Raw genomic sequence first — 107,654 nt, 5'->3', positions numbered from 1 at the left:
TGACCATCCGGTTGTCGCCGCCTGCGGGCAGCTTCGCGACGCGGGCCGCCTCCTTCTCGGCCGCCGCCATCATGGCCGCCGCCCGCTCGTAGTCGCCGCCGCGTGCGGCGGAGGTGGCGGCGCTCATGGTCAGCCCACCCCACACCTTGAGCCCGGCGGCGGTGGACGTGAGGTCCGCGGCCTTCATCGCGTCCGCCGCGTGCAACGCGATGGCGAGGGCGTCCTCCAGGCGGCCCTGCCGCTGGTAGGTCCAGGCCGTCGAGTTGACGATCATCGGAAGGAGCAGCGGATCGGCGGACCGCTCCGCCGCGCCCACCGCGCGCTCCAGGCCCGCGAGCGCGAGGTCCGTCTTGCCCATGCGGACCGCCACGTGCCCAGCGAGCTGGAGCGACTTCCCCAACGCCGCGAAACCGGCGGCCCGTTCGTCGTCGCCACCTGCGGCCGAGGCGGCGCGCGCCTCGGCGATCAGGTCGGGCAGGGCTTTCATGACGGCGTCGAACTCGGCGTCGTGGTACTGCGTCCAGGCCTCCGCGATACGGTCGCGCAGCCCGCTCGCCGAGAAGTCCGCCCCGAGGGGAGGGGGCGGTGGCCCCCAGAGCGCGGGCATGATCGCCCTCCGCACGGCGACGAAACGCGGCCCGTCGCTCTCCCCGGAAGCGGTGACCCCCGGCGGATCCCCGAGCAGCGTCGTCAGCTCCACGCCGAGCCCGTTCGCCAGCGCGTGCAGCGTCGGCAGCCGCGCCGAATGCTTCCGCCGCTGCTCCAACTGCCGGACGACGTCCACGGACACACCCGACCGCTCCGCCAACTCCTCCTGCGTGAGGTCGGCCAGCCGCCGCAGCCGCCGCAGGGTCTTTCCCAGGTGCTCGCTCGCCACGCCGCAACCGTACGCCCGCGTGACGTCAGGCGGGCGAGGCCGACGACCTGGGCGGCACGTGGCTTCGTCTCTGCCGCTTTCCAGCGGATCACGGCACAGGCCGGCCCGGCGGTGATGCAATGAGTTCATGCGACCGGAGCAGTGTGGGACCAAGATCCACATAGATGTGTGGCATGAACGCGCGCTCCCGCCGGGACGTGAGCCGCTCAGGCTACGGACGGTGCTGCGCTGCTCGCTCCTGCCGATCGTGGTCTGGGGCGTCGTCGGGGGCCTCCTCTTCCTCCTCAGCCCGATCGCACCGGCGGTCGAGGCGGTGTTCTTCGCGCTGTTGCTCGCCGTGGTGTCCGGATTCCGCCGCAGGGCGGGACACACGGTCCGCTGCTGCGTCTACGGCGCCCTGGGGGGAGTGCTCGACAAGTCCCTGGTCGGGTTCTGAGAGCCGGGGCGGCGAGGGCCCGCGCCTGATGCCGGGCGGGCTCCGGGAGGGAATGAGGGAGGCGGGCCGTACGATCGGGGCACGTGCGAGCCGGGAGGGGGCCGTCATGGCCGAGGAGCCGATCGATCTGTTCCGATTCGAGGGTGACGGGAACAGCGTCGTGCTGCGGATCAGCGGGAAGGACAAGAACGTTCTGTTGAGCGGGGAGTTCGTGGTCGAGACGCCCTTCGTGTCCGGCAGCCTGCGGACCGGGATATCCGGGGACGACCTGGGGGAGTGGCAGCAGGCGCTGGACCTGCTCGACACCGGGCACGAGATCTCCTGGCGCGACGGGGCCGGTGCTCCGTGGCTGTACGTCGAGCTCGACGAGGACGACGGGGGCCGGTGCCACGTCACGGTCAAGGACGCGCAGGCGTCCGGCGCGGGGGTGACCGTGCCCGTGCCGCTGGACGACGCCTGGTTCGACGACGCCTACCGGCGCCTCGACCTCGTCCGGGAGTTCCTGGAGCGGCGCGAGGCGTGAGCCCGGGGCCCGGGGCCCGAGGCGGGGCTCAGTCCGCGAGGTAGAGGCAGAAGGGGTGGCCCGCGGGGTCGAGGAGGACGCGGACGCCGGGCTGGGGCTGGTGGGCCGCGGGGCGCGCGCCGAGGGACAGGGCGTCGGCCACGGCCGCGTCGAGGTCGGTGACCTCGAAGTCCAGGTGCATCGTGATGCGTGGGGCTCCGTCCCGGGCGGGCCAGACCGGGGGGACGTAGTCCGCCGAGCGCTGGAAGGCCAGGTAGGCGACGCCCTCCTCGGGGGCGATGGCCACCCAGTCCGGCTCCTCCTTGTCGATCCGCCAGCCCAGCACCCGGACGTAGAAGCGTGCCAGCGCCGCCGGGTCGGGCGCTTCGAGGACGACGCCCCACCAGTCGTGGCGGGCCATCCGGGGGGTGTCGGGCAGGTGCTGGGGGCGTCCGTGCATGGTGTCGAGTATCGCGGGCGGGGGAGACGGGCCGATGGCCCCGCGGGCGGCGGTACGGGGCGTGTCGCCGGGGGCGTACGGGTCGCGGCGGGCCGCGCCACTCCGTCTCGTCCGCGCGCGGGATATTGACGTGTGCCTGCCATTGGTTGACACTCCACGGCAACCGGGAGTCTGAGAGCGCTCTCAGGAGGGCCCGGCGTCCCCCCACCGCCCGCAGAGAGGTCACACGGCCATGAGTCAGCGCACGCGCGATCACGCAACACCGCCCCCAGCACGGCGTGTTCGGGGCCGGTTCCGGCGGCGGCGGGGGCTCGGTGCCGGGCTCGGCGCGCTCCTGCTGGGGGTCGGCGCCCTGCTCGGGGTGTCGCTGGGCGGCGGGCCCGCCGCCGCTGCCGTGCCGAGCCCGCCGTCGGGCTGGACCACCGTCTTCAGCGACGACTTCAACGGCGCGGCCGGCACCGGCCTCGACCGCGCGAACTGGCTCTACGACACCGGCACCGGCTACAACTACCCCGGCGCCGCCGCGAACTGGGGCACCGGCGAGATCGAGACGGCCACCGACTCGACCGCCAACGTCTACCAGGACGGCTCCGGGCACCTCGTCATCAAGCCGGTCAAGGACCCGTCCGGGCACTGGACCTCGGGCCGGGTCGAGACGCAGCGCACCGACTTCGCCGCCCCGGCGGGCGGCCAGTTGGAGATCAGCGCCTCGCTGAAGCAGCCCGCACCGGCCAGCGGGCTGGGCTACTGGCCCGCCTTCTGGGCGATGGGCGCCGACGCCCGCCCGGTCGGGGCGACGAACTGGCCCGGCATCGGCGAGCTGGACATCATGGAGGACGTCAACGCGCTGAGCCAGCACTCGACGACCTTCCACTGCGGGGTGTGGGCGGGCGAGTGCCACGACCCGGACGGCATCAGCAGCGGCCTCCAGCCGTGCGGCGGCTGCCAGTCGGGCTTCCACACGTACTCCGTGGTCATCGACCGCACCAACACCTCCGCCGAGCAACTGCGCTTCGCCCTCGACGGCCAGGTGACGTACACGGTCAACGAGAACCAGGTCTCGACGGCGACCTGGCAGGCGGCCGTCGACCACGGCTTCTTCGCCATCTTCGACGTCGCGATCGGCGGCTCCTACCCGAACAAGGTGTGCGGCTGCACCTCCCCCTCGGCCGACATCAGCTCGGGCGCGGCCATGACGGTCGACTGGATCGCCGTCAACCGCACGACGGGCGGCAGCGGCACCGGCGGTACGACCACGGGCACGTCCACGGGCACCTCAACGGGTACGAGCACCGGCACCTCCACCGGTACGAGCACCGGTACGTCCACGGGTACGAGCACCGGTACCTCCACCGGCAGCACCGGCGGCAGCACCACCGCGCCCGACTACACCGCCGGGGCGGCGACCACCGGTTCCGGCCAGGTGCGCATCACCTTCACCCCGACCACGCCCGCCGCCTACGTCGACGTGCACTACCTCGTGAACGGCGCGGGCCAGCAGAACTTCCGGATGGCCAACAGCGGCGGCACCTGGACGCAGACGGTCAGCGGCCTGTCGTCCGGCGCCGTGCTCACCTACTGGTTCACGTACGAGAAGAGCGGCCCGCAGTACGACACCCCGCACTTCACGTACACCTACACCGGGTAGCGGAGAGGGGGCGGGTGTACGGCGGGTCCCCCGGGGGTCAGCCGCCGTACACCTGCCGTTCGGCCCGGCGGGGCACCGTGGCGGCGTGAGAGAGAACAAGCCCCGCGCCCTCGCGTCCGTGGACGCGCTCATGGACCTGCTCGCCGACTGCCACGACGCCTGGGACACCCCGGACCGCACCGGCGACCCGGTGGACATCCTCGACCACGGGCTCCAGGTGGCCGCGCTGCTCGCCGCCGCGCACCCCGCCGACGAGGAGCTCCAGCTCGCGGGCCTGGTGCACGACATCGGCCATGTGCTGGTGCCCGGCGACGAGGCCGGGCACGGCGAGCACGCCGCCGCGGCCGTGACGGCGCTGCTCGGGCCGCGGGTCGGCCGCCTCGTCGCGCTGCACATCCCCGCCAAGCGCTACCTCGCCGCGACCGACCCGTCGCTGGCCCTGTCGCCGGAGAGCGCGCGGACGCTGGGCTGCCAGGGCGGGGCCATGACGCCCGCGGAGGCGGCCGTGTTCAAGGCCGACCCCGACTTCGCCGCCGCGGTGGCGCTGCGCCGCGGGGACGACGCGGGCAAGGTCGTCGGCCTGCGCGTCCCCGGCCTGGAGCACTGGCGCCCGGTCGTCGCCCGGGTCGCCGCCGCCCACCCCTGACGCCGCGGGCCGCAGCGTCACGCCGTCCCGTTCGCCCAGGCCAGGGCCGCGCGGACGAGGGTGGAGTCCCGCAGCGGGACGGCCAGCGCCCACGGGGTGCCGGCGGCGGTGAACGTGAGGAGGGTGCAGCGGCTGAGCGGCACCCCCGGTGTCACCGCGAGGACGTCGAAGGGCGCGTCGAGCGTGACCGGGGAGCGGCCGGGGCGGGCCCGGAAGGTGCGGTGCCAGGTCAGCGGGGTGGGCGACGCCGGGTCCAGGACGAGGAAGCCCTGGCGCATGCGGCGGTTGCGGTAGGTGTGCGCGGCCACCCCGCGCGCCTCGCCCGCCGCGAAGGCCTCCCGGTCCGCCGCCGCGACCGCCGCGCCCCGCGGGGTGAACTGCCACAGCACCCGGCGCGGTTCCCGGACGAGGTCCAGGAGCGCCATCGTCCCCGCCGACCGCCGTACCGTCCTGCCCATCCGCCGTCCCCCTCCACGCGCGCGTCCCCTCTCGGGATCATCCCGCCGGGGAGCGGGAGGACGGGCCCGTTCCGCCGATGCCGCCACCGGCTACGTGTCGGCGCGCACGATGATCTTCCCGGTGTTCGCGCCGCGCAGCATGCCCAGGAAGGCGTCCACGACGTGCTCGAAGCCGTCCACCACCGTCTCGTCGAGCGCGAGCCGGCCGGACTGCAGGTGCGGGACCGCGAACGCGTACAACTCTTCCTGGAGATGGCGGTAGTTGCTGACCAGGAAGCCCTCCATGCGGAGGCTCTTCTCCACGATCTGCGCGTAGTCGACGGCCGGAGGCGGCGCGTCCGGGGTGTTGTACGTGCTGATGGTGCCGATCCGGACGATCCGGCCGAACTCGCGCAACGCGCCGACCGCAGCCGCCAGTTGGTCGCCGCCGACGTTGTCGACGAAGACGTCGATGCCGTCGGGCGCGGCCTCGGCGAGCAGGGCGGCGGCCGGGCCGTCGTGGTAGTCGAAGGCCGCGTCGTAGCCCACCTCCCCGGTCAGATGGGCGACCTTGGCCGCCGAGCCCGCGCTGCCGACGAGCCGCCCGGCGCCCAGCAGGCGGGCGAAACGGCCGGTGGCCGTGCCGACGCCGCCGGCCGCGGCGGACACGAAGAGGTCGTCACCCGCGCGGAACCGGGCGACGCGGGTGAGGCCGACGTAGGCGGTCAGCCCCGTGCCGCCGAGGACGCTCAGGAAGGCGGTCAGCGGGACGCCGTCGAAGGGGGGCAGCCGGCGGACCTCCTCGGGGCCGACCACGGAGTGCGTACGCCACCCGCGCCGGTGGAAGACGATCTCGCCCTCCGCCAGTTCCGGCGTGCGCGAGGCGACGACGCGCCCGATCGTCCGGCCTTCGAGCGGGGCGTGCAGCGCGAAGCCGCCGGGCACGTCGTCCATCAGCTCGCGGTGGTAGGGGTCGACGGACCAGTAGAGGTTCGCCACGAGCGCGGTGCCGGGCGCGGGTTCGGGGACCGCCGACTCGACGAAGGCGAAATCCCCGGCCTCGGGGAAGCCGTGGGGGCGGGCGGTCTGCTGGACGGTGATCGCGTGCTCGCTCATGCCCCGGACGCTAGGCCGGGAATGGCGCCCGGCGGCAGCCGGTTGGGCTCATACGACGGCCCGTTCCATGAGCGCTTCTCATGGGTGGGAGCGTACGGGCGGGGCCGGCACGCAGGAGTCCCGCGCGCACGCGTCCCGTACGTTCCAGACCCGTACGTTCCGGTCCCGTACGAACGAACCCGTCCACGTCCGACCCCGTCCACGTCCGAGCCCCGCCCGGGTCCGCGCCCGAGCCCGTACGCCCGAGGTGAGCGCCCGTGCCCCCGACGTCCGACGACGGCACCGACCGCGGCACCCCCGCCCCCGCCGGCGGAGCCACCCGCACCGACCTCGCCCCCCACGAGCTGCGCGTCCTCGTCGCCGTCGCGGACACCGGCGGCTTCTCGGCGGCGGCCGGCGCGCTCGGCCTCACCCAGTCCGCCGTCTCCCACTCGGTACGCGGCAGCGAGCGCAAGATCGGCGCCGTCCTCTTCGACCGGGGCCGCCGCGGGGCGAGCCCCACCGCGGCGGGGGAGAAGGCGGTGGCGCACGCCCGCCGCATCCTGCGGCTGCTGGACGTGCTCGCCGCGGAGGCGCGCGGGGCGGACCGGCTGCGCACCCCGCACGGCCCGCTGCGGATCGCGGCCTTCCGCAGCACCGCGCTGCAGCTGCTGCCGCCGGTCCTGGAGCGGCTGCGCGCGCGGCACCCGGGGATCGAGCCGCGGGTGCGGATCGTCCGCGAGGTCGGGCGCGGCGCGGCGGGCGAAGTGGCCGACGGGCGGGCGGACCTGGCCCTCGTCACCCTGGACGGGGCGCGACTGCCCGCCGGGCTGGTGGCGGGCGGGCTCTTCGAGGAGAGCTACAGCCTGGTGCACCCGGCCGGGCATCCGGCGCCGCGCTCGCTGCCGCTCGTCGACTGGGCCGAGAACTGCGGCTCGTACACCCGCGCCTGGTGGGAGGCGCAGGACTGGATCCCGCAGGCCACGGTCGAGGCCGAGGACGACGGCGCGGTGCTCTCGCTCGTGGGCGCGGGCCACGGCATGGCGATCATGCCGGCCCTCTCCCTGACCGGCGCCCCGGACACCGTCGAGGTCACCGACCTCGGCCCGCGCCGCCCGACACGCCGGATCGGCTACGTGACCACGCCCGAACTCGCCGCCTCCGCCGCCGTACGCGCCCTGGTCCGCGAGCTGCGGGCGGCCGCCCCCGCCCGGCGGGGCGTACGCCCGGGGACCGATGCGCCGGGCGGGCGGCACGGCTAGCGTCGTGCCGCATGACGACGAACGACACGACGCACGACACCGCTGACGACACCCCGGCCCCGGCCCCTGACAACGGCCCGCGCACCCGCGCCGCGCGCAAGGCGAACGCGCTGCGGATCCTGGCGGAGGAGCTGGACGTGTGGGTCGCGACGGCCGACCCGGCGGGCGGCGGCCCGACGCTGATGCCGCTCACGTTCTGGTGGGACGGCGAGGCCGTGTGGCTCGCGACGCGGCCGACCAACCCCACGGGCGCGAACCTCGCGGCGACCGGCACCGTACGGCTGTGCTTCGGGACGACGCGGGACGTCGTGCACGTCGAGGGCGACGTCACCGCCTTCGCCGCGGACGCGCTCCCGCCCGGCGTCGGCGACTCCTTCGCCGCCAAGGACGGGTGGGACCCGCGCAAGGACCCCGAGCCGTACCACTTCTACCGTGTCGCCCCGCGGCAGCTGCGGGCCTGGGGGACGGTCCCCGAGCTGCGGGACCGCCTCCTCATGAAGGCGGGCCGCTGGCTGGTCTGAACTGCCCGTGCCCGCACCGGACGTGGAGATCTGGTGGACGCGGCGCCGACTCCGCTCCGATGTCGGACCCTTGACCGGGAGTGAAAACCCCGTCGGATTCCGGATCCGGTGATCGGAGCGAGGGAGCAGACACGGACGCGCGGCTCGCCGCACATCACCGAGCGGTGACCACGGGGGAGGGGCCGGTCCCGCCCGGCCGCGCACCCGACGGCGGGACGCACGGCACGGTCGGTTCGGTCGCCTTCCCCCGTGACGGCCGCCTGGTCACCGTCGGGGAGGACGGCGTGATCCGGCTGTGGGACCTGGACCCCGAGCACGCCGCGCGGTGGATCTGCTCCCTCACGCGCGACGTGCTCACCGCGCGGCAGTGGAAGAAGTACATCCCGCAGCTGCCGTACGACCCGCCCTGCGGGTGAGCGTCACAGGACGCGGACGGCCCAGTCCGGCTCGGAGTAGGTGAGCGGCTTGATGCCCACCGGGGAGGACGGGTTGGCCGCGTCCAGGTACTGGCCGTCGCCGATGTAGACGCCGACGTGGTAGGCGCTGCCCTCGCCGCCCCAGAAGACGAGGTCGCCGGCGCGCAGGGAGTTCATCGAGACGGGCGTGCCCACCGTCGACTGCTCCTGCGAGGTGCGCGGCAGCGAGATGCCGACGGTGGCGTACGCGGTCTGGGTCAGGCCCGAGCAGTCGTACGACGAGGGGCCGGTGGCGCCGTAGACGTACGGCTTGCCGATCTGCGCCTTGAGGAACGCGATGAGCTTGTCGACCTTGGAGGCCGAGGGTGCCGCGGCGCTCGACGAGGAGGACGAGGAAGAGGAGGAGGCGGCGGCCGGGGTCGCGGTGAGCTTCGCGCGCTTGGCGCTGCGCGAGGCGGCCAGCGCGGTCGCGGTGGCCCGCGCCTTCGCGGCCTTCGCGGCGACGGCGGCCTTGTGCGTCGCCGAGGCGGCGGCAGCGGCGGTGGACGCGGCGTGCTCGCGGGCGGCGGCGAGGGTGTGGGCGAGCGCGTTCTGCGCGACGGCGTCGGCTGCCTGCCGGGAGGTCACCGCGGTGGAGAGCGGGGAGGCGTCGAGGGAGGTCGGCGTCGAGGCGTCGGGACGCCCGTGGTTGTCGGCGAGGGCGGGTGCGCCCGCGCCGCCGAGTGCGATGGCGCTGACGACACCGCCGACGAGTCCGGCCCTGCGCGTCCAGTTGGGGCGCGTCGGCGCGGCGTGCCGCCGGCGGCCGCTATGGGACGGCGTGGCGGTGGCCGCGGGTATCTGCGGTCTGTTCTGGGACATGCGTCTTTGGCTATCAGGAACGAATGGTTCCGTTCAAGAAAGGTGGGATGCGCCACAGTTGACGTGCGCACGGCTCAAATGCCCGTTTCGTGATCTTGATCTTCTGATGGTTTGACGCACTTTCACATCAGTGGCCCGATTTGTGCTCGTGCACGCGTTCACGCGGCCGGTTCCCTGCCGCCGGACGGTCGCGACCCACCCCGTCCGGCGTCCGCCCGCGCGCTATCACGCGGCCGCGTCCAACTCCAATTTGCCCGGGGCCACCCTCGCTTGATAATGAACCCACCCCTCTGACCAGCGAGAATTAACAGGGATGTGACATGAAGTGATCGTTTGGGAGTGATCTGCCTCAAGAACACCGCTCATCCGACTTCATGATCATTGGCCGGGTGGTGGAGATCACAAAGGTGAGCCGGTACCCCGTGTCGCAGATCACAGACCGGGAGGCATAGGATGCAGGCGACTTGGGCTTGTGAACTGCCTCACATAGGCGCGATCTTGGTCGCGGAGTGAGGGGGCTCACACCGCGAGTCGGTCCGTACATGTCAGTCACTGCCGACTGGAAGGAGCGGGGGACGGTGAACGCCTACGCGCCCATCCTCGTGCTGGGGGGCATCGCGGCCGGCTTCGCGATCTTCTCCGTTTTCATGGCCTCGATCATCGGGCCGAAACGGTACAACCGGGCCAAGTTGGAAGCGTACGAGTGCGGCATCGAGCCCACCCCGCATCCGGCCGGCGGCGGGCGCTTCCCGATCAAGTACTACCTGACGGCGATGCTCTTCATCGTCTTCGACATCGAGATCGTCTTCCTCTACCCCTGGGCCGTCACCTTCGACCGCCTGGGGATGTTCGGGCTCGTGGAGATGCTCCTCTTCGTGCTCACCGTCTTCGTCGCCTACGCCTACGTGTGGCGGCGCGGCGGCCTGGAATGGGACTAGGGACCGAGGGGACAAGGGGAGCCAACCCATGGGTATCGAAGAGAAACTGCCGAGCGGATTCCTGCTCACGACGGTGGAGCAGGCGGCCGGTTGGGTACGCAAGGCGTCGGTCTTCCCGGCCACCTTCGGCCTGGCCTGCTGCGCCATCGAGATGATGACCACCGGCGCGGGCCGCTACGACATGGCCCGCTTCGGCATGGAGGTCTTCCGCGGCTCGCCGCGGCAGGCCGACCTGATGATCGTCGCGGGCCGGGTGAGCCAGAAGATGGCGCCGGTGCTGCGGCAGGTCTATGACCAGATGCCGAACCCCAAGTGGGTCATCTCGATGGGCGTGTGCGCGTCCAGCGGCGGGATGTTCAACAACTACGCGATCGTCCAGGGCGTCGACCACGTGGTGCCGGTCGACATCTACCTGCCCGGCTGCCCGCCGCGCCCCGAGATGCTGCTCGACGCGATCCTCAAGCTGCACGAGAAGATCCAGGGCTCCAAGCTCGGCGTGAACCGCGAGGAGGCGGCCCGCGAGGCGGAGGAGGCCGCCCGCAAGGCGCTCCCCACCATCGAGATGAAGGGGCTCCTGCGATGAGCGACACCGGCAGCGGCACCGCACCCGTCCCCGCCCCCCGCGAGCAGCAGCCCGGCGAGGTCATCGGGGTGCGCCGCGGCATGTTCGGCGCCGACAAGGGCGGCGACACCTCCGGTTACGGCGGCCTGGTCCGCACCGTCCGGCTGCCCGGGGCGAGCACGCGCCCGTACGGCGGCCGGGGCGGGGTCTTCGACGAGATCGCCGACGAGCTGGAAGGCGCCCTGGAGGAGTCGGGGCTGCCGCCCGCCGACGCGATCGAGAAGGTCGTCGTCGACCGCGGCGAGATGACGCTGCACATCGCCCGCGAGCACCTGGTGCGGGTCGCGCAGACGCTGCGCGACGACCCGGCGCTGCGCTTCGAGCTGTGCACGGGCGTCAGCGGCGTCCATTACCCCAGCGACGAGGGCCGCGAGCTGCACGCCGTCTACCACCTGCGGTCGATCACCCACGGGCGGCTGATCCGGCTGGAGGTCGGGGTGGCCGACGCCGACCCGCACATCCCCTCGCTCGTCGGCGTCTACCCGACGAACGACTGGCACGAGCGCGAGACGTACGACTTCTTCGGCATCGTCTTCGACGGGCACCCCGCGCTCACCCGGATCATGATGCCGGACGACTGGCCCGGCCACCCGCAGCGCAAGGACTACCCGCTCGGCGGCATCCCCGTCGAGTACAAGGGCGCTCAGATCCCGGCTCCCGACCAGCGGAGGTCGTACTCATGACGAACGGATACGCGTCCCCCCAGCAGGCGGAAGAGCGCGAGACCACCGAGGGCCGGGTCTTCACCGTCACCGGCGGCGACTGGGACGAGCTGGCCGAGCAGGTCAGCGGCACCGACGACGAGCGCATCATTGTCAACATGGGCCCGCAGCACCCGTCCACCCACGGCGTGCTGCGGCTGATCCTGGAGATCGACGGCGAGACGGTCACCGAGGCCCGCTCCGGCATCGGCTACCTGCACACCGGCATCGAGAAGAACATGGAGTACCGGACCTGGGTCCAGGGCTCCACGTTCGTCACGCGCATGGACTACCTGACGCCGCTGTTCAACGAGACCGCCTACTGCCTCGCCGTCGAGAAGCTGCTCGGCATCGAGGACCAGGTCCCGGACCGCGCCACGGTCCTGCGGGTGCTGCTCATGGAGCTCAACCGGATCTCCTCCCACCTGGTGTGCATCGCCACCGGCGGCATGGAGCTGGGCGCCACCACGATCATGATCTACGGCTTCCGCGACCGCGAGATGATCCTGGACATCCTGGAGCTGATCACCGGCCTGCGGATGAACCACGCGTACGTCCGTGTCGGCGGCCTCGCGCAGGACCTGCCGCCCGGCGCGGTGGACCAGATCCGCGAGTTCGTGAAGAAGTTCCGCAAGAACCTGCCGGAGTACGACAAGCTCGCGACCGGCAACCCCATCTTCAAGGGCCGTATGCAGGACGTCGGCTACCTCGACCTCACCGGCTGCATGGCGCTCGGCGCGACCGGCCCGGTGCTGCGCGCCGCGGGCCTGCCGCACGACCTGCGCAAGTCCGACCCGTACTGCGGCTACGAGAACTACGACTTCGAGATCCCGACGGCCGACTCCTGCGACTCCTACGGGCGCTTCCTCGTCCGGGTCGCGGAGATGCACGAGAGCCTGCGGATCGTCGAGCAGTGCCTGGACCGGCTCGCGCCCGGCCCGGTCATGGTCGAGGACAAGAAGATCGCCTGGCCCGCGCAGCTCGCGCTCGGGCCGGACGGCATGGGCAACAGCCTCGACCACATCAAGAAGATCATGGGCACCTCCATGGAGGCCCTGATCCACCACTTCAAGCTGGTCACCGAGGGCTTCCGGGTGCCGCCGGGGCAGGCCTACGCGGCGGTCGAGTCCGCGAAGGGCGAACTGGGCGTGCACGCGGTCAGCGACGGCGGCACACGCCCGTACCGGGTGCACTTCCGCGACCCGTCGTTCACCAACCTTCAGTCCATGGCGGCGATGTGCGAGGGCGGCCAGGTGGCCGATGTCATCGTCGCCGTTGCGTCCATCGACCCCGTGATGGGAGGCGTCGACCGATGACCGACGTGTCACTGGGCATCCCCGAGATGCCCGCGCCCGACTACCCGGCCGACGTGCGCGACCGGCTGGAGAGCGACGCGAAGGAGGTGATCGCCCGCTACCCCGGCTCGCGCAGCGCGCTGCTGCCGCTGCTGCACCTGGTGCAGTCCGAGGACGGCCATGTCACGCGCACCGGCATCCGCTTCTGCGCCGAGATGCTGAACCTCACCACCGCCGAGGTCACCGCGGTCGCGACCTTCTACACCATGTACCGCCGCAAGCCGAGCGGCGACTACCAGGTGGGCGTCTGCACCAACACGCTGTGCGCGGTCATGGGCGGCGACGCGATCTTCGACGAGCTCAAGCAGCACCTCGGCGTCGGCAACGACGAGACCACCGCCGACGGCAAGGTCACGCTGGAGCACATCGAGTGCAACGCGGCCTGCGACTTCGCGCCCGTGGTGATGGTCAACTGGGAGTTCTTCGACAACCAGACGCCCGAATCCGCCAGGGCGCTCGTCGACGACCTGATCGCCGGACGCGAGGTACGGCCCACCCGCGGCGCGCCGATCTGCACGTACAAGGAGACCGCGCGGATCCTCGCCGGTTTCCCCGACCAGCGCGAAGGCGCGGTCGAGGCGAGCGGCGGCGCGGGCCCCGCGTCGCTCGCGGGCCTGCGCCTGCACCGCGGCGAGGCACCCGCGCACACCGTGCCGCAGCAGGCCGAGCCGCACCGCACCGAGAGCGGCGCCTTCGACACGCCGTCCTCGCCCTCGCCCGCCGCGCACCCCAGCTCGCACGACGCCCCGCAGCAGACCGCGGTCTCCGACCCGGACAACCCGGCCGGACCCGCGGGCGGATCCACCGAACCGACCCGTGGGGAGGGCGAGTGATGACCGTGGAATCGGCCGAGAAGCTGCTCGCGCCCGTCCTGTCGGCCTTCTGGGACGACCCGAGGTCATGGACGCTGGACACCTACCGCCGGCACGACGGCTACGAGGGCCTGGCCAAGGCCCTCGCGATGCCGCAGGACGACGTCATCGCCTACGTCAAGGACTCGGGCCTGCGCGGCCGCGGCGGCGCGGGCTTCCCCACCGGCATGAAGTGGCAGTTCATCCCGCAGGGCGACGGCAAGCCGCACTACCTCGTCGTCAACGCCGACGAGTCGGAGCCGGGCACCTGCAAGGACATCCCGCTGCTCTTCGCCAACCCGCACTCCCTCATCGAGGGCATGATCATCGCGTGCTACGCGATCCGCTCGCATCACGCCTTCATCTACCTCCGCGGTGAGACCGTCCCCGTCCTGCGCCGGCTGCACGAAGCCGTCCGCGAGGCCTACGCGGCCGGCTACCTGGGCAACGACATCCTCGGCAGCGGCTTCGACCTCGAACTCACCGTGCACGCCGGGGCCGGGGCGTACATCTGCGGTGAGGAGACCGCGCTGCTGGACTCGCTGGAGGGCCGCCGCGGCCAGCCGAGGCTGCGCCCGCCCTTCCCCGCCGTCGAGGGGCTCTACGCCTGCCCCACTGTGGTGAACAACGTCGAATCCATCGCGTCGGTTCCCGCGATCATGCTGCGCGGCAAGGAGTGGTTCCGCTCCATGGGCAGCGAGAAGTCCCCGGGCTTCACGCTCTACTCGCTGTCCGGCCACGTCGCCCGCCCCGGGCAGTACGAGGCCCCGCTCGGCATCACCCTGCGGCAGCTGCTGGACATGGGCGGCGGCATGCGCCCCGGCCACCGGCTGAAGTTCTGGACGCCGGGCGGCTCGTCCACCCCGATGTTCACCGAGGAGCACCTCGACGTGCCCCTCGACTACGAGGGCGTGGGCGCCGCCGGGTCGATGCTCGGCACCAAGGCGCTCCAGTGCTTCGACGAGACCACGTGCGTGGTGCGCGCGGTCACCCGCTGGACGGAGTTCTACGCCCACGAGTCGTGCGGCAAGTGCACCCCGTGCCGCGAGGGCACCTACTGGCTCGTCCAGTTGCTGCGCGACATCGAGGCCGGAAAGGGCTCGCCCGGCGACCTCGACAAGCTGAACGACATCGCCGACAACATCAACGGCAAGTCCTTCTGCGCGCTCGGCGACGGCGCCGCCGCGCCGATCTTCTCCTCCCTCAAGTACTTCCGCGCGGAGTACGAGGAGCACATCGAGCGCAAGGGCTGCCCCTTCGACCCGGCCCGCTCCACCGCCTGGGCCGACAAGTACCGTACGGAGGCCCACGCGTGACCGTCACCACAAGCAGTGCGTCCTCCGGCGCGGGGCAGCCCGCGGTGCCGCCGGAGGACCTGGTCTCGCTGACCGTCGACGGCATCCCGGTGTCGGTGCCCAAGGGCACCCTGGTCATCCGGGCCGCGGAGATGGTCGGCGTCGAGATCCCGCGGTTCTGCGACCACCCGCTGCTGGACCCGGTCGGGGCCTGCCGGCAGTGCATCGTCGAGATCGAGGGGCAGCGCAAGCCCGTCGCGTCCTGCACCATCACCTGCACCGACGGCATGGTGGTGACCACCCAGCTCACCTCGCCCGTCGCCGAGAAGGCGCAGCGCGGTGTGATGGAGCTGCTGCTCATCAACCACCCGCTCGACTGCCCGGTGTGCGACAAGGGCGGCGAGTGCCCGCTGCAGAACCAGTCGATGAGCCACGGCGACTCCGACTCGCGCTTCGACGGCAAGAAGCGCACGTACGAGAAGCCGGTGCCGATCTCCGCGCAGGTGCTGCTGGACCGCGAGCGCTGCGTGCTGTGCGCGCGCTGCACCCGCTTCAGCAACCAGGTCGCGGGCGACCCGATGATCGAGCTGCTGGAGCGCGGGGCGCTGCAGCAGGTCGGGATCGGCGCGGGCGACCCCTTCGAGTCGTACTTCTCCGGCAACACCATCCAGATCTGCCCGGTGGGCGCGCTCACCTCGGCCGCGTACCGCTTCCGGTCGCGGCCCTTCGACCTGGTGTCGTCCCCCTCGGTGTGCGAGCACTGCGCGGGCGGCTGCGCCACCCGCACCGACCACCGGCGCGGCAAGGTGCTGCGGCGCCTGGCCTCCAACGACCCGGAGGTCAACGAGGAGTGGCTGTGCGACAAGGGCCGCTTCGGCTTCCGCTACGCGCAGCGGCCCGAGCGGCTCACCCACCCGCTGGTGCGCGGCGCCGACGGTGAACTCGCCCCGGCCTCCTGGCCGGAGGCGCTGGCCGCCGCCGCCGCCGGGCTCGGCGCGGCGCACGGCCGGGCGGCGGTGCTGCCCGGCGGCCGGATCACGGTCGAGGACGCGTACGCGTACGCGAAGTTCGCCCGGGTCGTGCTCGGCACCAACGACGTGGACTTCCGGGCCCGCCCGCACTCCGCCGAGGAGGCCTACTTCCTGGCCTCCGCGGTCGCCGGACGCGGCCTTGACCTGGACCGCACCGGAGTCACCAACCGCGCGCTGGAGGCGGCCCCGACCGTCCTGCTCGCCGGGCTGGAGTCGGAGGAGGAGGCCCCCGGCGTCTTCCTGCGGCTGCGCAAGGCCCACCGCAAGCGGGGGCAGCAGACGTACGCGCTCGCCACCCACGCCACCCGCGGCCTGGAGAAGGCCGGCGGCATCCTGCTGCCCGCCGCCCCCGGCACCGAACCGGAGTGGATGGACGCGCTCGCGGGCGGCGTCGGCCTGGACGAGGCCGGGCGGGAGGCCGCCGACGCGCTCCGCAAGGAGGGCGCGGTCATCCTGGTCGGCGAGCGGCTCGCGACCGTACCCGGCGGCTACACCGCCGTCATCCGGCTCGCCGCCGCCACCGGCGCGGCACTGGCGTGGATCCCGCGCCGGGCGGGCGAGCGCGGCGCGGTCGAGGCGGGCGCGCTGCCCGGACTGCTGCCCGGCGGACGCCCGGTGAGCGACCCGCGGGCCCGCGACGAGGTCGCCCGGGTGTGGGGCCTGCCCACGCTGTCCGGCCGCTACGGCCGCGACACCGGCGAGATCCTGCGGGCCACCGCGAGCGGCGAGCTGGGCGCGCTGGTCGTCGGCGGCGTCGAACTCGCCGACCTGCCCGACCCGGCGGCCGCCCGTGCGGCGCTGGACGCGGCGGGCTTCGTGGTGAGCCTGGAGCAGCGGCCGAGCGAGGTCACCGACCGCGCCGACGTGGTGCTGCCGGTCGCCGCGGTCGCCGAGAAGGCCGGCACCTTCCTCAACTGGGAGGGCAGGGCGCGGATGTTCGAGACCGCGATCAAGCCCGACCAGGCCACCGCGCGCCACCAGCTGTCCGACGCCCGGGTCCTGACGATGCTCGCCGACCAGATGGACGTCGCGCTCGGCCTGGCCGACGTGCGCTCCGCGCGGATCGAACTGGACCGGCTCGCCGGATGGTCCGGCCCGTACGCGGCCGCGCCGCTGGACTCCTCGGTGCCGCTGCCCCGCCCCGAGCAGGGCCAGGCGGTGCTCGCCGGGCACCGGCTGCTGCTCGACCGGGGCCGTCTCCAGGACGGCGACGACGCGCTCGCCGCCACCCGGCACGCCGCCGTCGCCCGGCTGTCCGCCGCGACGGCCACCGAACTGGGCCTGGCCGAGGGCGACCTGCTGACCGTGACGGGACCGGCGGGGGCGACGACGCTGCCGCTGGCCGTCACCCCGATGCCCGACCGCGTGGTCTGGCTGCCGCTCAACTCGACGGGCTCCGGCGTCGCTTCCGACGTGGGCGCCCTCCCCGGACAGGTCGTCGCGATCGCCGCCGCCGAGGTCCCGGCGGACGGCGCGGCCGCGCAGGGCCAGGAGGTCACGTCATGAGCAGCCAACTGGCCGCTACCGCTGAGAACTTGTCGTTCTTCGGCAACGACGTGTGGTGGCTGATCCTCCTCAAGGCGGTGTTCTGCTTCGCCTTCGCGATGCTGACCGTGCTGTTCTCCATCGTGTGGGAGCGCAAGGTCGTCGCGTGGATGCAGCTGCGCATCGGCCCCAACCGGCACGGCCCCTGGGGCATGCTCCAGTCGCTCGCCGACGGTGTGAAGCTCATGCTCAAGGAGGACATCACCGTCAAGCGGGCCGACAAGGTGGTGTTCGTCCTCGCCCCGATCGTGGCGGCGATCCCCGCGTTCATGTCCTTCGCGGTGATCCCCTTCGGCCCGGCCGACAACGAGGTCTCCATCTTCGGCCAGCGCACCGCGCTCCAGCTCACCGACCTGCCGATCGGCATCCTCTACATCCTGGCCACGGCCTCCGTCGGCATCTACGGCATCGTGCTCGCCGGCTGGTCGTCCGGCTCGACCTACCCGCTGCTCGGCGGCCTGCGCGCGTCGGCCCAGATGATCTCCTACGAGATCGCGATGGGCCTGTCCTTCGCGGCGGTCTTCCTCTACTCCGGGTCGATGTCGACCTCGACGATCGTCGAGGCCCAGCACGACCGCTGGTACCTGGCGCTGCTGCCGGTGTCCTTCCTCGTCTACATCTGCACGATGATCGGCGAGACCAACCGGGCCCCGTTCGACATGCCGGAGTCCGAGGGCGACCTCGTCGGCGGCTTCAACACCGAGTACAGCTCGATCAAGTTCGCGCTGTTCATGCTCGCCGAGTACGTCAACATGGTGACCGTCTCCGCGGTCGCCACGACCCTCTTCCTCGGCGGCTGGCGCGCCCCCTGGCCGATCAGCACCTTCTGGGAGGGCGCCAACCACGGCTGGTGGCCCATGCTGTGGTTCGTCGTCAAGGTGCAGCTGCTGCTCTTCTTCTTCATCTGGCTGCGCGGCACGCTCCCCCGGGTGCGCTACGACCAGCTGATGAAGGTCGGCTGGAAGATCCTCATCCCGGTCTCGATGGTGTGGCTCATGCTCGTCGCCGCGGTCCGCGCGATGCGCAACGAGGACTACAGCTCCACCAAGATCGTGCTGTACGTCGGCGGCGCCGTCCTTGTGCTGCTGCTGGTCTCGCTGCTCGCCGACCTCTTCCGCGACCGCGAGGAGCAGAGCAAACCGGCCGAGGGCGGACTGCTGGCCCCGCCGGAGCGGTTCGACCCGATGGCCGGCGGCTACCCCGTACCGCCGCTGCCCGGACAGCAGGTGCAGCGGGTGCCGCGGCGGCCCAGCCGCGCGGAGCCCCAACTCGTCGGAGCATCCGGCCAGGACGCCCCGGAGCAGGAGAAGCAGGAGGACGGCGATGCCTGAGTTCCTCGGCCCGGTCGCAGGCTTCGGCGTGACCTTCAAGGCCATGTTCAAGAAGCGGCTGACCGAGCAGTACCCGGAGTACAAGAAGCCCACGGCGCCCCGCTTCCACGGCCGCCACCAGCTCAACCGGCACCCGGACGGGCTGGAGAAGTGCGTCGGCTGCGAGCTGTGCGCATGGGCCTGCCCGGCCGACGCGATCTACGTGGAGGGCGCGGACAACACCGACGAGGAGCGCTACTCGCCCGGTGAGCGCTACGGCCGCGTCTACCAGATCAACTACGCCCGCTGCATCCTGTGCGGGCTGTGCATCGAGGCGTGCCCGACCCGCGCGCTGACGATGACCAACGAGTACGAACTGGCCGACCGCACCCGTGAGTCGCTGATCTTCACCAAGGAGCAGTTGCTCTCCGGCCTGACCGACGGCATGGTCGACGCGCCGCACGCGATCTTCCCCGGCATGGACGAGGGCGACTACTACCGCGGCCTGGTCACCGAGGCCGCGCCCGGCACCGAGCGGCAGGTCGCGGTCTCCAAGGGCGAGAAGCCCGACGAGAGCGTGGCCGCCGACGCGGCCGCCGACGTGACGGACGCCGGGGTCACCGCCCCCGGCGGCGCCGCCCCGGCCGGAACGGGGGCCGAGGCATGAGCGCCGCCACCGCTGTGACCCTCGCGGCGGACGCCGCGTCGAAGACCTCCACCGGCGAGGCCGTGCAGTTCTGGATCCTGGGCACGGTCGCCGTGCTCGGGGCCCTGGCCACGGTGCTGATGAAGAAGTCCATCCACAGCGCCCTGTCGCTGGCCGGCACGATGATCGTGCTCGCCGTCTTCTACCTGGCGCAGGGCGCGTACTTCCTCGGCATCGTGCAGATCGTCGTCTACACCGGCGCGATCATGATGCTCTTCCTCTTCGTCGTCATGCTCGTCGGCATCACCGCGGCCGACTCGCTGAAGGAGACGCTCAAGGGCCAGCGCTGGATGGCCGCGCTGTGCGGGCTCGGCTTCGGCATCCTGCTCATCGCCGGTATCTCCAACGCCTCCCTCGACACCTTCGAGGGCACCGGCGCGGCGAGCGCCGCGGACGGCGGCAACGTCCAGGGCCTCGCCCACCTGCTCTTCTCGCAGTACGTGTGGGCCTTCGAGCTGACCGGCGCGCTGCTGATCACCGCGGCGGTCGGCGCGATGGTGCTCACCCACCGCGAGCGCACCGAGGAGCGCCGCACCCAGCGGGAGCTGGCCGAGGCCCGCTTCCGCGAGGGCGGCCACGTCACCCCGCTGCCGGCGCCCGGCACGTACGCCCGGCACAACGCGGTGGACATCCCGGCGCTGCTGCCGGACGGCTCGATCTCGGAGCTGTCGGTCAGCGCGACGCTGCGCGAGCGCGGCCAGATCCGCGACGTGTCCGGCGACGCGATGGAGCGGCTGGCCGCGCTCGACCAGAGCGCGACCCGCTGGCTGGAGCGCGAGGTCGATCTGCCGTCCCGGCCCGCGGTCACCTCGGGCGCGAAGGCGGGCGGCAGCGGTGAGGCGGCGGACAACGACCAGGCCGAGGAGGGTGCCAAGTGAATCCGGCCAACTACCTGTACCTGGCCGCGCTGCTGTTCACCATCGGCGCCGCCGGGGTCCTGATCCGGCGCAACGCGATCGTGGTCTTCATGTGCGTCGAGCTGATGCTGAACGCCTGCAACCTGGCGTTCGTCACCTTCTCCCGGCTGCACGGCAACCTCGACGGGCAGGTCATCGCCTTCTTCACGATGGTGGTCGCCGCGGCCGAGGTCGTGGTCGGGCTCGCGATCATCGTGTCGATCTTCCGTTCGCGCCACTCGGCCTCGGTCGACGACGCCAATCTGATGAAGCTGTAGAGGGGCTGCGACAGTGGAAACCCTGATCGGACTGCTCGTCGCGGCGCCGCTGCTCGGCGCGGGCGTGCTGCTGACCGGAGGCCGGCGGCTGGACCGCACCGGCCACCTGCTCGGCACGCTGCTCGCCCTGCTGTCCTTCGTCCTCGGTGCGGTCCTGTTCGTCAACATGCTGGGCAAGAGCGCGGACGACCGCGCCCTGCACTCGCACCTGTTCACCTGGGTGCCGGTCGACGGCTTCCAGGCCGACGTCGGCTTCCAGCTGGACCAGCTGTCGATGACGTTCGTGCTGCTGATCACCGGCGTGGGCACGCTCATCCACGTCTACTCGATCGGCTACATGGCGCACGACGAGCGCCGCCGCCGCTTCTTCGGCTACCTCAACCTCTTCCTGGCGGCGATGCTGCTGCTGGTCCTCGCCGACAACTACTTCCTGCTGTACGCAGGCTGGGAGGGCGTGGGCCTCGCCTCGTACCTGCTGATCGGCTTCTGGCAGCACAAGCCGAGCGCGGCGACCGCGGCCAAGAAGGCCTTCATCGTCAACCGGGTCGGCGACATCGGCCTGTCGGTCGCGATCATGCTGATGTTCACCACCTTCGGCTCGTTCGCCTTCACCGAGGTGCTGCCGAAGGCGCAGCAGGCGTCGGCCACGCAGCACGCCACGATCACCGGTATCGGCTTCATGCTGCTGCTCGCCGCGTGCGGCAAGTCGGCGCAGGTGCCGCTGCAGTCCTGGCTCGGCGACGCGATGGAGGGCCCGACCCCGGTCTCGGCCCTCATCCACGCCGCGACCATGGTGACCGCGGGCGTCTACCTCATCACCCGCTCCGGCGCGATCTTCAACGCCGCGCCCGACGCGCAGACCGCGGTGGTCACCGTCGGCGCGGTCACGCTGCTGTTCGGTGCGATCGTCGGTTGCGCGAAGGACGACATCAAGAAGGCGCTCGCCGGATCGACGATGTCGCAGATCGGCTACATGATCATGGCCGCGGGCCTCGGCCCGATCGGCTACGTCTTCGCGATCATGCACCTGGTCACGCACGGCTTCTTCAAGGCCGGGCTGTTCCTCGGCGCGGGCTCGGTCATGCACGGCATGAACGACGAGGTCGACATGCGCCGCTACGGCGGCCTGCGGAAGTACATGCCGGTCACCTTCGTGACCTTCGGCCTCGGCTACCTCGCGATCATCGGCTTCCCGGGCCTGTCCGGCTTCTTCTCCAAGGACAAGATCATCGAGGCCGCGTACGCCAAGGGCGGCACCGAGGGCTGGATCCTCGGCAGCGCGGCCCTGCTGGGCGCGGCGATCACCGCGTTCTACATGACCCGTGTGATGCTCATGACCTTCTTCGGCGAGAAGCGCTGGCAGCCGGACGCGGAGGGCCACGAGCCGCACCCGCACGAGTCGCCGTCCTCGATGACCATCCCCATGATCATCCTGGCCTTCGGGTCGGTCTTCGCCGGTGCGCTCTTCAGCCTCAACTCCCGTTTCGTGCACTGGCTGGAGCCGGTCACCGGCCACAGCGAGGGCGACTCGCCGCTCAGCGCGGGCACCGTCACCGCGTGCACCATGGTCTGCCTGGTCGTCGGCGTCGGCATCGCCTGGCTGATGTACGGGCGCCGGTCCGTCCCCGCCGTCGCGCCGCGCGGCTCGCTGCTGACCCGGGCCGCCCGCAGGGACCTGCTCCAGGACGACTTCAACCATGTCGTGCTGGTCCGCGGCGGCGAGCACCTGACCCGCTCGCTCGTCTACCTCGACCACTCGCTGGTCGACGGCGTCGTCAACGGCACCGCCGCCTCCGTCGGCGGCCTGTCGGGACGGCTGCGCAAGCTGCAGAACGGCTACGTGCGCTCGTACGCCGTCTCGATGCTCGGCGGCACCGCGGTGCTGGTGGCCGCGACTCTTCTGATGAGGGCGGTCTGACGATGTCCTTCCCACTCCTGACCGTGGCCGCCGTGGTCCCCGCGGCCGGTGCCGTGGTCACCGCGGCGGTGCCGGCGGCGCGGAAGACCGCCGCCAAGTACACGGCGCTGCTCTTCGCGCTCGCGACGCTCGTGCTCGCGGCGATCGTCCTGGTCCGCTTCGACCCGGACGGCGCCCGCTACCAGCTGACCGAGTCGCACGCCTGGATCAAGGACTTCGGGCTCCGCTACGACCTCGGCGTCGACGGCATCGGGGCGGTGATGGTCGCGCTCACCGCGCTGCTCATCCCGTTCGTGATGCTGGCCGGCTGGCACGACGCCGACCCGATGGAGGAGACCAGCCGGCGCTGGCGGCCCACCCAGGGCTTCTTCGCGCTGATCCTGCTGGTCGAGGCCATGGTGGTGCTGTCCTTCGAGGCCACCGACGTCTTCCTCTTCTACATCTTCTTCGAAGCCATGCTCATCCCGATGTACTTCCTCATCGGCGGCTTCGGCGACCGGGCGCACGCGTCCGGCGAGGAGGAGGCGGCCCGCCAGCGGTCGTACGCGGCCGTGAAGTTCCTGCTCTACAACCTCGCCGGCGGCCTCATCATGCTGGCCGCGGTGATCGGCCTCTACACCGTCACCGCGCACCAGCTCGGCACCGGCACCTTCTCCCTCCCGGAGATCCTCCAGGCCCGCGCCGACGGCAAGCTCGACATCGCGACCTCCACCGAACGCTGGCTCTTCCTGGGCTTCTTCTTCGCCTTCGCGGTGAAGGCCCCGCTGTGGCCGCTGCACACCTGGCTGCCCAACGCGATGGGCGAGTCCACCGCGCCGGTCGCCGTCCTCATCACCGCGGTCGTCGACAAGGTCGGCACCTTCGCGATGCTGCGCTTCTGTCTCCAGCTCTTCCCGGAGGCGTCCAAGTGGGCCACCCCGGTCATCCTGGTGCTCGCGCTCATCAGCATCGTCTACGGCGCCCTGCTCGCCGTCGGCCAGCGCGACATCAAGCGGCTGATCGCGTACGCGTCCGTGTCGCACTTCGGCTTCATCATCCTGGGCATCTTCGCGATGACCAGCCAGGGCCAGTCCGGCGCGACGCTCTACATGGTCAACCACGGCATCTCCACCGCCGCGCTGATGCTCGTCGCGGGCTTCCTCATCACCCGGCGCGGCTCGCGCATGATCGCCGACTTCGGCGGGGTGCAGAAGGTCGCCCCGGTGCTCGCCGGCACCTTCTTGATCGGCGGACTCGCCACCTTGTCGCTGCCCGGACTCGCGCCCTTCGTCAGCGAGTTCCTGGTGCTGGTCGGCACGTTCAGCCGCTACCCGGTGATCGGTATCGTCGCCACCCTCGGCATCGTCCTCGCCGCGCTGTACGTGCTGGTGCTCTACCAGCGCACGATGACCGGCCCGGTCAAGGCAGGCATCGAGGGCATGTCCGACCTCAAGGCACGTGAACTGGTGGTCGTCGCACCGCTGATCGCGCTGCTGCTCTTCCTCGGCGTCTACCCGAAGCCGGTCACCGACATCGTCAACCCGTCGGTGCACCACACGCTCTCCGACGTGCACAAGACCGACCCCAAGCCCGCGCTGGAGGCGAAGAAGTGAGCGCACGAGCCACGGGCCCCGCTGTCCACAGCCTGTGGACAGCGGCGGCATCCACCGACAAGTTCCCCTCGCCACACATCGAGTACGCCCAGCTCGCACCGGTCCTGATCGTCTTCGGGGTCGCGGCGCTCGGCGTCCTGGTCGAGGCCTTCCTGCCGCGCCGCTCCCGCTACACCGCGCAGGTCGGCCTGGCCGCGGTGGGCCTCGCCGCCTCCTTCGCGGCGGTCGTGGCACTGGCCGAGAAGGGCTACGGCACCACCAAGGCCCACATCGCGGCGATGGGCGCGGTCGCCGTCGACGGCCCCGCGCTCTTCCTCCAGGGCACGATCCTGCTGGTCGGCCTGGTCGCCGTCTTCACCTTCGCCGAGCGCCGCCTCGACCCGAGGGCGCACGGCAACCGTGTCGACTCCTTCGCCGCACAGGGCTCCGCCGTCCCCGGCAGCGACCAGGAGAAGGCCGCCGTCCGGGCCGGGTTCACCAGCACCGAGGTCTTCCCGCTGCTGATGTTCGCCGTCGGCGGCATGCTCGTCTTCCCCGCCGCGAACGACCTGCTGACGCTCTTCGTCGCGCTGGAGGTCTTCTCGCTGCCGCTGTACATCCTGTGCGCGCTGGCCCGCCGCAACCGCCTGATGTCGCAGGAAGCCGCCGTCAAGTACTTCCTGCTGGGCGCCTTCTCGTCGGCCTTCCTGCTCTTCGGCATCGCGCTGCTCTACGGCTACTCCGGCACCGTCACCTACGGCGGCATCTCGTCGGTCGTCGACGGCACCGCCACCATGACGCCCGCGCTCGCGAACACCACCGGCAACGACGCGCTGCTGCTCATCGGCCTCGCGATGGTCGCCATGGGCCTGCTGTTCAAGGTCGGCGCGGTGCCCTTCCACATGTGGACCCCGGACGTCTACCAGGGCGCCCCGACCCCGGTGACCGGCTTCATGGCCTCCGCCACCAAGGTCGCCGCCTTTGGCGCGCTGCTCCGGCTGCTCTACGTCGTCCTGCCCGGCATGCGCTGGGACTGGCGCCCGGTCATGTGGGGCGTCGCGATCGTCACCATGCTGGCCGGCGCGATCATCGCCGTGACCCAGACCGACGTGAAGCGCCTGCTGGCCTACTCGTCGATCGCCCACGCGGGCTTCATCCTCGCGGGCGTCATCGCGACCACCCCGTCCGGCATCTCCTCGGTCCTCTTCTACCTCGCCGCCTACTCCTTCGTGACCCTCGGCGCCTTCGCCGTCGTCACCCTGGTCCGCGACGCGGGCGGCGAGGCCACCCACCTCTCCCGCTGGGCCGGCCTCGGCCGCCGCTCCCCGCTGGTCGCGGCGGTCTTCGCGGTCTTTCTGCTGGCCTTCGCCGGCATCCCGCTGACGTCCGGCTTCGCGGGGAAGTTCGCGGTCTTCAAGGCCGCGTCGGAGGGCGGCGCGATGCCGCTGGTCATCGTCGGCGTGATCTCGTCGGCGGTCGCCGCGTTCTTCTACATCCGGGTGATCGTCCTGATGTTCTTCAGCGAGCCGAAGGCGGACGGCCCCACGGTGGCCGTCCCCTCGCCCCTGACGTCCACGGCGATCGCCCTCGGCGTCGCGGTCACCCTGGTGCTCGGCCTCGCGCCGCAGTACTTCCTCGACCTGGCGGACAAGGCGGGCGTGTTCGTGCGGTAGCCCTGCGGGCTGCTGAGTTCTGACGGGGCGCGGATCCTTCGGGGACCGCGCCCCGTCGGCGTTCGGGGGGTCAGGCGGGGGGACCCGGACCGTCGGCGTGGCGTTCCCAGTGGGTGACGCTGTTGCGGGTGGCGAGGGTGTCGGGGTGGTCGGGGCCGAGAACGCGCAAGCGGTCGGCCAGCAGGGCCTTGAGCGCCGCGACTGCTCCGGCGGTGTCACCCGAGTGCCCGCGCCAGCGGGCCCAGTTGGCCCGGGTGACCAAGGTGCGGGGATGGTCCGGGCCCAGGATCCGCAGCACGTCGTCCACCAGCGCGGCGTACGAGGCCGCCGCACCGGCCGCGTCACCGGAACGTCCCAGAGCGTAGGCCAGGTTGTTGCGGGTGGCGAGGGTGTCGGGGTGGTCGGGGCCGAGAACGCGCAGACGGTCGGCAAGGAGGGTCTCGAAGACCGCTGTCGCCTCTTCCGCGTTGCCGCCCTCCAGTTGCCAGCGGGCGAGACTGTGGCGGGTGGTGAGGGTGTACGGGTGATCGGGGCCGAGCACCCGGGCGGTCCGCTGGATCAGCTCCTCAAGTACCCCGACGGCTCTTCGGACATCTCCGGCCTCGGCCAGGCAATGGGCGAGGTTGTGCACGGTGAGCAGCGTCTGGCGGTGATCGGGGCCCAGCACGCGGCTGCGGTCCGCGAGCAGGGCGCCGTAGGCTCTGGCGGCGCCCGCTTTGTCGCCCGCCTCGTTCTGCCAGAAGGCGAGGCTGTGGCGGATGCCGAGGATCCGGGGATCATCGGGGTCGAGCAAGTCCCGGAAGTCCGCCAGGATGCCGGAGTACAGGGCGAACGCACCGGCCTCGTCCCCGGCCTCCCCGAGGCAGTGCGCCAGATTGTGACGGCCGACCAGGACGTCCGGGTGATCGGCGCCGAGATGCTCCACGGCGTCGGCGGTGACGCGGCGGAAGTGGGCCGCCCCGGCAGCCACCTGCCCGGATTCGGCCAGGCTGGTACCCGCGCGGAAGAGCACGGAATGTGCGTCGGGCCGGTAGAGGCTCCCCGCAGCGTCGGCCCACGTCTCCAGTGCGGCGGCACAGGCGCGCAGTTTCTCCGCGAAGGCGGGGTCCCGCTCGGTGGAGGGCCACGAGTTGAAGAGCGCGTCCGCCGCCGCACGCGCGGCCGCGTCGAAGCGCTCGGCCGGGAGTGCGTCCCGCGTCGCCCGCTGGACGAGCTGGTGGACGCGCACCGCCGGGTGCTCGGCGGCGTCCCCCGGGTCCGGGGCCTGGACGAGGCTCACCCGGTGGAGGGCGCGCAGGGCGCCGGACGCTTCCGCGCGGCTGACGGCCGCACCCGCGTGAGCGGCGAGGTACGCGCGGGCCGGGCCGCTCGTCAGGACCTCGGCCGGGATGCCGTTGGCGTCCAGGAAGGCGGCCAGCTCCAGCATCGGGCGGGCGAGCCCGGCGGGGCGGAGGCGGTCGGCGTACTCCACGGACAGCTCCCAGGCGGCGGCCGTCGTGCGGGTCTGCCCGTCCGGCAGCACGTCCGGGCTCAACTCGTCGAGCCGGGCGGTCCGTTCGGCCAGCAGTGCGCGGTACGCGGCGACGGGCAGCCCGGCGTCCACGAGGTAGGCGGTGGCCTGCGACGGGGCGAGCGGGAGGTGGCCCAGGTCGGCGGCCAGCCCGGCGAGTTCGGTGCCCGGCTCCGTGACGCCGTACGCGGCGAGCGCGGCGGCGAGGTACGCGGCGGACTCCTCCGGCGTGAAGACCCCGACGTCGATACGGCGGCGGCCCGCGCCGGTCAGGGCCGCGTCCCGGCGGCGGGTCGTGACGACGGTCCTGCCGTACGGGACGGCGGGCGGCCACAGCCCGGTGAGGTCCGCGGGGTCGGTCACGTCGTCCAGGACGACGAGCCAGCGCCGCCCCTCCGACTGGAGCCACGCCAGGAAGCGTTCGGCGGCGCGGTCCGGCTGCCCGGGGTCGGCCCCGCACACCTCGGCGGCGGCCTCGGCGAAGCTCGCGACGACCGCGCTGCGGCTGCCCGCGCTGACCCACACCAGCAGCTCCACCGCGCCCGCGGCCCGCACCTCGTGGGCGTACTCCGCGGCGAGCTGCGTCTTGCCGACCCCGCCCATGCCGGAGAGCACCTGGCACAGCACGGCGGTACCCCCGCCGTGGACCGCGGCCCGCAGCCGCGCCCGCTCGGCGCGGTCCTGGAAGGCCCCGGCCGGCGCGGGCACGAGCCCGATCTGCCGCGGTGCGGCGGTGGTCCTCCCGGCGACGCGTGCGCCGGACTCGCTCAGGGAGTCGTCGGCGAGCCCAGCGGGGGAGGGTTTTCGACGGTCACGTCACCCGTCTTCAGCGCGGCGACGGAGCCCGCGCCCTCCACACGGATCGTGACGTTGCCGACGATCGCGATTCCGTCGCCGGACGCGACGGCGGAGCCGCGGTATTCCGCCAGCGCCGCGGCCACCGCCTCCTTGAGGGCCTGGGCGAAGGCGGGATCGTGGCCGACCGCGCCCTCCAGGGCCGCTTCCAGGGACCGGCCCGCCTGCGGGGAGGGCTGCGCGGCACCCGCGGCCGCCTCCTCCTCGACGGCGGTCAACGCGCCCTCGCCGCTGAGGCGTTCGGCCACGATCCGGTGCACCCGCTCCAGACCCGCGTCCAGGGCGGCGTCCAGCTCCGCCTCGCGCCGGTCCCTCCTCCGCGGGAAGTTCCTGCGCGCCGACCACGCGTGCAGCAACGCCACCACCACATCGGCTCCGGCCACCCCGCCCCCCCAACACCTGCGACATGCGGACGAGGTGAACCGTAGCGCCGTACGGCCGCCCGCCGCGCCCGAAACGTCCGGCTCGGGTCCTGCGGGCTACCGCGTCCGGTAGGCGGCCCACTCCCCGAAGGTGAACGCAGCGCCCGCGCGGCGGACTTCCACCGCGCCCGCCCCGGCGAAGTGCGCGGGGATGAGCAGCGCGCGCTCGTCGGCGGCCCGTTCGAGGACGCGGCGGCGAGAGATCGCGGCCTGGACGGGATCCAGGCAGAGGCAACTGCTGCACGCCGGGGCGAGGATCTGGACAGGGGAGTGCAGCAAGTCGCCCGCGAAGACGGCGCGTTCGCCTGCGGAGTCGACGTGGAGGACGGCCGAACCGGGGGTGTGGCCGGGGGCGGACTCCAGGGTGAGGCGGGCGTCGATGCGGTGGGTGCCGTGCCAGAGCTGGGCCTGTCCGGCCTGGTGGAGCGGGGCGATGCTGTCCTGGTAGAGGAGTTGGTCGTCGCGCCGCCGCCCGCCCCCGTAGCCGTTCGACGGGTCGAAGTGGAAGTCGTCGGCGGCGGGCAGCAGATAGCGGGCGTGGGGGAAGGCGGGGGTCCACGCGCCCGCGGGGCCGGTGGTGTTGCCGCCGACGTGGTCGGCGTGCAGGTGGGTGTTGACGACGAGGTCCACGTCCTCGGGGCGGATGCCCGCCAGCCGGGTCAGCCGGTCGAGGAGGTCGCTGCGGCGGCGGTGGAACATCGGCGAACCCGGCCGCTCGCGGTCGTCCCCCGTCCCCGGGTCCACCACGATCGTCGCGCCGCCGCTGCGCAGGACCCACGTCTGGAGGGCGACCACCGCCTGGTCGCCGTCCGGCCGCCAGTGGTCCGGGGCGAGCTGGTCCTCGTTCTCCTCCCACAGCCGCGCCGGGGCGTCCGGGACCAGCGTGCGGGCGGGCGCGTACGGCCCCTGCCACTCCACGAGCCGGATGATCTCGACGTCTCCCAGCTGGAGGCGCTGCGCGTTCTCGGTGTCCATGCGAGCGAGCCTAGGAACCGCGGGGTGAGGTGCTCAATGCCCGTCCGGCTCATACGGATACGCGTACGTCTCATGCTTGCCGCGCCTCGGTACGCTGGCGCGATGGATGTCGTGAGCGACGCGATCGCCGCCGTACGCCTCGGGCGTACGTCCTCGACCCGCGTGGAGGCAGGCGGGAGGTGGGCCACTCGGTTCGCCCCGTACGGCGGCGCGGGCTTCCACATCGTGCTGAAGGGGTCCTGCCGGCTCGTGCCCGAGGGCGGCGGGCCCCCGCTGCTGCTCGGCACGGGTGACGTGGTGCTGCTGCCGCACGGTGCGGGGCACGTGCTCGCCCACGCCGGGGGCGAGGCCGTCGTGCCGGAAGGGGCCGTGCCCTTCGAGCGCTGGCGGGAGACGGGCCAGCAGGGCGCCCCGGGCACCGGGGAGGTGCAGATGCTGTGCGGGAAGTACCGGCTCGACCGCAGCCGGATGCACCCGCTCATGGCCGAGCTGCCGCAGGTCGTGCACCTCCCGCACGAGGTCGGCGGCCATCCCGCGCTCAGGGCCGCCATCGACCTGCTGGGAAGGGAGTTGGGGGAGCGCCTCCCCGGGGCGTGCGTCGCCGTCCCCAGCCTGCTCGACCTGCTGCTCGTGTACATGATCCGCGCGTGGCTGGCCGAGGACACGCAGGGCGTCTGGCCCGCCGTGCTCGGCGACCCGGTGGCCGCCGCCGCGCTCCGTGCCCTGCACTCGGACCCGGCCGCCGGGTGGACCAACGACCGCCTCGCCGCCGGGATCGGGGTCTCCCGTGCCACCCTGGCGCGCCGGTTCACCGGTCTGGTGGGCCGCCCCCCGATGGCCTACCTCACCTGGTGGCGCCTCACCCTCGCCGCCACCCTCCTCCGCGACACCGCCGACCCGCTCGCCGCGGTCGCCCGCCGGGTCGGCTACGGCACGCCGTACGCCCTCTCGCACGCCTTCAGCCGCGAGTTCGGTACGACGCCGGGGCGCTTCCGGGCGGCGCTTCCGGTGCCGCCGCCCGACCCCGTGCCCGACCCCGTCCCCGACCCCGTCCCCGACGCCGGGTGACGTGCTGACGGGGCGGCGTCCTCCCCAACGTTCGTCCCCGGGTCACGATTCGGGTCCGCGGCCGTGCGGGGCCGGCGCGGGGTGGGATGCTGCCGCACATGTCCGACGAACCGTCCGCCGCGCGTGCCGTGGCCGCCGACGCGACCCCGCCCGTCCCGCGCGCAGGGCGGTGGCGGCCGGTCGCCCTGGGCGCGGTGGCGGGACTGGTGCTCGGCGGCGGTGGTGTGGGCGCGGCCTGGGCCCTGTCCACCGCGGGGTCCTCGCCGCCCGCGCCCACGCCGTTCACCCTGCTGGGGACGCTCTCCCTCTCCCACGCCGTGGACCTCAACGAGGAGGCGGCGTCGTGCGCGGGCTCCGGCGGCTACGACGACATCGTGCAGGGCGCCGCGGTGACGGTGTACGACGCCACGGGCACGGTGGTCGCCACGGGCTCACTGGGCGAGGGGCTGCGAGGGCAGGCCGGTTACAGCAGCGCGGCGTGCGAGTTCCCGGTGACGGTGCTGGGCGTCCCGGCGGGCCGCAAGGCCTACGCGGTGGAGATCGCCCACCGGGGCAGGATAGCGGTCGCGGAAGCGGACGCCGAGGCCGGGAGGTTCTCGGCGACGCTGGGCTGAGGGAAGCCCGCCCGGTTGTCGTGCCCGGCCGCCTCAGCCCGCCCCGCGCGGGGCGAGGGCGTCGGGGCCGAAGGACGCGGTGAGTGCGCGCGCGATGAGGTCGGGCAGGGAGCTTCGCCCGTCGTCCTCGGTCCAGCGTGTCAGCGCGGTGTGCATCGCGGCCAGGCAGGCGCTGGTCGCGGCGCGGGCCCGGAAGGCGGCGTCGGGGTCGGTGCCGTCGGCGTGGGCGTCGGTGTCGCCCAGGGCGTCGACGATCGCCTGCTGGAGCGCGTACTGGCTGTCCAGGTGCCGGGCCCGCAGGGCGGGGGTCGCGACCATGAGCCGCAGGCAGTCCAGGAGGAACCGTTCGTCCGCGCCGGGGCCGTTCCCCTCGGTGAGAGCGGCGGCCGCGGCGACGAGCGCGCCGCCGACCCGGCGTACCAGCGGCTGGTCGGCGGGGGAGGCGGCGACGCGTTCGGCGATCAGCCGGGCGGGCTGGTCGATGAGGACGAGGTCCTCCTTGGTGGGGAAGTGCCGGTAGACGGTCATGGCCGAGATCCCCGCGGCCTCGGCGACGTCGGCGACCGTCACCGCGTCGTAGCCGCGCTCGGTGAACAGCCGTACCGCGTGCGCCTGGATGAGGCCGCGTGTCTCAAGTCGCCGTCTTTCCCGCAGAGTTGGGTGCCGCTCGCTCATGTGGTAGACACTACCATCGTGTTAGTGACTCACATGTGGACGGGGTGGCGACGTGGGTGAACTGATGGGCAGAACAGCTCTGGTGACCGGCGCGTCGCGCGGCATCGGGCAGGCGGTCGCGACCCGGCTGGCCGCCGAAGGGGCCGTGGTCGCCGTGCACTACGGCGCGGACGTGGGAGGGGCGGCGGCGACGGTCGAGGCGATCGGGCGCGACGGCGGGACCGGCTTCGCCGTCCAGTCCGAACTGGGCCTGGACGGCGACGTGGAGAGGCTTTTCGACGGTGTCGAGGCGGGGCTCGACGGGCGCCCGCTGGACATCCTCGTCAACAACGCGGCCGCCGCGCCCGCGGGTCCGCTCGGCGCGACGACCCGCGCGCAGTTCGACCGCCTCTTCGCGGTCAACGTCCGGGCGCCGTACTTCATCGTCGAGCGCGCGCTGCCGCTGATGCGCGACGGCGGCCGGATCGTCACGCTCTCGTCGGTCGCGACCCGGATGGCCAACCCGACGCAGACGTCCTTCGCCATGACGAAGGGCGCCGTCGAGACGATGAGCAGGACGCTCGCCGCCCAACTCGGGGCCCGGGGCATCACGGTGAACGCCGTTGCGCCCGGCGCCACCCGCACCGCGACGAACGGCGTCGTCTTCGACGCGGTGCCGGGCCTGGCCGAGACCATCGCGGACATGACGGCGCTCGGCCGCCTGGGCGGCCCCGGCGACGTGGCCGACGTCGTCGCGTTCCTCGTCTCCGACGCCGCCCGCTGGGTGACCGGCCAGGTGATCGACGCCAGCGGCGGCCTCTTCCTGGGCCCCCGCGTCTGACCCGCCGCCGAGCACGGCGCCCCGGAGGGGGAGGCGTCGCGCTCGGGGGCGGGCTACGGGCGGGGTGCCCGGACGGAGAGGCGGGCGTGTGCCTTCGTCAGCGCGGGGACGAGGACGTACGCGGCCACCGGCACGACGATGCCGGTCAGGATCAGCGTGCGCAGCAGCAGCGGCAGGGTCGCGATCCGCGGCCCGAGCACGCCCAGGACGAGGGTGATCACGGGGTAGACGGCGAGCCAGGTGATGACCGCGCGCCGGTGCGCGGAGGGTGCGGGCGAGGCGGCCGGGGTGATGGCGGTGGTGGTGGCGGTCGCAGGGGTGTTCACGGCGGCGTTCGCGGACATGGCGGTCTCTCCTCGCGGTCGTGATCGGAGCCCATCTCCAACCGGACGGTTGGAAGTGTGGCACACCCGTGCCCAGATCTCCAACCACTTGGTTGGAGATCTGGGCTAGACTCGCCGTATGGCCTGGGACACCGCACGCACCAAGCAGCTGCTGCTCGACGCCGCCGTGACCGAGTTCGCCGAGCACGGCCCCGAGGGCGCGCGGGTCGCGCGGATCGCCGAGCGCGCGGGCGTCAACAAGGAGCGCATCTACCCCTACTTCGGCGACAAGCAGAAGCTCTTCGAGGCCGTGCTCGCCGCGGAGCTGGAGAAGATCGCCGCGGCCGTCCCGCTGACCCCCGACCACGCCGCCGACCTCGGCGACTACGCGGGCCGCGTGTACGACTACCACCGCGCCCACCCGCACTTCGTCCGCCTCCTTGCGTGGGAGGGCCTCCAGGGCGGCCCGCACGTCCCCGCCGAGCCCGCCCGCGCCGCGCACTACGCGCAGAAGGTCGCCTCGGTGGCCTCGGCCCGGCAGTCCGACGCACTGGCCCCCGACCTCACCGCGGGCCAGCTCATGCACGCGGTGATCGCCCTGACGGCGTCCTGGTTCACCCTCCCCCAGCTCGCCCGCATGCTCCTGCCCGAGGTCACCGCCGCGGGCCCGGCCGCCGAACGCGACGCCCTCGTGGCCCTCGTCCGCCGCCTGACGGCCCGCTGAGGAGGCGATCGGCGATGGGGACGATCCTCAAGGGCGTGCACCGTGTGCGCTGGCACGAGCTGACCCACGCCTACGGCACCGCGGAGCAGGTCCCGGGCCGCCTGTCCCGGGTGGCCTGGGGCGACCCGCGGGCCGCCGAGGCCGCGCTGAGCGATCTCGGCCTGTGGCTCGCCGAACTGTCCGTCTTCGACGCGACGGCCGCGGCCGTCCCCTTCCTGTGGGACCTCGCGGCGACCGGCACCGTCACCTGCCGCCCGGACGTGCTCCGCCTCCTGCGCGCGGTCCTCGCCCACGGCAACCCGCCCCACCCCGCAATCCAGCGCGCCGCCCACACCGCCGTCCTCGACGGCCACGCCCCGGCCGCCGCCCTCGCGGAGGAGGACCCGGACCCCGCCGTCCGCGCGGCGGCGCGGGAGCTGCTGACCGCGATCGGCGCCCACACCTGCGGGACGTGCGCCTGACCCGCGCCGACCCGAACGCTGCTGCTAGCCGCCGAGCACCGCGCTCAGGGCGCGTTCCAGGTCGGCGAGGGTGCGGTAGTGCAGGCCCGTCATGCCGAGCGCGGCGGCCGCCGTCACGTTCTCCTCGCGGTCGTCGACGAAGAGGCAGCGGTGGGGCGGGACCCCGGCGCGGGTGGCGGCGATCTCGTAGATCTCCCGGGCGGGTTTGGCCACGCAGACGCGGGCGCTGCTCACGACGTGGTGGGGGAGGTCGGACAGGCCCAGGGTGTCGAGGTCGGCTTCGAGACCGAGATCCGCGTTGGTGACGAGGACCAGCGGCATGTGCGGGCGCAGACGGCGCAGCAGGGCGACCACCGCCGGGTCGGCGCGGAACGGGGAGTGGGCCATCGCGGCGGCCAACTCCGTTGCCTGCGCGGGCGATACGCGATCGGCGAGGCCCGCGGCGATGGTGGCGGCCCATTCCCGCTTGGTGATCCGGCCCAGCAGCAGCGGGCCGTCCACCTCGGGGGCGAAGGCGACGGCGGCGGTGGCGCCCGCGGGCAGGCCCGCGGCGCGTTCCAGGGCGGCGAGCGCGGACGTGTCGAAGAAGCGGATCACGTTGTCGAGGTCGCACAGGACCGCGTCGAACGGCCTGGCCGGGGCTGCTCCGTGGGACGTCACGGAGCATGCTTAGCACGGCTCAGGAGCCGTCGCCCCGGGTGAGGTGGTAGCTGCGGGGGTCGGCGATGCCGTGCACGTCCTGCGCGGTGAGGGCGTCGGGGCCGTCGGCCCGGAGCTGGAGGTGGCGTTCCTCGTGCACCGGGCGCAGCCCGAACGCGGACTCCAGTTCCAGGTCGAGCCGGGAGTCGGCGGGGGCGGACCACCAGCGGCCGGTGAGCTTGCCCTCCAGGCCCGCGCGGCGGTGCGTGCCGGTGAGGTGGCCGCTCTCCTCATCGTCCGGGGAGCCGTCGGCGGTCAGTTCGACCTCCAGCACCTCGCCGTCCTGCGCGTCGCTCGCGATCGTCCAGCGGCCCGGCCCGACCGCCGCGCCGCCCGGCGCCGGATCCGCCTGCGGGGGCTGCCGGTCCAGCAGGCGGTAGACCGCGGCCGCGGCCTCGGAGGCGTCACCGCCCTGCGGCACCGACTCGGCCCCGTCCGGGACGTCGGTGCCGTCGAGCGGCCACACCAGGCACGGCTTGTCGAAGTCGGCCGCGTGCGTGCGCTGTTGGCTTACGTGTGTGTCCTGCGCCGCGGCCTTCGACCAGACGACGAGGAGGACGTCGCACGCCCCGAGGTCCTGGAGCACCGGCTCGGCCGGCAATTCGTCGGATAGGTCGCGGGTTTCGTCCACGGCGGTGCGGGCGCCCCCGGCACGCAGCAGGGCGTCGAGCGCACCGGCGGGCTCGGCGTCCGCGGGCGCGTACGCGAGGAAGACGCCGGGGGGCTCGGGGGTGCTGGTCTCTTCGGGCATGGGCGTCTCAGGCCTCCGCGTCGTACGAGTCCGACTCGCTGCTGTGGTACCAGGGGGCTGCCGGGTTGTAGGACGCGAGGTAGTAGTCCGCCGCGCAGCTGTAGGTCTCCGGGAAGAGCTGGTGCGCCCGCTTCTTCAGGATCGCCATGGCCGCGAGTTCGTTCTTCAGCCCGTCCTTGTCCTGCTGGTTGGCAGGCTTGGCCTGCTCGTCGTCCACCAGCTTCTGGGCCGCCTGGAGGTTGTCCTTCAGGAACTGCGGCCATTGTGCCGGATCGCTGCTGTACGTGTAGTTCGGCGTCACTCGGTAGTGGACGAGCTTGGGCCACTTGGCGTGCGGCTTGCTCAGCGGCGCCGCCGGATCCAGGACGTGGGTGACGGTCGGGTGCGACGCCTCGTAGGGCTTGAGGGCCTTCGCGCTCGACTCGGCGCCCTGCACGGTCTGGCCGGGCGCGGCCCAGCCGACCTTCCCGTCGCCGAGGGCTATCGGCGGATTGGCCGCGATCCACTGCTCGTAGGCCGCGACGAGCCCGTTGGTGCCGCTCTGCATCGAGGCGCGGATGGGGCGCTCCACCTTGTGGAAGTGCTCCTGGGTGTTGGACTTCGCCGAGCCCATGAAGATGTTCCAGGCCGTGTCGTTGGCGCCCGCGACGAAGTCGCCGTTGATCGCGTGCATCGCCGTGGCGACGTTCTGCTGGCCCCTGGCACGGACGAGGTTGACGTCCGCGAGCTTCATCGTCGTGATGTCCGCGGGCTCGCCCGGCGACGAGCCGCCACCGGTGTTGCTGAGCATCTTCTCCAGGTAGAGGGAATTGCCGAGCGTGCCGCCGCCCGGGTAGACGTAGCCCGACCCGGCGAGGGTGTCCGTCGTGAGGCCGCCGAGGGTGGCCGGGCTGGGCGTCATGTTCGTGAACGGCTCGAAGACGGCGGCGCGTTGCAGCATGCCGCCGCCTGCGCCAGGACGTGCGGCGGTGTGCTCGTCCTCCTCGGCGTGCTGCCCGCCGTGGTCGGCGTGGCCCTCGTGCCGGTGGTGCCCGCCGTCGCCGCCGGGGGCCGGACGCCGCATCACCCGGACCGCGTTGGCCTCCGCCGCGCGCTCGAAGCGGTCGGAGGGATCGGAGACCTTGAGGCCCGCTCCGTTGTCGGTGCCCGCGACCGGGCCCTGCCGCTGCTGGAGCACATGCGTCAACTCGTGCGCGAGCGTCCGCCGGTCGTCGCCGCCCTTGCCGATCACCACATGGCTGCCCGAGGTGTACGCGCGGGCGCCGACCTCCGCGGCCGAGGCCGCCGCGGCGCTGTCGTCGTGGATGCGGACGTCCGAGAAGTCCGCCCCCATCCTGCCCTCCATGTCCGAGCGGAGACCCGCGTCCAGCGGGCGACCGGGCCTGCGCAGCACGTCCCGCACGGCGGAGCGCTGCACCGTGCCGCCGCCGCTGTTCTGCCCGCCCGCAGCGGCCCGCCGCAGCATCTGGACGACGGCCCGGTTGCCGCTCCCCGCCTGCATCGCCTTCAGCCCGGTCAGGGCCGCCCCGACGCTGCCGCGCGGGGCCCGCGCCTCCGTCCGGGCGGCACGTTCGGCGGCCTGGGACCTGTCGTTGTCTCGGGCGTGCACAAGGGGCCCCTTTCCCCGGACGGAACAGCAACACCTCTTTCTTTACGCGCCCGTTGACCACGCCGCCAGGGACCGGAGGGCAGAACCGGGGGCACGCGCGGGCACCGCGACGTGCGGCGCACGGGAGGTACGGTGCCCCGGCGGAGGGCAGGACGGGCCCCGCGTGCGGCCCTTGCCGCGAACCCCGGCCCCGGGCTGGGGACTTCTGGCACAGTGGGCGTATGGGGGAGTACCCGGCCCGGAGCCACGGCGAGCACGACCGCCACCCGTACGCCCACCCGGCCCCCACCCAGGGCCCCGCCCCCACGGCATCGCCGGAGCGCCCCGCCTGCGAGCCGGCCGGAGAAGCCCGCACCCTCTCCGCCGCGCACGAGCTGCCCGCCCGGCCGGACCCCGCACCGCCTCCCCGGCCACCGGAACCGCCTGCGAACGCCACCGCGCCCCCTCCGGGACCGCCCCCGGCCCCCGGGGCGCCGCAGCCTTCGCAGCCGTACGCCCCCGGGCCCGTGCCGCCCGCGAGGCCCGCTCTCGCGGGGTGGCCCTCGCCCGTCGCGGCCGGGTCCTCGACGGGGGTGGAGGACGGTCGTGCGTATCCAACAGCCTTCCACGACACCGGGGCTGACGACCCCGACGCCCCCGTGCGCGCCGCCTGGGTCGCGGTGTGCTCGGCCGCCGACGGGGTGGCCGTGGGCGCCGGAGTGGTCGTGGCCGAGGGGGTCGTCCTCACCTGCGCGCACGTCGTCAACGCCGCCCTCGGCCGGGACCGGCTGGCCGCCGCGGAACCCGCGGACGCCGACCTCGCGGGCGTCGCGCTCGTCCTGCCCGCGGCCGGACCGGGCCGCCACCGGCCCACGCTCGTCCGGTGGGACGCGCCGCGCGCGGCGGCCCGCACGGGGGTGTGGGACGGCGACCTGGCCCTGCTGCGGCTTCCCGCGGACGCCCCCGCCACCGCCCCGGTACGGCTCGGCGAGGCGCCCTTCGGCGGCAAGGCGTGGGCCTGGTACGCGAGCGGTGACGGGCGCACCGCCGTCGACGTGCACGTGCAGAAGGCCCTCGGCCCCTGGCTGCTGCTCGACCCGGGCAGCGCCCAGCTCGCCGTCCGGCGCGGCTACAGCGGCGGACCCCTGTGGGATTCCGCGGCGGGCGCGCTCGTCGGCGTCATGGTGAGCGTCGAGAACGAGTTCCGCCGCTACTACGCCATCGGGCCCGGCGCCGTGCGTGCGCTGCTGGCCGGTGCGGGTCTTGGACCGGTCGGCCCGCGTACCCCGCACGACGCGTGGCTGCACACCCGGCTCACCGGGGCCCTGGGCGCTCTCTCGCCCGAACGCCACCTCCGGGGCGCGGAGTTGCTGGCGTGGGCGCTGCGCCTGCCCGGCGGGCCGCCGCGCACCGCGCACGCGGCCGCCGATGCCGCGCTGGCCCACCCGCGCGGGCTGCCCGCCCTGCGGGACGCGTTCGCCGATCCGGCCGCGCCCGAAGCGGGGCCGTTCGAAAGGGTGTTGGCGGACGCGGTGGCGAGCGGCTCGCCCGTGCGGCTGCTCGGCCCCGACGACCACACCCGGCTCGGCGCGCTGCTCGCCGCCGTACCGCTGCCGGACGTCCTCGCCGCGGCGCGCGCGGCCGTACCGTATCTGCCTCTGTACGCCGACCGGTTGCCGGACACGGCCGCGCTGCTGGACCAGTTGGAGGACCGCGCCGCCGACCCCGGGGTGATGCCGCCGCTGCTCCAGGTGGTGGAGGAGACGGCGGCGCTGCGGGCCGACCTGCGGGCGGAGCTGCACGAGTGGAGCAGCCGGGTCGCCGCCCGGCTGCGGGTGCGGCCGGGGGCGCTGGAGCAGGTCAGGGCCGACGCGCGGGCCCGCGCCCGGACGCGCGGCCGCGCGCTGCCGGTGCTGCGGGTGTGGCTGTGGGAGCGCGGCCGGGACGCCTTCAGCTACGTCATCCGCCTCTACGGCGGCGACGACCGCCTGCTGAACACCTGGTCCGCGCAGGACACCCCGCGCCGCCACACCGACATGTGCGCCGAACTCGCCGACGCGGTAAGGACCCTGGCCGACCAGGGGCAGAACGCGGGCGTGGAGTTCCTGCTGGAGCACGGCTCCTTCGGGCTGCCCTTCGACCGCTGGCCCCTCCCCGTGCCGGAGGTGGGCCCGCGCATGCTCGGCCTGGACCACGTGGTGGTGCTGCGCGGCCAGCGGCGGCCCACGCGCGGCCCGTGGGAACGCCGCTGGGGCAGCCTCGGTTCGGCCGCGAGTGTCGTCGGCGACGCGGACGACGCCGACGAACTGCTGGGTGAGGACCTCGACGCCGCACTCGTCCTCGCCGCCTGCGCGCCCGCCCACATCGACCAGGTCGTGCGGCTGTGCCGGCACCACGGTGTGCCGGTCGTGCTGTGGCACCGGCAGGGCGACGGCGACGCGGGCCCGCTGCTCGAACTCGTCGGCCACGACTGGCGGGGCTCCCTGCGCGAGGAGGTGCGGCGCCGCCGCGTCAAGGCCCGCAACGACGACCGCAAGCTCGGCGCCCACCTCGCCCTGCTCTGGGAGGACCCCCGCTGGGACCCCCGCGGGGCGGGCCTGACCGAACCCGTCCCCCTCAACTGAGCATCCTCACAGTCCCGTTCCGACCCGACGACGCCCCGGAAGGCGGTGCTCCGTGACCGGCACCCCCGCAGTACCCGACGAGCCCGCCGCGCCCACCCCCGGTGGCGGCCCCGCCGACGCCCGGCCCGCCCGTGAACGCCTCTTCCGCGGCACCGGCGAGCGCTACGCCGACGGCGTCCCGCTGCCCGAGCCGCCGCCGTGGCGGCAGGTCCGGAAGGACGGCACCCCCCGCGCCGCGCGGCCGTATCTGATCGGGCCCGAGCAGGTCGAGGTCGTCAACGCGGCACTGCGGCTGCGCCGGCCACTGCTGGTGACGGGCAACCCGGGCACGGGCAAGACCTCGCTCGCCTACGCCGTCGCCGACGAACTGGGCCTCGGGCCCGTCCTGGTGTGGCCGGTCAACACCCGCTCCACGCTCACCGACGCGCTCTACCGCTACGACGCGATCGGCCGGCTGCGCGGCGACGGCGGCCGGGCCGAGCCAGGGGACGGCGCCGACGCGACGACCGGCGTGGGCAGTTACGTACGGCTCGGCCCGCTCGGCACCGCGCTCGCCACCCGCCACGAGGGCCGCCCCCGGCTCCTGCTCATCGACGAGCTGGACAAGAGCGACGTCGATCTGCCCAACGACCTTCTCCACGTCCTGGAGGAAGGCGAGTTCACCGTCCCGGAGCTGGCCCGGCTGCCCGAGAGCCCGCAGGGTGTCCCCGTCCTCACCGAGGGCTCGCACGAACGCGTCACCGTCCACCGCGGCAGCGTGCGCTGCGCCGACTTCCCGCTCGTGGTCATGACCAGCAACGGCGAGCGCGAGTTCCCGGCCGCCTTCCTGCGCCGCTGCGTCCGGCTGGAACTGCCCGACCCGGGCCCGCGCCGGCTCCAGGACATCGTCCGCGCGCACTTCGCCGAGGCTGGGCCCGACGCGCTCGCGGCGCACTGGCCCGCGATCGAGCTGCTGATCGAGAACTTCGTCGCCCGCCGCGACCTCGGGGGCCTCGCCACCGACCAACTCCTGCACGCCGTGCACCTGTTGCGGCAGGGCGTCCGGCCCGACGAGCGCCACCTGCGGGAGGCGGTGCTGCGTGAACTCCACGACCGGGGAGGGCGGTGACCCGGGGCGGAGCCTGCCCGGCCCGCCGTTCGCCGACCACGACAGGACGCCCGTCGCGGGGGGGCGGCTGGGACCGCCGCCCGGGGGAGCCGTCCGCGTCGGTGTCACGGGGAACTCCCGCGCGGGCAGGTCCGCACGGGTGGAGCCGCCGCCCGGCACCGGGGGGAGCGGCTCCGTCCAGCAGCTCCACGACATACTCGGCGGCGCCGGAATCGACCTGACACCGGGCGAGTTGGCCGACGTGCTGTGGCTGGCCCTCGCACAGGGTGTCCCCGAGCCGGTGGCGCCGAGCCCGCTCCCCGCACCGCCCCCGTGGACGGAACGGCCGCCCGAGCCCGGATACGCCGGGCCCGTCCACTCCGGCTCCGGGACCCCGCCCCGGCCGGACAACGCCCTGATGCTGCCCCTGCCGGTCCGGCCCGCCCCCACCCCCGAGCCCCCGCGTAAGCCCTTGCCCGCACCGGCCACCGGGCCCGCCGCCCCGCGCCCCCGCCCCGTCTACGCCCTCGCCGACGCCCGCCCCGGCCGCGGGGCCGCGCCCGTCCGCGTCCCCGGCGTGCCCGGCCTGCCCAACCCTCTGCACGTCGTGAGGGCGTTGCGCCCGCTCAAGCGCCGGGTCTCCTCCCTCCACCGCTTCGAGCTCGACGAGTCCGCGACCGCCGAGGCCATCGCCGAGAGCGGCGGGCCAGATGTCGTCCTGCGCCCGGAGCGGGCCCGCTGGCTCGATCTCGTCCTCGCCGTGGACGACGGGATCGCCCTCAGCGTGTGGCGGGACACCCTCGCCGAACTCGCCCGCGTGCTCGGCACGTCCGGCATCTTCCGCACGGTCCGCCGCGTCGGCTTCGCGACCACCCCCGTCAACTCCGCCGTCGTGGACGGCAATCGCACCGCCGTGCTCGCCGTCACCGACGGCGTCGGTCCCGCGTGGCGTTCCGGCGCCGCCCACCGCACCCTCGCCGCCTGGGCCCGCAAGGCCCCCACCGCCGTCCTCCAGCCGCTGCCGCTGCGCCTCTGGCAGGGCACGGCCCTCCCCGCCGAACGCCTCCGCGTCCGCAGCGGCCGCCCCGCCCCCGCCAACCACCTGCTGCGCGCGTACGACCCGTGGCTCCCCGCGCATCTCGCCCAACCCCTCGAACTGCCCGTCCCCGTCCTGGAACTGGGCGACTGGTCCCTCGGCCCGTGGGCGTCCCTGATCGCGTCGCACGGCGGCAGCGCGTACCTCCACGTCGTGGACGCGGCCGCCCCGGCCTCCCCGACACCCGCCCCCACGCGCGCCGTTGACCCCGCCGAACGCCTGCGCGCCTTCCAGGAGACGGTCAGCCCCGAGGCGTACGAACTCGCCGCCCACCTCGCCTCCGTCGACCCGCTCACCCTCCCCGTCATGCGCGTCGTCCAGTCCGCCGCGCTGCCGGGCACGAGCCCGTCGTGCCTGGCCGAGGTGATGCTGAGCGGCCTCATGCGGGTGGACGCGCCGCTCGCGGGCTTCGACACCTACACCTTCGCCCCCGAGGTCCGCGGCCTGCTGCGGACGGCCGTCCGGGCCACCGACGCCCGCCGCACGGTCGACGCGGTCACCGCCTTCCTGACCCCGCGCCTGGGCCGCGCCCCCGACTTCCCGGCGCTGATCGCGACGCGCACGGGCACGCTGGCGCTGCCGCGCGAGGCCGCACCGTTCGCGGAACTGCCCGCCCCGGCGCAGGAGCCGGACCCGCACGCCGGGCTGCCGCCGCACCCGGCGGAGCGGTACGTGGTGGCGGTGTGGGAGGAGGACGGCGTCGCGTGCACGTCGGGCTACCTGGTCGCCGACGGCATGATCCTCACCGCGCGTGAAGGGGGGTCCGCCGACAGCGGTCCGCGCCCCACGGTCACCGTCACCACGATCCATCACGACGACGACAGGACTCCCGCGCGCCTGGTGGCCGTGAGCGGACAGGCGCTGCTGTACCGGATCAGTGCGCCGATCGCGGCGCGCTACCGTGTCCCGCCGCTGCTGTTCGGCCATGTGAGGAACGCGGCGCATCCCTCCACGCCCTTCGCGGTCCGCGTGGCCTACGCGGCGTTCGCCGGACACCCGCCGCGCAGGGTGGCAGGGCCGCTGGCGCCGGGCGCGAGGTACTTCTACCCCCTCCTGGACCTCACGACGGTGCGCCCGCTGGAGGAGGGACCCGGAGGGCCGATCACCTACCACGTCACACTTGACGCGTACGGAATGCGGGAATCCGGGGCGCTGAACGGAGCCGCGGTCTTCGACGGGCCCGCGCTGTGCGGCATCGTTCTGCGGTCCCCCGCGGCCCCCGGCGGGACCGACCGTCTCACCATGCTCACCGTTCCCGGGCTCCTCCTCGAGGACGCCTTCTTCGCCGCCCTCGGCTCCCCGGAGACGGACCTGAACCGCCCGGGGCGGCCCGTCAGGCCCTTGGGCACCACGGAGCCCCCCGCCGCCCCTGTGTCCCCCGACAGCATCCCCCCGCTCCCCACCGAGCCCGTGTACCTGCGGCATGAGCCGCCGAACACCGAACGCGACCTCACCCCGCCCGAGGCACCCGCCGGGATGACGCTCGACGAGACGGACGCCCTGCGGGAGGTGGAACGGGCCGCGCTGCCCGACCGGGCGTACGCCTCGGGCACGCTCGTGCTGCGCGGAGCGGCGGGCGGGCCGCGGGCCGTCGCCGCCGCCTTCGCGGTCGAGCACCGGGAGGACTTCTCCCGCGTGTTCTGGTACCGCCGCGTCGTCCACCCGTCCCCCGCCGTCTCCGCCCGCCGGGACGAGGCCCCCGTGCTGGTCGTCCTGGAGGACTGCGAGGACGAACTGCTGCCGCCCTCCGGCCGCGGCCTGCTGGTGCTGGCCCTGGGCGACCAGCTCGCGGGCCACGGCTTCCCGGAGATCCGGATCGGCCCGGGTCCGGCTCCCGGCCCGGTCACGCGTCCGCTCGACATCACCCCCGCGCCGTTCCGTCCGCCCCGGACTCCCTGGCCGCCGAAAATGCCCACGCGGTCCGCGCCCCGGCAGGTGCCGGATCCGTACGAGCGCGTGTCGGGGAGCCTGCCCGGGGAGGTCCTCGACGACCTGCTCCGGATGCTGCCGTGGCTGGCCCGCGTGGTGTCCTTCGACCTGCTCGAAGTGCTGTGGCCCGCAGGCCGGTTGAGCGCGGCGCTGGGCTCGCTGAGCGAGAGCCGTTCGCTGGGCGTCAGCTGGGGCCGCCGCGAGGTGTTCCTGGCGCCGGGGCAGCAGGGGATCCGGGACACCCGCGGCAGGAAGCTCGCCGAGGTGATGCTGCTCGGCGCCTACGAGGAGGTGCTGCCCCCGCACCGCCCGCGCCACGCGCCGGGTGCGACGGAACTGGCCGGGCACGTCGTGGCACTGTCCGCCGCGGTGCCGCTCCAGGAGGACGGCGAGCACACCGTGCGGCTCTTCTCCCGTGCCGCCCGCCATCTGCTCCAGTACGGCGACCCGCGCACCGCCGTGCTCCTCGCCGAGCGGGCGCTCTCCCACGTCGAGACCCGGCCGCTGACCGGTACGGGACGCGCGCTCGCGGTGCCGACCCGCACCGAACTGGCGCGCCTGGCAGCGGAGTCGGGCCTGTCCGCGTTCCTGGCCCTGTCCCGAAAGACCGTCGCCGCCTATTGCGACCTCTCACCGCCGCTCGCCGACGAGCTGGTCCACGTCCACCGCGAACTGGCCGCCGCCTTCGAGAGGTTCCACGACAGTCCTGCCCTCGCCCTCCCGACGTTGCGCGAGGCCCTGAGCCGGGCGGTCGCCACCCTCGGCCCCTCCGACCCGCTGACCCGGGCGGTCGAGTCCGCGGTGACCCGGTTCGGCGGCAAGGGGATCTGAGCAGGTGCGGGGCACGCGCTCTCCCGAACGCGTGCCCCGCAGAATCTAGTTGGGCACCGCCAGCAGCAGCGCGAACCGCTCGTCCGGGTCGGTCCACCACTGCCGTACGGTGAAGCCCCCGACGTGCAGCTCCTCCGTGAGGGACTCGCGGCGGAACTTGCAGGACAGCTCCGTGCGCACCTCCTCGCCCGCGGCCAGCGAGAGGCCCAGGTCCACGCCCGGGATCTTCACGGACTGCGCCGCGCGCGAGCGCAACCGCATCTCGATGCGCTCCTCGTCGGCGTTCCAGAGCGCGACGTGCTCGAAGGCGTCGGGGTCGAAGTCGGCCCCCAGCTCCCGGTTGAGCACGTGCAGGACGTTCTTGTTGAACTCCGCGGTGACGCCCTGCGCGTCGTCGTACGCCCGCACGAGCACCTTCGGGTCCTTGACCAGGTCGGCGCCGAGCAGCAGTACGTCGTCGCTGGTGAGGGAGAGCGCGAGGGTGCGGTAGAAGGCCTGGCGCTGGGTGGCGTCGAAGTTGCCGATGGTGCTGCCGAGGAAGGCCAGCAGGCGCGGGCCGGGCTCGTCCGACAGCGGCAGGCCGCCCTCGAAGTCGGCGACGGTCGCGCTCACGGTGAGGCCGGGGTAGTCGCGGCAGATGGCCTCGCCCGCCTCGGCGAGGGCCGCCGAGCTGACGTCGAGCGGGGCGTAACGCCGCAGCGTGCCACCTGCGGTGAGCGCGTCGAGCAGCAGCCGGGTCTTGCGGGAGGAGCCGGAGCCGAGTTCGACGAGGGTGGCCGCGCGGGTGATCGCGGCGATCTCGGGGGCGCGGCGGACGAGGATCTCCTGCTCGGCGCGCGTCGGGTAGTACTCGGGCAGCCGGGTGATCTCCTCGAACAGGTCGCTGCCGCGCTTGTCGTAGAACCACTTGGGCGGCAGCGTGCGCGGCGCGTCGGTGAGGCCCTTGCGGACGTCGGCGTGCAGCGATTCGGTGAAGTAGTCGGCGGGCAGCCGGTCGTCGAGGGTGAAGCGGCTCTTCTGCGCGGGCATGTGGTCACGCTCCTTGCGGTCGGCGGCGGTCCCCGGGGGGCGCAGCGGGATGATCCGTACTCCTGCGGTGGTGGCCAGCAGCAGCGAACGGTCGGGGACTTCCCGCCATTCGCCGAACCCGGCGCCCGAGCCGTACGCGTCGGCGTGCGGCCCGGCGGGTTCGTCGTCGGGCTCGGAGGCGACGAGCACCGCGCCCGCCCCCGTGCGGTACCAGAGGGTGTCGCCCCACGCGGTGGCCGCGATGGTGCGGCCGTCCGTGGCCAGGAAGTTGAGCCGCGCGCCGGGCCGGGCGGCGGCGACCTCCCGGACGACGGACACGAGCGCGCCGCCCGGCGGCTGGCCCTGGCGCAGCCGGGTGGCGACCATCGCCCACAGCACCCCCGAGTCGCTGCGGGTCTCCAGGCCGAGGAGTTCGGCCTCGCTCAGCCCGGTCGGCAGCCGGGTCCAGTCCGGGACGGCCCCGTTGTGGCTGAAGAGCCAGTGCCGGTCGCGGAAGGGCGCGGCCGCCGTCTCCTCCTGCGTCGTGCCTTCCGTCGCGGAGCGCACCGCGGCCAGGACGGTCCCGCTGCGGATCGCGTCCGCCAGTTCGGCGAAGTTGGCGTCCGCCCACACGGGCAGCGCCCGCCGGTAGCGGGCGGGCCGCACGAAGCCGTCGCCGTCCTCCGCGTCGAGGGGGTACCAACCCACGCCGAAGCCGTCGGCGTTGACGGTGCCGTGCCGCTGCCGGCGCGGCCGCCACGACTGCTCGTACAGCCCGCCCGCGGGCCGTACCAGCAGCCGCGCCAGCGGCAACGGCGACCCGGCGTAGGCCAGATGACGGCACATCAGGCCTGCCCGGTGGGCGTCGTCGTGGCTTCGTCGCGCGCCGTGCGGAAGCCGGAGAAGATCTGCCGGCGGATCGGGTAGTCCCAGTTGCGGAAGGTGCCGCGCGCCACGACCGGTGAGACGCCGAACGCGCCGCCGCGCAGCACCTTGTAGTCGGGGCCGAAGAACACCTCGGAGTATTCCTTGTAGGGGAAGGCCGCGAATCCGGGGTAGGGCGCGAAGTCCGAGGACGTCCACTCCCACACGTCGCCCATGAGCTGCCGGGCGCCGCTGGGCGCCGCGCCCCCGGGGTAGCTGCCCGCGGGGGCAGGGCGCAGGTGCCGCTGGCCGAGGTTGGCGTGGTCCGGGCCGGGGTCGGCGTCGCCCCACGGGTAGCGGCGGGAGCGGCCGGTGGCCGGATCGTGCCGGGCCGCCTTCTCCCACTCCGCCTCGGTCGGCAGCCGCCGCCCGGCCCAGCGGGCGTAGGCGTCGGCCTCGTACCAGCAGACGTGCACCACGGGCTCGTCGGCGACGACCGGTTCGGTGCGGCCGAAGACCCGGCGCGTCCAGCCCTCGCCGTCGCGCTCCCAGAACAGCGGCGCGACGAGGTTCGCCTCGCGCACGTGCCGCCAGCCCTCGGGCGTCCACCACACCGGGTCGTCGTAGCCGCCCGCGGCGATGAACTCGGCGTACGCGCCGTTCGTGACCGGCACCGTGTCGAGCCAGAAGCCCGGCACCTCGACCTGGTGCGCGGGCAGTTCGTTGTCCAGGGCCCAGGGCTCGGTGCTGGTGCCCATGGTGAAGGGGCCGCCGGGTATGTGCACCTCGCGCGGCAGCAGCGCGGCGTCGGCGGGCGCGGGCGGCGGCGCGGGCGCGTCCAGCACGGGCGGTCCGACGCGCAGCTGGTGGGTGGCGAGCATGGTCTCGTCGTGCTGCTGCTCGTGCTGCGCGAGCATGCCGAAGACGAACGCGTCCGCGAGCAGCCGTTCACCCTGGTCGGGCGAGGTGTCGACGGTCGCGAGGACGTCCGCGGTCTGCTCGCGCACGGCCGCGATGTACGCGCGCGCCGCGTCGGGACCCAGCAGCGGCAGCGCGGGGCGGTCGGCGCGCGGTGTCCTGAACGCGTCGTAGACGTGGTCGAGGTCGGGGCGCAGCCCGGGGCGCCCGCCGGCCTCGCGGACCAGCCAGAGGTCCTCCTGGTTGCCGATGTGCGCGAGGTCCCACACCAGGGGGGACATCAGCGGGGAGTGCTGGGCGGCCAGGTCCGCCTCGTCGACGCTGTCGGTCAGCAGCCGGGTGCGGCGGCGGGCCGTCTCCAGGGCGTCGAGGGCCCGTGCGGCCGGGGCCTGTGCGGCGGCCGGGGTGTGAGTGCTGGAAGTGCCGGAAGTGGCAGGAGTTGCCTCGGTCGAGGCCGTGCCGGTGGTGCGAGGGTTTGTCACGACATACCTTCCGGAAGGTCAGACGCGGGACAGCGCGTCCAACTGGTCGTGTGCGGGACATCGGCCGCGCTCGGCGTAGCGCTCGGCGAAGGCGGTCACCGCCGTGCGCAGCGCCGTGGGCGCGGCGGAGCGCACAAGGGCGCTCTCCGCTGCCGAGAAGCAGGCGCGGACGGCTTTGCCGATCTCCGGGTCGGCGGGGCCGATCCGGGCGGCGCGCCGCCAGATCTCGTCGGAGGGGAGCGGCTGTGCGGGGTCCTGGCACAGCGCTTCGGTGGCCGCGAAGGCGGCGTCGGCGGCGACGGGGTCGTCCAGCAGGGTCGCCGCGAGCGCGGTGGCGACGATCCAGTCGTCGCCGTCCTGGGCGTCGGTCATCCGCAGTTCCAGCCAGCCGCGCGGTCTGACCGGGGGGAAGAGGGTGCTGAGGTGGTAGTCGAGGTCGGCGAGCGTCGGCCGGCGCAGCCACGGGGCCCCGCCGCGCAGCCAGCCGCGGAAGGTCAGCCCCGGGGGAGCGGTCCAGTCGGCGGCGCCGCCCGCCGGGTCGGGGGCGCCCGTGTCGCGTACGCACAGCAGGCGTGCGTCCAGCGCGTAGCGGGACCAGGCGGCCCGGGGGTCGGCGTGGTGGGCGGGCTGCCGGGTGCGGCCCGGGTCCATCGCGGCCCAGTTCGCCTGCCGGGCGGAGACCCAGCCGGTGGGACGCCCGTCGCGCAGCGGCGAGTTGGCGAAGGCGGCGACCATGACCGGACCGATCCGGTGCGCCAGCTCCCAGCGCCGCCGGTAGCCCGTGATGCCGTGGTTGTCCTCGCCGCCGTCCAGGTTGACCTGGAGCGACGCCGTGCGGCGCATCATGGCCCGGCCGTGCGGGCCGTCGCGGTCGAAGAAGCGCTCCATCGCCGCGTAGCGCGGCTCGTCCAGGATCCTGGGCGGGTCGCGGTAGGGGTCGAGGCCGCGGCCGACGAGGACCAGTCCGGCACGGTCCATCGCCCGGCGGAGGGCCGCGACATCGGCGGCCATCGCCTCGACACAGGCGCTGAGCGAGTCGGCGGGCCGGGAGCTGAGCTCCACCTGTCCGCCCGGTTCGCGGGTGATCCTGCTGCCCTGCGGCATACCGCCGGGCACGTCGACCGGGGCGAGCGCGTCCCGCAGCCGGTCGGGGGTTATCAGCATGTGCGGATCGGAGCCGTCATGGACGAGCCACTCCAGCTCCACCCCGGTCCGCGCGGGCGGCCCGGTCTTGAAGCAGACGCCCTGGACGTGCGCTTCCGCTTCTTCTTCGAGCAGATCCAGCACTTCGGCTGCCATCGATCCACCTCCTCATCGGCGATTCGTGGGTGGTTCCGGCGGGATCGGATCCCGGCGGGGGCCGCCGGGATTTTTCCCGTTGGGGTCTACCCAGATGCGAGGACATGTCACATGGTGCTGCCGTGATTTTAGGTCGTTGTGTGGTCGTTGTGTGACGAGCCGGTCTTACGGGACAGTGAACGTTCGCCACGGGGTGAGTGATTCCGGCGCCCTGTGCCGCACCCGCCGAGACGGCTCGGACATTTACGGGTGAACGCCGTCATCGTGATGATATGCCGCGCCATTCCCCGCGGGCCGCGCTGTGTACCGCCGTCCGGGTGTACGCCGGCCGCGTCGCGCGGGCATACGGCCGCCTGTGCGGCGAGGCGGGCGCGGGCGGCACGGCGGGGCCGGGGCCGGGAGCGGGGCGAGCGGGCCCCGCCCGTACGGGGGTTCGGACGGGGGTTCGGGCAGGCGGGCGTACGGGTGTACGGTGCGCGGCCCGGCCCGGACCCGCGCGGTGCCCGGATAAGGCCATGCCCCGGCGGTGATCCACAGCCGACCGGCTAGGCTGCCCGTGTAAGGAAGACCAGCCGAGCACCACGTCAGCGCCAGCGGAGCCGCCCGCGAAGCGCCCCTCAGGACCGGGCCGCAAGCCAGATCAGCGACAGGAGCACCCCTCGTGAACGTCGTCGGGCCACCCTTCGGGCTGAGCGTGTGGGACGCCGCTCTCGATGCCGACCTCAGGGCCGGACTCGCGGCGGTCGAGGAGGGACTGCTCGACGCCACCAAGAGCGACGTCCCCTTCATCACGGACGCCGCCCGGCATCTGCTCCAGGCGGGTGGTAAGCGCTTCCGGCCACTCCTGGTGATGCTCGGCGCCCAGTTCGGCGACCCGCACTCGCCCGGCGTCGTGCCCGCCGCCGTCGTCGTCGAGCTGACGCACCTGGCCACGCTCTACCACGACGACGTCATGGACGAGGCCGACGCGCGCCGCGGGGTGCGCAGCGCCAACGCCCGCTGGGGCAACTCGGTGGCCGTCCTGACCGGCGACTTCCTCTTCTCCCGCGCCTCCCACATCCTCGCCGACCTCGGCCCCGAGGCGGTCCGGGTGCAGGCCGAGGCCTTCGAACGGCTCGTGACCGGCCAGATCCTGGAGACCGTCGGCCCGCGCGACGGCCGCGACCCGCTGGACCACTACATGGAGGTGCTCGCGGGCAAGACCAGCTCCCTCATGGCGGTGTCCGGACGCTTCGGCGCGATGATGTCCGGCGCCGACGAGTCGGTGGTGCACACGCTGACCCAGTTCGGCGAGCGCATCGGCATCGCCTTCCAGCTCGCCGACGACGTCCTCGACATCACCAGCGACCACCACGAGTCCGGCAAGACCCCGGGCACCGACCTGCGCGAGGGCGTTCCGACGCTGCCCGTGCTGCACGTCCGCAAGATGTACGCGCAGGCGCTCGCCACCGGCCAGCACATCTCCGCCGAGGACCGCCGGCTCAACGAACTGCTCGACGGCGACCTGTCCGCCGACGCCCCGCACGCCGAGGCCCTCGCCCTGCTGCGCGCCCACCCCGCCCTCGACCAGGCCCGCGCCGACTCCCGGCGGTACGCCGCCGAGGCGCTCGCCGCGCTCGCCCCGCTGGCGGAGGGCCCGGCGAAGCAGGCGCTGGCCGGGCTGTGCGACGCGGCGGTCGACCGCGCGAGCTGAGCCGCGGCTTCGCTGACGGGGTCTCAGGGCCGACGCGCGGTCCGGTACTCCTGGACGCGTACGCGGGAGGGCTTGCGTCATCCCGCCGATGTACGCGGAGTTGGCCCCGGGGGCTGATGTGGCGGGACGGCCGAATTGGTGGAATGGATACACACCACTTCGGGGCGGACCGGGCGACAATGGCCGGGGGAGTGGACGAGTGCGACCTGCAAAACCGCCGCTGACAACGGAGGTAGAGACGTCATGGCACTGATCCAGCCGGCTCGGCCCGAGCAGCCGGAAGAATACGGGCACGGGGGAGGGCGGCGCGGCCGCAAGGCACTGCGCTACGCCGTACCGGCCGCGCTCGTGGGGGTGACGGCGGCGACGGTGAGCCTGGTCCCCGCGCTCGCCGACAGCGGTGACCCGTCGCTGCCCAAGCTCTCGGCGGAGCAGATCCTCACCAAGATCGCCGCGTCCGACACCCGGACGGTGGACGGGACGGTGAAGTTCACCACCGACCTGGGCCTGCCCTCGGCGCTGTCCGCCACGACGGGCAGCAGCCTGTTCGGCGGGGCCGTCGCGCCGCCGTCGCTGGGCTCGCCCGACGCCTCGCGCGCCGAGCCGCAGCGCCAGTTCGTGCAGCTGCTGGTCGGCAGCCACACCCTGCACGTCTCGGCCGACGGCCCGGACCGCCAGAAGGTCTCCATCATCCAGCCCGCCGCCGAGTACAGCGTGATCCACAACGGCACGCAGGTGTGGGCGTACGACAGCTCGTCCAACGAGGCGTACCACGCGACGCTGCCCGCCCACGACGCGTCCTCGGCGCCCGCCGCGAAGGACCACCAGCTCCCCGAGGACTTCCCGGCCACCCCGCAGGCGGCCGCACGGCAGATCATCCAGGCCGCCGACGGCCAGGCCTCGATCACGACGGACGGCACGGCACGCGTCGCCGGCCACAACGCCTACGTCCTCGTCGTCCGCCCGCAGCACGCGTCCGACACCACGATCGGCGCCGCGCGCATCGCGGTCGACGCGAAGACGGGCGTGCCGCTGCGGTTCACGCTGGACGCTGCATCGGGCGGCAAGCCGATCGTCGAGATCGGCTACACCCGGGTGAGCTTCGCCAAGCCCGCCGCGAGCACCTTCGACTTCACACCGGGCAAGGGCGTCAAGGTCACGGAGGGCGGCGCCGACAAGGGCAAGGAGCAGGCGCCCGCGTTCGCCCCCGGCTCCGGCGCCCCGACGTTCGTGGGCTCGGGCTGGGACACGGTGGCCGTCTTCAAGACCAAGGACGCCCTCGCGCCCGGGTCCGCGCACAACGACTCCGCCAAGGCGTGGAAGGACGCGCAGGCCAAGAACGGCAAGCACGGCGGCAGGCCCGGCGGCCCGGCCGACGTCGGCTCGATACTGGGAGGCTTCGGCAAGCACGTGACGGGCTCCTTCGGCTCCGGCACGCTCTTCCACACCCGCCTGGTCAATGTGCTGATCACCCAGGACGGCACCATCTACGCGGGAGCGGTCACCCAGTCCGCCCTGGAGGCGGCGGCGAACTCGTCCACGGGCTGAGCCGCGCGCCTCCGGCCGGGGGGCGCGGGCAACCCCCACCGGCGGCTGGTCCGGGCACCACAGGAACGGCTCGTCCGGGCCGGTACCGGGGTGGGGGTCAGGCGGCTGGTCCGGCCACCACGACGGCAACGGCTCGTCCGGGCCGGCGCCGTCGTGCGGGGTCGGCCGAGCGACAACGAAGCGAAGCGAGGAGTGCGATGGAAGACCCGCCCACCGCGAAGGTGCCGCCGCAGGGTGAACCCGCGGTCGGCGGGCAGGCCGGCGACGAGGAGACGGCGGGCGGGGAGGAGACGGCGGGCCACCTCGCGGGACCTCCGCAGCCCCCGGCGGCGCAAGCCGCGGACGTCGTGATCGAGACCCGAGGTCTGGCCAAGCAGTACCGCGGCACCCTCGCCGTGGACGGCCTGGATCTGCGGGTGCCGCGCGGCAGCGTCTTCGGATTCCTCGGGCCCAACGGCTCGGGGAAGACGACCACGATCCGCATGCTCATGGGCCTCATCGAGCCGACCGCGGGCAGCGCGCGCGTGCTGGGGCGGCCGATGCCGCAGTCCACCCGCAGCGTGCTGCCCAAGGTCGGCGCCCTCATCGAGGGCCCCGCGCTCTACGGCTTCCTGTCCGGCCAGGACAACCTGCTGCGCCTCGACGCGGCCGACCCGACCGCCGACCCGCGCACCCGCAAGGCCCGCGTCGCCTCCGCGCTGGACCGGGTGGGCCTGACCGCGGCCGCCGGCAAGAAGGCCAAGGCCTATTCGCTGGGCATGAAGCAGCGGCTCGGCCTCGCGTCCGCCCTGCTCCAGCCGCGCGAGCTGCTGGTGCTGGACGAGCCGACCAACGGCCTCGACCCGCAGGGCATGCGCGAGATCCGCGGCCTGGTCCGCGAGCTGGCCGACGACGGTACGACGGTCTTCCTGTCCTCCCACCTGCTGGACGAGATCGAGCAGGTCTGCACGCACGCCGCGGTCATGGCCCGCGGCCGGCTCATCACCCAGGGCCCGGTCGCCGAGCTGTCCGCCGGGACCCGCGGCCGCCTCGCCGTCACCACCCCCGACCCGGCCGAGACGGTACGGGTCCTGGCCGCGTACGGGGTGACCGACGTCGTGGCCGATCCGCACACCGGCGAGGTGACGGGCGAGCTGCCCGCCGATCCGCCCGACCTGGCCGAGCTGAACGCCGCGCTGGTGGCGGCCGGCGTCCGGGTCCGCGGCTTCGGCCAGCGCCGCGCGTCGCTGGAGGACGCGTTCGTGGCACTGACGGGGGAGGGTTTCAATGTCGCAGGCTGAGACATCGACGGAGCCGGCCGGCACGGAGGGCTTGGACCCGGCCCCGGACCCGGCCCCGGAGGCCCCGGCCCCCGTGGTCGAGGCCACCGCCCCCGCCGGGCGGGCCCCGCGCGCGGTCTGGTCGCTGGGCCTCTTCCGGTCCGAGCTGCTCACCGTCTTCCGCCGGGCACGGACCATGGCGCTGCTGGGCGTGCTCGCCGGGGTCCCCCTCCTGGTGGGCATCGCCATCCGGATCGAGACCCGCGACGGCAGCTCCGTCGGGGGCAGCGAAGGCGGCGGCCCCGCCTTCCTGGAGCAGGTCAGCAACAACGGCCTCTTCCTCGCCTTCGCCTCCCTCGCCGCGACGCTCCCCTTCTTCCTCCCGATGGCCATCGGCGTGGTCGGCGGCGACGCCGTCGCGGGCGAGGCCGCCACCGGCACCCTGCGCTATCTGCTGGTCGCCCCGGCCGGGCGTACCCGCCTGCTGCTGGCCAAATACGCCTCGGTGCTGGTCTTCTGCGTGGCCGCGACGCTCACGGTCGTGCTGTCCGCCGTGATCGTCGGCTTCAGCCTCTTCCCCGTCGGTGACGTGACGCTGCTGTCCGGCAACACCGTCTCCCTGACCGACGGCGTCCTGCGCGGCCTGCTGATCGCCCTGCTGGTGGCGGCCTCCCTGATCGGCCTGGCCGCGCTGGGCCTGTTCATCTCCACCCTCACCGACAGCGGCATCGGCGCGATGGCCGCGACGGTCGGCCTGCTCATCACCGTCCAGATCGTCAACAGCATCCCCCAGCTGCACGCCGTCCAGCCCTACCTCTTCCCGCACTACTGGCTGAGCTTCGCCGACGTGATGCGCGCCCCCGTCATATGGAGCGGCATCCTGAAGAACCTGGCCCTCCAGGCCGTCTACGCGGCGGTCTTCGGCTCGGCGGCCTGGGCCCGCTTCACCACCCGCGACATCACGGCGTAGACCGGCGGCGCACGGCCCGGCGGCCCTCCCCGGGCCCGTGGCCGGGGCGCTCCGGGCTCGTCCAACGGGCAACAAACTCAGCCCTTCCGCGGATCGGGCTGTTTACATGCCCCTGATCTGCTGTTAGCTTCACGCAGTGGGAGCGCTCCCATGGGTGCTCCACATCACAGTTCTCCCCCCACTCCGCCCCTGAGGACCCGGCTGCGGTGGACCACGGCCTCGGGGACGTCGCCGGAAAGGTCACCACTGTGAACAAGAAGAGGCAGCTCTCTTTACTCGCCGTCCTGGCGACGCTGCTCTCGGCCCTCGGCATCGTCTTCCTGGCGCAGGGCCAGGCCCAGGCGCACGGCGTCGCGATGATGCCCGGTTCGAGAACGTACCTGTGCTACCAGGACGGGAAGACGGCTTCGGGCGCACTGCAGCCCACCAACCCGGCCTGTGCCGCGGCGGTCGCGCAGAGCGGCACGACGCCGCTCTACAACTGGTTCGCCGTCCTGGACTCCAACGCGGGCGGCAAGACCGTGGGTTACGTGCCGGACGGCACGATCTGCAGCGCGGGCAACAAGTCGCCGTACGACTTCTCCGCCTACAGCGCCGCCCGTGACGACTGGCCCAAGACGCACCTGACGTCCGGGTCGACGATCCAGCTCCAGTACAGCAACTGGGCGCAGCACCCGGGCACCTTCCACGTCTACCTCACCAAGCAGGGCTGGTCCCCGACCACCCCGCTGGCGTGGGCGGACATGACCGAGATCAGCACCAGCACCAACCCGCCCGCCGTCGGCTCGCCCGGCACGGACGGGGGCCACTACTACTGGGACCAGGCGCTGCCCGCGGGCCGCTCCGGCAACGCCATGCTGTTCATCCAGTGGGTCCGCTCGGACAGCAACGAGAACTTCTTCTCCTGCTCCGACATCGTCTTCGACGGTGGCAACGGCGAGGTGACGGGCATCCACAACGGCAGTGGCACCACCGGTGGTACGACGGGCGGCAGCACGACCCCGCCCACCACGCCGCCGACCACCCCGCCGACGACGCCTCCCACCACCCCGCCGACCACCCCGCCGACCTCGATGCCGCCGGTGGACGGCAACTGCATGGCGATGTACTCGGTGACGAACTCCTGGAGCGGCGGTTTCCAGGGTTCGGTCGAGGTCATGAACCACGGCACCTCACCCTCCAGTCACTGGACGGTGAACTGGACAACGGGTGACGGCACCACGATCAGCCAGTTGTGGAACGGCACCGTGACCACCAGCGGCACGAAGGTGACGGTCAAGGACGCCGGTTACAACGGCTCGATCCCGGCCGACGGCAATACGACGTTCGGCTTCACGGCGACGTCCTCGCAGGGCATCAACACCCCGAACGGCTCCATCACCTGCTCCTTCTCCTGATCGGCGCACCCACGGCGGCCCCCGGGACCCACGTCCCGGGGGCCGCCCCCTGCTCCCGTCCCCAGGCGGCTCCCCGGGGACGAAGGCGGCAGATCTTCACATACGGAATCCGGCGGGCGCTCAACGCTCCGCCGGATTCCTGCATCTGCCATACGTGCACCTTTCACCGACCGCCCTCGCCCGTGTCCGCCCGCCCGTCTGGCTGATTCCCGCGGCGGTGACGCTCGCGCTCGGGACGTGGGGGCTCTCCCGGCAGCACAGCATGTGGCGGGACGAGGCGGCGACGTGGCAGGCGGCCCAGCGCTCACCCGCCGACCTGTGCCGGATGCTGCGCTCCATCGACGTCGTGCACGGCCTCTACTACCTGCTGATGCACGAGCTGTTCGCGTGCTTCGGGGCGAACATCGTGACCCTGCGGCTGCCCTCGGTACTGGCCATGGCGGTCGCGGCCGGCTGCGTGGCCGTCCTCGGCCGGCGGCTGGCGGGCCCGCGGGCCGGCCTCGCCGCCGGGACGGTGTTCGGGCTGCTCCCGACCGTGCAGTTCTACCTCCAGGAGGGCCGCCCGTACGCGCTGGTCACCGCCGGGGCGGCGGCCGCGACGCTGCTGCTGGTGACGCTCCTCCAGGGGCGCGGCGGCCCGGCCCGCTGGGCGGCGTACGCGGCGACGGTCGCGCTCTGCGGCCTGCTGAACTGGCTCTCCCTGCTGATGCTGGCCGCCCACGCGGCGACCCTGCTGTGGACACGGCCCGGACGCGGCCCCGCGACACGCTGGGCGGCAGCCTCCGCGGCCGCGACCGCCGCCGTGCTGCCGCTCATCCTCTACAGCCGCACCCAGCAGCACCAGGTCGCCTGGATAGCCCCGCTGACCTGGTCGAAGCTGGTCGCCCCGGCGGTGCTGCTGACGCTCGGCGCCCTCGCGGCGACCGTGGTCCGCCCGCACACCGGGCGGCGGCTGTCGGCGGTGACGGTCGGTCTCCCGCTGCTGGCGGCCCCGCAGCTCGCCCTCCTGACGGTCTCCCTGGTCCACCCTCTCTACCTCGACCGCTACGTCGTCTTCAGCCTGCTGGGCCTGGCCCTGCTGATCGGCGCCGCCCTGGACACGGCGGCCCGCGCGGCCGCGCGCGGCTGGCTGGTCCCGGCGGCCGTCACCGCCCTGGCGCTGGCCCTCCTCCCGCAGTGCGTGGCCGAGCGCTCCCCGTCCAGCCGGGTGGACGACGTCCTCGCGGTCGCGGCCCACGTCCAGCGCCTGAAGTCCCCCGACTCCGCGGTCCTCTTCGTCCCGTCCTGGCGCCGCGACACCGCCTACGTCTCCCCGGACGCCTTCGCGGGCCTGCACGACATCGCCCTGTCCGAGGGCCCCCTGGAGTCCGCGACCCTGGAGGGCGTGGAAGCGCCCCCGGCCCGCATCCGCACCGCGATGCTCGCCCAGCACCGCATCCTCCTGGTGACGGACGCCGACTTCACCGCGGAGGCGAACGCGACGGCCCGCGACCGTACGAAGATGTCCGTCCTCCACTCCCACTTCACGAAGGTGGCGGACGTCAGCGTCCGCGGCCGCCGCGTGCTGGTCTTCGAGCGCACCACGAAAAGGTCCCCGGACCCCGCCCACCAGGCGGTTTCCAGGGACCTTCCCCTTGCCCTCGCTCGGACGTCCGACCTCAGCGGTCGAACTCCCCGCCCCGCGCCCCGGCGAGGAACGCACCCCACGCCTCGGCACTGAACCGCAGACTCGGCCCGGCCTGGTCCTTGCTGTCCCGAACAGCCCGGCCCCCGCCCGCCGTGGCGGCGACCTCTACACAGTTTCCTTCTTGCCCGGAGTAGGAGGACTTGCGGTAACGGCCTTCAACGTCGTCCACTGCGCGCCTTTCTCGCCATCCCGCAGCGCGCTCCGGAGGACTTGCGCGCTGTCGTCGGGTGATAGTGCAGCCGATCGTAGTTGGTCGAAAACGTTGGTGTAGGCGGCAAGATCGGCAGGCGCTTCCAGCACGGAGGTACCGCGGACGTTCTCCATGGTCACGGCTTCGACGATGGGCTCGTCATCGAAACTGAAACTGGAGAAGGCGGAGGTCGTCCCGGCGAGGATGCCCGCCGCGAAGGGCAGCACCTGCAAGGTGACGTTCTGCCGCTCCAGCACGGCGAGGATGTGCTCCAGTTGCCGGACGTGGATTTCCGGCGTGACCAGTGGGTGCACGAAGACCGGCTCCCAGACGATGGCGGTGTAGTTCGCGGCGCCGGGCGCGATCTTGGCCTGCCGCGTCTCGCGCACCGCACTCAACTGCCCCACCCGCTCCGGGGTGACGAAGTTCGGACCCGCGGTGATGACGGCTTCGGCGTAGGCGGGAGTCTGCAGCAGACCCGGGACGAGGACCGGCTGCCACTCGCGGATGTACGTCGCGTCGTCCTCCAGCGAGATGTAGTCCAGGTAGTCGGGCCGTAGGTGGGCGGCGTGCTCCAGCCACCAGCCCCGCCGGTACGAGGCCCGGGACATGTCCTCCAGCTTCTTGCGGATGTCCAGGTCGGTGACGCCGAAGGCGTCGAGCATCGCGCGGATCTCGATCGGCCGGGCGGTGACGTGCCCGGTCTCTATCCGGCTGACCCGCGTCTGCGATGCGGCGATGACCTCGGCGACCTGAAGCTGTTCGAGCTTGGCAGCGAGACGGTACTCCCTGAGCGCCGCCCCGAGGCGCCCGTGCCGGTCGAGCCCTCCGTCAGGGGTCCCCGCGGGGCGACCGCCGGGGCCCCTGACGTCCACTCGTCACCTCAGCCGAGGAAGGGCACGCACATGCACGAGCAGTCCGAAGGCGACCCGAAGGCCGACGACGTCCCGCCGAGCGTGACGACGTTCTGGCCCCGGACCCCGCGCAGCCCGGAAACCCCGCGCGGCCACCACCGACGACGAACGCGGCCGCGGCCTCGCCCTCGTCGCCGCCCTCACCGGTCCCGACGGCTGGGGCGTCACCGACCGTAACGGCGTCGGCAAGCTCGTGTGGGCGTCGCTCACCGTGTGACCGTCCGCCGCTCGCCGCCCGAACTCCCGCTGGGAGCCCAGCGGGTTTGCACCATCGGCTTCTACGAGAGGATCACCGACGTGAGCACCACCAGCACGGAGCAGGCCGAACTCGGCCGGTTCCTGACGATCGCGGGCCGCAGGTTCGCGGCCGGTCAACCCGCCCCGGAGATGTTCTCCCCGGCGGTCGACGCCGCTTGGCACGAGCTTCTGGATTCGCCCGGTTACCCGGCATTCTGCGCGGAGCACGCCGGACGCAGTATCGGGCACGCACCTGGCTCGGGTGCTGGTCCTGTCTCCTGGGTTCGTGACTACGAGGCCCTGTTCGGCGTACTCCCCGAGCTCTGGTTCACCGACCGAGATGGCCGCGTGGACCGTGAAGGCGTGGCCCGTTACCGGGAGACCGGGGTGGTGGTCGCCGAGTGGGACTGCTCGCCGGTTCCCGGGGACGGCGGTGACGACGCGGTACCGGTGCCGCAGCGGGAACCGGCCGCATCGTGACCCCGTCCAGGCCTGTCGGCGGAGCGACCCGGCCCAGTGCTGGGGCGCTCCGCCTCCTCGCTCCCCGCACCAGCACCCCTGCGCCGTACCTCGCCACGTATCTGCGTGACGTGACCGCCCACTGCCCCTACCTGGGACCGTCCCTCGAACGGGGCCACACCAGTTGGACCCTGTACGAGGCCGTCGGCGGTGTCGAGGACGTCGAGGCCGAGATCTTTTACGCTGCGGTCCAGGCCGCCGAGCGAGTGCGGTCGTCAATGCCCCGACGGCGCGGCGCCTTCGTGTGCGAGAACGTTGCGGTCCTGCACGCGGGAGGGGAGGCGCTGCAGTGGCCGCACTGGGCCCTGAAGCACCTCTACGCTCCTGTGGGGCTCATGGTCGGCAAGTTCGCTGCAGGTGAGGAGCGTGCCGACCGCAGCGGACGCCCCGTTCCGCCTCCGCCGTTGTCGTTTCTGCCGGTGCGGGTTGCCGTCAGGTCACGTGACGGGCGGTTTCTGCGTGCCACGCCGGAGCTGGCGGCTGCCGTGGAGGCGGCCGTCGACGACGGGCATGACGTTCTCGGCGAGATCGGGCACGACTGGAAGGACGTCAAGGCATGGGCGCAACAGCTCCTCCCGAGGCGGTAACCGCGCTGGAGCCGCGGGTGGGACCGGGGGCCGAGTGCGTTCTGCTCAGCGACCGGCGGGGTTCGCGCGCGTGGAAGGTCACCGGCGAGTGGGCCACCGTCGTACTGAAGGCCAACAGCCCCGAGGCCGGGCAGGAGCGGGACAAGGCCGCGGAGATCTACCAGGAGGACCGGCACCTCCGGGCCCTCACCGCTGCCGAGGCGATCGATCCCGGCTACCGGGTGGACGCCGGTGGGTGGGACGGCGGCCACTGGCTGGCGGTCGACTGGCTCGCCGGTGAGCCGCTGTGGCACGCGTTCGCGCAGGCGCGCGGCCCGGAGGGCGACCGGCCCGCGGCGCGTCGGTGGCTGCTGACCGTTACCCGGACCTGGGCGGCGCGGCTCGCACGCATGCACGCCGCCGGCTGGACGCACGCCGACGTGCAGCCCACGAACACCGTCGTCACCCCGGAGGGCCGCGCCGACTTTTTCGACTTCGCCCTCTCCTGCGGGCCGGACACGGCGGACCGGCTTCCGTACCGGGGCGCGCTCACCCACACGACGGCCCCGGAGATTGCCGACGCGCTGCTCACCACGTCCGCCGACACGCACGTCCAGGTCCGGCCCCCGGCGGACGTCTGGGGCCTGGGCGCGTCCCTCTTCTGGTGCTGGACCGGGCGCCGCCCCGTCCCGTACGCCGACGAGGCTTCGCGGCCGGACAAGCTGCGCGCCATTGCCGCCGGAGAACGCGCCGACCTCGCGGCCGTCCGGCCGTGGCCCTTCCCGGCCTTCGAGGAGGTCATCGCGGCGTGCCTGACACCGTCCGCCGCCGAAAGGCCCGGAGCGGCCGAGCTGGCCCAGGCCCTGGACGCCGTCCGATGATCACCCTTCGCGAGCTGGCCGACGCCGACGCCCCTGCGGTCCTGCGGATCTACAGCGGTGCGTCGCTCACCTACACCCGGGGCCGTCCTCTGACCGAGCAGGAGTCCGCCGCCTATGTCGCCGACGCCGCCGCCCAGGCCCGCACGGTTCCCCGCGAACGCTGGCGCTTCGGCATCGAGGCGGCCCGTGGCGACCTGGTCGGACTGATCGGTCTGCGGGAGCGTGACACCGGGCACGCCACCGTGAGCTACATCCTGCGCGAGGACGTCTGGGGCTGCGGATACGGGACCGAAGCCGTCCGGCGGCTCGTCGCGTACGCCTTCGCGCACACCCCTCTGGTCCGGCTGTCCGCGCGGCACCACCCCGACAACCCCGCCTCCGGCCGGGTGCTGCTCAAGGCGGGCTTCGTCCGCAGTCCCGCGGACGGGGGGCCGGACGGGTGGCTCGGCTACGGGATCCGCCGGGACAGCCGCGGCCTCACCCCGTGAAGAACCTCTTCGCCCGCAGGGCCGCGGCCTCGTCCGTGGTGACCTGGCCGGGGCGGGTGGCGCTGGCCAGGAGGGTGCCGTGGAAGGGCATGCGCATGTAGGCGGCGGTTTTCTGCAGGGTGCCGACCAGCGGGTCGGCGTCGGAGTGGTCGGTGCCGGCGAGGGCGGTGATGCCCCAGAGGTGGCGGCCGGCCATGCGGGAGCGGAAGTCGAGGCCGGGGACGCGGAGCCAGCCGGACCAGTGGTCCAGGTACTGCTTCGTCGGCGTCGAGAGGGAGTACCAGTACAGGGGGGAGGCGATGACCAGGTCCGTCGCGTCGAGGGTCGCGTCCAGCAGGGTGCGGGCGTTGCCGGTGGGCTCGGGGTAGGAGCCGTCGCCGGAGTGGCGGACGTCGGTGAACGCCGGGAGCGGCAGCTCCGCCAGCCGTACCCAGTGCTGCTCGACGTCGGAGGGCAGCGCGGCCGCCGCCTGCTGGGCGAGCGTCTCGGTGTTGCCGCCCGCGCGGGTGCTGCCGAGGAGGAAGAGGAAGCGTCGGCCCGTAGAGTCATGCATATGCATATATTGCGTCCGCGCATTACTGGCGTCAATCGGACCGGGCGGGATCCGCGTCACATCCGCCGGCGGCGGATACCCGTGCGGCCCGGGGTCAGGACCGGGCCGCACGGGTGGTCGGGGGAGCCGCTGGGCGGGCTCAGGAGCGGGAGGGCTCCAGCTCCTGGGCGGTGTGGTCCGGCTGTCCGGTGCGCAGCACCCCCGCTGCTGCCGCCGTCACCGCGCACAGCAGCGTGAGCAGCAGGAACGTGTGGTTCAGCGCGGTCAGGTGGGTCAGCCAGCCGATGACGGCGGGGCCCGCGAGCATGCCGAGGTAGCCCAGGCCCGCGACGCGCGAGACGTTGGCGCCCGCTGCGGCGGGGTCGGCGTGCCCGGCGGCGCTGAAGAGCTGCGGGACGCACCCCGACAGGCCCAGGCCGAACAGCGCCCAGCCCACGAAGGCCGCCCACGTCCACGGGGTGAGGGCGACGACGGTGATCCCGACCGCGGCCAGCACGGAGCCGTACCGCAGGATCGCCAGGGAGCCGAAGCGGGCGGAGACGCGGTCGGCGAGCAGCCGGCCCACCGTCATCGCCGCGGCGAAGGTGCCGTAGCCGAAGGCCGCGGTGCTGGTCGGGGCGCCGAGGACGTCCTTGAGGTGCAGCGCGCTCCAGTCGTTCGCGGCGCCCTCGCACAGCATCGTCATGAAGGCGAGCCCGGCGAGGATGCGGATGTACCGCGAGCCGCCCTTCCGCTTGGCCTGCGGCGCCGCGGCCTCCGCCGCCTCCGCGGCCTCTTCCGCCGCGACGGCTCCCGACGGCAGCAGCAGGGGCGCCGCGGCCAGTGCGATCAGCACGCCCACCGCGCCCGACACCGAGAGCACCCAGGCCGTACCCAGGCCCGCGGCCGACGCGCCCGCGGCGACGAGTGAGGCCAGCACGCCGCCCACCGAGAAGGTCGCGTGGAAGGCCGACATGACCGGCCGCGCGTACGCCTTCTCCACATGCACCGCGTGCGCGTTCATGCTCACGTCCAGGCATCCGTTGCAGAAGCCGAAGACCAGCAGTGCCCCGGCGAGCGTCCACGGGCTGTGCGACAGTCCCGGCAGGGCGAGCGCCGCGCCGCACAGCACGCCCGAGGCGGGGACGACGACGCGCGTGCCGAGCCGGTCGGCGAGCGGCCCGGCCACCCGCATGCCGAGGAACGCGCCGAGGCCCAGCAGCACCAGCAGTCCGCCGAGGGTGGCGTGGCTGATGCCCACGCGGTCCTCGACGGCGGGGATGTGCACGACCCAGATGCCCATGAGGGTGCCGTCGAGCACGAAGTAGACGAAGGTCGCCACGCGGGCGGCCCGGAGAGCGCGGTCCATGCCCGCCACCATAACGAACATCCCGGATGTGCGAAACAGTCGCCATCGAACAGCTTGTCTGTTCACTCGCCGCTGGTGTTCAATCACCGTATGAGCAACACCGACCGTCACGGGCTGATCGCCCAGGCCGTACGGGACGCGGGCAGCGCCACGGTGCAGGCGCTCGCCGCGCTGACCGGCGCCTCGGAGATGACCATCCGGCGCGACCTCGACGCGCTCGCCGCGCAGGGCGTCCTCGAACGCGTCCGCGGCGGCGCCCGCACCCTGCTGCTCAGGGGCGACGAACCGCCCTTCGCGCTGCGCGCGCACGAGGCGGTGGAGTCCAAGCAGCGGATCGCCGCCGAGGTGGACGCGCTGATCGCGGACGGCGAGAGCGTCCTGCTCGACAGCGGCACCACCTGCCTGGAGGTCGCCCGGCTGCTGCGCGGGCGGCCCGTCACCGTGATGCCGCTGTCCCTCCAGGCCGTCCACCTGCTCAGCGACGCGCCCGGCCCCACCACGCTGATGGTGCCCGGCGGCAAGCCGCGCGCCGCCGAGGGCGCCCTCACCGGCCCGCTCACCCTCGCCTCGCTCGCCGCCCTGCGCTTCGACACCGCCGTCCTGGGCTGCTGCGGCCTCAGCGCCGCCGAGGGCCTGACCGCCTACGACCTGGACGAGGCCGCGGTGAAGAAGGCGGCCGTCACCTCCAGCCGCCGCGTCGTCCTCGCCACCGACGGCAGCAAGTTCGGCCGCACCGCCTACGCGTACGTCGGCCCGACGAGCCTCCTGCACACCCTCGTCACCGACGGCACCGCCCCGGACGACGAACTGGCCGCCCTCGAAGCCGCGGGCACCGCCGTCCGCACGGTGTGACGGCTCACGCGCTGACGGTTCACACAGATACGGCTCACACAGACACGACTCACGTGCTGACGGCTTACACAGACACGGCTCACGCGGGCAGCAGCTCCGCCAGACGCGCGCCCAGCACCGGGGCCAGCGCCGACGCGAAGCCCTCCGCGATGTGGCTGTCGTCCCGGTAGACCAGCGTGTTCCCGGCCAGCACCGGGCAGGTCCCGTCCGGCGCGCACAGCCACGGCGCCGGGTCGATCACCGTCGCCCCGGTGGCACGGGCGGCAGCCGCCAGCTCGCGGTGCCGCGCCGGGTCGTGCACCGCGTCCGGCAGGTGGTTCGCGCACCGCCCCAGCGCCAGCGGGTGCTCCGCCGCGCAGTCCACCGCGTCCACGGTCGGCCAGGGCGTGTCCTGGAGCGCGACCACCCGCGCCCCGGAGGAGCCCAGCCGGGTGAAGGTGTCCCGGAAACCGGCCGTCCACTGCTGCTCGGGGTCGCCCGCGGGACGCGCCAGGTCGCCCGCGTCCGACGACGACACGATCACCAGGTCGGGGTGCGACGCGACGATCCGGGCGACCGCCCGCGACCGCCAGGTGTCGCAGCTCGCGTACGGCCCGCCGCCGTTGACGATGGAGACCGCGGGGACCTTGCAGGAGGCCTTCGTGAGGGAGATCAGCTTCCAGTGCCGCTCGCCCGCGAGCCGTTCCAGCGCCGGGAACCACTGCGCCGCGTGGGAATCGCCGAAGAGGACGACCTCGGTGTCGGAGCGCGGGTCGCCGTAGACGCAGTCCGGCACCTTCGTGCTCGCGTAGCCCACGTGGCAGCCGTCCCGGTACACGGCGGACCGCACCTTCTTGATGTCGCCCAGCGCGGGCGCGAGGTTGCTCGGCAGCTTCCCGGGGGAGGCGGCCAGCAACTGCGTGAGCCGCAGCCCCGGGTCCGCCGCCGCCGTGATCTCCCGGGCCAGGCCGGGCGCGGGCCTGCCGGAGTCGATGGCCGGCGGGAAGAGCGACGCGGTGAGCGCCACCACCGCGGCCCCCGCCGACAGGCCGCCGCCCAGCCGCAGCGCCCGCCAGGGCCGGCCCCGGAAGGCGGCGTGGAAGCGCACCGGATTCTCCACCAGCCGCAGCGTCAGCCAGGCGAGCCCCAGTGCGGTGGCGGCCAGTACCAGCGCGAGCCGCGGCCCCGCGGGGCGGCCGAGTGCCACCGGCCCGATCACCAGCAGCGGCCAGTGCCACAGATACCAGCCGTACGACAGCCCGCCGACCCATACGGCCGGCCGCCGCGCGAGCAGCAGCTCGGGCCCGTACGCCGACCGTACGCACCCGCCCCCCACCACCGCGGCCGCGCCCAGCACCGGGAGCAGCGCGTACGTCCCGGGGAAGGGCGTCGCGTCGTCGTAGCGCAGCGCGGCGAGCAGGACGCAGCCCAGACCCGCCCAGGCCGCTGCCGCAGCGAGCGGCTCGGGCAGCTTCCCCAGCCACCTGGACCCCAGCGCGAGCAGCGCCCCCGCCCCCAGCTCCCAGAAGCGGGCCTGCGAGCCGAAGTAGGCCCAGGACGGCGAGTCGGCGGTCAGCCGCAGATTCACCCAGAAGGACCCCAGGCACACCGCGCCGAGCACCACCGCGGCGCACAGCACCGGACGGCCCAGCCGCCGCCCCGCCCACCAGGCGAGCGCGAGCAGCAGCGGCCACACCACGTAGAACTGCTCCTCCACCGCGAGCGACCAGAAGTGCTGGAAGGGCGACGGGGGGCTGTCCGCGTTGAGGTAGTCCGTGCCGGAGGCGGCGAGCCGGAGGTTCACCGCGTAGAGGGCGCTGCCCACCGCGTCGCCCGCGTATGCGGTGAAGCGGATCTTCGACAGGTAGAGCCGCGATCCGACGAGCGTGGCCAGGACGACGAGCGTCGCGGCCGGCAGCAGCCGCAGTGCGCGCCGGGCGTAGAAGCCGCCCATCGGTATGCGGCCGCTGTCGCGTAACTGCCGTATCAGGAGGGAGGTGATGAGGAAGCCGGAGATGACGAAGAAGACGTCGACCCCGACGTAGCCCCCGGCAACCGCGCCCACCCCGCAGTGCGCGAGCACCACGAGCGTGACGGCCACCGCCCGCAGCCCCTGGATGTCGCGCCGGAGCCCGTGGGCCGGTGCCCGCTCCGCTCCCGCCCGGGGTGGCGGGACAGCCGCCACGGCCGGCAGCGGTTCGGGCAGGGCCGGCGGCCCCGACGGGCTGTGGCCGCGGGAGGAAAGGTTCACGGTGAGGTCCTTGGGGTTCGGGCAACGACGCGTCGCCCCGCTGCGGAAATTCGCCGGAAGCGAGCCCACTGCGGCCCCGCGTCCGGCTGCGGTGGCCGGCGGACAATCACGGGGAAAAAGGCGATGAATTTCTGGTGAACTACCTTGCGAGAAGGTGGTGGCGCCCCCGCCGGGAAATGGAAGGAATGGCGGGGGTGCGACGCCGGAAGATTATGACCGGTGGCCCGGTGTGTGTCAATGTGATCCCTTTGGGAAGAGGAACGGAACCCTTCGTTCAGGCGTCCTGAAAGAGTGGCAGTGGGGGGAGTTGACCGTTCTTTTGGGTGCGCGCGTCATGCGCGGAAAGATCTTCTTCGCCGGGTGCGGGGTATTCGGTTATGCTACGGGCGTCGTCATGTGCTGAGCTGACGTATGGGGTGGGGAAATGGATTTGCAATTGATGCTCGGTGACCCGGAGAACAGACGTAGGATGCTCTCCGAATTGGAGGGCATGGAAGAGGAATGGGATATTCACCGGGGGGTGGAGCGGGAGCCGGGTCCCCTCCCGGTCGCCGTCGCGGACCGCATCGGGCTGCCCGGCGTCAGGGAGTCGGACAGCCAGCGGCCGCTGGTCTACGTCTGCCATGACGCGGCCGACGCGCTGATCCCCGACGCCGTCTCCCGGGGGGCCACCGCGCTGGTCGCGCGCAGCGACGCCCCCGGCGGCTGGCAGGCCGCGCTGGACGCGGTCCTGCGCGGCAGCAACTGGATATCCCCCGTGGTCGCGGGCCATTTCCTGCGCCCCGACCGGCCCCCGCGCACGAAGCTCGACATCCGCGGGGCGGAGCAGCTGTCCAGGACGCAGCGACTGGTCCTCGACCTCATGACCACCGGGATCACCCGCACCGAGGCGGCCCGCAGGCTCAGCGTCCAGGAGTCGACCGTGGCCTACCACATCCGCAAGGGCCTCCAGCGGCTCGGCTGCGCGAACATCCGGGAACTCCAGGCACGCATCATCGGGGAGCAGTTCGGCGGCTGAAACTCCGCCGCTTTTCCCGCGCCCCGTGCGCGGGTCTAGCGGCGGAGCGCCTCCACGGGCTCGATGCGGGTGGCACGCCAGGCCGGATAGAGGCCGGCGAGCAGGCCCGTCACCGCGCCGATCAACGGCGCGGGAAGAACCGTGAGGGGTTCGAGGACCGGCGTCCACTTGCGTGCTGCCGCAACCGCGACCACGGAAGCGACCCCGACACCCGTGCCGATCAGTCCGCCGAGCATGCCGAGCGCGGCGGATTCGGAGAGGAATTGGGCGGCGATGTGCCTTCCGCGGGCGCCGAGGCTGCGCCGCAGACCGATTTCCGAAGTGCGTTCGAGTACGGCGACCAGCGTCGTGTTCGCTATTCCGAGCGCGCCGATCACGAGGCAGATTCCGGCCAGCCCCAGGAAGAGGCCGCTCAGGTCCGTGCCGACCTGGTCCCTGAGCGTCCTGGGATCGGGCGGCGTCGTCACCTTGAACCGCGCCGGCTGGTCCGGGCGGATCGCCGCAGCCGCCTGCCGGCCGATCAGCTGGGCGGCGCCGAGCCGGGTCTCGATCAGAACCCTGGCCGCGTTCGCGTCACCCGCGGCGGGTGGCCCCCACAGTTGCTCCGCCGTGGTCTGCGGGACCACGACCGACAGCATGGTCCCGGGCTGCCGGCTCACGTCGCCGATGATCCCCAGCACCGTCAGGGGCACGTCCCCCACGAAGATCGCCTGCTGCGGTTTCAGCCGGGTGATCCCCAGCCTGGTCGCCGCCGCCCGGCCGAGGACGCACACCCGCAGCCCGCGGCTGTCGTGGAAGGCGTCGTAGAGGCGGCCGGAGGACACGGACGCGTGCACCGCCGTCAGATAGCCCGGGGAGGCGGCGAGCACCGACAGCGGTACCTGCCCGCCCGTGCCCGGAGGGCCCGGGGGCCGCGCCGACACCGGCGCCCCCTGGTCCTGGTCCCCGCCGGGCACCTTCGCCGTCCAGTAGACCCCGGCGGCCCGCACACCGTTCAGCCGGTCGAGCCGCTGCTCGGTGTCGGCGGGGAAGGGGGCGTCGGCCGCGGCGGGGTCGGCCGGAGCGTCCTGCACCGTCACCTCGGTCGCGGCGAGGGTCGTGAAGCGCTGCGAGATCTGTCCCGACGTGGTCGAGGTCAGCCCCAGCACGGTCACGAAGGCCGCGACGCCCAGCAGGGTGCCCAGCACGGTCAGCGAGGCACGGGCCGGACGGGCCAGCAGCGCGCCCAGCGCCTCGTGCAGCGCGTCCAGCGGCCGGAGCCGGGTGGGGGGCACCGGGCGCCCGCGCCGCGGTGACCGAGTCCTGCGCTTCACTGCCATGAGACCGCCCCCGAGACGTCGACCGGGTCCGCCCCGACCGCCTGTACGGCCGACGCCCCGAGGCCCGCCGGGTCGGCCTCCCGCAGCACCCCGTCCCGGATCACCACCGCGCGCTGCCCGAGCGCGGCGACCCCCGGATCGTGCGTCACCACCAGGACCGTGAAGCCGCTCGCGTGCAGCTCGCCCAGCAGCGCCAGCACGGTCCGCGCCGTGGCGGTGTCGAGGTTGCCGGTGGGCTCGTCGCACAGCAGCAGACTCGGCCGGTTGACGAGCGCCCGCGCGATCGCGACCCGCTGCCGCTCGCCGCCGGACAGGTGCACGACGGTCGCCCGCAGGCGGTGTCCGAGCCCGACCCTCTCCAGGGTCTCGGCGGCGAGCCGGCGCCGCTTGCCGCGCGGGGTGCCGGTGTAGAGCAGCGACAGCGCGACGTTGTCGATCGCGGACTGGTGCGGCAGGAGGTGGAAGGACTGGAAGACGAAGCCGATCCGCCGGCCGCGCAGCGCCGCGCGGTCGCGCTCGCCGAGGCCCGCGGTGTCGATGCCGTCCAGCAGGTAGCGGCCCCGGGACGGCCGGTCCAGCAGCCCCGCGACGTTCAGGAACGTCGACTTCCCCGACCCCGAGGGACCCACCACCGTGACGAACTCCCCGCGTGCGATGGTCAGATCGGCCGGGTGGAGCGCCGTCAGCGGCGGCGGTCCCGGATACGTCCGCCCCACCCCGCGGAAGGCGATCACCGGGGGCGCCGGGTCCGTCGCCGTCCCGTCGGAGGCGATGGCCGCCGCGTCGGGACGGGTGCGCGGCCGGCTCATGTGCCCACCACCACGTCGTCGCCCTCGGCGACGGCGCCGCCCCGGATCTCGACGTAGCCGGCGCCCGTCGCGCCGACCGTGACCGGGACCCGCTGCCGGCGCCCGTCCGGTCGCAGGACGACGACCTGCGCCGATCCGTCGGCTGTGGCATAGACCGCGGCGGCCGGGACGGCGAGGACCTTGCCGCCGGTCGACGCCGTCTCGATGGTCAGCCGTACGTCCTGGCCCACGAGACTCCCGGGCAGCGGCTTGACTCCCGCCACCACCACCGGGCGGCCGGCCGGCGACTGCTCCTGGCCGGTACCGCCGGACGCCGCGTCCCCCGAGCCGTCCCCCGGGTCGTCCCCGGACGCCGTACCGCCGCTCCCGCCCGTACTCTCCTGCGTGTACGGCCCGATCGAGGTGACCTTGCCCGCGGCCTGGACGCCCGTCTGCTCCGCGAGGACGGTCACCTTCATCCCGGCGTGCACGAGGGCTCCGTCGTCGGTGGCCAGAGTGCCGCGCACCACGACGTCGCCGACGGAGAGGGTGAGGACGGGGTGCGAGCCGACATCCGCTCCCAGGCCCGCGGAGATCGTCGCGACGCGGGCGGGGAGCGACGTCACGAAGGCGAGCTCCCCGGCCTTGACCCAGTACCGCTTGCGCTGCCGCGTACCGCCGGACCCGGACGGGCCCGGGGGCGCGGTCTGCGGGGCCGCGGTCCCGGAGCCGTCCGTGCCGGAGGAGCCCGCGGTGCCGGAGCCGTCCGTGGCGGAGCCCGCCGTGCCCGGGTCAGCTGTTCCCGGGTCGGGCGCGGGTGCGCCCACGGTCTCCGTCAGCGTCGGCGGCTGGTATCCGCGATCGCGGTAGAGGGCCTTCACCGCGGCCTCCGTCGAGGTCCCGTACGTGCCCCGGGTGTCCCGCACCGCGTAGCCGAGCCCGCGCAGCGCGGACTGCAACTGCCTCACGTCCGGCCCGCTCATGCCCGGCCGGATGTCGCGGTAGAGGGGGATCCGGCCGGGCAGCACGATCACGGGGCGGCCCGACACCTCGGCCACCACCGTGCCGGGCGTGACGGACTGCCCCTGCTTCACCGGCGCGCGGGTGACAACGGACTTCCCCCCGTCCTCCGCCGCCGGCGCCGCGACGGTCGTCGTCGCCGAGGGGGCGGCGACACCGCGCATGACGACCGTCTGCGACAGCACCCGCCGCTCCACCGGTGCGGTGACCGCGGAGGGCGACGGTGGAGCCGCCTCCGCCGCCACCTGCTCCGGTGACTTCACCAGGGTCGACGCCGCGAGCCCTCCCGCCGACAGCCCCAGTGCACCGGTGACCGCGGCCACCAGTACCCACCGGCGGCGGGTCAGGACCTTCTGCTCCGCTGGTTCCGATTCCGTGGCGGAATCGGAACGGACGACGTCAGACACGGTATTCGTCCCCTGGCTCGTCGTTCACTTCGCCGTGTTCCCCGATGCTCCGGAAAGGATCGCCGTGGCGCGTTTCAGCTGCTGGTCGAAATCCTTCTTGTACGTGCTCAGCGCCTCGGCGTTGTCCTCGACGAGGGATTTCTGCGTCTCGGTCGTGACCTGCGTCATGATTCCGAGGTAATTGACCTTCGTCTTGCATGCGACATCGGCCTTCGCCACCGGTATCTCCCCCTTCTGCGGCGTTGTGCCGACCTGCCAGCGGGGGTCGCGGGCCGCCTGCTCGGGAGAGGTGTAGGTGTATCCCGCCGCGTGCATGCACGAACTCCACGCCTGCTCCATGCCGACCACCCGGGAGTCCTGCGCCGCCTTGTCGGCGGCCTTGTGCCTGAGGCTCTGGACGAAGTAGATGTCGGGCGGCGCGTCACCGGAGTCGGCCGGGGGACGGGCCGCGGCCGCGGCCGCGACGGTGGACAGCGAGCCGAAGGCCTGCTGCCGGCAGCCGCCCGGCGGGATCTTCTTCCCGTCGTAGGTGTTCTGGCCCACCCCGTCGAACACGGTCTTCTCCGCCGGGGTGGGCTTCCACCCGTCTTTCGCGGCGTCCGTGTTCTCCTGCGCCTGGCGCGCGTACACCTCGGGCGCCGAGTGGTAGCCGTACCGGGCCGCGAGCGTGGCGTCGGACAGCAGGAAGCGGTCCGTACGGTACGGGTCCGTGCCCGTGCTCTGCTGCGCGGTGGTGCTGAAGGTGAGCCCGAAGCTCTGCATGCACTGGAGGATGAGCTGTGCGCGCGCCTGGTTGAGCAGGGCGTCCTGCTCGGGCGTGGGGTAGTAGCTCTCCAGGGGGAGGGTGATCTGCTGCTCCGCCGACGGCGTCGTGAGCGGCGCCTCGGCGTCGGCGTGGTGCCCCGAACCCGTACCGCACCCGGCGAGCAGACCCGCCAGGACGGCGGCCGCGGCGGCGGCGTTCTTCCGCATGGTCAACGACAACTCCTCGATCTGCCGACCCCGGCCGCGGCGCACCGGATGGCGGGCGCACCGCGGCCGGGGGGTTGTCCGGTCAGTTCCGTGGGCCGGTCGGCCGGCGGCCGGCCGGGCGCGTACGCCCGTCAGCCGTAGAGGTGGCCGCCCGCCTTGTTGTTGAAGTCGTAGGTGGCGAGGTTCGGAATCGACGCGTAGGGCACGACGTAGAGGTCCCACCCGGCGTAGGAGGCGCTGGTGCAGCCGCCCTCGTCGGTGCCGTCGAAGAGGTAGTCGCCGCGCGAGTCGTAGCTGTCGAGCGAGGTGATGTCGTTGTTGACCGTCTCCCCGTTCGAGAACTTGTCGTTGCCCCAGTTGCAGTCGTGGCCCGTTTCGTAAAGGACACCGGTGTTGCCGTCGGTGGTCCCGTAGTTGAGGGCGTCGTAGTAGTAGGTGTTGGCGCTGGCGGCCCCGGTTCCCACGAAAATGAGACCGCCGGCGGCCGCGGCGACCATCGTCGACCGCAGCGCCAGAATCTTCCTGCTTGCCATTGTTTCCCTCTCGTCAGAGGTCGGCCGAATTCGGCAGCACGAAAAGCGCGGCCGCGGTAATTCAGCCGACGAGGATCTCGGACGAGACAAGTATTGGGCGCTGCGGGGCCCACCCGATACTCACCGCAGGGAGAGTCCACGGGGCCGGGATTCCGGCCCGCCGGTCACGCCGTTCCGGCGGTCTCCCCGGGGAGGTCCGCCGGTGAGATCTGCGCCGCGGCGGCCTTGGCCTGTGCCAGCTGCGTACGCGAACGGCGGGCGGTGCGCAGCGCGTCGGCGGTCAGCAGTACGAGCGCGGCCCACACCAGCAGGAAGCCCATCCACTGCTCGGTGGACATCGTCTCGTGGAAGTGCAGGATGCCGATGAGGAACTGGAAGACCGGCGCCAGGTACTGGAGCAGCCCCAGGGTGGACAGCGGCAGCCGGTTCGCCGACATGCCGAAGCACACCAGCGGCACCGCGGTGACGAGCCCGGCGAGGGCCAGCAGGCTCGCGTGGCCGGCGCCGTGCGAGGCGAAGGTCGCGTCGCCGCGCCCGCCGAGCACCAGCAGGAAGACCAGCGCGGGCAGGAACTGCACGGACGTCTCGGCGGCCAGCGACTCCAGGCCGCCCATCGCGATCTTCTTCTTGACCAGCCCGTAGCTGCCGAAGCTGAAGGCGAGCACGAGCGCGATCCACGGCGGCCGCCCGTAGCCGACCGCGAGCACCCCCACCGCGAGGCAGCCGATGCCGACCGCCGCCCACTGCACCGCCCGCAGCCGCTCGTGCAGCACCAGCACCGCGAGCGCGATCGTGACCAGCGGGTTGATGAAGTAGCCGAGCGAGGTCTCCACGACATGCCCGGCGTTGACGGCCCAGATGTACGTGCCCCAGTTGACCGACACCGTCGCCGCGGCGACCGCGACCAGCGCGAGCCGCCGCGGCTGCCGTATCAGCTCACCGATCCACGCCCAGCGGCGCAGCACCAGCAGCAGCACCGCGACGACCACCAGCGACCACACCATCCGGTGGGCCAGGATCTCCCCGGCCCCGGCCGGTTCCAGCAGCGGCCAGTACAGCGGGAAGAGCCCCCACATGCCGTACGCCGCGAAGCCGTAGACCAGCCCTGCGCGCTTGTCGCCCATCGCCCCGACCCGTCCTCCCCGCACCCTGGGTGCGCGCCGTGCCGCCGTCGTACGTGCTCCCCGGCGAACGGATGCGGTACGGGCCCCTCTTCAGGTGCGGCCCTTACCACGGTAGCGGTCGGCGGCATGCTCACGCCAGGGGCTATTCGCGGGTTGGTCCTGACACCCCGGCGTCGCTCAGGCGAGTGCCCCGAGCCCGCGCAGCTCCGTCGCGACGGTCTCCCGCAGCGTCGTCGTCGGACGGCCCAGCAGCCGCGCCATGTCGCCGTTCGTCCCGGCGAGCCGCCCGCGCGCGATGGCGTCGTCGACGTCCACCAGCACCTCCGCGAACTCCGTCGGCACCCCGACACCCGTCAGGATCTCCAGCCGCTGCTCACCGCTGATGTCCTGGTACGCCACCGGCCGCCCCGACAGCTCCGCCACCACGGCCGCGTACTCCGGGAAGCTCCACGCGGTGTCACCGCTCAGCTCGTACGCCCGGTTCTCGTGCCCGTCGGTCGCCAGCACGACGGCGGCCGCCTCCGCGTAGTCCGCGCGCGCCGCCGACGCGACCCGGCCCTCACCGGCGTTGCCGATCACCACGCCGTGCTCCAGCACCGCGGGCAGGTTCGCGGTGTAGACCTCGGTGTACCAGCCGTTGCGCAGCAGCACGTACGGCACACCCGACGCCGTGACCAGCTCCTCCGTCGCCCGGTGCTCGTCGGCGAGCGTGAAATCCGCCGCCGGTCCGCCCAGCACGCTGGTGTACGCCAGCAGGGCCGCGCCGGCCTTCGCCGCCGCGTCGATCACCGCGGTGTGCTGCGGCATCCGGCGGCCGACCTCGTTCCCCGAGATCAGCAGTACGCGGTCGCCCGGGGCGAACGCTTCCGCGAGGGAGTCGGGGGCGTCGTAGTCGGCGACCCGCACCTCGATGCCCTGAGCGGCGAGGTCCGCCGCCTTGCCGCTGTCGCGGACGACCGCGGCGACGGCGTCCGGGGCCACGCCCCGGGCCAGCAGGTCCGCGATGACGAGGCGGCCGAGGTGGCCGGTGGCTCCGGTGACGGCGATACTCACGTTTTCCCTCCGGGGGGTACGCACGAGGTGGCTCGCCCTCACCGTATCCGGGCTCGCCGCCCGCAGCCCGCCCACGGGGGGGCGGCCCCCTTGTGCCCGCCGGGCACCCGTTTTTAGGGGCGCGGGGAACTGCGCGAGCAACCACCCACCGGCCGGTGGTCCGGTACGGACCGAAGAGACCCTTTGGGTCGGTGACGACCCGCGCCCCGGTGGGGGCTGGGGGCACCTCCCAGGCGAAGCTCTGGGGGAGCGCAGTTCCCCGCGCCCCTGAAAACGGGTGCTCCCCAGCGCTGGGGGCGTCCCTGAAAACGGGTGCCCCCAGTGCTGGGGAGCGCGACGTCCTGCGTCAGGACACCGTCCAGGTGTCGGAGCCGGCGAGGAGGGACGCGAGATCACCCTCACCCGTCGCCGCGACGGCCGAGTCGAGCTGCTCGGCCATCTGCGTGTCGTAAACGGGCCGAGCCACATCGCGGAAGATGCCGATCGGCGTCGGCTGGTCCAGGCGCGACAGCGCGAACGCGGTGGACGGGCCCGCCGCGTGCGTGTCGTGGACGAGGGCCTGGCCCGCGGGGTCGGCCAGCTCGGTGAAGGCCAGCTCACCTGTCGCGGGGTCGCGGACGACCCCGTGTCCCTCGCCCAGCGTGATGGGCTGACCGTGTTCCAGCCGGATCACCGCGTCGGCGGAGTCCTTGATCGCGTCGAACGCCCCGTCGTTGAAGATGGGGCAGTTCTGGTAGATCTCCACGAGCGCCGTGCCGTGGTGCTGGGCGGCCGCCCGCAGCACGGACTGGAGGTGCTTGCGGTCGGAGTCGATGGTGCGCGCCACGAACGTGGCCTCCGCGCCGATCGCGAGGGAGACCGGGTTGAAGGGCGCGTCCAGCGAGCCCATCGGCGTGGACTTGGTGATCTTGCCGGTCTCGGAGGTCGGGCTGTACTGGCCCTTCGTCAGACCGTAGATCCGGTTGTTGAACAGCAGGATCTTCAGGTTGACGTTGCGGCGCAGCGCGTGGATGAGGTGGTTGCCGCCGATGGAGAGGGCGTCGCCGTCGCCGGTGACGACCCAGACCGACAGGTCGCGGCGGGAGGTCGCCAGGCCCGTGGCGATGGCCGGGGCACGTCCGTGGATGGAGTGCATGCCGTAGGTGTTCATGTAGTACGGGAAGCGCGAGGAGCAGCCGATCCCGGAGATGAACACCACGTTCTCGCGGGCGAGTTCGAGTTCGGGCATGAAGGACTGGACGGCGGCCAGCACGGCGTAGTCGCCGCAGCCGGGGCACCAGCGCACTTCCTGGTCGGACTTGAAGTCCTTCATCGTCTGCTTAGCGGTGGCCTTGGGGACCAGCGTCAGCGCCTCAGACATCCGTGTTCTCCTCTGCCTTCGCGATGATCGCCTGGGCGAGCTGTTCGGCCTTGAAGGGCAGGCCGGTCACCTGGGTCAGGGACCGGGCGTCCACCAGGTACTTCGCCCGCAGCAGGTGGGCGAGCTGGCCGAGGTTCATCTCGGGCACGACGACCTTGTCGTAGCCGGCCAGCAGGGTGCCGAGGTTGGCGGGGAAGGGGTTCAGGTGGCGCAGGTGGGCCTGGGCCACCGACAGTCCCGCGGTGCGGATCCGGCGGACGGCGGCGGTGATCGGGCCGTAGGTGGAGCCCCAGCCGATGACCAGGGTGCGGGCGCTGCCCGACGGGTCGTCGACCTCGATGTCCGGCACCTTGATGCCGTCGATCTTGGCCTGCCGGGTGCGGACCATCAGCTCGTGGTTGGCCGGGTCGTACGAGATGTTGCCGGAGCCGTTCTGCTTCTCGATGCCGCCGATGCGGTGCTCCAGGCCCGCGGTGCCGGGGACGGCCCAGGGGCGGGCGAGCGTCTCCTCGTCGCGGACGTACGGCCAGAAGACGCGCGAGCCGTCGGCGGTCGTGTGGTTCGGCTCGGTCGCGAACTCCACGCGCAGGTCGGGCAGTTCGTCGACGGACGGGATGCGCCAGGGCTCGGAGCCGTTGGCCAGGTAGCCGTCGGAGAGCAGGAAGACCGGGGTGCGGTAGGTGAGCGCGATCCGGGCGGCCTCCAGGGCGGCGGTGAAGCAGTCGGCCGCGGTGGCGGGGGCGACGACCGGGACGGGCGCCTCGCCGTTGCGGCCGTACATCGCCTGGAGCAGGTCGGCCTGCTCGGTCTTGGTGGGCAGGCCGGTGGAGGGGCCGCCGCGCTGGATGTCGACGACCAGCAGCGGCAGTTCGAGGGAGACGGCCAGGCCGATCGTCTCGGACTTCAGTGCCACGCCGGGCCCGGAGGTGGTGGTGACGGCGAGTGAGCCGCCGAAGGCCGCGCCCAGGGCCGCGCCGATGGCCGCGATCTCGTCCTCGGCCTGGAAGGTGCGCACACCGAAGTTCTTGTGCCGCGACAGCTCGTGCAGGATGTCGGAGGCCGGGGTGATCGGGTACGAGCCGAGGTAGAGCGGCAGTCCGGAGCGCTGCGAGGCGGCGACGAGGCCGTAGGCGAGCGCGAGGTTGCCGGAGATGTTGCGGTAGGTGCCCTGCGGGAAGGCCGCCGAGGCGGGCGCGACCTCGTAGGAGACCGCGAAGTCCTCGGTGGTCTCGCCGAAGTTCCATCCGGCGCGGAAGGCGGTGATGTTCGCCTGCGCGATGTCCGGCTTCTTGGCGAACTTCTTGAGCAGGAAGGCCTCGGTGTTCTCCGTCGGCCGGTGGTACATCCACGACAGCAGGCCGAGGGCGAACATGTTCTTCGCCCGTTCGGCGTCCTTGCGCGCCAGGCCGCTGTCCTTGAGCGCCTCCAGCGTCAGCGACGTCAGCGGCACCCGGTGCACCGCGTACGCGGCGAGGGTGTCGTCGTCCAGCGGGCTGGCGCTCCAGCCCACCTTCGCGAGCGCGCGCTTGGTGAACTCGTCGGTGTCCACGATGATCTCCGCGCCGCGCGGCAGATCGCCCAGGTTCGCCTTCAGTGCCGCCGGGTTCATCGCCACCAGCACGTCCGGCGCGTCGCCGGGGGTGAGGATGTCGTGGTCGGCGAAGTGCAGCTGGAAGGACGAGACGCCGGGCAGGGTGCCTGCGGGGGCCCGGATCTCGGCGGGGAAGTTCGGCAGTGTGGACAGGTCGTTGCCGAACGACGCCGTCTCCGACGTGAAACGGTCACCCGTCAACTGCATGCCGTCGCCCGAGTCCCCGGCGAAGCGGATGATCACGCGGTCGAGCCGCTTGGTCTCCTTGGCCGGGCTGCGCTGTTCGCCGAGTACGTCGACCACCGCGGGCGACTCGTCCGCGGTGGCCGCGGCAATGGGGCTGCTGACCTGGCTGGTCACGGGTTGGGCCCTCCTTCAGGCTGCGGCTCACCGTCATCGTACGGGCGTTAGGGTGCCCTTCCCGGGACGTCCCGCTATCTGGAAGGGCCATGTATCGCCGATTCTTCCGCATCGTGAGACGGTGTCTCGCGATGCGGTACGTGCGGGTGGCGGGAGGCCGCGTACCTCAGGAGTTGAGATACGTGAGTACAGCAAGCACCCGACGGTGATCCCCGTCACTAGGGGCCAGCCCCAGTTTCAGGAAGATGTTGCTGACGTGCTTCTCCACCGCTCCATCGCTTACCACGAGCTGCTTGGCGATGGCTGAATTGGTACGTCCCTCGGCCATGAGGCCCAGCACCTCGCGTTCTCGCGGAGTGAGACGGACCAGGACGTCCTGCTTACGGCTGCGGCCGAGCAGCTGGGCCACCACCTCGGGGTCCAGTGCCGTACCCCCCTCGGCCACTCTGACCACGGCATCCACGAATTCGCGGACGTCGGCGACGCGGTCCTTCAGGAGGTAGCCGACGCCCCGGCTGCTGCCCGCGATCAGCTCCGTCGCGTACTGCTCTTCCACATACTGAGACAGAACCAGCACCCCGACCTGCGGGTGGTCCCGGCGCAGCTGCACGGCCGCCCGGACACCTTCGTCCGTGTGGGTCGGCGGCATCCGCACGTCGGCGACCACCACGTCCGGTGCCGCGCCCGTCGCCGCCAGCTCGTCGACCGCCTTGATCAGGCCCACCGCGTCGCCGACCCCGGCCACCACGTCGTGGCCCCGGTCGGTCAGCAGCCGCGTCAGACCCTCCCGCAGCAGAACCGAATCCTCGGCGATGACCACTCGCACCCTGTCCTCCACCCTTGCGTTCCCCCGTGTCCGTCTGACCCGCCCAGCATCCCAGCATCCGCGCCCGGATGGGGAATACGGTTTCTCCAGGGCAAGGTTGCGCCCCCGAATGCCGGGTGGCCGCCGCGACCGACGTCGCCGGCGGCCGGGGAGAGGAGTGCGTGTGCACGCGGTGGGATTCGAAGTCAACGGCGGCCCCGAGGTCCTGCGGCCGAGAGAGCTGCCGACCCCGGTACCGGGGCCCGGCCAGGTGCTGATCGAGGTCGCCTGGGCGGGCGTCAACTACGGCGAGCTGCAGCACACCCTCGGCGACTTCGGGCCGCCCCAGGGGCCCGGCGGCATCGACGTGCCCGGCCTGGAGGTCTCCGGCGAGGTCGCCGCGCTCGGCTCGGGCGTCAGCGGGCTCGCGGTCGGCGACCCCGTCGCCGCGTACCTGCCGGACGGCGGCGGCTACGCGGAGTTCGCGGTCGCACCCGCGGAGTTCGTCTTCCCGCTCGACGGCATCCCGCTGCGCGAGGGCGGCGGCGCGGCGCTCGTCCTGACCACCGCGTACGGCGTGCTCACCGGCGCGGCCCGGCTGCGGGCCGGGGAGAGCGTCCTCATCCACGCCGCCGCGGGCGGGGTCGGCTCGGCCGCCGCGCAGATCTCCCGGGCGCTGGGCGCCGCGGCCGTGTACGGCACCGTCGGCTCGCCGGAGAAGGCGGAGTACGCCAAACGCTTCGGCTACGACGCGATCCACCTGCGCTCCGAGTTCGCCGACCGGCTGCGCGACCTCGACGTCGTCCTCGACCCCGTCGGCGGCCCGACCCGGCTGCGCAGCCTCGCCCTGCTCGCCCCCTTCGGCCGCCTGACCGTCTACGGGGAGGCCGCGCGCGAACCCGACCTGACGCTGCCGGTGCTGCCGTTCTGGAAGAGCAACCGCTCGCTGACCGGCTACAACATCGGCGACCTCGCCCGCCGCGCCCCGCGCACCGTCCGCGGCCACGCGCTGTCGGCGTTCGCGCTGCTCGCGGCCGGAACGATCCGGCTCGACATCTCCGCCGAGCTGCCGCTGGACCGCGCCGCCGAGGCGCACGAGGCGATGCGCGCGGGCCGCAACGTCGGCAAGACCCTGCTCGCGGTGAACCCGCGGCTGGGCTGACCCCGGCCGCGACGCGGAGCACCCTCCGCCCAGGGGGATGGGCGGAGGGTGCGGTCTGTGCGGCGCGGTCCGTGCGGGCCCGGGGCCCGTGTCAGGCGCGCCAGGGAAGCTCGGCGCTGATCCGGGTCGGGCCGCCCGCGGGGGAGTCGACCGCGAGGACGCCGTCCACCGAGTCCAGCCGCTCGGCCAGCCCCGCCAGGCCCGAACCGGCCGACAGATCGACGCCGCCGCGCCCGTTGTCCGTGACGTTCACCATCAGCCGGTCCTCGACCTGCCACACGTCAACGGTCGCTCGCGACGCCCCGCTGTGCTTGCTGACGTTCTGCAGCAGCTCCGACACCGTGAAGTACGCGATGCCCTCGATCGCCGGCACCGGCCGCGCGGGCAGGTCCACCGTCACCGCCACCGGCACCGTGCAGCGCGTCGCCACCGCGGACAGCGCCGGGCCCAGGCCGCGGTCGGTGAGGATCGCGGGGTGGATGCCGCGCGCCAGGTCCCGCAGCTCCTGAAGGGCGATCTTGACCTCGCCGTGCGCCTCCTCGACCATCACCGCGCCCGCCTCCGGGTCCTCCAGCAGCTTCTCCTTCGCCAGACCCAGCTCCATCGCGAGCGCCACGAGCCGCGCCTGCGCCCCGTCGTGCAGATCGCGCTCGATACGCCGCAGGTCCGCCGACGCGGTGTCCACGACCGTCCCGCGGTCCGCCTCCAGCTCCGTGACCCGGTCGTCCAGCCGCGACGGCCCCAGCAGCCCGTGCACCAGCAGCCGGTCCACGTGCGCCATCCCGCGGATCACCCACGGCGTGGCCAGCACCAGCAGCGCGCCGACCACCACGCACAGCGCGAGGTCCGCCGGGGTGTGCAGCCACCAGCCGTGCGAGCCGTTGTCGTAGATCTCCAGCCCCTGCTGGTCGGTGTAGGTCGGGAAGACCCACTGCCACAGCGGGTACGTCAGCAGGCCCCAGCCGTACGTCATGAAGGTGACCGACGCGACGAAGGTGACGATGCCCCACGGGAAGTGGAGCAGCGTGTAGACCACGTGCCGCCAGTTCACGCCGCTGCCGAGCTGGGCGCCCACCCGGGCGAGGAAGCCCTTGTCCTTGGTACGGACCGGGCCCGGCTCGTCCACCTCCAGCCACAGCAGGTTCCGCGCCCGCGCCCGCTCCATCCGCCCGATCGCCCGGCACCCCAGCAGCGACACCACGAGCAGCGGCAGCCCCACGAACGTCACCAGCAGGCCCGCGCTCACCGCGAGCATCGTGACCGTCCACACGAAGCCGACGATCCCGATCGGGAGATTCAGCAGCGCGTACCCGAACTCGCGCCAGGTGCGCGCCTCGAACGGTGCGCGCAGGGCGAGGGGGAGGCGGTGCGGTTCCCCTTCCGGGGATGACGACTGCGGCGGCTGGCCGTACGCCATGATCGGTACCGTCCTCTCGGGGCTCATGCTCATACCTCCACCTTGGCCTTTCCGCGGCCCCCCGCCCATGCGGCGGCCCGCCCTCTCCGGGGTGGGGCTATCCCCCCCACCCGGGCCGCGCCCCGGGCAGCCGAATGCGGCGGCCTCCGCGACCGGCCCACCACCGGTGGACGGTCGCGGAGGCCGCCGCGTCGGGCAGACGGCAGCCGTCACACCGGGCGGCCCCGCCAGGGGAGTTCCGCCGTCACGACGGTGGGCCCGCCGACGGGGGAGTCGACCACGAACAGCCCGTCGACGGAGTCGAGCCGCTCCGTCAACCCGGCGAGTCCCGAGCCCCCCGCGAGATCCGCCCCGCCGTGGCCGTCGTCGCGGACCTGGATCATGAGCCGGTCGTCCGCCCGCCACACGTCCACCGAAGCGCGCGCGGCGCCGCTGTGCTTGCTGACGTTCTGCAGCAGCTCCGACACCGTGAAGTAGGCGATGCCCTCGATCGCCTCGGCGGGCCGCGCCGCCAGGTCCACCGTCACCGCGACGGGCACGGTGCAGCGTCCGGCGACCGACGAGAGCGCCGCGTCGAGCCCGCGGTCGGTGAGGATCGCGGGGTGGATGCCGCGGGCGAGGTCGCGCAGCTCCTGGAGCGCGACCTTGACCTCGCCGTGCGCCTCGCCCACCATGCGCGCCGCCGCCTCGGGGTCTTCGAGCAGCTTCTCCCGGGCGAGGCCGAGGTCCATCGCGAGGGCGACGAGCCGGGCCTGCGCCCCGTCGTGCAGGTCGCGTTCGATACGCCGCAGGTCCGCCGCCGCGGTGTCGACGACGACCCCGCGGTCGGACTCCAGTTCGGCGATGCGCCGCTCCAGCTCGTCGGAGGGCTGGAGCAGCCCGCGGACGAGGGCCCGGTCGACCGAGGCCATGCCGCGGGCGAGGAAGGGCAGGATCGGCCAGGCCACGAACAGCGAGGTCAGCGTCACGCAGAAGGTGAAGATGCCCCACGGCAGCCGGATCGCCAGGTAGATCGCGGTGCGCCAGGCCACCGGGTCCTTGAGCACCATCCACAGCCACTGGAGGAAGCCGAAGGTGCTGGGCCGCAGCGGCCGCGGCGATTCGACGTGCACGCCCAGCAGCGAGCGGGCGAGTGCCCGTTCGACGGAGCCCAGGAAGCGGCAGCCGACCAGCCCGAAGGCGAGCAGCGGCAGGCCGACGACCGTGACGGACAGGCCCGCGCCGATCGACAGCGTCGTCACGACGTAGACGAAGCCGATGATCCCCATGGGGAGGTTGAGCAGCAGGCTGAGGATCTCCTTCCACGTCACCGCGTCGAAGGCGAAGCGCGGCGGCGGAAGGGGGGTGTCGGCCGCGGCGGGGCGGCCGTGCGGGTCGGTGCGGCCGGCTCTGCTCGCGCCGGTCGCGGTGGGTGGCGAGGCGTTCATGACCCCAGCCTGCCGGGCGGGGGCCGTGTCGCGCCATGGGGTGGGTGGGTGGGCCGGGGTGGGGTTATCCCCAGGTCGCCGCGCCGGGCGGCGCCGCGGGCCGGGACGCGGCGGGGAGCGGCGCGGAGGCCAGGGCCTAGACTCCCTCCGTATAGATCGGCTAAAGATCCCAGCGGAATGCTGGACAGCGGCGGTGGCGGCGACTGCGGTCGCGGCGGCGTCGCGGCCGATCGGTGAACGAGCGTACGAGTCAACGAGGGGCGGACGGACGTGGACTACTTCCACGGCTACGCGGTCGTCGGCCTGGTCGCGGTCGTCGGTGTGCTCTTCGTGTCCGTCGCCTTCGCGTCCGGCCGCCTGCTGCGGCCGGTCGTGCCGACGCCGGAGAAGATGCTCACGTACGAGTGCGGGGTCGATCCGGTCGGCGGCGACTGGGCCCACACCCAGGTTCGCTACTACGTCTACGCCTACCTCTACGTGATCTTCGCGGTCGACGCCATCTTCCTCTTCCCGTGGGCGACGGTCTTCGCCGCGCCCGGCTTCGGCACGGCGACGCTGGCGGAGATGTTCGTCTTCCTGGGCTTCCTGGCGGTCGGGCTGCTCTACGCGTGGAAGAAGGGCGTGCTGGAATGGACCTGACCCCGGCGGAAAGCACCCCGGTGGCGAGCGCCCCGGCCGGAGGCGCGCACCCCGTGCCCGCGCCCGAACCCGAGCTGCTGCCCGAGCCGCGCCGGCTGGGCCCGCTCGCCCGGCTCGCACCCGAACCGCTGAAGGTGGTCCTGAACTGGGGCCGCCGCTACAGCCTGTGGGTCTTCAACTTCGGCCTGGCCTGCTGCGCGATCGAGTTCATCGCGGCCTCGATGGCCAAGCACGACTTCATCCGGCTCGGTGTCATCCCGTTCGCGCCCGGTCCCCGGCAGGCCGACCTGATGGTCGTCTCCGGCACCGTGACCGACAAGATGGCCCCGGCCGTCAAGCGGCTGTACGAGCAGATGCCCGAACCGAAGTACGTCATCTCCTTCGGCGCCTGCTCCAACTGCGGCGGGCCCTACTGGGACTCGTACTCCGTGACCAAGGGCGTCGACCAGATCATCCCCGTGGACGTCTACGTGCCCGGCTGCCCGCCGCGGCCCGAGGCGCTGCTCCAGGGCATCCTCAAGCTCCAGGAGAAGATCGCCCGCGAGTCGACGGGCGAGCGCTACGCCGCCCCCCGCCCCTCCGCGGCCGCGCTGTCCTCCGGCCTGGTCACCCCGCCGCCCGCGCCCGCCCCCGGGCAGAGCGGGGGGCCGGCGTGACGGGGTGGCTGCCGCGGGAGGCCGCGGAGATCTTCGGGCCGGACGCCGTCGCCGAGGAGGCGTACGACCTGCTCACGGTGGACGTGCCCGCGGCCGGCTGGATCGCGGCGCTGACCGCCGCGCGCGACGAGCTGGGCTGCACCTTCTTCGACTGGCTGAGCGCGGTGGACGAGCCGGGCACCGGCTTCCTGGTGTGCGCGCACCTCGCCGCGCTGAGCGACGGACCCGGCCCCGTACGGCGGCTGCTGCTGCGCACGGCGGTCGGGCACGAGGCGCCCGCGCTCGCCAGCGCGACCGGCGTCTACGCGGGCGCGGACTGGCACGAGCGGGAGACGCACGAGATGTTCGGCGTCGCCTTCACCGGCCACCCGGGGCTCGCCCCGCTGCTGCTGCCCGAGGAGTTCGAGGGGCACCCGCTGCGCAAGGACTTCGTGCTCGCCGCCCGCGTCGCCAAGGCGTGGCCGGGCGCGAAGGAGCCGGGGGAGTCGCATGACGGCGGGCCCAGGTGGCGGCAGATGCAGCCGCCGGGCGTGCCGGACCCGAACGAGTGGGGCCCGCTCAAGGGCCGGCTGCCCGACGCCCCGGCGCGCCCGGCCCGTACCGCCCGCACCCCGCGGACCGGAGCGGCGGGACCCGGCGGTGCGGGCGCGGGCACCGGGGCGGGTACCACGGGCGCGGCCGAGCGTCCGCCGCGGCGCAACCGCAGTGCGAGCGACGGTTCCGCGAGCCAGACCCGCCCGCAGCCCCCGGCCGCCCCCGCGTCCCCGGCCACACCCGCGGTCCCGACCCCGGACGCCCCCTGGCAGCGCCCCGCCCGCCCGGAACGCCCGGCCCGCCCGGCTCCGGACAAGCCCGAAGCCGCCCCGGAGAAGCCCGAGCCCGGCCCGGGTGAACCGCCCGCCGGACCGGCATCCGCCCCGAACGAACCGCCCGCCCCGAACGAACCGCCCGCCCCGAACGAACCGCCCGCCGAAGGAGGCGACAGCGCATGAGCGACCCGCTCGACGTCGTCCTGCGGCTCGTCGCCGTCCTCGTCGTCTTCCTGGTCTTCCCGCTGCTGGTCGGGCAGACCGAGCACAAGGTCATGGCGCACATGCAGGGCCGGCTCGGTCCGATGTACGCGGGCGGCTTCCACGGCTGGGCGCAGCTCGTCGCGGACGGCGTGAAGTTCGCCCAGAAGGAGGACATCGTCCCGGCCGACGCCGACCGCCGGGTCTTCCAGCTCGCGCCCGCGGTCGCGCTGCTGCCCTACCTGCTGGTCCTGATCGCCATCCCGGTGGGCCCGGACGGCTTCGTCGGCGAGGCCGTGGACGCCGGGCTGATCTTCGTCCTGGCCGTCATGGGCGTCGGCGTGCTCGGCTCGCTCATGGCGGGTTGGGCGTCGGCCAACAAGTTCTCGCTGCTCGGCGGCCTGCGCACGGCGGCCCAGCTGCTGGCGTACGAGCTGCCGATGCTGCTGGCCGCGGCCTCCGTGGCGATGGCGGCCGGCACCCTGTCGCTGCCCGCGATCCTGGACGGTTACCACTGGTGGTGGACGCCCTGGCAGCTCGTCGGCGCCGTCGTCTTCTTCACCGCGGGCCTCGCCGAGCTGCAGCGCCCGCCGTTCGACATGCCGGTCGCGGACTCCGAGATCATCTTCGGCGCCTACACCGAATACACCGGGCTGCGCTTCGCGCTGTTCCTGCTCGCCGAGTACGCCGGGATCGTGGTGCTGTGCGCCCTGACCACGGTGCTCTTCCTCGGCGGCTGGCACGGGCCGGGCCCGGACGGCATCGGCTGGCTATGGACGCTGCTCAAGACCGCGCTGCTGTCCTTCGTCGTCATCTGGCTGCGGGTGAGCTACCCGCGGCTGCGCGAGGACCAGCTGCAGAAGCTCGCGTGGACCGTGCTCATCCCGCTGGCCCTCGCCCAGATCGCCCTCACCGGCGTCGTGAAGGTGGTGACCGCGTAAGCCATGGCGCCCGCGTCCCGTATCCCCGGATCCGGCCTCGCCAAGGGCCTGGCCGTCACCCTGCGCACCCTGACCCGGCGCACCGTCACCGACCAGTACCCCGACGCGCTGCCCGACCTGCCGCCGCGCAGCCGCGGTGTCATCGCGCTGTTCGAGGAGAACTGCACGGTGTGCATGCTGTGCGCGCGCGAGTGCCCGGACTGGTGCATCTACATCGACTCGCACAAGGAGACCGCCCCGCCCGCGGCCCCCGGCGGGCGCGAGCGCAGCCGGAACGTCCTGGACCGTTTCGCGATCGACTTCTCTCTGTGCATGTACTGCGGTATCTGTATCGAGGTGTGCCCCTTCGACGCGCTGTTCTGGTCACCGGAGTTCGAGTACGCGGAAACCGACATCCGCGACCTCACCCACGAACGCGACAAGCTGCGCGCGTGGATGTGGACGGTGCCCGAGCCGCCCGCGCTCGACCCGGCCGCCGAGGAGCCCAAGGAGATCGCCGCCGCCCGCAAGGCCGCGGACAAGGCCGCGGCGGCGCGTGACGCCGCCGGCCCCGGCGACGGCACCGCCCCCGGAGGCGGCACCGCGTGAACCACTCGTACCCCTCCTTCGCGGTCGCCGCCTCCCACCCCGGCTTCCTCTCCCCGACCGGCGTCGAGATCACCTTCGTCCTGGTCGGCCTGGCCACCCTGGGCGCGGCCGTGCTGACCGTCACCACCCGGCAGCTCGTGCACGCCGCGCTGTGGCTGGTCGTCGCGCTCGGCGGCACGGCCGTCGAGTACCTGCTGCTCACCGCGGAGTTCATCGCCTGGGTGCAGGTCCTCATCTACGTCGGCTCCGTCGTCGTCCTGCTGCTCTTCGGCCTGATGCTCACCAAGGCGCCGATCGGCCGCTCGCCCGACGCCGACTCCGAGAACCGGCTCGTCGCCCTCGGCGTCGCGCTCGCCTCCGCCGCCACCCTGGTGTGGGTCGTGCTGGACGGCTTCCGCAGCAGCTGGATCACGCCGCACACCCAGCAGGGCACGGACAGCGAGGGCGAGCCCGTCACCGTCACGGTCACCAAGGGCTCGACCCGCCTGACCGGCGAGAGCCTCTTCCGCTCCTGGGTGCTGCCCTTCGAGGCGCTGTCGGTGCTGCTGCTGGCCGCGCTGGTCGGCGCGATCGTGCTCTCCCGCCGCGGCAGGACCGACCCGCCCGCCCGCGAGGCCGCGCCCCAGCCCGAGGAGCAGCGCTGATGCACGTCGCCTACCCCGCCGTCCTCGCCGTCCTCCTCTTCTGCGTCGGCCTGTACGGGGTGCTCGCCCGGCGCAACGCGATCCTCGTCCTGATGTCCGTCGAGCTCATGCTCAACGCCGTCAACCTCAACCTCGTCGCCTTCGACGCCTGGCTCGGCGACACCCTGCACTCCGGCCAGGCGCTCACCCTCTTCACCATCACCATCGCCGCCGCCGAGATCGGCCTGGGCCTGGCCATCGTGCTGCTGGTCTTCCGGCACCGCGGCAGCTCCGACATCGACCGGCTCACCGCCCTCGCCGAACCCCCGCCGCACGGCGGGCCCGGCGCCGGACCCCAGCCGCCGGACACGTCGCCCGCGGGGGCCACCGCCGGCGACGGGAAGGCAGAGGCCACCGCGTGACCCTGACCGCCACCGCCGCGCTCGTCCCCCTGCTGCCCTTCCTGGGCGCGGCCGCCGGACTGCTGCTCGGCCGGCGTGCCCCCGGCTTCGTCCGGCCGCTCGCCGTGCTGCCCACCGCGGCCGCCTTCGTGCTCGCCGCGGTCACCGCCGCCCGGCAGGGCACCGGCGCGCCCACCGACGCCGCCCACCGGCTGACCGTCACCGGCTCCGTGCCGATCGACCTCGCCCTGCACCTGGACGGCTTCTCGGTGCTGGTCGCCGTCCTCGTCGGCCTGGTCGCCACCTGCGTGCAGCTGTACTCCGTCTCCTACCTGCGGCACGACGCGCGCTACCCGTCGTACGCGGCGCTCGTCTCCCTCTTCACCTCCGCGATGCTGCTCGTCGTCTACACCGGCGACCTGATGGTGCTGCTCGTCGGCTGGGAGGTCATGGGCATCTGCTCCTACTTCCTGGTCGGGCACTACTGGGAGACCGAGGCCGCGCGCGCCGCCTCGATCAAGGCCTTCCTCGTCACCAAGCTCGGCGACGTCCCCTTCCTCATCGGGGTGTTCGCGCTCGCCGCCGACGCGCACACCTTCCGGATCACCGGCATCCTCGACGCGACCGCGCACGGGCAGCTGCACCACCCGACGGTGATCGCGCTGCTGCTGCTCGCCGGGGTCGCCGGCAAGTCCGCGCAGTTCCCGCTGCACACCTGGCTGCCCGACGCGATGGCCGGCCCGACCCCCGTCTCGGCGCTCATCCACGCCGCCACGATGGTCGCCGCGGGCATCTACCTGGTGGCCCGGCTGCTGCCGGTCTTCACCGCGTCCGCCGCCGCGCTCGCCGTCCTCGCCGTGATGGCTGCCGTGACGATGGCCGGGTCCGCGCTCGCCGCCCTCGCGCAGGACGACATCAAGCGCGTGCTCGCCTACTCCACGATCGGCCAGCTCGGCTACATGGCCGGGGCGCTGGCCGTCGGCGACCGGGACGCCGCCGTCTTCCACCTCCTGTCGCACGGCGCCTTCAAGGCGCTGCTCTTCCTGGGCGCGGGCGTCGTCATCCACGCCGCCGGCACCAACTCGCTCACCGCCATGTCCCGCATGGGCCACCTGAGCAAGCGCGTGCCCGACGCGATGTGGACGATGGGCCTGGCACTGGCCGCGCTCGCCGCCCTGCCGCCGCTGTCCGGCTTCTTCTCCAAGGAGTCCGTGCTGCGCGCCGCCGAGCACGCCGCCTCCGGCGACACCGCGCACGTCCCCGCCGCGGTCGGCTGGACCGTGCTCGTCGCCGGCCTGCTGACCGCACTGCTCACCGCCGCGTACGCCACCCGCCTGTTCCTGCTGGCCTTCCGCGGCAGCGGCCCCGACGCCCCCGACCACGGCCGCCCGCCCGCCGTCATGACCGGCGTGCTGTGGGTGCTGGCCGTCCCCACCGTCGCCTTCGGCGGCCTGGCCTACCGCGAGCTGCCCGACTGGTTCGGCGGCGCCCCGCTCGGCCCGACCCTGCTCACCTCCCTCCTCGGCACCCTCCTGGCCCTCGCCGGAGTCGCCGTCAACTACGCCGTCTGGTCCCGCGCGGCCGCGACCCGCCGGGCCGTACCCGCCGGGGCCGTCGTCACCGCCGACCCCGACGAGGAACCCGCGCTCGTCGAGGCCGAGGCCATCGCGACGCACAAGGAGATCTACGGCGACATCGCCGCCGCCGACGACCCCGCCGACCCCGGCCGCACCCTGCTCGGCCCGCTGCACCCGCTCGCCGCGCACGGCTTCCGCCTGGACGCCGTCTACAGCGCGCTCTTCGTCCGTCCCGTCCTGGCCGCCGCCTCGCTCGTCCGCTTCCTCGACCGGCAGGTCGTCGAGACCTACGTCCGCGGTGCGGGCGGCGCCCCGGGGCTGCTCGGCGCGGCCGTCCGCAAGGCCCAGAGCGGGAACGTCCAGACCTACCTCAGCGCGCTGCTGGCCGGTGCCGTGGTGCTCGCCGTCCTCGTCGCCGTCGGAGGCTGAGAGAAACCCGTGAACGACACCGCTCTGCAGTACGTCCTCGTCGCGCTCGTGGCTCTGCCGCTGCTCGGCGCGGCCGGCGCCCTGCTCCCGCCGCCCCCCGGTCTGAAGGGCCGCAGCCCCGACCAGGCCGTGCTGCGGCACGGTGTGACCGTCACCGGCGCCGTCCTGATCCTCGCGATCGTCCTCGCGGCCGGCTTCGACCACGACCACCCCGCGAAGACGCAGGCGAGCACGGACGTCAGCTGGATCCCCGCGCTGCGGATCCACTTCCACCTCGGTGTCGACGGCATCTCGCTCCCCCTCCTCGTGCTGACCGCGCTGCTGACCTTCCTGTGCGCGCTCTACTCGTACTTCCACCTGCCGGCCGGCGGCTCGGCGAAATCCTTCGTCGCCCTGCTGCTCCTGCTGGAGACGGGCACGCTGGCCACCTTCGCCGTCCTCGACCTGATGCTGTTCTTCCTGGCCTTCGAGACGGTCCTCATCCCGATGTACTTCCTGATCGCCCGCTGGGGCGGCGGCGACCGGGAACGCTCGGCCCTGCGCTTCATCGTCTACACACTCCTCGGCTCCGTGATCATGCTGCTCGGCCTGCTCCTCATCGGGATCAAAGCGGGCACATTCGACATGGTGGCACTCGCCACTGACAACGGGTCACACCTCGGTCACTCCACGCAGCTCATCGCCGTTCTCGCCATCGGCACCGGCCTGGCGATCAAGGCCCCGATGTGGCCCCTGCACAGCTGGCTCCCGGACGCCCACACCGCCGCCCCCACCGTCGGATCGGTGCTGCTCGCGGGCGTGCTGCTCAAGATGGGCACGTACGGCCTGGTCCGCATCGTGCTGCCCGACACGCCGGGCGGCATACAGACGTTCGCCCCCTACCTGGCCGCCTTCGCGGTCGTCGGCATCGTCTACGGCTCGCTCGCCTGCCTCCAGCTCGCCCGGCAGGGCAACGGCGGCGACCTCAAGCGCCTGATCGCCTACTCCTCCGTCGGCCACATGGGCTTCGTGCTCCTCGGCATCGCCTCCCTCAACCCCACCGGCGTCAACGGCGCGCTCTTCGCCAACATCGCCCACGGCCTCATCACCGGCCTGCTCTTCTTCCTCGTCGGCGCCGTCAAGGACCGCTACGGCTCCTCCGACCTCGACGAACTCGCCGGCCGCACCGGCGCCGCCCTCTACGGCCGCGCCCCGCGCCTGGGCGGCCTGCTCGCCTTCGCCGCCGTCGCCTCGCTCGGACTGCCGGGCCTGGCCGGGTTCTGGGGCGAGATGCTCGCGATGTTCGGCTCCTTCAAACCCGCCGCCGAACTGAGCCGCCCCGCCTACCTGGTCTTCACCGCGGTCGCCGCCTTCGGCACCCTGCTGACCGCCGGCTACCTGCTCACCGTCGTGCGCCGGGTCTGCATGGGCGACAAGGAGACCACCGAGCTGCGCCCCGCCCTCGCCGACGTCCGCGGCTACGAGTTCGCCGCCTGGACGCCGCTGGCCGCCCTCACCGTGCTGGCCGGGCTGTGGCCCGCGGCCCTCCTCGGGCTCACCGACCCGGCCGTACGCTCCCTGCTCGGAGGCCACTGATGGCACTCGCCCACGCCGCCGTCCACGCCCAGGCCGCCGCCACCCACATCGCGGGTTCCGCCCACGTCCCGGCCCCCGCCCAGGTCCCGGATTCCGCCCTCACGCAGGCCGCCGCCTTCGCGCAGCACGTCGACTGGTCCCCGCTCGGCCCCGTCCTCGTCCCGGCCGCGCTCGCCGTCGCCGTCCTGGTCGCCGACCTCTTCCTGCCGCCCGCCCGCAAGGTGCTGCTCGGCTGGATCACCGCGGCCGGGCTGCTCGCCGCCGCGCTCACCCTCATCCCGCTGCGCGGCGGCCCGAGCGCGACCTTCTGCCAGACGCGCAGCCAGAGCCCCCACACCGCCGACTGCTCCTACGTCACCGACCACTTCACCCTGGCGATCCAGGCCCTGGTGCTGGGCGGCGCCCTGCTCACCACACTGCTGTCGATCAGCACCCTCGACGAGATGCCAGCGGGCGAGTACTGGTTCCTGCTGCTGTCGTCCGTCACCGGCGCCACGCTGCTGCCCGCCTCCCGCGACCTGGCCACGCTGATCGTCGCCCTGGAGGTGACGACGCTGCCCGCCTTCGCGCTCGTCGGCCTGCGCCGCGACGACAAGCACTCCAGCGAGGCCGCGCTCAAGTTCTTCCTGACCTCGGTCACGGCGACCGCGGTCGCGCTGCTCGGCGTCAGCTTCGTCTACGGCGCCTCCGGCACCCTCTACCTGACGCAGATCGGCTCCGCGCTGCCGCTCACCGACGCCGGCCCGCTCTCCACCGTCGCCCACGTCGGCATGGCCCTCACCATCGTCGGCTTCGCCTTCAAGCTCGCCGTCGCGCCCTTCCACTTCTGGGTGCCCGACACCTATGCGGGCGCTCCGCTGCCGATCGCCGCCTATCTGTCGGTCGTCGGCAAGGCCGCCGGTTTCTCCGGGCTGATCCTGCTCGTCGTCGTCGCCTTCCGCCCGTACGCGCACACGTGGGGCCCGGCGATCGCGGTCCTGGCCGCGCTCACCATGACCGTCGGCAACGTCGGCGCCCTGCGGCAGCGCCCCGACGTCCCCCGCGGCGCCGTGCGCCTGCTGGCCTGGTCGTCGATCGGGCAGGCCGGATACCTGCTGGTGCCGATGGCCGTGGCCGCCTCCACCGACGAGCCCGCGCACGAGATCGGCACCACGGTCGCGTACGCGCTCATGTACGCGGTGGTCAACCTCGGCGCCTTCGCCGTCGTCGCCCTCGTCGAGCGCACCGCGCCGCTCAGCCGCCTCACCGACTACCGCGCCCTGCACGCCCGCCGCCCCGCGGCCGCCCTGGCGCTCGCCTTCTTCCTGCTGTGCCTGGCCGGGCTGCCGCCCGGCGTGATCGGGCTGTTCGCGAAGGTCGCGGTCTTCTCCACCGCGGTCGGGACGCAGCACGGCTGGCTGGCGGTGGTCATGGCCGTCAACGTCGTCATCGCGCTCGTCTACTACCTGCGCTGGACGGCCCTGCTCTTCGCCCGCGCCCCCGAGCCCGCACCCGCGGCCGCGGGGGAGGCCGTCGTGGAGGCCTCCGTGGAGTCCGCCGTGGCACGTACGCCCTTCGCGCTCGGCGCCGCCGTCGCGCTCACCGCCGCCGCGGGCCTGGCCCTGTCCGGCGCCCCGCAGCTCGTCCTGCGCTTCGCGCAGGGCAGCCTGCTCTGAGCCGCCCCTTCGCCCTCCCGGCGGCCACCGCGCGTGTGTGCCGGAACGCACAAGGGAACTAGCTCCCGCCGGGTGGCGTTGAGCAGGGCAGGAGGTTTTCCTTAGGGGGAGGTCCCCCGGGGCACACACCGCAGAATGTGGAGGGCGCACGTGCACCGCCGGCACAACGGGTTGAAGACCGCCGTACTCCTCGGTGGCCTGTCCGCACTCATCCTGGTCATCGGCAGCTTCTTCGGCCGCACCGGGCTCATCGTGGCGCTCGTCATCGCCCTGGGTACGAACGCGTACGCGTACTGGAACAGCGACAAGCTGGCGCTGCGCGCGATGCGCGCCCGGCCGGTCAGCGAGATCGAGGCGCCCGCGCTCTACCGGATCGTGCGCGAGCTGTCGACGGCGGCCCGGCAGCCCATGCCGCGCCTCTACATCTCGCCGACGGAGGCGCCCAACGCGTTCGCCACCGGCCGCAACCCGCGAAACGCCGCGGTGTGCTGCACCGACGGCATCATGCGCATCCTCGACGAGCGCGAGCTGCGCGGGGTCATCGGCCACGAGCTGAGCCACGTCTACAACCGCGACATCCTCATCTCGTCGATCGCCGGCGCGCTCGCCTCCGTGGTGATGTTCCTGGTCAACTTCGCGTGGCTGATCCCCGTCGGCCGCTCGGACGACGACGACGGCCCCGGCATCCTCGGCATGCTGCTGATGATGATCCTCGGCCCGCTCGCCGCGTCCCTCATCCAGCTCGCCGTCTCCCGCTCCCGGGAGTACGAGGCCGACGCGTCCGGCGCCCGCCTCACCGGCGACCCGCTCGCGCTCGCCTCGGCGCTGCGCAAGCTCGACGCGGGCACCAAGCAGCTGCCGCTGCCGCCCGAGCCCCGGCTGGAGACGGCGAGCCACATGATGATCGCCAACCCCTTCCGGCCCGGCGACGCGTCGAAGCTCTTCTCCACCCACCCGCCCATGGCCGAGCGCATCTCCCGCCTGGAGGAGATGGCCGGCCGCCGCTGAGCCCTTCAGGCCGGGCCTAGGTCCGAGTCCGGGCTCGGATACGGGCCCGGGGCCGGGCGCTCAGCGCGGGTACGCGAAGGCGCCCTCGTCCGACGGCACGATCTCGCGGCCCAGCGGCATCAGCGAGACGGGGATGAGCTTCAGGTTCGCCCAGCCGAACGGGATGCCGACGATCGACACGAAGAGCGGGATGCTGGTGAGCAGGTGCCCCAGCGCCAGCCACCAGCCCGCGAAGACCAGCCAGACCACGTTCCCCACGCAGGACGGCGCCCCGGCGTCCGGCCGCTCCACCGTCGTCCGCCCGAAGGGCCACAGCACATATCCCGCTATCCGCAGCGAGGCGATGCCGAACGGGATCGTCACGATGAGGACGAAGCAGATCAGCGCCGCCAGGACGTAGGCCAGCGCCATCCACAGCCCGCAGAAGACCAGCCAGATCACGTTGAGTACGAGTCGCAACACACTCATGGCCTGCACCTTTCCAGGTCCGAACGGCTCCATGCGCCCACTGCGTCCAGTATCGGGCCGCGCACTGACAGAGGGAAACGGAAGCGGCCCGATACGGTGCGGTCCGTGACGGCTGGGATGGCCGGTTCCCGACGGTCGCGCGGGGCTGCGCGGGCGGCGCGCGGCGGCGCCCGGCGGGTCGCCCGGCAGGTGCCGTCACCACAGTGTGACCCGCAGGGGCGCTGGTCAGACGGCTGCGCTTTGCTAGTCTCGCGGGCGGAGGTGCACGGTGGTCAAGGGTGACGCGCTCGGCGGCGGGACCGCGGCCACGGCGTTGCCCCCGGGGCTCGCCCGCTACACCGCGTACCTGCTGCGCCGGGCCCACGCCCTCGCCAACGCCTCCGCGCGCGACTGCGACGAGACCGCGGACGGCGCGTGCAGCGCCCGCGACTTCCAGGTCCTCGACACCATCGGCGAGCCCGGTGCCGCCTACTCCCAGCAGGATCTCGGCGACCGGCTCGGCATCAACCGCACCACCATGGTCAAGCTCATCGACCGCTTCGAGGCCGCCGGACAGGTCATACGCACCCGCAACCCCGACGACCGCCGCTCCTACGTCCTGGGCCTCACCGGCGAGGGCCGCGCCGCCCTCCAGGCGATGGATCCGGCCATTTCCGCCGCCGACGCCCGGCTCACCACGGGCCTGACCGGCGCCGAACGCGACCGGCTCGGTGTCCTGCTCACCGCGCTGCTGTCCCGCCCCGCCCCGACCCCGGGCGGCGCCCGCCGCACCGGCGCGCTGATCGCCCAGGCCCACCACCTCACCCGGCACCGCATAGAGGCCGCCCTCGCCGACAGCGGCCTGCAGGCCCGCCACTTCGGCGCCCTGACCGTGCTCGCCGACGCGGCCTGCTCGCAGCAGCAGCTCGCCCGGCGGCTGGCGATCAGCGAGCAGGCCGTGCTGGCCGTCGTCGACGACCTGGAGAGCGCGGGCCACGTCGTCCGCGAGCGCGACCCCGCCGACCGCCGCCGCTACGCCCTGCGCATCACCGACGAGGGCCACCGCGCGCTGCGCGCCGCCCGCGAGATCGTGGAGGCCGCGGAGGCGGAGCTGGGCGCGACGCTGGGAGCCGACGGGCGGGCGGAGCTGGCCCGGCTGCTGACGGCCCTCGTCGAGGGGCACGACCCGGCGGCGTAGACCGTTGCGCGCGGCGCGGTGCGGGGCGCGCGGCGCGGGGCCTGCGGTCGGACCGCGCGCGGCCCGGCGCCGTACGATCGCCGGAGACGCCAACGCGGCCGAGAAGTCGAGGAGATGGCCATGGGCACCCTGCAGGTCGGCGACAAGGCACCGGACTTCACGCTTCCCGATCAGGCGGGGAAGCAGGTGACGCTCAGCGGCATCCTGGGCGAGAAGGTCGTGGTGCTGTACTTCTACCCCAAGGACAACACGCGCGGCTGCACCGCCGAGGCGTGCAGCTTCCGCGACAGCTACGAGAGCTTCGTCGCCTCGGGCGCCGAGGTGGTCGGCGTCAGTTCGGACTCCGTCGCCACCCACGAGGGCTTCGCCGGGCGCCACGAGCTGCCGTTCGTCCTGCTGTCCGACCGCGGCCGCGAGGTGCGCAAGCTGTACGGGGCCTCGGCGCTCGGCCTGCTGCCGGGCCGGATCACCTTCGTCATCGACAAGGAGGGCGTCATCCGGCACACGTTCTCGTCGATGACGAACATCGGCGGGCACATCGACGACGCGCTGAAGGTCGTCCGCGAGCTCCAGGCGCAGTAGCGGCGGCCCCGTAGCCGCGGAACGGCGGAGGCGCGGGCGTACGGCACGTTCGGCGTGCCGTACGCCCGCGCTTTCCGTTATGCACCTATTTTCGGCTCATGCACCGATATTTCACCGTCCTGGTGACGGCCGAACTGCTCCCGGCCGTGGCCGAACTGCCACCGGCGGCGGCCGAACCCCCCGTGGCCGGGGGCTGAGCGGGCATGGGCGTCTTCAAGGACCATCCCGAACTGGTCCTTTTCCTCAGCCTGTCGCTGGGCTACCTCGTCGGGAAGGGCCGGATCGGCCCCATCACCCTGGGCGGCATCTGCGGCACCCTCATCGTCTCGCTGCTCTTCGGCGCCTGGACCAAGGCGACCGTCGCCGACGACGTCAAGACGGTCTTCTTCGCGCTGTTCATCTTCGCGCTCGGCTACATGGCCGGACCCCAGTTCTTCCGCAACCTCAACCGCAAGAGCCTGCGCTTCTTCGCGCTGTGCGCGATCGAGCTGGTGTGCGTCCTGGCCATCGCGCTGCTGCTGGCCAAGTGGTTCGACCTCGACGTCGGCACGGCCTCCGGCATCCTCGCGGGCGCGGCCACCGAATCCGCGGTCGTCGGCACCGCCACCGAGTCCATCGGCAAGCTCTCCGGCCTGACACCCGCCCAGGTCACCCACTACCAGGGCAACGTGGCGACCGCCTACACCGTCTGCTACCTCTTCGGCCTGATCACGATCGTGCTCTACGCCAGCCAGATCATGCCGATGATCATGCGGATCAACCTCGCCGACGCCTCCCGCAAGCTGTGGCAGCGCAGCCGCGCCAAGGGCGACCTGGAGTCCGACGAACGGCAGGGCCTGCCCGGCGTCGTCGGCCGCACCTACCTGGTGGCTCAGTCCTCCGGCGAGAGCCTCACCCACCTGCGCGGGCTGAGCGAGCGGGTCAGCGTCGAGACCCTGCGCCGGGACGGCAAGGTCAGCACCCCGATCCCCGACGACTACGTCGCCGCCACCGGTGACGTCCTGCTGCTCGTCGGCCGCCGCGAGGACGTCATCGACGTCGGCCACCAGATCGGCCCCGAGGTGCCCACCGTCCCTGGCATGGACACCCCGCTCGCCACCGAGCAGGTGTCCGTCACCCGCAAGGAGAACGACGGCAAGTCGATCGACGAACTGGAGCAGGACAATCCCGAGTTCTACCGCAGCGGCGTCTACGTCACCGAGGTCGTCCGGGCCGGCAACGCGATTCCCGCCTCCGGCGAGACCGTGGTGCACCAGGGCGACGTCCTGCGCCTCATCGGACTGCGCTCCGGGCTGAAGACACTCGTCGGCAAGCTCGGCCAGGTCGTCAAGAACGACACCACCGACTTCATCTACCTGGGCCTCGGCATCGCCCTCGGCTCGCTCCTCGGCCAGGTCGAGATCAAGATCGGCTCGGCCCCGCTGTCGCTCGGCACCGGCGGCGGCTGCCTCGTCTCCGGCCTGGTCTTCGGCTGGTTCCGCTCCCGCACCCAGACCTTCGGCGCCTTCCCGCCGCAGGCCGCGGCCACCATCAAGGACATGGGCCTCGCGGTCTTCATCGCCTGCACCGGACTGACCTCCGGCCCGCAGGCCTGGCCGCTGATCAAGAAGTACGGCGCCCTGCTGCCCTGCGCGGGTGTCGCCATGGTGCTGGTGCCCGCGACGATCTCCCTGTTCGTCGGCCTGAAGCTGCTGAAGATCGAGAAGCCGCTGCTGATCGGCGCGATCGCCGGCCAGCAGTGCTCGACCCCGGCCATCACCGCGGTCACCCAGGTCGCCGACTCCTCCGTACCGATGCTCGGCTACACGATCACCTACGCCCTCTCCAACTTCCTGCTCCCGCTGACCGGCCCCGTCCTGGTCGGCATCCTGGGCTCCTGACCCGGCCCCCCGTCCCCCGCCCCGCCCCGTCCCGCCCCGCGACCCACGGAAGGCCGCCCCCGATGCCCGCACGCAGCTTCACCCGTGACGAGATCAAGCGGTACGCGCAGCTCTCCCCGTTCGAGCTCAAGAACGTCTTCATCGACATCGCCCAGCAGGCCCAGGGCGACCAGCCCGGCCACAAGGACACCAGCTCCGTCCAGATGCTCAACGCCGGGCGCGGCAACCCCAACTGGATCGCGACCAGCCCCCGCGAGGCCTTCTACGCGCTCGGCTACTTCGCCCTCACCGAGTCGCGCCGCGTCTGGCACGGCGACGACCTCGGCGGCATGCCCGAGAAGCCCGGCGTCGGCGCCCGCTTCGACCGCTGGCTGCGCGAGCACCCGGAACTGCCCGGCACCCTGCTGCTCGCCGACTGCGTCGACCACGCCACCGGCGAACTCGGCCTGGACCGCGAGGACTTCCTCCACGAACTGACCGACGCCGTGACCGGCGACAACTACCCCGTGCCGGACCGCTCCCTGGCCGGCACCGAAGAGGTGGTGCGCGCCTACCTGCGCAGCGAGGTCTACGGCGGCGAACTGCCGTCCGCCGGCCTCTCGCTCTTCCCGACCGAGGGCGGCACCGCCGCCATGTGCTACGTCTTCGACTCCCTCGTGCAGAACGGCATCCTGCACAAGGGCGACCGGATCGCCCTCATGGTGCCGGTCTTCACCCCGTACCTGGAGATCCCGCAGCTCGACACGTACGGCTTCGACGTCGTCTACGTGAACGCGGACCTCATGGCGGGCAAAGGCGTCCGCGAATGGCGCTACCCGGAGTCGGAGGTCGCCAAGCTCGCCGACCCCTCGATCAAGCTGCTTTGCCTCGTCAACCCGTCCAACCCGCCCTCGCTGGCGCTCAGCCGCCGGGTCGCCGACCAGATCACCTCGATCGTCGCCGAGCAGAACCCGAACCTGGTCGTGGTCACCGACGACGTCTACGGCACCTTCGTCGAGGGCTTCCGCTCACTCGCCGCCGACCTGCCCCGCAACACCCTGCTGGTCTACTCGTACTCCAAGCACTACGGCGCCACCGGCTGGCGGCTCGGCGTGATCGGGCTGAGCGACGACAACGTCATCGACGACATGATCGCCGCGCTCCCCGACGCCGAACGCGACCGCCTCGCCCGCCGCTACGGCTCCATCACCCTGGACGTCCCCGGCCTGCGCTTCATCGACCGGCTCGTCGCCGACTCCCGGCAGGTCGCCCTCAACCACACCGCGGGCCTGTCCACCCCGCAGCAGGCGATGACGACCCTCTTCTCGCTCTTCGCGATGCTCCCCGAGGGCCAGGCCTACAAGAAGCAGCTGCGCACCATCGTCCACCGCCGCCTCGACCTGCTGGTGGAGGGCGCCGGCATGAAGATCGCGCAGGACCCGGACCGGGCCGCGTACTACGTCGAACTCGACCTGCTCGCCGAGGCCGAGCGGGTGTACGGCAAGCCCTTCGCGGACTACCTGACCGCCACCTACGAACCGGTGGACCCGCTCTTCCGGCTCGCCGCCCAGACCGGAGTCGTCCTCCTCAACGGCGGCGGCTTCGACGGCCCCGAATGGTCGGTGCGCGCCTCGCTGGCCAACCTCGACGACCTCGACTACCTCAAGATCGGCCACGGCCTGCACCGCATCTTCGAGGAATACCACCACGAGTGGCGCACCGCGAAGGACTCCTGAGCCGCGCGCCGCCCACCGCCGAACGGGGGCGCCGGGCTCACCCGGCGCCTGCCGGCACGTCCTAGCGGTAGTTCACGAACTGCAAGTGCGTCGGCCTGACCTGCGGAACCTTGTTGTTGGGACGTTGGCCTGCGAGAACTTGCCCGACTTGTTTTCGCAGGTCAGCGTCACTTTCGCCAGCCGAGTGCCCTGAGAGTGCCCTGGCGCTGCTGGTTCTGGCCAGGCGGCTCCGGAGTCGCTCGTACTCCTGCCGGGTGGCGTGGGCTGGCCTGTGGCAGGGCCATGGAGGCATGCACCACTCTTCGGCACCGTACGCGATCTCCGTAGCTTGGCATGCTTCGCCATACACCCCTTCGCTCGCATCATCAGATCGGGAGGGCGAATTTCGATCGCGAGTTTTCGTCCAGGATCCCCAAGAAACCAGGAAGACGGACGCTTGCATACTTCTCGGATTCTAGTCGCTTGGTATTATCCGGCAAGGTAACCATCGAGGTCATCCAGGGGTGAATTCGTGCAGTCGACAGGGCAATCACTGCGCCGTGCCTGATGTCGGCGATCTCAGATTCGATGAGGACTGAGAGCACGCTGTGCTGCCGTTGCAGCTCCTCCGCCCTACCTGTGACTGCGGCGTCGAACCCTCTGGCTGAAGCGCCCCAAACGAGTTTTGGGGAGAGTTCGCCGCCGATCGCCTTCTCCATGACCGAGATTTTTTTGTCGAAGAATCTATAATCCCTCAGGAGTGAGCCGGCGAGGGCAAATAGGCCCCCGTCGTCGGCACGCTTGCCTAGGATCTGCAGGGTTGTCTCGATTACCTTCATGCCGAAGGTGTCCAGGGAGCGCCTGGCGATCTCCAGAACGGCGGCATTTCCGGACAGCTTGGAGAGTCCGCGAAGGGCTGCGATCTGAATCGATTGGTCACCGTATTCACTGGAGTGGCGACTCAAGAGGGAAATCGTCTCGGCATCATTGTCCTGAGGGTTCCTCAAACTCTCCTTTAGCTCCCTGGCCTTGCGCAACTCGGGCCGAATGAGGTCTACCAGCCTCGATACGGACTCGGCCTCGCCAGAAGCGCTCCTCATGTCGAGGCAATGTTTCCGGCGCAGTTCCTGGGGGAGGTCTTCGAAGCCCGCGCCACCCACGACTGCGGCAATGACCTCGACTGAGCCTCGGCTGGCCTCGATGAACAGGCTGGCGGACAACTCGTGTTGTACCCAATGCGACTTCATTGAGTTCTCTGAAACGATCGCCAGCATGAATCGGGAGCGCTGAATTCCGCTTTCGACATGTTTGATGATCGAGTCGCCGGGTTTCAGCTCCCAGTCGTCCAGCCACACGCGGAGGCCCTGCCGCCGCATCAGCTCGGCAATCCGTACGACTTGCAGCCGGTCGGCCGAGGAGTAGCAAACGAAGAGGTCGTAGCTGCCGCTGGCCATCGGGCCCCACCTCCATGCGTGAGATCTGAGCGGCTAGCCCAGGTGTCGGCATCGTACTGTGCCGGGCCGACGCCTGATGTACACTTAGTGTCACTCTGACGATTAGTGTCATTGTCGAGGGAGGGGACCCCATGGGTGGCGCGGCGTACGATCTCTTCATCTCCCACGCCTCTGAGGACAAAGAGGCATTTGTTCGACCGCTCGCCGGTATGTTGCGCGAGCTCGGTCTCGCGATCTGGTACGACGAGCACTCCCTGCGCATCGGTGACAGCCTGTCTGCCTCGATCGATCGCGGGCTGCGCGATGCGAAGTACGGGCTGGTTGTACTCAGCCCTGCATTCCTCAAGAAGCCGTGGACCGAGTACGAGTACCGCAGCCTCGTTGCGCTGGAGGGAGATGGCTCTAAGCGTATCCTGCCTGTCTGGCTTGACGTCGATCGCGAAGACATCATCAGCTTTAGCCCGCATCTGGCGGACAAGTTCGCTGTTCAGGCCAATGGTTCCGCACGGACCGCCGCATTTGCGGTCCTGGAAGTCGTGAGGCCAGAGGTTTTCCGTGAGCTTAAGCGCAGGGCCGCACTGGAAACCATTCACGCGGCCCCCTCCGAGTTGGTTCCGTCGCCTCCGGGTCCGCCTCTATTTTCCAGTCAGATCAGGCGGCTTTACCTGATCCGTGAGGCCTTGTTCGAGGTATTCCCGCAAGACTGGCAGGAGATGGTGACGGACTTCCGTCGCGATATTGTCAGTGAGCGTGATTCCGAGATTGATATCTGGGAGTCCATCGCAGGCATCTACTTGGGCGCCTGTCGACGCTTTTCTCTCGACATGGAGGAAAAGAAGGCGCTCTTCCGAGCGCTGCTGCGCGAATCCCTTGGAGATGAGATCGCAGTTGACGCGCCTCAGCCATGGCTTAAATGGGCCAGGGAAGCCAACAGGGCAGAGCTCTGAAGGAAGCCCCGCAACGGACACTCCTCCGCCTGTCCTTCCCTTCAAAGTTTTGAGGCTATGACCGAAGGGAAGTCAGGAGTCCTGACGGAGAAGAGACGGAAGTTCGACGCGGAGTTCCGCGGGGGCGAATCATCGCCGAGACCGGCCAGACGATCGGGCGGGTCGCCAAGGAATTCGGGACCGACGAGGTGACCCCGAGCACGTGGGTGTCGCGAGCGGGGAAGGCCGGCGGGGACGGAACGCTGAGCGTGCCCGAGCGCGAGAAACTGGCGGGGCGCGCCGGTGGGACGCGGAAGAGAACAAGGGGATCAAAGGGCTGAAGAGGAGTCGGCGGCACTCGTCGGGCGATCAGCGGCCAGAAGACGGTGCACGGTATCCCGCACTGAACGGCTGGATGATGGGAGCCGTGGCCGGAGGCGATCAAGCAGGTTCTGAGGGAGCCGGGGGGCGAGATCCCCCCGGCTACTCGCTAGAGCGGCGAACTAGCGGTAGTTCACGAACTGCAGCGCGAAGTCCAGGTCCTTGCCCTTGAGCAGCGCCTGCACGGCCTGCAGGTCGTCCCGGCTCTTCGAGCTGACCCGCAGCTCGTCACCCTGCACCTGGGCCTTGACACCCTTGGGACCCTCGTCCCGGATGATCTTCGCGACCTTCTTGGCGTTGTCCTGCGAGATCCCCTCCTCGATGGAGGCGAAGATCTTGTACTCCTTGCCGGACAGCTGCGGCTCACCCGCGTCCAGCGCCTTGAGCGAGATCCCCCGCTTGACCAGCTTGGTCTCGAAGACGTCCAGGATCGCCTTGACGCGCTCCTCGGAGTTGGCCTCCATGAGGATCTTCTCGCCCGACCACGCGATCGACGCCCCGACGTTCTTGAAGTCGTAGCGCTGCGAGATCTCCTTGGCGGTCTGGTTGAGGGCGTTGTCGACCTCCTGCCGCTCGACCTTCGAGACGATGTCGAAACTGGAGTCGGCCATCTTCAGTGGGCTCCTTGACTGTGTTCCATCAGCGATCACGTCCACGGCCCGTTCCCCGAACCGTCCGCGACCAGCCTAGCCACCGCCCCCCACCCCCCGCACCGACCCGATCCCCTGATCAACCCGGTGGCGAACCACCCCCATCCATCAGGTATCGTTTACCCCGTCGCCAAGGACCCCGCGCACCGCGCGGCCCCGGTCCGGGGCGGCATCCCATGGCGGTATGCCCGAGTGGCCAATGGGAGCGGACTGTAAATCCGTCGGCTTAGCCTACCGTGGTTCGAATCCACGTGCCGCCACATGGTTGAAGGGCCTCTGACCAGCGTTTGCGCTGCTCAGGGGCCCTTCGTCGTGTGCGGGGCGACGGTCGGCGGAGCCCCCCGAACGGGGGTGGTCGGACGGTTCTGCCGCGGTCACGCCCCAGGGGCTTCGCGCGGTGCCAGGGCGGCGCTTACCCGAGCCGAGCGGTCGGGCGGGAGGGCGAAGGCGTTGGCCGGGTTGCGGTACGAGTACCTGCCGTCGTTGACCCGCGTGCCGTCCTCGGCTGTCGTCCAGCGCACCGGACCGGTCAGACCCTGGCTGTCGAGCATGGCCTCGGCGAGCTGCTCGGCGTCCTCCGTGCCCAGGCGCGCGTGGAGGGCGGCGGCGAGTCGGCCGACTGCCTCTCGTGGTGCGGCCGCGTCGCCGAAGGCGGGGAGGAGGAGCAGCAGGCGGGTGTGGGGGTCGGTGGTGGTGCCTCCGGGCAGGCCGTTGTCCACCGCTGTGACCAGGTCCGGCCAGGACAGGCCCGGCCCCATGAAGTGCCCGTCGTCTCGGGCGAGCAGTTCGCCCCTGGTCCAGCCGGGATGGTGCATCACGTAGTCGACACCTCCATCCTCGGGGACGGTTCGGTAGACCACATGGAGGCGGTGTCCCGCGGCGAGCGGAACGGTGAGGACCGGCCAGTCGGCCCGCTGCCAAACATGCTGCCAATAGGCCCGGTGGTCCGCCCAGGCGTACCCCGGGCCGAAGAACGTCTGGCCCGGTGCACCGTTCCCCCACGAGTAGAGGTGCCCCATCCAGAACAACCTCTCGTCCAGCAGCTCGGGCCGCCGCCCGAACGGGCCGTCGTGGTAGCCGGGTATGGGGCCGGGATGCAGGTCCGCGTCGTTGCTCACGTGGGTCAGCATGCCGGGGGCGGGCGGCTCGCCGCCGGGGGCTTGGGGCGGATTCAAACAGTCGTTTGGGGGCACCGGATGGGCAAGGGCGTCCGGTCGGCCGAGTCAGGGTCGGCGTATCGCCGGCGCTGACTGTTCATTGCCAAGGAGGCACACGATGCTGGCAGCCGTGGGGGCCGTCATTCTCGCCATCGCTTATCTGCTCAATGTCACCAGCACGCACACCGACGCGGCGTTCACGCCGTTCAGCCTGCTGATCGCCGGGGCGTTCTTCGTCGCCATGCACCTGGCCGGGTTCGGCGGTGTGCGGTCCACCTCGTCGGGGCGGCGCCGTTGGCGGCGTTGAGCCGGGCGGCGGGGGGGTGATGGGATGTGGGGGTGGACAGATACGAGGGTCTTGCGACGCTGGAGTGGTGGGCCAACCGGTCGACGTGTCTGGCCGGGATTCCGGTGCGGGTCGTGGTGAGTGCGGGTGAGGACGGGTGGAGCTGTGAGGCCACCCCGGAGCCGCCCCTGGTCGGGGAGTATTAGGAGGGGTTCGACCTCCTGATGGAGTTCGATCCCGTCTTCACGCTGCGCTTCGACGAGGAGAGCGAGCTGTACGTCGACGTCGTGGCCGGTGAGGGCGGGAGGCTCGTCCTCACCGCCTACGAGGCCGGGGCCGGGTCCGGCGAACCCGCGGGGAGCTGACCTTCCGGCGGGCCGGGGAGGGCGGTGCGGCCCCGGTCGCGTCAGGGAGCGTCCACGAGGCGGTGGCCGTGGGCGGTGGAGAGGGCCCGGACGTCGGGGTCGCCGAAGGCGTGGCGGAGGTGGGTGAAGGCGTCGGCCTTGGCCTCGCCGAAGCGGCGGACCGCGGCGGTGTAGGCGGCGGGCGTCAGGAACTTGGGGGGTGTGCTCTTGCTGTGGAACTTGTCGGCGTACATCACGAGCCGTTCCTCCGGGGTCTCCGCCAGGTAGTCGGCGGGCGGGAGCGGGAGGTTCTGGCGGGTGATGTCGTCCTTCGTCAGGCCCACGCCGGTGTGGTGGGAGCAGAAGCGGCACAGGGCCTCGGGGAGTCCCTCGGCGGCGAGGATCTCGTGGCCGAGGAGGCCGTGGCGGATGTAGTGGGCGCCGTCGAAGCCGCCGTCGGCGCCGGCGCCGTAGAGGCGGTACACGCCGATGTCGTGGACGAGGCAGCCCGCGCGGACGAGGTCGCGATCGACGGGGGCAGGCGTGCCGTGGGCGGCGAGGGCGTCCAGGAGCTGTTCGGCGATGCGCCAGACGATGACGCAGTGGCCGTGCACGGCGTCGAAGGCCTGCGGCGAGGGGGCGTACCGCTCGTGGAGTCGGCGGATGTCCTCGGGGGTGGGGAGGGGCGTGAGGTCGGTCATCGTCCGTCATTCTCCCGCAGGCGGGCCGCCGCACACGCCTAGGCTGGGGCGACGGCAGCCACGCGGAGGGCCGTGCGAGGCGCGGAGGGGGAGCGGTGGGGGATCTCGAACGGCGGCGCGAGCTCGCGGAGTTCATCAGGAGCCGGCGGGAGCGGCGCAAGCCGGAGGACGCGGGGTTGCGGGTCTACGGGCAGCGGCGCACGCCGGGGCTGCGGCGGGAGGAGGTCGCGACCCTCGCGGGCCTGAGCATCACCTGGTACACGTGGTTGGAGCAGGGCCGCGAGATCAAGGTCTCCCGCCAGGTGCTGGGCAGCCTCGTCCCCGCGCTCGGGCTCGACACGGCGGAGCGCGACCACCTCTACCGCCTCGCCGGCGAGATGCCGCCCGCCGACCGGCCCGCCGGACCGCCCGCGCCCTCCGGGATACCCCGGCCGTACGAGCTGCTGCTCGCGCACCTGGACCCGAACCCCTCCTTCGTCGTCAACCGCCGTTTCGACGTCCTCGCCTGGAACGCCGGCTGCGAGCTGCTGCTCGGCGACCTCGCCGCCCTGCCCGCCGAGCGGCGCAACATCCTGTGGCTCCACTTCACCTCTCCCGAGGCGCGCGCCATGTCCCTGGACTGGGAGGAGGAGGCGGCCCACACCCTCGGCCTCTTCCGCGCCCAGGTCGGCGAGCACATCCTGGACCCGGACGTCGTCGCCCTGCTGCGCGACCTGGAGCGGGCCAGCGCCGACTTCGGCCGGCTGTGGCGGCGCAAGGACCTGACCCCGTACGTCCCGCAGCCGCGCACCCTCGACCATCCGGTGCTCGGCCGGGTCACGTTCGAGTACGCCAAGATGCACATCGCGAACGACGACAGGACGGTGGTGTCCTACCTGACCCCGCCGGGCTCGGACCTGGACCGCCGGCTGCGGGAGGCTCTCGCGGAGCGGCAGCCGGCCGGCTGAGGAGGCGTCAGCGCTCCTCGTCCGGTATGCCCGCCGCCCATCGCGCCAGCGTCCGGAAGTCCTCGGGGAGCAGCCCGACGCGCGGGTTCACGTGGTGGAGCAGCGCGGGCCCCGGGTGGTGCGCGGCGACGTACTCCCCGTCCAGGGCGCTCTGCTCGTCGTCGACCCAGGCGAAGGGGCGGCCGGCGGCGTGCTCGACGAGCGCGGCCGTCTTCCAGTGGACGCCGTCGGGGCGTTCTGCCAGCAGGGCGTCGCCGAAGTCGACGTACGGCAGCTCGGGCAGGCCCAGGACCGGGGCGATCCACCGGTTGGCGTCGGCCGTCCACGTGGTGGCCCAGCACAGTTCGTAGTCGAGGCCGAGCAGGGCCGGGCCGTGCCAGGGGGCGAGCCAGACGCGCAGCGTGCGCCCGGCGAGGGCGGACGGACCGGACGGACCGGACCGGTCGGGGTCGAGCGTGACCCGGAGGGTGGTGTAGCCGTCCGGGCGGCGTTCGGGCTGTGCGGCGTACGGGTTGAGGGGGCCGTCGACGTCGAGGTAGAGCAGCGGTCGGCTCACCTGCGTCATCGTGCCACGCGGATCCGACAGAGGAGGGGGTGCCGGACTCCGGCGCCGGATTCCGGGCGGTCCCGAAGGCGCGGCGGGGGGTGCGGCAGGGGGGCGCGGCCGGGGGCGGTTCCGGGGGCGCGGCAGGGGGCCGGGTCCGAGGAGGCGGGTGTGGAGCTGCGGACGGGCACCCCGGTGG

100 protein-coding genes, 1 tRNA gene and 1 pseudogene are annotated in these 107,654 nt (G+C 72.8%); 62 read left to right on the top strand and 40 right to left on the bottom strand.

The annotated features are described in order from the left end of the window. On the bottom strand, positions 1-877 hold an 877-nt coding region (locus tag ACWERV_RS18490; protein ID WP_452934082.1), incomplete at its 3' end, for a helix-turn-helix domain-containing protein. 127 nt (positions 878-1,004) lie between these two features. Here ACWERV_RS18490 and ACWERV_RS18485 point away from each other — a divergent pair. Further along, positions 1,005-1,313: a hypothetical protein gene (locus ACWERV_RS18485; protein WP_452934080.1), complete on the top strand. Its 309-nt coding sequence runs from the start codon at positions 1,005-1,007 to the stop codon at positions 1,311-1,313. A 106-nt stretch (positions 1,314-1,419) separates the two neighbouring features. Continuing rightward, positions 1,420-1,836 (top strand): DUF5959 family protein, encoded by a 417-nt coding sequence (locus ACWERV_RS18480; protein WP_452934078.1) that lies wholly within the window; start codon positions 1,420-1,422, stop codon positions 1,834-1,836. Between the two features lie 28 nt (positions 1,837-1,864). On the opposite strand, the gene ACWERV_RS18475 is transcribed toward ACWERV_RS18480, so the two are convergent. Then, positions 1,865-2,275, bottom strand: coding sequence for a VOC family protein (locus tag ACWERV_RS18475; RefSeq protein WP_452934076.1), 411 nt, complete (start codon positions 2,273-2,275; stop codon positions 1,865-1,867). A 232-nt stretch (positions 2,276-2,507) separates the two neighbouring features. Here ACWERV_RS18475 and ACWERV_RS18470 point away from each other — a divergent pair, with 232 nt between their 5' ends. Together ACWERV_RS18470 and ACWERV_RS18465 are read left to right on the top strand one after the other, a co-directional pair. Continuing rightward, positions 2,508-3,923: a glycoside hydrolase family 16 protein gene (locus ACWERV_RS18470; protein ID WP_452934073.1), complete on the top strand. Its 1,416-nt coding sequence runs from the start codon at positions 2,508-2,510 to the stop codon at positions 3,921-3,923. 85 nt (positions 3,924-4,008) lie between these two features. Next, positions 4,009-4,569, top strand: coding sequence for an HD domain-containing protein (locus ACWERV_RS18465; RefSeq protein ID WP_452934071.1), 561 nt, complete (start codon positions 4,009-4,011; stop codon positions 4,567-4,569). 17 nt (positions 4,570-4,586) lie between these two features. Here the strand turns inward: ACWERV_RS18465 and ACWERV_RS18460 are convergent, their stop codons facing one another. Further along, positions 4,587-5,027, bottom strand: a complete 441-nt coding sequence (locus tag ACWERV_RS18460; protein WP_452934068.1) for a hypothetical protein — start codon at positions 5,025-5,027, stop codon at positions 4,587-4,589. A gap of 90 nt (positions 5,028-5,117) precedes the next feature. Beyond that, the gene (locus ACWERV_RS18455; RefSeq protein ID WP_452934065.1) at positions 5,118-6,122 is read right to left on the bottom strand and encodes an NADP-dependent oxidoreductase; all 1,005 of its coding nucleotides are present in this window, start codon (positions 6,120-6,122) and stop codon (positions 5,118-5,120) included. Between the two features lie 344 nt (positions 6,123-6,466). Here ACWERV_RS18455 and ACWERV_RS18450 point away from each other — a divergent pair, with 344 nt between their 5' ends. The 3 genes from ACWERV_RS18450 (at position 6,467) to ACWERV_RS18440 (ending at position 8,300) form a co-directional block, all read left to right on the top strand. Continuing rightward, on the top strand, positions 6,467-7,363 hold the full coding sequence (locus ACWERV_RS18450) for a LysR family transcriptional regulator (RefSeq protein ID WP_452934092.1): 897 nt from the start codon (positions 6,467-6,469) through the stop codon (positions 7,361-7,363). Between the two features lie 11 nt (positions 7,364-7,374). Continuing rightward, entirely contained in the window at positions 7,375-7,884 is a 510-nt protein-coding gene (locus ACWERV_RS18445) for a pyridoxamine 5'-phosphate oxidase family protein (RefSeq protein WP_452934063.1), read from the top strand. A 164-nt stretch (positions 7,885-8,048) separates the two neighbouring features. Next, positions 8,049-8,300, top strand: coding sequence for a hypothetical protein (locus ACWERV_RS18440; RefSeq protein ID WP_452934060.1), 252 nt, complete (start codon positions 8,049-8,051; stop codon positions 8,298-8,300). Between the two features lie 3 nt (positions 8,301-8,303). Here the strand turns inward: ACWERV_RS18440 and ACWERV_RS18435 are convergent, their stop codons facing one another. Next, positions 8,304-9,161, bottom strand: a complete 858-nt coding sequence (locus ACWERV_RS18435) for a C40 family peptidase (RefSeq protein ID WP_452934058.1) — start codon at positions 9,159-9,161, stop codon at positions 8,304-8,306. 578 nt (positions 9,162-9,739) lie between these two features. Between ACWERV_RS18435 and ACWERV_RS18430 the strand changes: the two genes are divergently transcribed. From ACWERV_RS18430 to nuoN, 14 genes are read left to right on the top strand one after another with little or no spacing between them, the layout of a single operon-like run. Beyond that, positions 9,740-10,099, top strand: coding sequence for an NADH-quinone oxidoreductase subunit A (locus ACWERV_RS18430; protein ID WP_167986559.1), 360 nt, complete (start codon positions 9,740-9,742; stop codon positions 10,097-10,099). Positions 10,100-10,127: 28 nt separating this feature from the next. Further along, the gene (locus tag ACWERV_RS18425) at positions 10,128-10,682 is read left to right on the top strand and encodes a NuoB/complex I 20 kDa subunit family protein (RefSeq protein ID WP_398185758.1); all 555 of its coding nucleotides are present in this window, start codon (positions 10,128-10,130) and stop codon (positions 10,680-10,682) included. Further along, positions 10,679-11,404, top strand: coding sequence for an NADH-quinone oxidoreductase subunit C (locus ACWERV_RS18420; protein ID WP_398185755.1), 726 nt, complete (start codon positions 10,679-10,681; stop codon positions 11,402-11,404). Before ACWERV_RS18425 ends, ACWERV_RS18420 begins: the two co-directional genes overlap by 4 nt. Continuing rightward, entirely contained in the window at positions 11,401-12,738 is a 1,338-nt protein-coding gene (locus ACWERV_RS18415) for an NADH-quinone oxidoreductase subunit D (protein WP_398185752.1), read from the top strand. Before ACWERV_RS18420 ends, ACWERV_RS18415 begins: the two co-directional genes overlap by 4 nt. Next, positions 12,735-13,610, top strand: coding sequence for an NADH-quinone oxidoreductase subunit NuoE (gene nuoE, locus ACWERV_RS18410; protein WP_398185749.1), 876 nt, complete (start codon positions 12,735-12,737; stop codon positions 13,608-13,610). The genes ACWERV_RS18415 and nuoE overlap by 4 nt, the downstream gene beginning before the upstream one ends. Continuing rightward, a complete protein-coding gene (gene nuoF, locus ACWERV_RS18405) occupies positions 13,610-14,944 on the top strand; it encodes an NADH-quinone oxidoreductase subunit NuoF (protein WP_452934053.1) in 1,335 nt (444 codons plus the stop codon). Before nuoE ends, nuoF begins: the two co-directional genes overlap by 1 nt. Continuing rightward, the gene (locus ACWERV_RS18400; protein ID WP_452934050.1) at positions 14,941-17,460 is read left to right on the top strand and encodes an NADH-quinone oxidoreductase subunit G; all 2,520 of its coding nucleotides are present in this window, start codon (positions 14,941-14,943) and stop codon (positions 17,458-17,460) included. The genes nuoF and ACWERV_RS18400 overlap by 4 nt, the downstream gene beginning before the upstream one ends. After that, positions 17,457-18,830 (top strand): NADH-quinone oxidoreductase subunit NuoH, encoded by a 1,374-nt coding sequence (nuoH, locus tag ACWERV_RS18395; protein ID WP_452934048.1) that lies wholly within the window; start codon positions 17,457-17,459, stop codon positions 18,828-18,830. The genes ACWERV_RS18400 and nuoH overlap by 4 nt, the downstream gene beginning before the upstream one ends. Next, entirely contained in the window at positions 18,823-19,476 is a 654-nt protein-coding gene (gene nuoI / locus ACWERV_RS18390; protein WP_398185738.1) for an NADH-quinone oxidoreductase subunit NuoI, read from the top strand. The genes nuoH and nuoI overlap by 8 nt, the downstream gene beginning before the upstream one ends. Further along, on the top strand, positions 19,473-20,393 hold the full coding sequence (locus ACWERV_RS18385) for an NADH-quinone oxidoreductase subunit J (RefSeq protein WP_398185735.1): 921 nt from the start codon (positions 19,473-19,475) through the stop codon (positions 20,391-20,393). Before nuoI ends, ACWERV_RS18385 begins: the two co-directional genes overlap by 4 nt. Continuing rightward, the gene (gene nuoK, locus ACWERV_RS18380; RefSeq protein WP_031518880.1) at positions 20,390-20,689 is read left to right on the top strand and encodes an NADH-quinone oxidoreductase subunit NuoK; all 300 of its coding nucleotides are present in this window, start codon (positions 20,390-20,392) and stop codon (positions 20,687-20,689) included. The genes ACWERV_RS18385 and nuoK (ACWERV_RS18380) overlap by 4 nt, the downstream gene beginning before the upstream one ends. Positions 20,690-20,702: 13 nt before the next feature. Beyond that, a complete protein-coding gene (gene nuoL, locus ACWERV_RS18375) occupies positions 20,703-22,607 on the top strand; it encodes an NADH-quinone oxidoreductase subunit L (RefSeq protein ID WP_398185731.1) in 1,905 nt (634 codons plus the stop codon). Between the two features lie 2 nt (positions 22,608-22,609). Next, positions 22,610-24,199 carry an NADH-quinone oxidoreductase subunit M gene (locus ACWERV_RS18370; protein WP_452934045.1) on the top strand — a complete coding sequence of 530 codons (1,590 nt, stop codon included), beginning with the start codon at positions 22,610-22,612 and terminating at the stop codon, positions 24,197-24,199. Continuing rightward, positions 24,196-25,851 carry an NADH-quinone oxidoreductase subunit NuoN gene (nuoN, locus tag ACWERV_RS18365; RefSeq protein WP_452934043.1) on the top strand — a complete coding sequence of 552 codons (1,656 nt, stop codon included), beginning with the start codon at positions 24,196-24,198 and terminating at the stop codon, positions 25,849-25,851. The genes ACWERV_RS18370 and nuoN overlap by 4 nt, the downstream gene beginning before the upstream one ends. A gap of 70 nt (positions 25,852-25,921) precedes the next feature. Here the strand turns inward: nuoN and ACWERV_RS18360 are convergent, their stop codons facing one another. From ACWERV_RS18360 to ACWERV_RS18350, 3 genes are all read right to left on the bottom strand, one after another. Continuing rightward, complete coding sequence (locus ACWERV_RS18360; RefSeq protein ID WP_452934041.1) at positions 25,922-28,069, bottom strand: tetratricopeptide repeat protein; 2,148 nt, start codon at positions 28,067-28,069, stop codon at positions 25,922-25,924. A 59-nt stretch (positions 28,070-28,128) separates the two neighbouring features. Continuing rightward, positions 28,129-28,599, bottom strand: coding sequence for a hypothetical protein (locus ACWERV_RS18355; protein ID WP_452934038.1), 471 nt, complete (start codon positions 28,597-28,599; stop codon positions 28,129-28,131). Between the two features lie 96 nt (positions 28,600-28,695). Next, positions 28,696-29,613 (bottom strand): MBL fold metallo-hydrolase, encoded by a 918-nt coding sequence (locus ACWERV_RS18350; protein WP_452934036.1) that lies wholly within the window; start codon positions 29,611-29,613, stop codon positions 28,696-28,698. A gap of 102 nt (positions 29,614-29,715) precedes the next feature. Here ACWERV_RS18350 and ACWERV_RS18345 point away from each other — a divergent pair, with 102 nt between their 5' ends. After that, positions 29,716-30,681, top strand: coding sequence for an AraC family transcriptional regulator (locus ACWERV_RS18345; protein WP_452934033.1), 966 nt, complete (start codon positions 29,716-29,718; stop codon positions 30,679-30,681). A 98-nt stretch (positions 30,682-30,779) separates the two neighbouring features. Further along, positions 30,780-31,295, top strand: coding sequence for a hypothetical protein (locus ACWERV_RS18340; RefSeq protein ID WP_452934030.1), 516 nt, complete (start codon positions 30,780-30,782; stop codon positions 31,293-31,295). Between the two features lie 33 nt (positions 31,296-31,328). On the opposite strand, the gene ACWERV_RS18335 is transcribed toward ACWERV_RS18340, so the two are convergent. Beyond that, positions 31,329-31,970 (bottom strand): TetR family transcriptional regulator, encoded by a 642-nt coding sequence (locus ACWERV_RS18335; protein WP_452934028.1) that lies wholly within the window; start codon positions 31,968-31,970, stop codon positions 31,329-31,331. 64 nt (positions 31,971-32,034) lie between these two features. Here ACWERV_RS18335 and ACWERV_RS18330 point away from each other — a divergent pair, with 64 nt between their 5' ends. Continuing rightward, positions 32,035-32,790: an SDR family oxidoreductase gene (locus ACWERV_RS18330; protein WP_452934025.1), complete on the top strand. Its 756-nt coding sequence runs from the start codon at positions 32,035-32,037 to the stop codon at positions 32,788-32,790. Positions 32,791-32,843: 53 nt separating this feature from the next. On the opposite strand, the gene ACWERV_RS18325 is transcribed toward ACWERV_RS18330, so the two are convergent. Continuing rightward, on the bottom strand, positions 32,844-33,134 hold the full coding sequence (locus ACWERV_RS18325) for a hypothetical protein (RefSeq protein WP_452934023.1): 291 nt from the start codon (positions 33,132-33,134) through the stop codon (positions 32,844-32,846). Positions 33,135-33,252: 118 nt separating this feature from the next. Between ACWERV_RS18325 and ACWERV_RS18320 the strand changes: the two genes are divergently transcribed. Next, complete coding sequence (locus ACWERV_RS18320; RefSeq protein WP_452934020.1) at positions 33,253-33,837, top strand: TetR family transcriptional regulator; 585 nt, start codon at positions 33,253-33,255, stop codon at positions 33,835-33,837. Positions 33,838-33,851: 14 nt separating this feature from the next. Continuing rightward, entirely contained in the window at positions 33,852-34,298 is a 447-nt protein-coding gene (locus tag ACWERV_RS18315) for a hypothetical protein (RefSeq protein ID WP_452934018.1), read from the top strand. Positions 34,299-34,322: 24 nt separating this feature from the next. On the opposite strand, the gene ACWERV_RS18310 is transcribed toward ACWERV_RS18315, so the two are convergent. Genes ACWERV_RS18310 through ACWERV_RS18300 form a run of 3 tightly spaced genes read right to left on the bottom strand, consistent with a single transcriptional unit; the run spans position 34,323 to position 37,357 of the window. Next, entirely contained in the window at positions 34,323-34,958 is a 636-nt protein-coding gene (locus tag ACWERV_RS18310) for an HAD family hydrolase (RefSeq protein ID WP_452934015.1), read from the bottom strand. 19 nt (positions 34,959-34,977) lie between these two features. After that, positions 34,978-35,748, bottom strand: a complete 771-nt coding sequence (locus ACWERV_RS18305) for a hypothetical protein (protein WP_452934012.1) — start codon at positions 35,746-35,748, stop codon at positions 34,978-34,980. 7 nt (positions 35,749-35,755) lie between these two features. Then, positions 35,756-37,357 carry an eCIS core domain-containing protein gene (locus tag ACWERV_RS18300; protein ID WP_452934009.1) on the bottom strand — a complete coding sequence of 534 codons (1,602 nt, stop codon included), beginning with the start codon at positions 37,355-37,357 and terminating at the stop codon, positions 35,756-35,758. Positions 37,358-37,929: 572 nt separating this feature from the next. Here ACWERV_RS18300 and ACWERV_RS18295 point away from each other — a divergent pair. The 3 genes from ACWERV_RS18295 to ACWERV_RS18285 are packed head-to-tail and all read left to right on the top strand — an operon-like array spanning position 37,930 to position 44,903. After that, positions 37,930-39,960, top strand: a complete 2,031-nt coding sequence (locus tag ACWERV_RS18295) for a VMAP-C domain-containing protein (protein ID WP_452934007.1) — start codon at positions 37,930-37,932, stop codon at positions 39,958-39,960. Positions 39,961-40,012: 52 nt separating this feature from the next. Next, positions 40,013-41,068 (top strand): AAA family ATPase, encoded by a 1,056-nt coding sequence (locus ACWERV_RS18290; protein WP_452934004.1) that lies wholly within the window; start codon positions 40,013-40,015, stop codon positions 41,066-41,068. Further along, positions 41,040-44,903, top strand: a complete 3,864-nt coding sequence (locus ACWERV_RS18285) for an SAV_2336 N-terminal domain-related protein (protein ID WP_452934001.1) — start codon at positions 41,040-41,042, stop codon at positions 44,901-44,903. The genes ACWERV_RS18290 and ACWERV_RS18285 overlap by 29 nt, the downstream gene beginning before the upstream one ends. A 45-nt stretch (positions 44,904-44,948) precedes the next feature. On the opposite strand, the gene egtD is transcribed toward ACWERV_RS18285, so the two are convergent. The 4 genes and pseudogenes from egtD to egtA form a co-directional block, all read right to left on the bottom strand. After that, the gene (egtD, locus tag ACWERV_RS18280; RefSeq protein WP_452934088.1) at positions 44,949-45,932 is read right to left on the bottom strand and encodes an L-histidine N(alpha)-methyltransferase; all 984 of its coding nucleotides are present in this window, start codon (positions 45,930-45,932) and stop codon (positions 44,949-44,951) included. A 102-nt stretch (positions 45,933-46,034) separates the two neighbouring features. Beyond that, positions 46,035-46,757, bottom strand: a pseudogene (gene egtC, locus ACWERV_RS18275) (ergothioneine biosynthesis protein EgtC); the annotation flags it as partial. After that, positions 46,757-48,175, bottom strand: coding sequence for an ergothioneine biosynthesis protein EgtB (egtB, locus tag ACWERV_RS18270; protein WP_452933999.1), 1,419 nt, complete (start codon positions 48,173-48,175; stop codon positions 46,757-46,759). The gene egtB and the pseudogene egtC, both read right to left, overlap by 1 nt. An 18-nt stretch (positions 48,176-48,193) precedes the next feature. Continuing rightward, positions 48,194-49,474, bottom strand: coding sequence for an ergothioneine biosynthesis glutamate--cysteine ligase EgtA (egtA, locus tag ACWERV_RS18265; protein ID WP_452933996.1), 1,281 nt, complete (start codon positions 49,472-49,474; stop codon positions 48,194-48,196). Between the two features lie 661 nt (positions 49,475-50,135). Here egtA and ACWERV_RS18260 point away from each other — a divergent pair. From ACWERV_RS18260 to ACWERV_RS18235, 6 genes are all read left to right on the top strand, one after another. Next, on the top strand, positions 50,136-51,167 hold the full coding sequence (locus ACWERV_RS18260; RefSeq protein ID WP_398185667.1) for a polyprenyl synthetase family protein: 1,032 nt from the start codon (positions 50,136-50,138) through the stop codon (positions 51,165-51,167). Between the two features lie 243 nt (positions 51,168-51,410). Further along, the gene (locus ACWERV_RS18255; protein ID WP_452933994.1) at positions 51,411-52,715 is read left to right on the top strand and encodes a LolA family protein; all 1,305 of its coding nucleotides are present in this window, start codon (positions 51,411-51,413) and stop codon (positions 52,713-52,715) included. A gap of 197 nt (positions 52,716-52,912) precedes the next feature. Next, positions 52,913-53,995 carry an ABC transporter ATP-binding protein gene (locus ACWERV_RS18250; RefSeq protein WP_452933991.1) on the top strand — a complete coding sequence of 361 codons (1,083 nt, stop codon included), beginning with the start codon at positions 52,913-52,915 and terminating at the stop codon, positions 53,993-53,995. Next, complete coding sequence (locus ACWERV_RS18245; RefSeq protein WP_452933988.1) at positions 53,982-54,944, top strand: ABC transporter permease; 963 nt, start codon at positions 53,982-53,984, stop codon at positions 54,942-54,944. The genes ACWERV_RS18250 and ACWERV_RS18245 overlap by 14 nt, the downstream gene beginning before the upstream one ends. 248 nt (positions 54,945-55,192) lie before the next feature. Beyond that, entirely contained in the window at positions 55,193-56,341 is a 1,149-nt protein-coding gene (locus ACWERV_RS18240; protein WP_452933986.1) for a lytic polysaccharide monooxygenase, read from the top strand. Positions 56,342-56,603: 262 nt separating this feature from the next. Continuing rightward, entirely contained in the window at positions 56,604-58,061 is a 1,458-nt protein-coding gene (locus ACWERV_RS18235; protein ID WP_452934085.1) for a glycosyltransferase family 39 protein, read from the top strand. Here the strand turns inward: ACWERV_RS18235 and ACWERV_RS18230 are convergent. Together ACWERV_RS18230 and ACWERV_RS18225 are read right to left on the bottom strand one after the other, a co-directional pair. Further along, positions 58,000-58,197, bottom strand: a complete 198-nt coding sequence (locus tag ACWERV_RS18230) for a DUF397 domain-containing protein (RefSeq protein WP_398185646.1) — start codon at positions 58,195-58,197, stop codon at positions 58,000-58,002. The genes ACWERV_RS18235 and ACWERV_RS18230 overlap by 62 nt on opposite strands. Beyond that, positions 58,134-59,093 (bottom strand): helix-turn-helix domain-containing protein, encoded by a 960-nt coding sequence (locus tag ACWERV_RS18225; RefSeq protein ID WP_452933983.1) that lies wholly within the window; start codon positions 59,091-59,093, stop codon positions 58,134-58,136. The genes ACWERV_RS18230 and ACWERV_RS18225 overlap by 64 nt, the downstream gene beginning before the upstream one ends. A gap of 336 nt (positions 59,094-59,429) precedes the next feature. Here ACWERV_RS18225 and ACWERV_RS18220 point away from each other — a divergent pair, with 336 nt between their 5' ends. The 4 genes from ACWERV_RS18220 to ACWERV_RS18205 all read left to right on the top strand — a co-directional run bounded on the left by ACWERV_RS18220 (position 59,430) and on the right by ACWERV_RS18205 (position 61,823). Further along, a complete protein-coding gene (locus tag ACWERV_RS18220) occupies positions 59,430-59,849 on the top strand; it encodes a hypothetical protein (protein ID WP_452933980.1) in 420 nt (139 codons plus the stop codon). A 110-nt stretch (positions 59,850-59,959) separates the two neighbouring features. Further along, on the top strand, positions 59,960-60,475 hold the full coding sequence (locus tag ACWERV_RS18215) for a hypothetical protein (RefSeq protein ID WP_452933977.1): 516 nt from the start codon (positions 59,960-59,962) through the stop codon (positions 60,473-60,475). After that, complete coding sequence (locus ACWERV_RS18210; RefSeq protein ID WP_452933975.1) at positions 60,445-61,335, top strand: protein kinase domain-containing protein; 891 nt, start codon at positions 60,445-60,447, stop codon at positions 61,333-61,335. Before ACWERV_RS18215 ends, ACWERV_RS18210 begins: the two co-directional genes overlap by 31 nt. Further along, positions 61,332-61,823: a GNAT family N-acetyltransferase gene (locus ACWERV_RS18205; RefSeq protein ID WP_452933972.1), complete on the top strand. Its 492-nt coding sequence runs from the start codon at positions 61,332-61,334 to the stop codon at positions 61,821-61,823. The genes ACWERV_RS18210 and ACWERV_RS18205 overlap by 4 nt, the downstream gene beginning before the upstream one ends. Here the strand turns inward: ACWERV_RS18205 and ACWERV_RS18200 are convergent. Beyond that, positions 61,813-62,376, bottom strand: coding sequence for a flavodoxin family protein (locus tag ACWERV_RS18200; protein ID WP_452933970.1), 564 nt, complete (start codon positions 62,374-62,376; stop codon positions 61,813-61,815). The genes ACWERV_RS18205 and ACWERV_RS18200 overlap by 11 nt on opposite strands. A gap of 139 nt (positions 62,377-62,515) precedes the next feature. Then, positions 62,516-63,724 carry an MFS transporter gene (locus ACWERV_RS18195; protein WP_452933968.1) on the bottom strand — a complete coding sequence of 403 codons (1,209 nt, stop codon included), beginning with the start codon at positions 63,722-63,724 and terminating at the stop codon, positions 62,516-62,518. A gap of 90 nt (positions 63,725-63,814) precedes the next feature. Here ACWERV_RS18195 and ACWERV_RS18190 point away from each other — a divergent pair, with 90 nt between their 5' ends. Further along, positions 63,815-64,576 carry a DeoR/GlpR family DNA-binding transcription regulator gene (locus ACWERV_RS18190; protein ID WP_452933965.1) on the top strand — a complete coding sequence of 254 codons (762 nt, stop codon included), beginning with the start codon at positions 63,815-63,817 and terminating at the stop codon, positions 64,574-64,576. 79 nt (positions 64,577-64,655) lie between these two features. Here ACWERV_RS18190 and ACWERV_RS18185 read toward each other — a convergent pair whose 3' ends face one another. After that, positions 64,656-66,806, bottom strand: coding sequence for an acyltransferase family protein (locus tag ACWERV_RS18185; RefSeq protein ID WP_452933962.1), 2,151 nt, complete (start codon positions 66,804-66,806; stop codon positions 64,656-64,658). A 520-nt stretch (positions 66,807-67,326) separates the two neighbouring features. Between ACWERV_RS18185 and ACWERV_RS18180 the strand changes: the two genes are divergently transcribed. Then, the gene (locus tag ACWERV_RS18180) at positions 67,327-67,824 is read left to right on the top strand and encodes a helix-turn-helix transcriptional regulator (protein WP_452933959.1); all 498 of its coding nucleotides are present in this window, start codon (positions 67,327-67,329) and stop codon (positions 67,822-67,824) included. Positions 67,825-67,859: 35 nt separating this feature from the next. On the opposite strand, the gene ACWERV_RS18175 is transcribed toward ACWERV_RS18180, so the two are convergent. From ACWERV_RS18175 to ACWERV_RS18130, 10 genes are all read right to left on the bottom strand, one after another. Then, the gene (locus ACWERV_RS18175) at positions 67,860-69,143 is read right to left on the bottom strand and encodes an ABC transporter permease (RefSeq protein WP_452933956.1); all 1,284 of its coding nucleotides are present in this window, start codon (positions 69,141-69,143) and stop codon (positions 67,860-67,862) included. Further along, complete coding sequence (locus tag ACWERV_RS18170) at positions 69,134-69,952, bottom strand: ABC transporter ATP-binding protein (RefSeq protein WP_452933953.1); 819 nt, start codon at positions 69,950-69,952, stop codon at positions 69,134-69,136. The genes ACWERV_RS18175 and ACWERV_RS18170 overlap by 10 nt, the downstream gene beginning before the upstream one ends. Continuing rightward, positions 69,949-71,358, bottom strand: a complete 1,410-nt coding sequence (locus ACWERV_RS18165; RefSeq protein ID WP_452933950.1) for a peptidoglycan-binding protein — start codon at positions 71,356-71,358, stop codon at positions 69,949-69,951. Before ACWERV_RS18165 ends, ACWERV_RS18170 begins: the two co-directional genes overlap by 4 nt. A gap of 24 nt (positions 71,359-71,382) precedes the next feature. After that, complete coding sequence (locus tag ACWERV_RS18160) at positions 71,383-72,336, bottom strand: hypothetical protein (RefSeq protein WP_452933947.1); 954 nt, start codon at positions 72,334-72,336, stop codon at positions 71,383-71,385. A gap of 125 nt (positions 72,337-72,461) precedes the next feature. Continuing rightward, positions 72,462-72,863: a hypothetical protein gene (locus tag ACWERV_RS18155; RefSeq protein WP_452933945.1), complete on the bottom strand. Its 402-nt coding sequence runs from the start codon at positions 72,861-72,863 to the stop codon at positions 72,462-72,464. 164 nt (positions 72,864-73,027) lie between these two features. Next, the gene (gene rarD / locus ACWERV_RS18150; RefSeq protein ID WP_452933943.1) at positions 73,028-73,987 is read right to left on the bottom strand and encodes an EamA family transporter RarD; all 960 of its coding nucleotides are present in this window, start codon (positions 73,985-73,987) and stop codon (positions 73,028-73,030) included. 177 nt (positions 73,988-74,164) lie between these two features. After that, the gene (locus ACWERV_RS18145) at positions 74,165-75,040 is read right to left on the bottom strand and encodes an SDR family oxidoreductase (RefSeq protein WP_452933940.1); all 876 of its coding nucleotides are present in this window, start codon (positions 75,038-75,040) and stop codon (positions 74,165-74,167) included. Between the two features lie 346 nt (positions 75,041-75,386). Beyond that, positions 75,387-76,400, bottom strand: coding sequence for a 2-oxoacid:ferredoxin oxidoreductase subunit beta (locus ACWERV_RS18140; protein WP_452933937.1), 1,014 nt, complete (start codon positions 76,398-76,400; stop codon positions 75,387-75,389). After that, positions 76,393-78,351: a 2-oxoacid:acceptor oxidoreductase subunit alpha gene (locus tag ACWERV_RS18135; protein ID WP_452933934.1), complete on the bottom strand. Its 1,959-nt coding sequence runs from the start codon at positions 78,349-78,351 to the stop codon at positions 76,393-76,395. The genes ACWERV_RS18140 and ACWERV_RS18135 overlap by 8 nt, the downstream gene beginning before the upstream one ends. 166 nt (positions 78,352-78,517) lie before the next feature. Further along, entirely contained in the window at positions 78,518-79,177 is a 660-nt protein-coding gene (locus ACWERV_RS18130; RefSeq protein WP_398185600.1) for a LuxR C-terminal-related transcriptional regulator, read from the bottom strand. 163 nt (positions 79,178-79,340) lie between these two features. Between ACWERV_RS18130 and ACWERV_RS18125 the strand changes: the two genes are divergently transcribed. Beyond that, positions 79,341-80,318: a quinone oxidoreductase family protein gene (locus tag ACWERV_RS18125; RefSeq protein WP_452933931.1), complete on the top strand. Its 978-nt coding sequence runs from the start codon at positions 79,341-79,343 to the stop codon at positions 80,316-80,318. 91 nt (positions 80,319-80,409) lie between these two features. Here ACWERV_RS18125 and ACWERV_RS18120 read toward each other — a convergent pair whose 3' ends face one another. Beyond that, positions 80,410-81,762: a sensor histidine kinase gene (locus ACWERV_RS18120; protein ID WP_398185864.1), complete on the bottom strand. Its 1,353-nt coding sequence runs from the start codon at positions 81,760-81,762 to the stop codon at positions 80,410-80,412. A 182-nt stretch (positions 81,763-81,944) separates the two neighbouring features. Further along, positions 81,945-83,162 (bottom strand): sensor histidine kinase, encoded by a 1,218-nt coding sequence (locus ACWERV_RS18115; protein WP_452933927.1) that lies wholly within the window; start codon positions 83,160-83,162, stop codon positions 81,945-81,947. Between the two features lie 270 nt (positions 83,163-83,432). On the opposite strand from ACWERV_RS18115, the gene ACWERV_RS18110 reads away from it, so the two are divergent. The 11 genes from ACWERV_RS18110 (at position 83,433) to htpX (ending at position 94,264) form a co-directional block, all read left to right on the top strand. Then, positions 83,433-83,801 carry an NADH-quinone oxidoreductase subunit A gene (locus ACWERV_RS18110; RefSeq protein WP_398185592.1) on the top strand — a complete coding sequence of 123 codons (369 nt, stop codon included), beginning with the start codon at positions 83,433-83,435 and terminating at the stop codon, positions 83,799-83,801. Next, entirely contained in the window at positions 83,792-84,457 is a 666-nt protein-coding gene (locus tag ACWERV_RS18105) for an NADH-quinone oxidoreductase subunit B (protein ID WP_452933923.1), read from the top strand. Before ACWERV_RS18110 ends, ACWERV_RS18105 begins: the two co-directional genes overlap by 10 nt. Continuing rightward, a complete protein-coding gene (locus ACWERV_RS18100) occupies positions 84,454-85,449 on the top strand; it encodes an NADH-quinone oxidoreductase subunit C (RefSeq protein WP_452933920.1) in 996 nt (331 codons plus the stop codon). Before ACWERV_RS18105 ends, ACWERV_RS18100 begins: the two co-directional genes overlap by 4 nt. Next, positions 85,446-86,408: a complex I subunit 1/NuoH family protein gene (locus tag ACWERV_RS18095; protein WP_398185583.1), complete on the top strand. Its 963-nt coding sequence runs from the start codon at positions 85,446-85,448 to the stop codon at positions 86,406-86,408. Before ACWERV_RS18100 ends, ACWERV_RS18095 begins: the two co-directional genes overlap by 4 nt. A gap of 3 nt (positions 86,409-86,411) precedes the next feature. Next, positions 86,412-86,996 (top strand): NuoI/complex I 23 kDa subunit family protein, encoded by a 585-nt coding sequence (locus ACWERV_RS18090; protein ID WP_398185580.1) that lies wholly within the window; start codon positions 86,412-86,414, stop codon positions 86,994-86,996. Continuing rightward, complete coding sequence (locus ACWERV_RS18085; RefSeq protein WP_398185577.1) at positions 86,993-87,640, top strand: NADH-quinone oxidoreductase subunit J family protein; 648 nt, start codon at positions 86,993-86,995, stop codon at positions 87,638-87,640. The genes ACWERV_RS18090 and ACWERV_RS18085 overlap by 4 nt, the downstream gene beginning before the upstream one ends. Next, positions 87,640-88,041, top strand: coding sequence for an NADH-quinone oxidoreductase subunit NuoK (gene nuoK / locus ACWERV_RS18080; protein ID WP_452933915.1), 402 nt, complete (start codon positions 87,640-87,642; stop codon positions 88,039-88,041). The genes ACWERV_RS18085 and nuoK (ACWERV_RS18080) overlap by 1 nt, the downstream gene beginning before the upstream one ends. Beyond that, positions 88,038-90,026 (top strand): NADH-quinone oxidoreductase subunit 5 family protein, encoded by a 1,989-nt coding sequence (locus ACWERV_RS18075; protein ID WP_452933912.1) that lies wholly within the window; start codon positions 88,038-88,040, stop codon positions 90,024-90,026. The genes nuoK (ACWERV_RS18080) and ACWERV_RS18075 overlap by 4 nt, the downstream gene beginning before the upstream one ends. Before the next feature lie 9 nt (positions 90,027-90,035). Next, entirely contained in the window at positions 90,036-91,601 is a 1,566-nt protein-coding gene (locus ACWERV_RS18070; protein ID WP_398185569.1) for a complex I subunit 4 family protein, read from the top strand. Then, positions 91,601-93,256, top strand: a complete 1,656-nt coding sequence (locus ACWERV_RS18065; protein ID WP_452933909.1) for an NADH-quinone oxidoreductase subunit N — start codon at positions 91,601-91,603, stop codon at positions 93,254-93,256. The genes ACWERV_RS18070 and ACWERV_RS18065 overlap by 1 nt, the downstream gene beginning before the upstream one ends. Positions 93,257-93,406: 150 nt before the next feature. Further along, positions 93,407-94,264: a zinc metalloprotease HtpX gene (htpX, locus tag ACWERV_RS18060; RefSeq protein ID WP_398185564.1), complete on the top strand. Its 858-nt coding sequence runs from the start codon at positions 93,407-93,409 to the stop codon at positions 94,262-94,264. 60 nt (positions 94,265-94,324) lie between these two features. Here htpX and ACWERV_RS18055 read toward each other — a convergent pair whose 3' ends face one another. Beyond that, a complete protein-coding gene (locus tag ACWERV_RS18055; RefSeq protein ID WP_398185561.1) occupies positions 94,325-94,732 on the bottom strand; it encodes a YccF domain-containing protein in 408 nt (135 codons plus the stop codon). A 268-nt stretch (positions 94,733-95,000) separates the two neighbouring features. Here ACWERV_RS18055 and ACWERV_RS18050 point away from each other — a divergent pair, with 268 nt between their 5' ends. The 4 genes from ACWERV_RS18050 to ACWERV_RS18035 all read left to right on the top strand — a co-directional run bounded on the left by ACWERV_RS18050 (position 95,001) and on the right by ACWERV_RS18035 (position 100,086). After that, positions 95,001-95,909 carry a MarR family winged helix-turn-helix transcriptional regulator gene (locus ACWERV_RS18050; protein ID WP_452933906.1) on the top strand — a complete coding sequence of 303 codons (909 nt, stop codon included), beginning with the start codon at positions 95,001-95,003 and terminating at the stop codon, positions 95,907-95,909. 120 nt (positions 95,910-96,029) lie between these two features. Beyond that, positions 96,030-96,491: a peroxiredoxin gene (locus tag ACWERV_RS18045; protein WP_452933903.1), complete on the top strand. Its 462-nt coding sequence runs from the start codon at positions 96,030-96,032 to the stop codon at positions 96,489-96,491. Positions 96,492-96,694: 203 nt separating this feature from the next. Next, a complete protein-coding gene (gene aspT / locus ACWERV_RS18040) occupies positions 96,695-98,371 on the top strand; it encodes an aspartate-alanine antiporter (RefSeq protein ID WP_452933900.1) in 1,677 nt (558 codons plus the stop codon). 62 nt (positions 98,372-98,433) lie between these two features. Next, complete coding sequence (locus ACWERV_RS18035; protein ID WP_452933897.1) at positions 98,434-100,086, top strand: bifunctional aspartate transaminase/aspartate 4-decarboxylase; 1,653 nt, start codon at positions 98,434-98,436, stop codon at positions 100,084-100,086. Positions 100,087-100,451: 365 nt separating this feature from the next. Here ACWERV_RS18035 and ACWERV_RS18030 read toward each other — a convergent pair whose 3' ends face one another. Further along, entirely contained in the window at positions 100,452-101,519 is a 1,068-nt protein-coding gene (locus ACWERV_RS18030) for a toll/interleukin-1 receptor domain-containing protein (protein ID WP_452933894.1), read from the bottom strand. Between the two features lie 131 nt (positions 101,520-101,650). Here ACWERV_RS18030 and ACWERV_RS18025 point away from each other — a divergent pair, with 131 nt between their 5' ends. Then, the gene (locus ACWERV_RS18025; RefSeq protein ID WP_452933892.1) at positions 101,651-102,466 is read left to right on the top strand and encodes a toll/interleukin-1 receptor domain-containing protein; all 816 of its coding nucleotides are present in this window, start codon (positions 101,651-101,653) and stop codon (positions 102,464-102,466) included. Positions 102,467-102,948: 482 nt separating this feature from the next. On the opposite strand, the gene ACWERV_RS18020 is transcribed toward ACWERV_RS18025, so the two are convergent. Continuing rightward, a complete protein-coding gene (locus tag ACWERV_RS18020) occupies positions 102,949-103,437 on the bottom strand; it encodes a YajQ family cyclic di-GMP-binding protein (protein WP_398185547.1) in 489 nt (162 codons plus the stop codon). A 217-nt stretch (positions 103,438-103,654) separates the two neighbouring features. Here ACWERV_RS18020 and ACWERV_RS18015 point away from each other — a divergent pair. Further along, positions 103,655-103,736, top strand: a tRNA-Tyr gene (locus ACWERV_RS18015). 114 nt (positions 103,737-103,850) lie between these two features. On the opposite strand, the gene ACWERV_RS18010 is transcribed toward ACWERV_RS18015, so the two are convergent. Continuing rightward, the gene (locus ACWERV_RS18010; protein WP_452933889.1) at positions 103,851-104,594 is read right to left on the bottom strand and encodes a hypothetical protein; all 744 of its coding nucleotides are present in this window, start codon (positions 104,592-104,594) and stop codon (positions 103,851-103,853) included. A gap of 157 nt (positions 104,595-104,751) precedes the next feature. Between ACWERV_RS18010 and ACWERV_RS18005 the strand changes: the two genes are divergently transcribed. Then, complete coding sequence (locus tag ACWERV_RS18005; RefSeq protein WP_452933886.1) at positions 104,752-104,940, top strand: hypothetical protein; 189 nt, start codon at positions 104,752-104,754, stop codon at positions 104,938-104,940. Positions 104,941-105,143: 203 nt separating this feature from the next. Next, positions 105,144-105,284 (top strand): hypothetical protein, encoded by a 141-nt coding sequence (locus ACWERV_RS18000; protein WP_452933883.1) that lies wholly within the window; start codon positions 105,144-105,146, stop codon positions 105,282-105,284. A gap of 41 nt (positions 105,285-105,325) precedes the next feature. Here the strand turns inward: ACWERV_RS18000 and ACWERV_RS17995 are convergent, their stop codons facing one another. Further along, positions 105,326-105,964 carry an HD domain-containing protein gene (locus ACWERV_RS17995; RefSeq protein ID WP_452933880.1) on the bottom strand — a complete coding sequence of 213 codons (639 nt, stop codon included), beginning with the start codon at positions 105,962-105,964 and terminating at the stop codon, positions 105,326-105,328. Between the two features lie 95 nt (positions 105,965-106,059). Between ACWERV_RS17995 and ACWERV_RS17990 the strand changes: the two genes are divergently transcribed. Then, positions 106,060-106,911: a helix-turn-helix transcriptional regulator gene (locus ACWERV_RS17990; RefSeq protein ID WP_452933878.1), complete on the top strand. Its 852-nt coding sequence runs from the start codon at positions 106,060-106,062 to the stop codon at positions 106,909-106,911. Positions 106,912-106,918: 7 nt separating this feature from the next. Here ACWERV_RS17990 and ACWERV_RS17985 read toward each other — a convergent pair whose 3' ends face one another. Then, positions 106,919-107,467 (bottom strand): hypothetical protein, encoded by a 549-nt coding sequence (locus tag ACWERV_RS17985; RefSeq protein WP_452933876.1) that lies wholly within the window; start codon positions 107,465-107,467, stop codon positions 106,919-106,921. Positions 107,468-107,654: the final 187 nt, after the last annotated feature.

The sequence above is a fragment of the Streptomyces sp. NPDC004031 genome (assembly GCF_053604375.1).
This window is presented reverse-complemented; position numbering and strand designations above follow the sequence as displayed.

Bases quoted from the DNA above. Each gene is read 5' to 3' on its own strand.
- ACWERV_RS18485 (WP_452934080.1), top strand. From the start codon at position 1,005: ATGCGACCGGAGCAGTGTGGGACCAAGATCCACATAGATGTGTGGCAT.
- ACWERV_RS18480 (WP_452934078.1), top strand. From the start codon at position 1,420: ATGGCCGAGGAGCCGATCGATCTGTTCCGATTCGAGGGTGACGGGAAC.
- ACWERV_RS18475 (WP_452934076.1), bottom strand. From the start codon at position 2,275: ATGCACGGACGCCCCCAGCACCTGCCCGACACCCCCCGGATGGCCCGC.
- ACWERV_RS18470 (WP_452934073.1), top strand. From the start codon at position 2,508: ATGAGTCAGCGCACGCGCGATCACGCAACACCGCCCCCAGCACGGCGT.
- ACWERV_RS18460 (WP_452934068.1), bottom strand. From the start codon at position 5,027: ATGGGCAGGACGGTACGGCGGTCGGCGGGGACGATGGCGCTCCTGGAC.
- ACWERV_RS18455 (WP_452934065.1), bottom strand. From the start codon at position 6,122: ATGAGCGAGCACGCGATCACCGTCCAGCAGACCGCCCGCCCCCACGGC.
- ACWERV_RS18445 (WP_452934063.1), top strand. From the start codon at position 7,375: ATGACGACGAACGACACGACGCACGACACCGCTGACGACACCCCGGCC.
- ACWERV_RS18435 (WP_452934058.1), bottom strand. From the start codon at position 9,161: ATGTCCCAGAACAGACCGCAGATACCCGCGGCCACCGCCACGCCGTCC.
- ACWERV_RS18425 (WP_398185758.1), top strand. From the start codon at position 10,128: ATGGGTATCGAAGAGAAACTGCCGAGCGGATTCCTGCTCACGACGGTG.
- ACWERV_RS18420 (WP_398185755.1), top strand. From the start codon at position 10,679: ATGAGCGACACCGGCAGCGGCACCGCACCCGTCCCCGCCCCCCGCGAG.
- ACWERV_RS18415 (WP_398185752.1), top strand. From the start codon at position 11,401: ATGACGAACGGATACGCGTCCCCCCAGCAGGCGGAAGAGCGCGAGACC.
- nuoE (WP_398185749.1), top strand. From the start codon at position 12,735: ATGACCGACGTGTCACTGGGCATCCCCGAGATGCCCGCGCCCGACTAC.
- nuoF (WP_452934053.1), top strand. From the start codon at position 13,610: ATGACCGTGGAATCGGCCGAGAAGCTGCTCGCGCCCGTCCTGTCGGCC.
- nuoH (WP_452934048.1), top strand. From the start codon at position 17,457: ATGAGCAGCCAACTGGCCGCTACCGCTGAGAACTTGTCGTTCTTCGGC.
- nuoI (WP_398185738.1), top strand. From the start codon at position 18,823: ATGCCTGAGTTCCTCGGCCCGGTCGCAGGCTTCGGCGTGACCTTCAAG.
- ACWERV_RS18385 (WP_398185735.1), top strand. From the start codon at position 19,473: ATGAGCGCCGCCACCGCTGTGACCCTCGCGGCGGACGCCGCGTCGAAG.
- ACWERV_RS18370 (WP_452934045.1), top strand. From the start codon at position 22,610: ATGTCCTTCCCACTCCTGACCGTGGCCGCCGTGGTCCCCGCGGCCGGT.
- ACWERV_RS18350 (WP_452934036.1), bottom strand. From the start codon at position 29,613: ATGGACACCGAGAACGCGCAGCGCCTCCAGCTGGGAGACGTCGAGATC.
- ACWERV_RS18345 (WP_452934033.1), top strand. From the start codon at position 29,716: ATGGATGTCGTGAGCGACGCGATCGCCGCCGTACGCCTCGGGCGTACG.
- ACWERV_RS18340 (WP_452934030.1), top strand. From the start codon at position 30,780: ATGTCCGACGAACCGTCCGCCGCGCGTGCCGTGGCCGCCGACGCGACC.
- ACWERV_RS18335 (WP_452934028.1), bottom strand. From the start codon at position 31,970: ATGAGCGAGCGGCACCCAACTCTGCGGGAAAGACGGCGACTTGAGACA.
- ACWERV_RS18330 (WP_452934025.1), top strand. From the start codon at position 32,035: ATGGGCAGAACAGCTCTGGTGACCGGCGCGTCGCGCGGCATCGGGCAG.
- ACWERV_RS18325 (WP_452934023.1), bottom strand. From the start codon at position 33,134: ATGTCCGCGAACGCCGCCGTGAACACCCCTGCGACCGCCACCACCACC.
- ACWERV_RS18320 (WP_452934020.1), top strand. From the start codon at position 33,253: ATGGCCTGGGACACCGCACGCACCAAGCAGCTGCTGCTCGACGCCGCC.
- ACWERV_RS18315 (WP_452934018.1), top strand. From the start codon at position 33,852: ATGGGGACGATCCTCAAGGGCGTGCACCGTGTGCGCTGGCACGAGCTG.
- ACWERV_RS18305 (WP_452934012.1), bottom strand. From the start codon at position 35,748: ATGCCCGAAGAGACCAGCACCCCCGAGCCCCCCGGCGTCTTCCTCGCG.
- egtD (WP_452934088.1), bottom strand. From the start codon at position 45,932: ATGCCCGCGCAGAAGAGCCGCTTCACCCTCGACGACCGGCTGCCCGCC.
- egtA (WP_452933996.1), bottom strand. From the start codon at position 49,474: ATGGCAGCCGAAGTGCTGGATCTGCTCGAAGAAGAAGCGGAAGCGCAC.
- ACWERV_RS18255 (WP_452933994.1), top strand. From the start codon at position 51,411: ATGGCACTGATCCAGCCGGCTCGGCCCGAGCAGCCGGAAGAATACGGG.
- ACWERV_RS18250 (WP_452933991.1), top strand. From the start codon at position 52,913: ATGGAAGACCCGCCCACCGCGAAGGTGCCGCCGCAGGGTGAACCCGCG.
- ACWERV_RS18245 (WP_452933988.1), top strand. From the start codon at position 53,982: ATGTCGCAGGCTGAGACATCGACGGAGCCGGCCGGCACGGAGGGCTTG.
- ACWERV_RS18235 (WP_452934085.1), top strand. From the start codon at position 56,604: ATGTGGCGGGACGAGGCGGCGACGTGGCAGGCGGCCCAGCGCTCACCC.
- ACWERV_RS18210 (WP_452933975.1), top strand. From the start codon at position 60,445: ATGGGCGCAACAGCTCCTCCCGAGGCGGTAACCGCGCTGGAGCCGCGG.
- ACWERV_RS18205 (WP_452933972.1), top strand. From the start codon at position 61,332: ATGATCACCCTTCGCGAGCTGGCCGACGCCGACGCCCCTGCGGTCCTG.
- ACWERV_RS18200 (WP_452933970.1), bottom strand. From the start codon at position 62,376: ATGCATGACTCTACGGGCCGACGCTTCCTCTTCCTCCTCGGCAGCACC.
- ACWERV_RS18195 (WP_452933968.1), bottom strand. From the start codon at position 63,724: ATGGACCGCGCTCTCCGGGCCGCCCGCGTGGCGACCTTCGTCTACTTC.
- ACWERV_RS18190 (WP_452933965.1), top strand. From the start codon at position 63,815: ATGAGCAACACCGACCGTCACGGGCTGATCGCCCAGGCCGTACGGGAC.
- ACWERV_RS18175 (WP_452933956.1), bottom strand. From the start codon at position 69,143: ATGGCAGTGAAGCGCAGGACTCGGTCACCGCGGCGCGGGCGCCCGGTG.
- ACWERV_RS18170 (WP_452933953.1), bottom strand. From the start codon at position 69,952: ATGAGCCGGCCGCGCACCCGTCCCGACGCGGCGGCCATCGCCTCCGAC.
- ACWERV_RS18155 (WP_452933945.1), bottom strand. From the start codon at position 72,863: ATGGCAAGCAGGAAGATTCTGGCGCTGCGGTCGACGATGGTCGCCGCG.
- rarD (WP_452933943.1), bottom strand. From the start codon at position 73,987: ATGGGCGACAAGCGCGCAGGGCTGGTCTACGGCTTCGCGGCGTACGGC.
- ACWERV_RS18140 (WP_452933937.1), bottom strand. From the start codon at position 76,400: ATGTCTGAGGCGCTGACGCTGGTCCCCAAGGCCACCGCTAAGCAGACG.
- ACWERV_RS18120 (WP_398185864.1), bottom strand. From the start codon at position 81,762: ATGAGCCCCGAGAGGACGGTACCGATCATGGCGTACGGCCAGCCGCCG.
- ACWERV_RS18115 (WP_452933927.1), bottom strand. From the start codon at position 83,162: ATGAACGCCTCGCCACCCACCGCGACCGGCGCGAGCAGAGCCGGCCGC.
- ACWERV_RS18105 (WP_452933923.1), top strand. From the start codon at position 83,792: ATGGACCTGACCCCGGCGGAAAGCACCCCGGTGGCGAGCGCCCCGGCC.
- ACWERV_RS18095 (WP_398185583.1), top strand. From the start codon at position 85,446: ATGAGCGACCCGCTCGACGTCGTCCTGCGGCTCGTCGCCGTCCTCGTC.
- ACWERV_RS18090 (WP_398185580.1), top strand. From the start codon at position 86,412: ATGGCGCCCGCGTCCCGTATCCCCGGATCCGGCCTCGCCAAGGGCCTG.
- nuoK (WP_452933915.1), top strand. From the start codon at position 87,640: ATGCACGTCGCCTACCCCGCCGTCCTCGCCGTCCTCCTCTTCTGCGTC.
- ACWERV_RS18065 (WP_452933909.1), top strand. From the start codon at position 91,601: ATGGCACTCGCCCACGCCGCCGTCCACGCCCAGGCCGCCGCCACCCAC.
- ACWERV_RS18055 (WP_398185561.1), bottom strand. From the start codon at position 94,732: ATGAGTGTGTTGCGACTCGTACTCAACGTGATCTGGCTGGTCTTCTGC.
- ACWERV_RS18045 (WP_452933903.1), top strand. From the start codon at position 96,030: ATGGGCACCCTGCAGGTCGGCGACAAGGCACCGGACTTCACGCTTCCC.
- aspT (WP_452933900.1), top strand. From the start codon at position 96,695: ATGGGCGTCTTCAAGGACCATCCCGAACTGGTCCTTTTCCTCAGCCTG.
- ACWERV_RS18035 (WP_452933897.1), top strand. From the start codon at position 98,434: ATGCCCGCACGCAGCTTCACCCGTGACGAGATCAAGCGGTACGCGCAG.
- ACWERV_RS18030 (WP_452933894.1), bottom strand. From the start codon at position 101,519: ATGGCCAGCGGCAGCTACGACCTCTTCGTTTGCTACTCCTCGGCCGAC.
- ACWERV_RS18025 (WP_452933892.1), top strand. From the start codon at position 101,651: ATGGGTGGCGCGGCGTACGATCTCTTCATCTCCCACGCCTCTGAGGAC.
- ACWERV_RS18020 (WP_398185547.1), bottom strand. From the start codon at position 103,437: ATGGCCGACTCCAGTTTCGACATCGTCTCGAAGGTCGAGCGGCAGGAG.
- ACWERV_RS18005 (WP_452933886.1), top strand. From the start codon at position 104,752: ATGCTGGCAGCCGTGGGGGCCGTCATTCTCGCCATCGCTTATCTGCTC.
- ACWERV_RS18000 (WP_452933883.1), top strand. From the start codon at position 105,144: ATGGAGTTCGATCCCGTCTTCACGCTGCGCTTCGACGAGGAGAGCGAG.
- ACWERV_RS17995 (WP_452933880.1), bottom strand. From the start codon at position 105,964: ATGACCGACCTCACGCCCCTCCCCACCCCCGAGGACATCCGCCGACTC.